The organism is Pseudomonas sp. LBUM1657, from assembly GCF_059716075.1.
In genome coordinates this window covers 4,933,682-5,045,807 of record NZ_CP166799.1, presented here as the reverse complement: position 1 = coordinate 5,045,807, position 112,126 = coordinate 4,933,682, and the positions used below count along the sequence as shown (strand labels likewise).

The following is a 112,126-nucleotide window of genomic DNA, read 5'->3' as shown; positions in this document are numbered from 1 at the left end:
ACTGGTCTGGCGCGAAGGCCCGATCGAAAGTCTCGACGAAAACATTCTGCGCCCGGTCGCTCGCGCCTTCTCGCCAGAAGGTGGTTTGCGGGTGATGGAAGGCAACCTCGGTCGCGGTGTGATGAAGGTTTCAGCGGTCGCGTTGGAAAACCAGATCGTCGAAGCACCGGCCATGGTATTCCAGGATCAGCAGGATTTGGCCGACGCGTTCAAGGCCGGTCTGCTGGAGAAAGATTTTGTCGCGGTGATGCGCTTCCAGGGCCCGCGCTCCAATGGCATGCCGGAACTGCACAAGATGACGCCGTTCCTCGGCGTGCTGCAGGATCGCGGCTTCAAGGTGGCGCTGGTCACCGACGGACGTATGTCCGGTGCGTCGGGGAAAATCCCGGCGGCCATTCACGTCAGCCCAGAAGCTTATGTGGGCGGCGCTTTGGCGCGGGTCCAGGAGGGCGATATCATCCGCGTCGATGGCGTCAAAGGCACTTTGGAGCTTAAGGTGGACGCCGAAGAATTCGCAGCGCGCGAACCTGCCAAGGGCCTGCTGGGCAATAATATTGGCAGCGGACGCGAACTGTTTGGTTTCATGCGCATGGCCTTCAGCTCCGCAGAGCAGGGCGCCAGCGCCTTTACTTCTGCCCTGGAGACGCTTAATTGAAACTGGCTTTGGTCGGTGACATCGGTGGGACCAACGCACGTTTCGCGTTGTGGAAAAACCAGCAGCTGGAATCTGTCCAGGTGCTGGCGACGGCAGATCACGCCAGCCCGGAGGAGGCCATTGCCCTCTACCTGAGCGGGCTCGGTCTGGCGCCGGGTTCGATCGGTTCGGTGTGCCTGTCGGTGGCAGGTCCCGTGAGTGGCGACGAATTCAAATTCACCAACAATCACTGGCGGCTCAGTCGCAAGGCGTTCTGCCAGGCCTTGAAGGTGGATCAACTGCTGCTGGTCAACGATTTCTCGGCCATGGCATTGGGCATGACCCGTTTGCAGCCGGACGAGTTTCGGGTGGTCTGCGAAGGCACGCCGGAGCCGTTGCGGCCGGCCGTAGTGATCGGCCCGGGCACGGGGCTGGGTGTCGGCACGTTACTCGATCTGGGCGAGGGTCGTTTTGCCGCGTTGCCGGGGGAGGGCGGTCACGTCGATTTGCCGTTGAGCAGCCTGCGCGAAACTCAGCTGTGGCAGCACATCTTCAACGAGATCGGTCATGTCAGCGCTGAAACGGCGTTGAGCGGCAGCGGCTTGCCGCGTGTCTATCGAGCGATCTGCGCGGTGGATGGTCACGAGCCCGTTCTCGAAACACCGGAAGCGATTACGGCGGCCGGACTGGCGGGCGACCCGATTGCCCTGGAAGTGCTCGAGCAGTTTTGCTGCTGGCTCGGTCGCGTGGCCGGCAACAACGTGCTGACCACTGGTGCACGAGGCGGTGTTTACATCGTTGGTGGGGTGATTCCACGGTTTGCCGATTTCTTCATCGAAAGCGGTTTCGCGCGCTGCTTCGCCGACAAGGGCTGCATGAGCGATTACTTCAAAGGCATTCCGGTGTGGTTGGTGACAGCGCCGTATTCCGGTCTAGTGGGTGCGGGTGTGGCGCTCGATCAGGCCTGAAATGCAATTAAATGTGGGAGCGGGCTTGCTCGCGAAGGCGTCGTGTCAGTGATATCAATGTTGCCTGACACACCGCATTCGCGAGCAAGCCCGCTCCCACAGTGTTTCTGCGGTGTTTGTAAATTTGGTGCTTAAGGCATAATCCGCCCAATTCAAATAACAAGGACGCCTTCCTGTGAGCTCAGTCAACAAGTCGATTTTGTTGGTCGATGACGATCAAGAGATACGCGAGTTGCTGGACACCTACCTGACCCGCGCCGGTTTCCAGGTCCGTACCACGCCCGACGGCGCGGGCTTTCGCCAGGCCATGAACGAGGCGCCGAGTGATCTGGTGATCCTCGACGTGATGCTGCCGGACGAAGACGGTTTCAGTCTGTGCCGCTGGATCCGCCAGCACCCGCGTCAGGCGCAGGTGCCGATCATCATGCTCACCGCCAGTTCCGACGAGGCCGATCGGGTCATTGGCCTGGAGCTGGGCGCCGACGACTACCTTGGCAAACCCTTCAGCCCCCGTGAATTGCAGGCGCGCATCAAAGCGTTGTTGCGCCGCGCGCAGTTCGGTCAGGAGCGTTCCGGCAGTGAAGTGCTGGCCTTTGATGACTGGCGCCTGGACATGGTCAGCCATCGGCTGTTCCACATCGACGGCGAAGAAGTGATTCTTTCCGGCGCTGATTTCGCGCTGCTGAAACTGTTCCTCGATCACCCCCAGGAAATCCTCGACCGCGACACCATTGGCAACGCCACCCGTGGTCGCGATCTGATGCCGCTGGATCGTATTGTCGACATGGCGGTCAGCCGTTTGCGCCAGCGCCTGCGCGACACCGAAAAACCGCCGCGGCTGATCCGTACCGTGCGCGGCAGTGGCTACCAACTGGCAGCCAATGTGGTTGCCAGCAATGGCCACTGAATTTTTCCGCAAGCTCGCCGCACAGATTCCGGTGCCGCGTTCGCTGCTGGGTCGCATGTTGCTGCTGACGCTGTTGGCGGTGCTGTTCGCGCAGACGCTGTCGAGCGTGATCTGGGTCTCGCAACTGCGCGCCACCCAGCTTGAAGGCCTGGTCACCAGCGCCCGCAGCCTGGCCCATTCGATGACGGCCAGCGTCAGTTATTTCCGCTCATTGCCGGTGGCCTTCCGGCCGCTGGTGCTCGATCAATTGCGCAGCATGGGCGGCACCCGGTTCGTGGTGACCCTCAACGACAAACCCTTGGGCATGGAAGTGCTGCCGATCACCCCGCGCAAAGAAGCGGTGCTCAAAGCGGTGGACGAAGTGCTGCGCCAATCGCTGGGTCAGGACACGGATATCTCGGTGACCTTCGTCAGTCCCGAGGACCTGCGAATCTTCAACGGCGGCCTGAAACTCGATGAATTGCCGCGTTCCTGGGCGCACTACGCGCTGACCCTGGAACCGGTGAACCCGCCGGTGCTGGTCACGCAAATCCAGATGGCGCCGGGGGAATGGCTGTACATAGCCTCCTTGTTGCCGGAGCCCTACACCAGCCTCGAAGAGCAAGGCCTGCCGGCGCAGCAGGTCTGGTTTATCGTGCTCACCAGTGGCTTCTTGTTGTTGTTTATCGGCCTGTTGGTGCACTGGCAGAGCCGGCCGCTCAAGCGCCTGGCGCGGGCGGCGCGAGACATGTCCCTCGGTGCCGAAGTCGAGCCAGTGGCCGAGGGTGGCGGCAGTGAAGTGGTCGAGGTGGGCCGTGCCTTCAATGCGATGCGCGAGCGCATCAGCCGCTACCTGACGGAACGCAGCCAGTTGTTCAGCGCCATTTCCCATGACCTGCGCACGCCAATCACCCGGCTGCGACTGCGGGTTGAATTGCTCGAAGACGAAAAGCTGCAGGCCAAATTCGGTCGCGATCTGGATGAACTGGAGCTGCTGGTCAAAGGTGCGCTGCAATGCGTGAAAGACACCGACATCCACGAAAACATCGAGCCGGTGGATCTCAATCATGTGCTCGATTGTCTGGTGGAACCGTACCTGGCGCCGAACGGCAATGGCCGCGTGACCCAGCAGGGTCGGGCGCTGGCGGCGTATCCGGGCAAACCGCTGGCGCTCAAGCGTTGCATCGGTAACCTGATCGATAACGCGTTGAAGTATGGGCAGAACGCGCACCTGCATATCGATGACGACGAAAGTGCGTTCATCCTGCATGTCGATGATGAAGGGCCCGGTGTTCCTGAGCAGCGGCTGGAGCAGGTGTTCGAACCGCACTTCCGGTTGGCCGGGCAGCAGCAGGGTTATGGGTTGGGGTTGGGGATTGCCCGCAACATTGCCCATAGCCATGGCGGTGAAGTCAGCCTGCAAAACCTGCGTGAAGGTGGGTTGCGAGTGACGTTGCAGTTGCCTCGCAGTATTGATTAGGAACACCGCGTATCGTTCTTCGCGAGCAAGCCCGCTCCCACATTGGATTTGTGTACGACGCATAACCACTGTGGGAGCGGGCTTGCTCGCGAAGGCGTCAGAACTTTAAACACATCCCTCAAGGCAAATGTCACAACTCAGTGACAAAACCCGCCCCCTTCGTTACAAGCCCGCCACTGCCCGTTGTTTAGACTGCCCGCAGTCATAACAACAAAAAAGGTACCCCATGGACACCTCCCAACCTGCTTTGCGCAGTTGGCTGAACGCGCCTGCCCATCAGCAATGGCTCGCCGATGAAGGCCTGCGCCTGCTGGCGTTTGCCAAGGCTTCCAAACTGCCTGACGGCTTCGGCAACCTTGATGATCAGGGTCGCTTGCCGGCCAACGCGCAAGCCGAGACCATGAACACCGCGCGCATGACCCACAGCTTCGCCATGGCCCATATTCAAGGCCTGCCGGGGTTTGCCGAACTGGTGGATCACGGCGTTCAAGCCCTCAGCGGCCCGCTGCGTGATGCCGAGCACGGTGGCTGGTTCGCTACCCCTGATCATCGCGATGGCAACACCGGCAAAGCCGCCTACCTGCACGCGTTCGTCGCGCTCGCAGCCAGTTCCGCAGTGGTCGCCCGACGGCCCGGCGCCCAAGCCTTGCTTGATGATGCGATCAACATCATCGACACGCACTTCTGGAGCGAAGAGGAGGGCGCCATGCGCGAATCCTTCAATCGCGACTTCAGCTGCGAAGAAGCCTACCGAGGCGCCAACAGCAACATGCACGCCACCGAAGCCTTCCTCGCACTGGCGGATGTCACCGAGGACAACCGCTGGCTGTGCCGCGCCCAGCGCATCGTCGAGCGCGTCATCCACGGTCACGCTGCTGCCAATGACTACCTGGTGGTCGAGCATTTCGATCGCGACTGGCAGCCGCTGCGCGACTACAACCACGACAACCCGGCGGACGGTTTTCGTCCTTATGGCACCACGCCGGGCCATGGTTTCGAGTGGGCGCGGCTGTTGCTGCACCTGGAAGCGGCGCGGGTGCAGGCAGGCATGCTCACGCCGGGCTGGCTGGCCACCGACGCGCAAAAACTCTTCGAGCACAACTGCCGTCACGGCTGGGATGTCGACGGGGCGCAGGGCATTGTCTACACCCTCGACTGGGACAACCGCCCCGTGGTTCGTCACCGCCTGCACTGGACCCATTGCGAAGCCAGCGCTGCCGCCAGTGCTCTGCTCAAACGCACCGGCGATGCGCAGTACGAAACCTGGTACCGATTGTTCTGGGAGTTTTGTGACAGTCATTTCATCGACCGCGAAGGTGGCAGTTGGCACCACGAACTCGATCCGCAGAACCGCCCGAGTGCCGACATCTGGCCCGGCAAACCCGACCTGTATCACGCCTGGCAAGCCGTGCTGATCCCGCGCCTGCCTCTGGCGCCGAGCATGGCCACGGCGCTGGGGCAGTTGTCCCAGAGCGTTCCTGTGTAACCATGTGGTGACATTCGCGCGTCCCTTCGTTACCTGCGAGGGGATGACTCCTGTTTAAAATCCTATGCAGCGCAAGCACCAGACTTGCATGCATAACAACAAGAAAGGTACTACTAGATGAATGCGATTTCTCGCCTCGCTACTGTCATTTCTCTCGCTTCACTGCTTCCTCTTTCTGCATTTCCGCTGAGTACCCTTGCTGCCGATTCCAAAGGTTCGGTGGAGGTTGTTCACTGGTGGACCTCTGGTGGTGAAAAGGCAGCGGTCGATGTGCTGAAGGCTCAAGTCGAAAAAGACGGCTTTACCTGGAAGGACGGCGCAGTCGCCGGTGGTGGCGGTTCCACGGCCATGACCGTACTCAAAAGCCGAGCCGTCGCCGGTAACCCGCCGGGTGTCGCCCAGATCAAAGGTCCGGACATCCAGGAGTGGGGCAGCACTGGCCTGCTCAGCACCGACACCCTGAAAGACGTGGCCAAGTCGGAAAAGTGGGATGACCTGCTGTCGAAGAAAGTCTCCGACACCGTGAAGTACGAAGGCGACTACGTTGCCGTGCCGGTGAACATTCACCGCGTCAACTGGCTGTGGATCAACCCGGAAGTCTTCAAGAAAGCCGGGATTGAAAAAGCCCCCACCACCCTCGAAGAATTCTATGCCGCCGGTGACAAGCTCAAGGCCGCAGGCTTCATCGCGTTGGCCCACGGTGGCCAGCCTTGGCAGGACAGCACCGTGTTTGAAGACGTGGTGCTCTCGGTCATGGGCGCCGACGGTTACAAGAAAGCCCTGGTAGACCTGGATCAGAAAACCCTCTCGGGCGCGGAAATGACCAAGTCGTTCACCGAGCTGAAAAAGCTCACGGGCTACATGGACCCGAACCGCGCCGGTCGTGACTGGAACATCGCCGCCGCCGACGTCATCAATGGCAAGGCCGGTATGCAGATGATGGGCGACTGGGCCAAGAGCGAATGGACCGCGGCCAAGAAAGTAGCCGGCAAGGATTACCAGTGCGTGCCGTTCCCGGGCACCGAAAAAGCCTTCACCTACAACATCGATTCGATGGCCGTGTTCAAGCTCAAGGCTGATCGCAAAGGTGACATCGCCGCTCAACAAGACCTGGCCAAGGTCGCTCTGGGCAAAGACTTCCAGAAAGTCTTCAGCATCAACAAAGGCTCGATCCCGGTGCGTACCGACATGCTTAACGACATGAGCGGCCTGGGTTTCGATTCCTGCGCTCAAGCGGCGGCCAAGGACTTCCTGGCTGACGAGAAGACTGGCGGCCTGCAACCGAGCATGGCGCACAACATGGCCACTTCCCTGGCCGTGCAGGGCGCGATCTTCGACGTGGTCACCAACTTCATGAACGACAAGGATGCTGACCCGGCCAAGGCCAGCGCCCAACTGGCATCGGCTGTCAAAGCCGCCCAGTAATCCCTGACACCGCGTGTCCCCATGTGGGAGCGGGCTTGCTCGCGAAGACGGACTGACATTCAACATGGATGTCGACTGACACACCGCTTTCGCGAGCAAGTCCGCTCCCACAAGGGATCGCCGTGCGGATTTCATTTCTCTTCACCTGGATTATCCCGATGAGCTCTGTGGCGGTTTTCAGCAAAGCCTCACCGTTCGACGCACTGCAGCGCTGGCTCCCCAAACTGGTTTTGGCGCCAAGCATGCTGATCGTCCTGGTTGGTTTTTACGGTTACATCATCTGGACATTCGTACTGTCCTTCACCAATTCCAGCTTCATGCCGAGCTACAAGTGGGTCGGCCTGCAGCAATACATCCGTCTGATGGACAACGATCGCTGGTGGGTCGCGAGCAAGAACCTCGCGGTGTTCGGCGGCATGTTCATTGGTATCAGCCTGGTGCTGGGGGTGTTTCTGGCGGTGCTGCTGGACCAGCGCATTCGCAAGGAAGGTTTCATTCGCACCGTTTACCTGTACCCGATGGCGCTCTCGATGATCGTCACCGGTACGGCGTGGAAATGGTTGCTCAACCCAGGCCTGGGCCTCGACAAAATGCTGCGTGACTGGGGCTGGGAAGGCTTCCGTCTCGACTGGCTGGTGGATCAGGATCGCGTGGTTTACTGCCTGGTGATCGCCGCCGTATGGCAAGCCTCCGGGTTTGTGATGGCGATGTTCCTGGCCGGCCTTCGCGGTGTCGATCAGTCGATCATCCGCGCCGCGCAAGTCGACGGTGCGAGCCTGCCGACCATCTATATGAAGATCGTGCTGCCGAGCCTGCGCCCGGTGTTTTTCAGCGCCTTCATGATCCTCGCGCACATCGCGATCAAGAGCTTCGACCTGGTGGCGGCGATGACCGCTGGCGGACCCGGTTACTCGTCCGACCTGCCGGCGATGTTCATGTACTCCTTCACGTTCAGCCGTGGCCAGATGGGCATTGGTTCGGCCAGCGCCATGATGATGCTCGGCGCGATCCTGGCGATTCTGGTGCCGTACCTGTACTCCGAATTGCGAGGCAAACGCCATGAATAAGGGCTCATCATCCGTTATTTCCTGTGCCGCGCCGGGTCTGCTGTTGTGCAGGGCAAGGCGCGAGGAGCGTGGTTTGGTCATTCCAAATAAGCTCCGAGCAACGCAGCCCTGCACAACAGCAGGCCCGGCCCTTCGGGTTGTGTCTGAAAGCGGGCCAGGCTGCGTTGCAGTCCTTGGCAAGGGAACAACCATTACCAGCGGACTGCGCCTTGCCTGGCCCGCTTTCAGACCACAACGCGGCGCAGGAAATAACGGATGATGAGCCCTTCACTTGGAAAACCGGCGATCAGCTTCAGCCGTATCGCGATCTACGCCACGTTGCTGCTGGCTGCTGCGATCTATCTGATTCCGCTGGTGGTGATGCTGCTGACCAGTTTCAAATCCCCGGAAGACATCCGCACCGGCAACCTGCTGAGCTGGCCACAAGTGATTGACGGCATCGGCTGGATCAAGGCCTGGGACACCGTCGGTGGCTACTTCTGGAACTCGGTGAAAATCACTGTGCCGGCGGTTTTGATCTCCACCTTCATCGGTGCCATGAACGGCTACGTGCTGTCGATGTGGCGCTTCCGGGGTTCGCAATTGTTCTTCGGCCTGCTGCTGTTCGGCTGCTTCCTGCCGTTCCAGACCGTGTTGCTGCCAGCCTCGTTCACCCTCGGCAAATTCGGCCTGGCCAACACCACCACCGGCCTGGTGCTGGTGCACGTGGTCTACGGCCTGGCGTTCACCACGCTGTTCTTCCGCAACTACTACGTGAGCATTCCGGATGCGTTGGTTAAAGCCGCGCGGCTCGATGGCGCGGGCTTCTTCACGATCTTCTGGAAGATCCTGCTGCCGATGTCGATCCCGATAGTGATGGTCTGCCTGATCTGGCAGTTCACCCAGATCTGGAATGACTTCCTGTTCGGCGTGGTCTTCGCCAGTGGCGATGCCCAGCCAATTACCGTGGCCCTGAACAACCTGGTCAACACCAGCACCGGGGCCAAGGAATACAACGTTGATATGGCCGCCGCGATGATCGCCGGGCTGCCGACACTGCTGGTCTACATATTCGCTGGCAAGTATTTCCTGCGTGGGCTGACGTCCGGCGCGGTCAAGGGGTAGAACATGGCAACTCTCGAATTACGCAACGTCAACAAAACCTACGGTGCCGGTTTGCCGGACACCCTGAAAAACATCGAACTGAAGATCGATGACGGTGAATTCCTGATCCTGGTCGGCCCGTCCGGCTGTGGCAAATCCACCTTGATGAACTGCATCGCCGGCCTGGAAAACATCAGCGGCGGGGCGATCCTGGTGGACGACGCCGACATCAGCGGCATGAGCCCGAAAGATCGTGACATCGCCATGGTGTTCCAGTCCTACGCGCTGTACCCGACGATGAGCGTGCGCGACAACATCGCGTTCGGCCTGAAGATTCGCAAAATGCCCGCCGCCGAAATCGACGAAGAAGTCGCTCGCGTGGCCAAGTTGCTGCAGATCGAACACCTGCTCAGCCGCAAGCCGGGCCAGCTCTCCGGTGGTCAGCAACAGCGCGTGGCGATGGGCCGTGCCCTGGCGCGGCGGCCGAAGATTTACCTGTTCGACGAACCGCTGTCCAACCTCGACGCCAAGCTGCGGGTCGAGATGCGCACCGAAATGAAACTGATGCACCAGCGCCTGAAAACCACCACGGTCTACGTGACCCATGACCAGATCGAAGCGATGACCCTGGGCGACAAAGTGGCGGTGATGAAGGACGGCATCATTCAACAGTTCGGCACGCCGAAAGACATCTACAACAACCCGGCCAACCTGTTCGTGGCGAGCTTCATCGGCTCGCCGCCAATGAACTTCATCCCCCTGCGCTTGCAGCGCAAGGAAGGTCGTCTGGTGGCGCTGCTCGATAGCGGCCAGGCGCGCTGCGAATTGCCATTGGGCATGCAGGACGCCGGTCTTGAAGATCGCGAAGTGATCCTCGGCATGCGTCCGGAACAGATCGTACTGGCGGGCAGCGAGGCGAACGGTTTGCCGACCATTCGCGCCGAAGTCCAGGTCACCGAACCGACCGGTCCCGACACGCTGGTTTTCGTCAATCTCAACGATACCAAAGTCTGCTGCCGTCTGGCGCCGGACGTTGCGCCGGCCGTGGGCGAGACCCTGACCCTGCAATTCGATCCATCGAAAGTGCTGCTGTTCGATGCCAAGACCGGGGAGCGCCTGGGGGTGGCCGGTCAGCCTAAAACCGAGACTCACAGTGCCAATGTGGCGCAGTTCAAGGGCCGCTGAAGAACAAAATGTGGGAGCGAGCTAGCTCGCTCCCACAGGGGATCTAGATGTAACCGCGTTAAATAAAAACAGTTAATAACAATAAAACGAGGATGTAGGGATGAAGAAGAACAACAACGCTCAGCTTATCTGCCAGTTGTCAGCGATTGCGGCAATGATGCTGGCCGGTAGTGTGCACGCGGCTGACGCGTTCAGCGCCGATTCCGAATGGATGACCGGTGATTGGGGTGGCGAGCGGACCAAGCTGATCGAGCAAGGCATCGACATCAAAATGGACTACGTCGGTGAAGTGGGCGGCAACCTCCACGGCGGCTACAACAACGACAAGACTGCGCGTTACTCCGACCAGTTTGGCCTGGGCGTGGCGCTGGACCTGGAAAAACTGATGGGCTGGGATAACACCCAGGCCAAGATCCAGCTCACCAACCGTAACGGTGAGAACATTTCCAATGACCGTGTCGGCGACCCGCGTGCCGGCACCTTGAGTTCTTCCCAGGAAGTCTACGGTCGTGGCCATATGGTCCGTCTGACCCAATTGTGGATCAAGCATCAGTTCCTCGACAATAAACTGGACGTCAAGGCCGGTTACTTCGGCGAAGGCGAAGACTTCAACACCTTCCCTTGCGAGTTCCAGAACCTGGCCTTCTGCGGTTCCCAAGTGGGTAACTGGGCGACCAACATCTGGTACAACTGGCCGGTCAGCCAGGCCGCGATCCGCGTGAAGTACAACATCTCGCCTGAGTTCTATGCGCAGATCGGCGCGTACAATCAGAACCCGTCGCAACTGGAACACGGTAACGGCTTCAAGCTCAGCGGCAGTGGTACCAAAGGCACCGTCTTGCCGGTCGAGCTGGTCTGGTTGCCTAACCCTAACAACCTGCCGGGCGAATACCGTGTCGGTTACTACAAAAGCACCGCCAAGGCCGACGACGTTCGTGAAGACGAGAACGGCGATGATGCGGCAACCAGCGGCAACGCCTATCGCAGCCACAGCAGCAAATCCGGCTACTGGTTCGTCGCGCAGCAGCAACTCACCGACCACAACGGTGACAAGAGCCGCGGTCTGAGCATCGCCGCCAACGCCACCTTCCACGACAAGGACACCAACATCGTCGACAACTACCAGTCGCTGATGTTTGTGTACAAAGGGCCGTTTGATGCACGTCCGAAAGATGACATGGGGATCGGTTTTGCCCGTATCCATGTCAACGATGACGTGAAGAAAAACGCCGAGTTGGTCAACGCCTCCAATGGCGTCAGCGACTACCAGGATCCGCTGTTCTCGCCACTGCGTAACACCGAGTACAACTACGAGATCAACTACGGCTTCCACGTCACCAACTGGCTGACCGTGCGTCCTAACCTGCAATACATCACTCACCCGGGTGGCGTGGATGAAGTCGACAACGCGCTGGTCGCCGGCCTGAAAATTCAGTCGGTGTTCTAACGCGTCTGCGATAAGCTCCTCTCTATGTGCGCATTTTTGCGGACGGCCATGGCTGTCCGCTTTTTTTTGGGGGCTGCGCACCCCGGGTGACAGATGATTTTCAGGACCGTGGCACATGCATGAGCATCCGCTACAACGCTTCTTCAAATCCTTGCGCGAACGTCCGGTGTTTGCGTGGGAGCGCTATCAGATGCGCGATGTGCTGGTGATCGATCATCCGCTGTGTCAGGCGGTGTTCAGTCGGCAGGGCGCGCAGTTGCTGCACTTTCAGCCCAAGGGCCAGAAACCCTGGCTGTGGTGCGCCGCGAAGTGGCCGCATGTCGGCGCGATTCGTGGCGGCGTGCCGGTGTGCTGGCCGTGGTATGGCCGTCACCCGAGCGAAAACGCCTGGCCGTCCCATGGATGGGCGCGGTTGCTCGACTGGAAGCTTTTGGACAGCAGCAGTGACGACGATGGCGTGCGTCTGCACTGGCAACTTCAGCTGTGCGACTGGCAAGTGGACCTGCATGCACACCTGGGCGAACGTATGGAGCTGCGCCTGAGTACCGAGCACCAGGACAGCCTGCCGTGCCAATTGAGCCAGGCGTTGCATGCTTATTGGCGTATTGGTGACGTGGGTGAGGTAGCGCTGTCTGGGCTCGATGGCGCGCAAGGTTACGACCAGTTGAACCGGCAGATTTGCCACCAGGAAGGCGAGTTGCGAGTCGAGGGCGGTTGTCAGCGCGTGTTCCAGCACGACGGCGAATTGCAGCTCAAGGATCACGCCTGGCAGCGGGAACTGTGTATCGATACCGGTGACCATGGGGACACCGTGGTCTGGCATCCGGGCACGCGGCCATTGCTGGGCGTGAGCTGGAACGAGATTTCCGAGTTTGTCTGCGTGGAAGCGGCGAGCGGCGGGACTGACAGCCTGAGCCTGGCGCCGGGGGAGAGGGCGCATTTGAGTTTGCAGGCGCGGGTTGGGGTGTAGGTCAAGACCAGCGGTGTTGCGGCTGACCCCTTCGCGAGCAAGCCCGCTCCCACATTCAACCGAGCCCTTTCAGAAAGAATGCGATCGAATGTGGGGGCGGGCTTGCTCGCGAAGGCGGCATTTCAGGCAACAAAGCCCTTAAGCCGGGTTAATTGAATTCATCCCCAATCGGATACCGACTGGCATTCAGGCTTTCCTTGATCTTGCGCAAATGCGGCTGGAAATCCACGCCTCGACGCAAGGTCATGCCGGTAGCCAGCACATCCAGCACGGTCAGCTGAATGATCCGCGACGTCATCGGCATATAGATGTCGGTGTCTTCCGGCAGCGGGATGTTCAGGCTCAAGGTGCTGGCCTTGGCCAGCGGTGAACCCTCGGCCGTCAGCCCCAGCACCGAAGCGCCGTTTTCCCGGGCGATGCGCGCCACTTCCACCAGTTCGCGGGTGCGGCCGGTGTAGGAAATGATCACGAACAACTCACCGGTGTGAGCGACCGAAGCAATCATGCGCTGCATCAGCACGTCCGCGTGGGCGGTGACCGCGAGGTTGAAGCGGAAAAACTTGTGTTGCGCATCCAGCGCCACCGGGGCCGAGGCGCCGAGGCCGAAGAAGTGGATCTGCCGAGCCTGGATCAACAGGTCGACGGCACGGCTGATCAGGTTCGGGTCCAGTGCCTGCAAGGCACTGTCCAGAGAGGCGATGGCGCTGCCGAAGATCTTTTTTGTGTACGCCTCAGGATTGTCATCGGCCTCGACCGCACGGCTGACATACGCCGCGCCACTGGCCAGGCTCTGGGCCAGCTGCAGTTTCAGTTCGGGGTAGCCGCTGACACCGAAAGAACGGCAGAAACGGTTGACCGTCGGCTCGCTGACCTTCGAGGCCTGGGCGAGCGCGGCGATGCTGAACCGGGTGGCCTGCTGTGGGTTGAGCAGGATCACTTCGGCGACTTTGCGTTCTGCTTTGTTCAGGTCTTCAAGGCGATTCTGGATCTGCTCCAGTAAATTTCGCACGCGGTCCATATAAGTTCCTTAGCTCCGCAAACAATAGAGCAATGCAAATAAGGGCCCCGGCTATGCAAATTGGGACTTTGATCGGGCCCGTAACGGTGGCCTATCCTACTGATGGCTCCGACCGACCACCACTCGGAATCGATATTTTGCGAAAATGTTGTGGTTATTACTACATTTTCCCTTGAGTGATGCCTTGAAAAAAGGTATTTGTAGCTTAACTTGATAAAAGAACAAACATCATGCCTTCGATTACGGTTGAACCGTGCACCTTTGCCTTGTTTGGCGCCCTCGGCGATCTGGCCTTGCGCAAGCTGTTTCCTGCCCTTTATCAACTCGATGGCGCAGGCCTGTTGCATGAGGACACGCGGATTATCGCGCTGGCCCGTGAGCCCGGCAGCGAGCAGCAGCATCTGGCGTTCATCGCCGCTGAGCTGCGCCGCTACGTCAGTGACAAAGAGCTGGACGAAGCTGTGGTCGAACGCTTCCTGGCCCGATTGAGCTACCTGCACGTCGACTTCCTCAAGGCTGACGATTACGTCGCCCTGGCTGAGATGGCCGGCAGCGCCCAACGGGTGATTGCCTACTTCGCCACGCCGGCTGCCGTCTACGGCGCGATTTGCGAGAACCTGTCGAAGGTCGGCCTGACCGAAAACACCCGCGTCGTGCTGGAAAAACCTATCGGTTCGGACCTGGAATCCTCACGCAAGGTCAACGACGCCGTGGCGCAGTTCTTCCCGGAGAACCGCACCTACCGCATCGACCATTACCTGGGCAAGGAAACCGTCCAGAACCTGATCGCCCTGCGTTTTGCCAACAGCCTGTTCGAAACCCAGTGGAACCAGAATTACATCTCCCACGTGGAAATCACCGTGGCCGAGAAGGTCGGGATCGAAGGCCGCTGGGGTTACTTCGACAAGGCCGGTCAGCTGCGGGACATGATCCAGAATCACCTGCTGCAACTGCTCTGCCTGATCGCCATGGACCCGCCGGCCGACCTGTCCGCCGACAGCATCCGCGACGAGAAAGTCAAAGTGCTCAAGGCCCTGGCGCCGATCAGTCCGGAAGGCCTGACCACGCAAGTGGTGCGCGGCCAGTACATCGCCGGTCACAGCGAAGGCAAGTCAGTGCCCGGTTACCTGGAGGAGCCTAACTCCAATACCCAGAGCGACACCGAAACCTTCGTCGCCCTGCGTGCCGATATCCGCAACTGGCGCTGGGCCGGTGTGCCGTTTTACCTGCGTACCGGCAAGCGCATGCCGCAAAAGCTGTCGCAGATCGTCATCCACTTCAAGGAACCATCGCACTACATCTTCGCTCCCGAGCAGCGCCTGCAGATCAGCAACAAGCTGATTATCCGCCTGCAACCGGACGAAGGCATTTCCTTGCGCGTGATGACCAAAGAACAAGGCCTGGACAAGGGCATGCAGCTGCGCAGCGGTCCGTTGCAGCTGAATTTTTCCGACACCTGGCGCAGCGCACGGATTCCCGATGCCTACGAACGGTTGTTGCTGGAAGTAATGCGCGGCAATCAGAACCTGTTTGTCCGTAAAGATGAAATCGAAGCCGCGTGGAAGTGGTGTGACCAGTTGATCGCCGGGTGGAAAAAATCCGGCGATGCGCCCAAGCCGTACGCGGCCGGGTCCTGGGGACCGATGAGCTCCATTGCACTGATTACGCGGGATGGGAGGTCGTGGTATGGCGATATCTGAATTGAAACTGCCTCAGGGCGTCAGCGCCCATGAGTTCAAGAGCCCGGTGCTGCTGGCCGATGGTTTGGCGCTGAATGTAGCCAAGCAACTGAGTGACGCAATCGACGCTCGCGGCACCGCGACCCTGGTGGTCTCCGGTGGACGCAGCCCGGTGGCGTTTTTCCAGCACCTGGCCAAGCAGAAACTGGAGTGGTCCAAGGTTGTCGTCACCCTGGCCGACGAGCGCTGGGTGCCGGTGGAACACGCCGACAGCAATGCTGGCCTGCTCAAGCGCTACCTGTTGCAAGGCCCGGCGGCCAAGGCGCAGTTCCTGAGCTTGTACAGCGCCACCGCCAACGTTGAACAGGCGGCTGAGCAGGCTGATCGCTTGCTCGGCGAATTGCCGCCGATCGACGTGCTGATCCTGGGCATGGGCGACGACGGTCACACGGCCTCGCTGTTCCCGAACAGCCCGAACCTGGCCGACGCCTTGAAAGCCGACGGCACACGTCGTTGCTACCCAATGCTGGCGCCGACCGTGCCGCATCAGCGCCTGACCATGAGTCGTGCGCTGCTGGCCTCGGCCAAGACAACCGTTCTATCGATTTCCGGTCAGTCCAAACTGACCACTTTGAGTGCCGCATTGGCCGGTGACGATGTCGCCGCCATGCCGATTCGCGCGTTTCTGCAACCTACGTTAGAGATTTACTGGTGCCCATGAGCCAAGGATCAGCCGCTATGACAAACACATTCCCGACCGTTTCCATGGCGGACAAAATTGCCCTGATCGACAGCCTCTGCGCCAAGGCGCGGATCCTGCCGGTGATTACCATTGCTCGCGAGCAGGACGTTCTGCCGTTGGCCGACGCCCTCGCGGCCGGTGGCCTGACAGCCCTGGAAGTGACTCTGCGTTCGCAGTTCGGCCTCAAGGCCATCCAGATTCTGCGCGAGCAGCGTCCGGAGCTGGTGACCGGTGCCGGCACCGTGCTCGATCGCAACATGCTGGCGGCAGCAGAAGCGGCGGGTTCGCAGTTCATCGTCACGCCGGGCATCACCCGTGATCTGTTGGAAGCCAGCGTCGACAGCCCGATTCCGCTGTTGCCGGGCATCAGCAACGCCTCGGGCATCATGGAAGGCTACGGCCTGGGTTATCGCCGCTTCAAGCTGTTCCCGGCGGAAGTCAGCGGCGGCGTCGCGGCCATCAAGGCCCTGGGCGGCCCGTTCGGCGAAGTGAAATTTTGCCCGACTGGCGGCGTCAGCCCGGCCAACATCAAGAGCTACATGGCGTTGAAAAACGTGATGTGCGTGGGCGGTAGCTGGATGCTTGATCCGGAGTGGATCAAGAACGGCGACTGGGCCCGCATTCAGGAATGCACCGCCGAGGCACTGGCGCTGCTGGATTGACCTGATTTACCAAACACTTCGTTGTGTGTTCTACGGCTTTACGGTGCGCTTGGTCGGTGCACCGTTTTTTTTTGCCCGGTGAAAAACCCTGTGGGAGCGGGCTTGCTCGCGAAGGCGGCGGTACCTTCAATGAAGATGTTGATCGTCATACCGCTTTCGCAAGCAAGCCCGCTCCCACAAAGTCATCAAGCGATACATAGTTACCGCATCTCGTCGCTCGTCCAGCGTTAACCTGCCTCCATCTTATGGAAGAGAGAACGTCATGGACGACTACACCTCGGTTTCACCCGTATCACCGGTTTACCTGTTTTCACCCGAACAGATCGCCGGCCCGTATTTTCGAAACCCGAAACTGATCAGACGAAACATCAGCGAAGGCATGGATGGCATCCCCTTGGTGTTGCGCCTGACGATCGTCGATGCCATGACCGGTGAGCCGGTCAGCGGAGCGGTAGTCGATATCTGGCATTGCAATGCGCGAGGCGCGTATTCCGGCTGGAGCAAGATCAATCCAGACCAGAAAGTCAGCGTCGGTGATATCGGGGCGATCCCGCGCACCGATGACGATACCTATCTGCGCGGAGGGCAATTCACGGACAAACAGGGCATCGTGCGATTTACCACGATCTGTCCGGGGTTTTATGCCGACCGCGCCCTGCACATTCACGTCGCGGTACGCATCACGGCCGGCAACAACTATCTCGAAGAACGCCATGTCGCCTGGGTTGGCCAGCTCTACTTTCCGGACGTCGCGTCGAGGTCGGTGCTCAATGCCAGAGAGTACAGCGGTCGGATGGCATCACCGCTGACCAATGAAGAAGACTTTCACTACAAACACCGTGGCGGCGAAGCATCGACTTTGAACATTCAGAGCCTCAGTCGAGACTCGAATGAAGACGGTTTCTTCGGACACATGACCATCGGTGTCGACACGTTCGCCATTTCATCGCACATCAAGCCCGAGGACTTCGACAAGTACACCGTGTGACGTCAGCGCAGCTCATTCAGTGCCTTGGCCAGCAACCCCATGTCTGCCGCAGTCGTGGTGAGCCCTGGCGTGATGCGGATGCATGGACCACACGCCGCACCACTGCGCGCAATGGTAAACAGGTTGTAGTCGTTGAGCAGCCGCTCGACCATTACCTGTTGATCGACATGCCGGGTGAAGCGCATCGAGGTGATGCCGCAATACAGTCGCGGGTCATCCGGGGTCATGACTTCGATGCCCGGCAGCTCGCGCACCGCACTGACCCACAGGTTGCGCAGGTAATTGAGTCGCGCGCCCTTGGCGGCGGAACCGCCCAGGGTTCTATGCTCCTCGATCACCAGCGGGAGGGTCAGCAGCGCCGGGATATTGGGCGTGCTGTGCGGTGTGCGGGCGCGAATGTCGGTGACCGGATAATGCATCTCGCCCATGTCCGGGTCGATGTCGTCCAGACGCTCGGGGGCGATGTAGATGAACCCCAGGGTCAGCGGCGCACCCATCCATTTGTGCAGGTTGTAGCCGGCAAAGGCGATGCCCAGTTCGTCGAGATTGAACTCGAACTGGCCGAGCGCATGGGCACCGTCGAGGATGACGTCGATCCCGTGTTCCCTGGCCAATGCGGCGATGGCCTGCACCGGCATCACCAGGCCGGTTCGGTGGGTGACGTGGGTCAGGGCCATCAGTTTCAGTCGTGGATAACGCACAAACGCTTCACGGTAGCTGGCCAGCAAGCTGTCGAAACTGGCGGGGTGCGCGTGTTCGATCTCGACCACCTCGACCCCGCGGTTGCGCGCCAGCCAGCGCATGGCGCCCTTGACCGTGTCGTATTCCAGATCGCAGATCAGCACCTGATCACCTGGTTTCAGCCGGTTGTAGTTGCGGATCAGCGATTGCAAACCATCGGACGCATTGCGGGTGAGGGCGACGGCATCGGCAGGTACGCCAATCAGTTCGGCGAGCTGCGCCCGGATCTCCTGACCGTGGCCCTGATCGAAACGCTGGCGCACGTACACCGAGTTGCTGCGGTTGATCAGTTCGATGTTGCGCTGATACTCCTCGACCACCGTTCGCGACATGCGCCCGAAGTAACCGTTTTCCAGATTGATCGGGCCGGGTTCGATCGCATAACGGTCGGCAAAGGTCAGCCAGAAAGCTTCATCACGGGCACGGCGGGTGTTATCGGGCATGGGCTACTCGGTCAGGATCAATGGCGGGGGGCAGGTTTGCCATGTTTGGCGCGCAGGGGTTCGAGCAGTTCAGACAAGCCGTTGTGGTCGATTTCCTGCATCAGGGCCAGCAAGCCACCGAGTTCGCCATGGGGAAAACCTTCCCGGGCGAACCAGTTCAGGTACGGACCGGGCAGGTCGGCAATGATGCGACCCTTGTATTTGCCGAAGGGCATTTCACGGGTAATCAGCAATTCGAGCTTTTCAGGGTTCATCAATCAGTCGTCTGGATTCAATCAGTCTGGAAAATACAGGCATTCTGCATGCAGGCCAATTGACAGATCATGCAAAAAAAGCGGATACAGATTTGTTTGTAATAACTAACTGTTTGAAAAATAACGAATAATTTGTCAATTCAAAGCTGGCATGCAGGGTGCAATAGCTATTACATCTTTCATCAACCCGCGAGGAATTGAAAATGACCGACATGAATAAAGAAGCGATCTCTGTACTCAACGACCTGATCGAAACCAGCAAAGACGGTCAGGAAGGGTTCAAGACTTGCGCTGAAGACATCAAACATCCAGAACTCAAAACGCTGTTCATTCAGCGTTCCGCCGACTGCGCTACCGCTGCTTCTGAACTGCAAGCCGCCGTGCGTTCGATGGGTGGGGATCCGGAAACTTCCACCAGCGTCAGCGGCGACCTGCACCGTCGCTGGGTCGACGTGAAAGCGATGTTCACCGGCAAGGACGAAGAAGCCGTGCTGAACGAAGCCGAACGCGGTGAAGATCACGCGCTGAAGGCTTACAAAGAAGCCATTGAAAAAATCAACAAGCACAACCTGGTGGGTATTCGTGACCTGGTTGAACGCCAGTACCACGGCGTGCAACGCAATCACGATCAGGTAAAAGCCCTGCGCAACCAGGCTCGCGCACGCTCGTAAGCGGTCGTTGCCTGTCAAAAACGCCAGCCAGTCTGGCGTTTTTTTGTGCCCGGGATTTAGCACTGGACGGGTTATAGTTAGCTAGCTAATAATTTGTTTTTCAAGTGACCGAACCGAACACGACTATCGTTAAATCGTCCTTTCAAGAGTGTTTTACGTGCCTATCACTTTGCAGGCTTTGTTTGCGCCTGACCGCCGCGCCTTGCAGTTCGCGATCAAGACCTTGATCGGCGGCGGCCTGGCGCTGTGGCTGGCGTTACGCTGGGGCCTGGAGCAACCGGCTTGGGCCTTGATGACGGCGTTCATCGTTGCGCAGCCCTTGTCCGGCATGGTGGTGCAGAAGGGCTTGGCGCGACTGCTGGGGACATTGGTCGGGACGATCATGTCGGTGGTGTTCATGGGCTTGTTCGCCCAGACACCATGGCTGTTTTTACTCGCATTGGCATTGTGGCTCGGCCTGTGTACGGCGAGTTCGACCCTGCTGCGCAGCGCATGGTCCTATTCATTCGTGCTGGCCGGTTACACGGTGGCAATCATCGCGTTGCCGGCGATTACTCATCCGCTGACGGTGTTCGATCAAGCCGTGGCTCGCTGCACGGAAATCTGCCTGGGCATTCTGTGCGCCACCGCTGCCAGTGCGTTGCTGTGGCCAATGCGCGTCGAGCGGACTCTGGCGGATCAGGCGCGAGCGGCCTGGCAGAGCGGGATGAATGCCGCGCGTGCGACATTGGCCGGCGATGGTCAGGCGCGCAAAGGTCTATTGGAAATCCTCGGCAGAATCGTCGCGGTGGATGCCCAGCGCGAGCATGCCTGGTTCGAAGGCGGCCTTGGCCGGCAACGCGCGCGGGCGATCAGCGGCTTGAGCCAGAAACTGTTGATGCTGCTGCGCATCACCCGTTCGGTGCGCCGTCAGTGGAAACAACTGGAACCGCAGGAAGCCGAGCAATTGCGACCCTGGATGACCGAGGTTCAAGACGCCCTTGGCGGTTCCGATTCCGCGACCCTGCTAGCCTTGCGCCCGCGTTTGCTCGACGCCTCCCACGATCCGCAGATCAGTTCTGCGCAAAGTTACTGCCTGGCCCGTTTCACCTTGCTGCTCGACACCGCGATGGCGGCGACCGCAGCGTTGAAAGCGGTAGAAGAGGGCAAGGAAACCGTCGATCCACCGAGAACCCTCACACCGCACCGCGACCTGTCATTGGCGCTGGTGTTCGGGACGCGCAGCGCGCTGGCCTTTCTGGTGGTGTCCTGTTTCTGGTTGGCGACGGCCTGGCCTGCCGCAGCGGGGGCGCTAGTGCTGACCTGCGTGGTTTGCAGTCTGTTTGCCAGTCGCGAGAACGGCGCGCAGATCGGCATGAGTTTCCTGCGCGGGATTTTCCTGGCGATCCCGGCCGCGTTTATCGTCGGGCAGATTCTGCTGCCGCAATGGAGCAGCTTTGCGATGCTCTGTCTGGGGATGGGCGTGCCGTTGTTTCTCGGTGCGCTGGGCATGGCCAAGCCGCAGATCGGTGCCACGGCGACTTCATTCTGTTTGCACTTCATCGTGCTGGTTTCGCCGCTCAACACGATGGCCTTCGACGTCGCGACGTTCTTCAACAGCGCGCAAGCCATGGTGGTGGGTGTCGGCGCCGCAGTGCTGGCGTTCCACTTGCTGATCCTGCGCAACCCGACGTGGCATGGACGACGTTTGCTGGCGGCGACCCTCGACGATCTGGTGCGCCTGACCCGACGCAATCTGCGCGGTGCCGAAAGCTGGTTCGGTGGGCGCATGGCCGACCGCTTGCTGCAACTGGCGCGACACTATCCCGAGTTGCCGGAGCCGGCGCGCAGTCGCTGGGACGACGGTTTGTTGGGTCTGGATATCGGTGACGAATTGCTGCATTTGCGTTTGAGCCTGGCGGTCGCGCAGGCGCCGGTCAGTGCACCGCAACGGCGCTATCTGGAACAACTGGAAAAAGTCCTGGCGCTAGGCCCGGCCGCCAGTCGCGCCGAGGCGTTGGCTCAACCGAGCGAAGAATTTCTGAAAACCTTGTACGCCTTGCCCCCCAGCGATCCGGTGAAACTGGCTCAGGGCGCGGTGCTGCAACTGCAGAACAGCTGGCGTGCCTGGTGTCGCCAGCAGGAGGAAAGCCATGGGCTTGCGTGAGTGGTCGGTGGGCGGTGTATTGCTCAGTCCGTTTCTGATTTATGTGCTGCTGGCGCTGCTCGTCACCGGGGCCTTGCGCATGCTTTTGCGCCTGACGCCGGCCGGTCGCTGGATCTGGCACGAAGCATTGTTTGATTGCGCCTTGTACGTCTGTGTATTGACCCTGATCACCGTCGTCCTCGGACCTTTATAAGGAGTTGAACATGCGTACACCCGTACGTGTCGCGGTAACCCTGTGCCTGGTGGCCGTGGCGATTTTTGCCGGCTTTCACTTGTGGCAGTACTACATGTTGTCGCCCTGGACCCGCGACGCGCGGATTCGCGCCGACGTGGTGGTGATTGCCCCGGATGTGTCGGGCTGGGCGCGTGAACTCAAGGCGTTCGATAACCAGTCGGTCAAGGCCGGGGACCTGTTGCTGAGCATCGATCGCGATCGTTTTGAAGCGGCGCTGGAGAAGGCTAAAGCGGTGGTTGAGACTCGTCAGCAACAGCTCAATCTGCGTGAGCGTGAAGCCAGTCGCCGCGCCAGCCTCGGGCCGCAAGCGATCAGTGCCGAGTTGCGGGAGAACGCGCAGATCAATGCCGGAATCGCCCGTGGCGAACTGCGCGAAGCCCAGGCTGAAGCCAAGGTCGCGGAGCTCAATCTTGCGCGTAGTCAGGTTCGCGCGCCCCGCAGCGGCCACATCACCAACCTGCGCCTGGCCGAAGGCAATTACGTGAACGCGGGTCAGCCGGTCATGGCGTTGATCGACGATTCAACGTTCTATGTGCAGGCCTATTTCGAGGAAACCAAACTGCCACGGATTCGCGTCGGCGACCCGGTGAAGGTCTGGTTGATGAGCGCCGGGGAGGCGTTGCAGGGGCATGTGCAAAGCATCAGCCGCGGGATTACCGACCGCAACACCACGCCGGACGGGCAGTTGCTGGCGGAAGTGGAGCCGACGTTCAACTGGGTGAGGCTGGCGCAACGGATTCCGGTGCGGATCAAACTGGACGAGGTGCCCGAGGGGATCAACCTGAGTTCGGGGATGACGGCGAGTGTGCAGGTGCGGGAGAGGAAGTGATACCGAGGTGATGCCATTCGCGAGCAAGCCCGCTCCCACATTAGATCACCAGTGAACACAGATTTTGTGTACGACAGAGTTCAAGTGTGGGAGCGGGCTTGCTCGCGAATAGCGCTGAAAGCGCTTCAGCCGATGCTGATCGCCGGCAATGTCGGCAACGTCACAGTCTGCTGTTTACGCGGTGCCAGAATCTCCGCCTCGCCATCTACGACCAATTCCTCACGCTGGTTAAACACCCGAGTGGCAATCCGCACGCGAAACTTCGGCAGCTTCTCGAGAATTTCCAGGCGCACGGTCAGCGTGTCGCCAATTTTCACCGGCTTCTGAAAGCTCATCTGCTGACCGATATAAATAGTCCCCGGCCCAGGCAGCTCACAGGCAACCGCAGCACTGATCAACGCGCCGCTGAACATGCCGTGGGCGATGCGTTCCTTGAACATGGTGCCGGCGGCGAATTCAGCGTCCAGGTGCACCGGGTTGTGATCGCCGGACATCGCGGCGAACAACTGAATGTCGCGCTCTTCGACCGTCTTGGTGTAGCTGGCGGTCTGGCCGACTTCGAGGGCTTCGTAAGGGGTGTTGGTAACCTGGGTCATCTGTCTCAATTCCTGTGACGAATAAAAAAATCCACAAAAAAACTATTCGGACCTGGGTGGCCGGCGATGGCTCAGCGCCTGGGCGATCCAGTTCAACACGTCATTGATCACTTCATCGCGGTTGCTCTCGTTGAACAGTTCGTGCCGTGCCTGCGGGTAAATAGTCAGTTGCAGGTTCTGGCTTCCGGCCGCGCTCAGCGCATGGGCCAGATCTTTCAGACGCTTGCCTTCGCTCACCGGATCACATTCGCCGCCAATCACCAGCAACGGCAGGCCCGGATCGATCTGAGCGAGATTGGACGCTTTGCTGATTTGCTGCAAGCCGCCGAGCAAATCGATCCACAGCTGATTGGTGCAACGAAAGCCGCAGAGCGGATCGTTGGCATACTTGTCGACCTCGGCCGGGTCGCGACTGAGCCAGTCGAACCGTGTGCGTACCGGCTTGAATTTTTTGTTGAACGAGCCGAAGGACAACCATTCGATCAATGCGCTGCGACCCTTGCGCCCCTGGCGCAATCGTTCGAGACGGGCAATCTGTCGCGCCGCGCGATAAAGCGCCACGGGCTGGAAGTTCGAGCCGCTGAGAACGGCCCCGTGCAGGCTGGCGCTGTGATGCAGCAGATAGGCCTGGGCGATGTAGCTGCCCATGCTGTGACCGAGCAGCACGATCGGCACGCCTGGATGCTGTTGACCAATGTGCTGGTTGAGGCTCGCCAGGTCGCCGACCACCTTGCACCAACCGTCATCGTCGGCGAAGTGGCCCAAGGTCCCGTTTTCGGCAGTTTTGCCATGTCCACGCAGGTCCGGCGCATACACACCGTAGCCCTGATCACAGAGTTTTTCCGCCAGCCGCGCGTAGCGACCGCTGTGTTCCGCCATGCCGTGGGCCAGCAGGATGACTGCCTTCAGCGGGGCGGCGGGCAGCCACTGGTTGACGAAGAGGCGGCTGCGGTCACTCGCGGTCAGCCAGAAAGTGTCGTGGATCATGGCGGTTCCTTTGCATACATGGGCACGGGCTCGATGCATTGTATAGCGCATCCCACGCCTGGCGTCTGATCAGGCCACGCCACGGCAGGAAGATTCACACGGTCAATGACGCCCGTGCGCATATTTGCCTGATTCGTCATAACTGCTAGTGTCCGTGAAGCCCCGCTCTTCAAAAGTGACAGAAAAGCGGCCCCGGATAGGTTCAGGTAAAGAGGACAAGAACAATGCAACCTGATTTCTGGAATGACAAACGCCCGGCCGGCGTGCCCCTGGACATTGACCTTGGGGCCTATAAGTCGGTGATCGAGGTGTTCGAGCGTTCCTGCAAGAAATTTGCTGACCGCCCTGCATTCAGCAACATGGGCGTTACCCTGACCTACGCCGAACTGGAACGTTACAGCGCGGCGTTCGCCGGTTACCTGCAAGCCCACACCGACCTGGTGCCAGGGGATCGCATCGCGGTGCAGATGCCCAACGTCCTGCAATACCCGATTGCGGTGTTCGGTGCCTTGCGCGCCGGGCTGATCGTGGTCAACACCAACCCGCTGTACACCGCGCGGGAGATGCGTCATCAGTTCAAGGACTCCGGTGCCCGGGCGCTGGTCTACCTGAACATGTTCGGGCAGAAAGTCCAGGAAGTGCTGCCCGATACCGACATCCAGTACCTGATCGAAGCGAAGATGGGCGACTTGATGCCCACCGCCAAGGGCTGGCTGGTCAACACCTTGGTGAACAAGGTCAAGAAAATGGTCCCGGCCTATTCCTTGCCCCAAGCCATTTCCTTCAAAAGCGCGCTACATCTGGGCCGGGGCCTGGGCATCAAGCCGCTGAATGCCGGTCTCGACGACATCGCCGTGCTGCAATACACCGGCGGCACCACCGGTCTGGCCAAGGGCGCGATGCTGACCCACGGCAATCTGGTCGCCAACATGCAGCAGGTGCGGGCGTGTCTGGAACAGTTCGGCAATGACGGCCAGCCGCTGTTGCGCGAAGGGCAGGAGGTGATGGTCGCGCCGTTGCCGCTGTACCACATCTATGCATTCACCGCGAATTGCATGTGCATGATGGTTTCGGGCAACCACAACGTGCTGATCACCAATCCACGGGACATCGGCGGCTTTATCAAGGAGCTGAAGAACTGGCGGTTCTCGGCGTTGCTGGGGCTCAACACGCTGTTCGTCGCGTTGATGGACCATCCCGATTTCAAGACCCTGGATTTCTCCAGCCTCAAGCTCACCAACTCCGGCGGCACTGCGCTGGTCAAGGCCACCGCCGAGCGCTGGGAGCAGCTCACCGGTTGCCGCATCACCGAAGGCTACGGCCTGACCGAAACCTCGCCGGTGGCCTGCACCAACCCGTACGGCGACCAGTCGCGCCTCGGCACGGTCGGCCTGCCGGTGCCGGGCACTACGCTGAAAGTCATCAACGACGAAGGCGTCGAGCAGCCATTGGGCGAACGCGGCGAGCTGTGCATCAAGGGCCCGCAGATCATGAAGGGTTACTGGCAAAAAGCCGAAGCCACCGCCGAAGTGCTGGATGCCGAAGGCTGGTTCAAGTCGGGCGACATTGCGGTGATCGACCCGGACGGGTTCGTGCGCATCGTCGATCGCAAGAAAGACATGATCATCGTCTCGGGTTTCAACGTGTACCCGAACGAGATCGAAGACGTGGTCATGGCCCATCCGAAGGTCGCCAACTGCGCAGTGATCGGCGTGCCGGACGAACGTTCGGGCGAAGCGGTGAAGCTGTTTGTGGTGGCTCGCGAATCGGGGGTCAGCCTCGAAGAGCTGAAGGCCTACTGTAAGGAAAACTTCACGGCGTACAAAGTGCCCAAGCACATCGTGTTGCGTGAGTCGTTGCCGATGACGCCGGTGGGCAAGATTCTGCGGCGGGAGTTGCGCGATATCGCCTGATGGGTGAATGGCCGCGTTTAGCGCGGATCGCGGGCAAGCCACGCTCCCACAGGTTCAGTGTTGTTCACAAACAACGCGAACTTGTGGGAGCGGGCTTGCCCGCGATGCTTTTTACCGAATGCAAACCCCCGGTTTTCAAGGCTTTCAGGGCTTTATAGATTTTTTGCTCTAAAATGACTGCTTATTAATCTTGAGTCATTAAAGTGACTATAGAGGCGACTTTTGGCTCTAGTCGGCCTTTGGCAAAGCTGCTACTCTCGGCGCGCTTTGTGACTTCTCGGCCTTCTGTAAAGCCAGACTCACCAACACAGAAACACCAATGAACACACACCAATAATAATCGCATCAAATGCGGTGATGAATTCGCGTTGCTGAGGAGTGGGCTTCCATGATCGAAGACTTTTGGAAGGATAAGTACCCTGCCGGGATTGCTGCCGACATCAATCCAGACGAGTATCCGAATATTCAGGCGGTGTTGAAGCAGTCCTGCCAACGCTTTGCCAACAAACCGGCATTCAGCAACCTGGGCAAGACAATCACCTACGGTGAACTGTACGAATTGTCCGGTGCCTTTGCCGCTTACCTGCAACAGCATACCGACTTGCAGCCAGGCGATCGAATCGCCGTGCAACTGCCCAACGTGTTGCAGTACCCGGTCGCCGTCTTCGGTGCCATCCGCGCCGGGATGATCGTGGTCAACACCAACCCGCTGTACACCGCGCGGGAAATGGAACACCAATTCAACGACTCCGGTGCCAAAGCCCTGGTCTGCCTGGCCAACATGGCGCACCTGGCCCAGACCGTCGTGCCAAAAACCGGCGTCAAGCACGTGATCGTCACCGAAGTGGCCGACCTGCTGCCGCCGCTCAAGCGCCTGCTGATCAACAGCGTCATCAAGTACGTGAAGAAGATGGTCCCGGCGTATCACTTGCCCAAGGCCATCAAGTTCAACGACGTGTTGAGCAAAGGCCATGGCCAGCCCGTTACTGAAGCCAACCCGGCCAGCAGCGATGTGGCGGTGCTGCAATACACCGGTGGCACCACCGGCGTGGCCAAGGGCGCGATGCTGACCCACCGCAACCTGGTGGCGAACATGCTCCAGTGCAAGGCGCTGATGGGTTCCAACCTCAATGAAGGTTGCGAGATCCTGATCACGCCGCTGCCGCTGTACCACATCTATGCCTTCACCTTTCATTGCATGGCGATGATGCTGATCGGCAACCACAACGTCCTGATCAGCAACCCGCGCGATCTGACGGCGATGGTCAAAGAACTGTCGAAGTGGAAGTTCAGCGGTTTCGTCGGTCTGAACACGCTGTTCGTCGCCCTGTGCAACAACGAAGCGTTCCGCAAGCTGGATTTCTCGGCGCTGAAAGTCACCCTGTCCGGCGGCATGGCCCTGCAATTGGCCGCGGCGGAACGCTGGAAAGCGGTCACCGGTTGCGCGATCTGCGAAGGCTACGGCATGACCGAAACCAGCCCGGTGGCGACGGTCAATCCGATCCAGAACATCCAGATCGGCACCATCGGGATTCCGGTGCCATCGACCCTGTGCAAAGTCATCGACGATGCCGGCGTTGAACAGCCGTTGGGCGAAATCGGCGAGCTGTGTGTGAAAGGTCCGCAGGTCATGAAAGGCTACTGGCAGCGTCAGGACGCCACCGATGAAATGCTCGACAGCGAAGGCTGGTTGAAGACCGGTGACATCGCGGTGATCCAGCCTGATGGCTACTTGCGGATTGTTGATCGCAAGAAAGACATGATCCTGGTGTCCGGTTTCAATGTGTACCCCAACGAACTGGAAGACGTGCTCGCGACCCTGCCGGGCGTGCTGCAATGCGCGGCCATCGGCGTACCGGACGAGAAGTCGGGCGAGGCGATCAAGATTTTCATCGTGGCCAAGCCGGGCGTGACCCTGACCAAAGAACAGGTGATGGAGCACATGCGCGCCAACGTGACCGGCTACAAGGTGCCGAAAGCCGTGGAGTTCCGTGATGCGCTGCCGACCACCAACGTCGGCAAGATTCTGCGTCGTGAGTTGCGCGACGAAGAGCTGAAGAAGCTGAACGCCAGGAAAGTTGGCGCCTAGCAAACAAAAAGCCCCGCAGATGCGGGGCTTCTTGTTTCTGGTCGGGAGATTTTCAGCGCCTGTCCGGCCCTCTTCGCGAGCAAGCTTTTGTTTTTAAAGGCGGAATTGCGCGAAATTGACGTTGGTGCCCGCCGGGCGCATGTCCTGCAAGTACGAATCCTTATCCGCGCTCAGTTCCAGGCTCAAAGCGGCTTTGCGCTTGCCTTCGTTGCGCACCACCAGGCCTTCAAGCTTCTCGCGCAGGAACACCGTCGGCACTTTCAAATGCAGCAGTTCGTCGGTATCCGGGGTGTGCATCAGCAGGTGAACCCATTCGTACTGACCAATGGCCAGACGCGCCACCGGGATATCGAACCACCAGATGTTGCGGTTGCGGTTCAATTCGGTGAAATGGCAGTTGTTGACGCCAAGCACAGCACCGCCGAGTTCCTGGTTTCTGCGGGCAATGGCCTGCTTTTTATCGAGTTTCATAACATTCCTACGGGATTGGATCTTCAGCGCCATGGCCTGAATACGTTGCGCATTCTCGGGGGTTGGTCGGCAAACATAAAGCCCAACCTGCACTGAACGATGAAATGTCGTGATGAAAAATAAATGAAACTCCGTGCAAACGCCCCCGGTCAATCTTTATGTAACCACTTTCCTCGTTGAATTGTTCACAGGAGAAATACCATGGGCAGCACTGGCGATAAAGTTAAAGGCATGGCCAACGAAGCCGCTGGCAACGTCAAGCAAGGCGTTGGCAAGGCAACCGGTAACGACAAAATGCGCGCCGAAGGCGTGGTGCAGGAAAAGAAAGGCGAAGCCCAGCAAGCGGTGGGCAAAGCCAAGGACGCCGTCAAGAAAGGCGTCGACAAGGCCTGATCCGGCCTTGAATGAGCGATCGATACGGCCATCCACGGATGGCCGTTTTCGTGTCAGCCTGAACTTGAGCAAGGAAATTGTTTCAAAGCCCCCAAGTAGGCTACTTTGATGTAGAAAACGGCCCCTGAGTCGCCACGACTTCGACCAAATTTGCGGCGAAAGGAGACGCTAATGTTTTTCCCACACATGAAAGGCTTGCGCCTGCACCGTGTCATGGTGCGCACGGTCACCGAGTTCGTCGACGACGAGATGTCGACCTATGCCTCGGCGCTGGCCTATCAAATGCTGTTTTCGTTATTCCCCTTCATCCTGTTCCTGATCGCGCTGATCGGTTTCCTGCATCTGCCGGACTTCTTCTCGTGGCTACGAATGCAATCGGAACTGGTGCTGCCACCCCAGGCGCTGGAACAGGTGAACCCGGTCATCGATCAGCTCCAGCAGTCCAAGGGTGGCTTGTTGTCGGTGGGTATCGTGATTGCCCTGTGGACCGCGTCTGCCGGCGTGCGGTTGATGATGAGCGCGATGAATGCCGCCTACGACGTGGTCGAAGGCCGCCCGGCGTGGAAGCGTTTCCCACTGTCGATTTTCTACACCATTGGCATCGCCGGCATGCTGCTGATCGCCGCTGCGCTGATGGTGCTCGGGCCGCAGGTGATGGGCTGGATCGCCGCGCAAGTCGGCCTCGAAGATTTCATCGTGACCCTCTGGACCATCGTCCGCTGGCCGGTGGTCGTGATTCTATTGATGATGGCGGTGGCGCTGATTTACTACGTCATGCCCGACGTCAAACAAGAGTTTCGCTTCATCACCCCCGGTTCGGTGTTGGCGGTGGTGGTGTGGATCCTTGCCTCGCTGGGCTTCGGTCTGTACGTCAAAACGTTCGCCGACTACAACGCCATGTATGGCAGTATCGGCGCGATCATCGTGCTGTTGCTGTACTTCTATATTTCCGCCGCGGTGCTGTTGCTCGGCGCGGAAATGAATGCGGTGATCGAACACATGTCGACCGAGGGCAAAAATGATGGCGAAAAAGTCCCCGGCGAACACGAACACGAACAAAAACACCATGTTTCAGGACTGGGTCGGGATCACTCGATCAAGCCGACCACTGACGAAGCCATCAAATGATCCGTGAAATTCTGAAAATGGGCGATGAACGCCTGCTGCGCATTGCCCCGCCGGTACCCGCCGAGATGTTCGACAGCCCCGAGCTGTGGCAGCTGATCGACGACATGTTCCAGACCATGGAAAGCGTCGGCGGCGTTGGCCTGGCCGCGCCGCAGATCGGGGTTGATCTGCAACTGGTGATTTTCGGTTTCGAGCACAGCGAGCGGTATCCGGACGCTGAAGCGGTGCCGCAGACCATTCTGATCAATCCGCTGATCACCCCACTGAGTCCGGTTCAGGAAGAAGGATTCGAAGGCTGTTTATCGGTGCCCGGCCTGCGCGGCGCGGTGGACCGCTATCAGCACATTCGCTACGAAGGTGTCGATCCCAAGGGCCAGCCAATCGTGCGCATTGCCGAAGGGTTCCATGCGCGGGTGGTGCAGCATGAATGCGATCACCTGATCGGCCGGTTATACCCGTCGCGCATCACGGACTTCAGCAAGTTCGGGTTTATCGAAGTGATGTTCCCGGATCTCGATCCGAACGCAGACGATTAAAACCACCACGAAACTCAATGTGGGAGCGGGCTTGCTCGCGAAGGGGATATGTCAGTCAACATTGATGTTGACTGACACTCCGCTTTCGCGAGCAAGCCCGCTCCCACATCTGGTCTTCATAAGGCTTTCGTTAATTGGCCGTTTCCAGGCCCATGGCGATCATCGGTTTGCTGCGGGCATAACGGCTCAGGCGTTCGGCCATCGAGTAGGGCAGCGGTGGGTCGAACGTAAACCCGCGACGCTCATAAAAACCGCGCAAGTCCGGATGACAAAACAGCCAGACCGGCCCGTCGAGGCCTTTGGTGGCCTGAGCGATCAACGCCGCAGCGATCCCCTGTTCACGACACGCCGGATCGACAAACAGACCCGTCAACCAATGCCCGTCCGCCACCGGCCGCAAACACAGCGCGCCAATGATCTCGTCGCGCCGGGCGACCCAGAGTTGAGCGTCGCGGACCGCTTTCATCGAGGATTGGTGAGCGCGATAAAACTTGTTCATCAAGGGCCATAACGGCTCGGCGAGCAAGGTGTATTGGGTGTTGGGCATGGTCTTCGACTGTCGGTGTGCAAAGCGGTCGATTATAAAAGAACGCGGGCGCGGGGATAGGTGTATACCTGATCTCACATCCCGTATGAGTGGAGTACGTATCATGGCCAAAGGCATGGATTCAAAAAAAGCGGCAAAGAAGAAACCGGCGAAAACCGCCGATGAAAAGCGCGCGGACAAGAAGGCCAAGAAGGTGGATGTGTTCGGTCATTGATCCCGCGACAAGGGAGCCCGGTCCTCGGGCTCCTGCTGTTCGTCTAACGAAATAGCCAAATAATCTGCAAGAAAACCCTGCGCCATTGCACAGAAGGGGACTGGTCCCCGATCTGAGCAACGCCATGCCTCATTACTTCGATAGCGCCCACCGTGAAGAAATCGAAACCCTGCGCCAACGCCTGACTGCCCGAACCGAGTGGCCGACCTGGTTGCTGTTGATTGGCGTGTACGTCGGCTGGTTCGGCATTGTCCTGGCCAGCCATCGGTTAGGCCTGTGGTGGAGCACGCTGTTGCTGATTCCGCTGGTGGTGCTCTGGTTGTCGGTGCAGCACGAATTGCTTCACGGTCATCCCACTCGCTGGCCGACGCTGAACAAAATCCTCGGCTATGCGCCGTTCGCTGTCTGGTATCCCTACACCCTGTATCGCGACAGCCATTTGCTGCATCACCGCGACGAAGACCTGACGCTCCCCGGCATCGATCCGGAAAGCCGTTACCTGAGCGCCGAGCAATGGCAGGGCAGTTCGCTGTTCGAACAGAGCGTGCACTGGCTGAATAAAACCGTGCTCGGCCGTTTCGCCCTCGGTGCGCCGCTGGCCTTGCTGGCGCTGGCCCGTGAAGAGTTGCAACGCTTGCGTGCGGGGTCGCGGCAGGCCTGGTTGATGTGGTTGACCCACGGCACGCTGACCCTGCTGATGTTGCTGTTCATCGCTCGCTACAGCGCGTTGCCGATATGGCATTACTTGTTGCTGATCAGTGTACCTGCGCTGTCGGTTGCCATGATTCGCTCCTACTATGAACACCGTCCGCACATGCAACCGGAGCAACGCACGGTGATCAATGAAGCCGCCTGGCCCTGGCGCTGGCTGTTCCTGAACCTCAACTTGCACCTGGTGCATCACGACCTGCCGGGGCTGCCCTGGTACGACTTGCCACGCGCTTACCGCGCGCGCCGCGAGCAATGGCTGGCGCGCAGCGGCGGGTTTCTGGTGCAGGGTTATGGGCAGCTGTGGCGCGAGAACGGAGTAAAAGCCATCGACAGCCCACGACATCCCTTTCACTGATTGCGAACGCATTCCCCTGTGGGAGCGGGCTTGCTCGCGAAGGCGTAGTGTCAGTCAACATTAATGTCGACTGACACACCCTCTTCGCGAGCAAGCCCGCTCCCACATTTGAATTTCGTTGCCCGGAAGATTTTGATGACACAACACATCGCTGAATTACTGATGTACGTCGCCCCCGAACCAATTCGCCAGGCCAACGAGCGCTGGCTCACACGCATCCTCGAACGCCTCGATGCCACCCGCCACAACGCCGACGGGCTGTCGCTGATGGACCTGTGGCTATCCCCGCAACTGCTGCTGACCCAAACCTGCGGCTATCCGCTGATGACCGCATTGCGCGGCCAGGTCCGGGTTGTCGGTCGCCCTCGGTATGAGCTTCCCGACAGCAGCGGCGGCAACCATTGCAGCCTGTTGCTGAGTCGCGCCGATGATCCACGGCGCACCCTGTCTGCCTTTCGCGACAGCCGCGGTGTGATCAATGGTGAGGACTCCAACAGCGGTATGAACCTGTTGCGTCACCGATTGGCGCCGCTGCATCGAGATGGGCAGTTCTTTGCCAGTGTAGGCATCAGCGGCAGCCACCGCGAAAGCCTGCGCTGGCTGCGTGAAGACAAAGCCGACCTGGCAGCCATCGACAGCGTGACCTTCGCTTATCTAGCACGGCATGCCGAAGCAGAAGTCGCCGGCCTGCGGGTCATCGTTCGCAGTGCGTTCAGCCCGACCTTGCCGTACATCACCGTCACCAGCGCCACCGATGAACAGGCTGGAGATCTTCGGCGGGTGATGAATGAGACGTTGCGGGCGTTGCCTGATGTCGCTGAGATCCTTGGTCTGCGAGAGGTGTTGCCGGCTAGTGAAAGCGACTATCAGATTGTTCTGGGTTATCAGCAAGAGGCGGAGGCTTTGGGGTACGGGCGATTGCGGTGACGATTGAGATGTGTGTCGATAGTGCCATTTTTCGCGGGCAAGCCACGCTCCCACAGAATTATGGATAATTCATTTATGGAATATAAAAATTCGTTTTAAATATTATTAATGAATAAGACTCCTTGCTAGGATCGCGTCACCGGACCACCGGACATTCAGCGACCCCTAACCCTTGGAGCCTCTATGTCCGGCACCGACCTTTCCCAACGCAACGACGTGGGCGGCTTGTTCCGCGCCCATTACCCCTGGCTGTGCGCACGGTTGCGCCGGGATCTGGGGGCCAGTTCCAGCATCGAAGACATCGCCGCCGAAACCTTCGTGCAGCTGCTCGAATCGCCGGGGCTGACGCCAATCCGCGAACCTCGCGCCTTGCTGACCACCATTGCCCACCGGTTGATCTATCAGCTCTGGCGCCGCCGCGATCTGGAACGCCAGCACCTCGAACAGTTGCAACATGTCAATCAACATCAAGCGCCGTCGCCCGAGGAACTGGTGCACCTGACCCAAACGTTGCATGGCCTCGACCGCACGCTTGAGCGCTTGCCGGGCAAGGTCAGGGCGACCTTCCTGCTATCGCGAATCGATGGTCTGACCTACCCGCAAATCGCCGCCGAACTGGGCATTTCCCAGCGTTCGGTCAGCGTCTACATGACCCGCTCCCAGGCCTTGTGCGCCCGGCACAGCGCCAATGAACCCTTGAACCGAACATCCTTGACCCAGAGGTCCGCATGAGATCGATCAAAACCCTGCTCGGCAGTTCGCTGCTGGCCCTGAGCCTTGTGGCTACCCACGTTCCCGCGGCGGAAAAAATCGCGCCCATTCACTTCGGCGACATCACGTGGGAAAGCGGCAGCCTGATCACCGAGATCCTGCGATTGATCGTCGAGAAGGGTTACGGCTACCCGACCGATACTTTGCCGGGCAGCACCGTCAGCCTCGAAGCAGCACTGGCCAAGAACGATATTCAAGTGATCGGCGAAGAGTGGGCCGGGCGCAGTCCGGCCTGGGTCAAAGCGGAATCGGAAGGCAAAGTGTTCGGCCTGGGCGACACGGTCAAAGGCGCCACCGAAGGTTGGTGGGTGCCGGAGTACGTGATCAAGGGCGACCCGGAACGCGGCATCAAACCACTGGCGCCGGAACTGAAATCCGTCGCCGACCTGGCCCGCTACAAGGACGTGTTCCGCGACCCGGAAGACCCGAGCCGCGGGCGCTTCCTCAACAGCCCGACCGGCTGGACTTCGGAGATCGTCAACAGCCAGAAACTGAAGGCCTATGACCTGACCGCCAGCTATGTGAACTTCCGCACCGGCTCCGGCGCGGCATTGGATGCCGAAGTGGCGTCGTCGATCCGTCGTGGCAAACCGGTGCTGTTCTATTACTGGTCACCGACGCCGTTGTTGGGTCGCTTCAAACTGGTGAAACTGGACGAACCGCCGTTCGACGCCGAGGCCTGGAAGACCCTGGCCGACGCCAACAACCCAAACCCTAAGGGCACCCGTTCGATGCCGGCGAGTTTGGCCATCGGCGTGTCGGCGCCGTTCAAGGCGCAGTATCCGGATCTGGTGGCGTTCTTTGAAAAGGTCGACTTGCCGATCGATCTGCTGAACCAGACGCTGGGGCAGATGAGTGAAAAACGGCAGAAGCCGCGAGAAGTTGCCGAGGCGTTTTTGCGGGATCAACCGCAGGTGTGGAAAGTTTGGGTGCCGGGGGAGGTGGCGACCAAGGTGAGTGCGAGTTTGTAGATTTTCCTGATGTTTTTGCGGGATTGCCGAACAGAATGAAAAAGGGTCCCGTGAAGGGACCCTTTTTATTGATGACCTCGCCGTTACAGTGAGGCGAGTAACTTGTCGACCTGGCCGCTGCTTTTTTCGCTGCCGCTGTTTTCTTTCTCGGCTTGCGCCAGCTTTATCTTGTCTTGCATGCGCTCGGCAATCTCTTTATAGACCGCTTGTTGCTCTGCCGGCGGCATCTTGTCTACTTCTTCTTGCGTCAGCCCCATCTCTTCCAGAATGGCGTCACGCATGCGCTCTTCCGGGGATTTCTTCATGTATTCCTGGAATTCTTCCGTAGGTGTTGTAGGAATAGTGGTCGGTAGCGGTTCGGTAGACGCCTGCAATCCCACGCGGGTTTTCGCGAATGCTTCATCAACGTTGTCGCTGATTTTGCTCGCCTCACTGACTTGCTGCGTGGCGATTTTGGTGGCGGACGCCTGGACCTGCGCGCTGGCCTGCGCGGTTTGCGCCTGAACGTTGTTTTGCAGGGTTTGCAGCATTGCGCCCTGAAGGCCGGCGGCGGCTTCGGCGGTCGGATCTTCGCCGGGCTTCTTGGGGAGCGGTGTCATTAACGTTTGTGTATTAGCACTGACCAACATGATGAGTAGACCTTGTAGGTGTTTGCGGTGCAGTGCTTTCAGCAAATAGTATGCCTAATACAAAAATATCAATATTTTCATACAGTTATAGTTTATCGATCCTCGATTCCTGGCCCGGCAGCGGTCAATTATTGCCGTTCGTCGGCAGAGCTCGGCCGCAGCGATGCAACCATCAAGGCAGGCCGTTGCAGCCGTGTTTCAGGAATCCCGGACGTTGTGCCAACCGCTGGAAGTACTCGTCGATAGCCGGGTAATCAGGCCGATCCATTGGCGTCATCAGCCAGCGATTGACCGCCAGCCCGATCACGATGTCGGCCAGCGTGAACCGTGGTCCGGCGACATAAGCCTTAGTGGTCACAAGCTGATGTTCGAGGATGCCCATCTTCTGATTCCAGCCCCGTATGCCAGCGGCAATGTGATGCGGGTCCTGGAATTCCGGGTCCTTGCGGACCAGCGCCGTGAACGCGTAGCTCCAGGACGCATTGAGTTCGGTGGCTTGCCAATCCATCCACTGCTCCACCCGAGCGCGCGCCGCCGGCTCGTGGGGTAGCAGATCAGTGTTTTGGTGTTTGCCGGCCAGATAGCGGCAGATGGTGTTGGATTCCCACAGCACACCGGCCTCATCGATGATCACGGGCACCAGTGCGTTGGGATTGAGCCTGAGGAACTCCGGCGTGTGGGTCGACGCATAACCGCCGCCCCAGTCCTCACGTTCGTAGGCAACACCCAGTTCCTCACAGGTCCACAGGACCTTTCTGACGTTGATCGACGAGGCTTTACCCAGAATCTTCAGTGCATGTTCCATGAGGGGCTACTCCGTTAGCGGATCGGCTTCGGGAATTTAATAGTGTGCCTGCCAACGGGGGACATCAAGTCTGCTGGGCTGGGTGTTTGGTCAGGTTGACCGTGTCATCGTGCTTCGCGAGCAAGCCCGCACCCACAGTTGACCGAGGTGTGGAGACGGATGCGGTCCAAATGTGGGAGCGGGCTTGCTCGCGAATGCGCCCTGACAGGCAACAACTTTTATCGATGGAAAAGTGCTGTCAGGTACTCTCCCGCACCTTCAATTCAAACCCCATGTCCTGCACCGGTTTAGCCACCGAATTACCCGCCAGCAATGTCAGCATCAACTCCGCCGAGCGACGGCCGATGGCCTCGCGCGGGGTGCTGATGCTGCTCAGGCGCGGAACCATGTGGGCCGACGCCGGGAGGTCGTTGAAGCCGAGGATCGCTACCTGTTCGGGGATTTTGATCCCGAAACGCATGGCTTCGAGCAAGGCGCCCTGGGCCAGGTCGTCGTTGCCGAAGAAGATCGCATCCACCTGGGGATGGCTGGCCATCAATTGCAGGAACAGCTCACCCCCCAGGCCGACGGAGGAGGGGCGCGGGGTCAGCACTTCCAGATCCGGGTTATACAAGCCGGCCTTTTGCAGGGCGCGACGGAAACCTTCACCGCGCAGCAACGTGCGCTGATCGAGTTGCGCGCCGATGTAAGCCAAGTGCTTGCGACCACGGGACAACAAATGTTCGGCCGCCGTCTCGCCGGCGGCGAGTTGCGAAAAGCCGACGCAATTCAGGCCCGCCGCGCTGTCCAGTTCCATCATGTACACGCAAGGAATGTTGCTCGCCTCGATCATCCGCCGCGAACTTTCAGTGCGGTCGAAACCGGTCAGCAGCAAACCACGAGGCTGATAGGCCATGTAGTTGCGCAGCAGGTTTTCTTCTTCGTCACGGGAATAATGGAAGTTGCCGATCAGCACTTCGAAGCCCTTGGGGCGTAAAACCTGATGAATGGCTTCCAGGGTGTCGATGAACAACAAGTTGGACAGCGACGGCACCAAAACCACCACTGAATGGCTCTGGGCCGAGGCTAACGCGCGGGCAGCAGGGTTGACCACGTAGTTGAGCTCAAGGGCCGCTTTCTGGACTTTTTCCACCAGTTCGGTGGCCACCGTGCTAACGCCGCGAAGGGCGCGGGAGGCGGTGATCGGGCTGACACCGGCCAGGCGTGCGACTTCGTTCAGGGTGGGGCGGCCAGTGGTGCGCGGATTTTTATCGTTTTTAGGGGAGATCATCGGACGGCTTGCCAAACAAAATTCGAGGCACTAAGGTAGCGCTGTCTCGATGCAGCTGCAAATGCATGAGCGGGGGTTGCCTGATCCTCGCTTTTCGGCGTCGAGAACGAACATGCTGCAACCCACAAAAATGACAAGAAGGCGTCGGCAACTTCTGCTTTTGCTCCAGTGTCATAACCGGCAAAGGTAGCGCTGTCTGCGCGCTGAGGTGTTACATGACTCATCCCATCACCGCCCTGGTCATCATGGGCGTTGCCGGTTGCGGCAAGACTTGCGTCAGCGAGGCCTTGTGCCAACTCAGCGGCGCGACCGCCATTGAAGGCGACACTTTCCACCCTGCCGCCAATATCGAAAAGATGAGCGCAGGTATCCCCCTGAACGACGACGACCGTGCCGGCTGGCTCGACAGCCTGTGCGACGAATTGCGCCGCGTCGACGTCACGGGCCAGCGCCCGGTGCTGACTTGCTCGGCCCTCAAACACATTTACCGCGAACGTCTGCGCAGCGCCTTGCCGGGTCTGGGCTTCGTTTTCCTTGAACTGACCCCTGAAGTTGCCGCCGATCGTGTGTCGCACCGGCCGGGCCACTTCATGCCATCGACTTTGATCGACAGCCAGTTCGCCACCCTTGAATCGCCTGTCGGTGAGCCCCTGACCCTGGCTCTGGATGCATCAAACCACAGCGTCGACGAATTGGCCGCTCAAGCGCACCACTGGTGGCTGGAACATGGCCTGAAGCGCGCCGTATGAGCCGGGCTCGAATAGGTAGCGCTGTCCTGATGGCCCCTGAATTCCCCGCTTCAATAACAACAACAACCAGGAGACACCCCTAATGTTTGGCATGTCCCACGAGACGTTCCTGCTGCTCGATGCAGTGGTCACGGTGATCGGGCTTATCGTCCTGATCACCAAGTTCAAGTTCCACCCTTTCATTGCCCTGATCATCGCCGCAGCTTTTCTCGGGCTGACTTCCGGCATGCCGTTCGGCACCATCATCAAGGCGTTCCAGGACGGCTTTGGTGGCGTGCTCGGTTTCGTCGGGATCATCCTCGCGCTGGGCACCATGCTCGGCAAAATGATGGCCGAGTCGGGCGGGGCGGATCAGATTGCCCAGACCCTGATCCGCGCGTTCGGCAAGGACAAGGTGCAGTGGGCGATGATGTTCGCGGCCTTCCTGGTCGGCATTCCGCTGTTCTTCGAAATCGGTTTCGTGCTGCTGATCCCGCTGGTGTTCATCGTTGCCCGACGTACCGGCGTGTCGATCATCAAGATCGGTATCCCGCTGCTGGCCGGTCTGTCGGCCGTGCACGGGCTGGTTCCGCCGCACCCGGGTCCGTTGCTGGCCATCGGCGTGTTCGGTGCCGATATCGGTAAAACCATTCTGTACGGCCTGATCGTTGCGCTGCCGACGGCCATCATTGCCGGCCCGATTTTCGGTACGTTCATTGCCAAACATATCCCCGGCCATCCTAACCAGGAGCTGGTGGATCAACTGGCTCGCGAGCCAGAATCCGCCGAACTGCCGAGCTTCAGCATCACCCTGATCACCGTGCTGCTGCCGGTGTTCCTGATGTTGCTCAAGACGTTTGCCGACGTGGTCCTGCCGGAAGGCAATTTCGCGCGCTCCTTCATGGACCTGGTCGGTCACCCGATCTCGGCGCTGTTGCTGGCGTTGCTGCTGTCGCTGTACACCTTCGGCCACAAGCAGGGCATGGGTTCCAACAAGATTCTGAAGTTGCTCGACGCCAGCCTTGCGCCGACCGCCGCGATCATTCTGATCATTGGTGCCGGTGGTGGCTTCAAGCAGATGCTGGTGACCAGCGGTGTGGGTGACGTGATCGGCCACATGGCAGTCAACGCACAAATCTCGCCGATCCTGTTGGCCTGGCTGGTAGCGGCGGTGATCCGAATTGCTACCGGTTCGGCAACCGTGGCGACCATTACTGGCGCGGGCATCGTGGTGCCGGTGGTGGGGATGATTCCGGGTGTGAACCGTGAGCTGCTGGTGTTGGCCACCGGTGCCGGTTCGTTGATCCTGTCGCACGTCAACGACGCCGGTTTCTGGCTGGTGAAGCAGTACTTCAACATGACCGTGGCCGAAACCTTCAAGACTTGGACCGCGATGGAAACCATCCTGTCCATCGTTGCGCTGGGCTTTATTCTGCTGTTGTCGTTGTTCGTTTAAGTAACACTGCAAAACAAATGTGGGAGCGGGCTTGCTCGCGAAAGCGGTCTGACAGTCAACATCTCAGTTGAATGTCAGGCCCTCTTCGCGAGCAAGCCCGCTCCCACATTGTTATGCGTCAGGCGTTGGTTTTGCTGATCAGCCCATCCGCCCGGAACATCCCGCGAATCCCGCGCACGGCCTGACGAATCCGGTCCTGGTTTTCGATCAGCGCGAAGCGCACATGATCATCCCCATACTCCCCGAAGCCGACGCCCGGCGAGACGCAAACCTTGGCCTCGGCGAGCATTTTCTTGGCGAATTCCAGCGAGCCCAGGTGCGCATAGGCCTCGGGAATCTTGGCCCAGACGTACATCGACGCTTTCGGGTTTTCCACCATCCAGCCCAGTTCATGCAGGCCTTTGACCAGCACGTTGCGCCGCTGTCGGTATTGCTCGGCAATGTCTTTGACGCACTGTTGATCGCCTTCCAGCGCCGCGATAGCCGCGACTTGCAGCGGGGTGAACGTGCCGTAGTCGTGGTAGCTCTTGATTCGCGCCAGGGCGTTGACCAGTTCGGCGTTACCGACCATAAAGCCGATGCGCCAGCCCGCCATGTTGTAGCTCTTGGACAGGGTGAAAAACTCCACCGCAATGTCCTTGGCGCCGGGTACTTGCATGATCGACGGGGCTTTCCAGCCGTCGTAGACGATGTCGGCGTAGGCCAGGTCGTGCACCACCAGTACATCGTATTGCTTGGCGAGGGCGATCACCCGCTCGAAGAAATCCAATTCCACGCACTGGGCGGTGGGGTTGGACGGGAAACCGAGGATCATCATTTTCGGTTTCGGGATCGAGCCGCGAATGGCACTTTCCAGTTCGGCGAAGAAATCCACGCCCGGAATCAGCGGCACCGAACGCACCTGGGCACCGGCAATCACGGCACCGTAGATGTGAATCGGGTAGCTCGGGTTCGGCACCAGCACCGTATCGCCCTGGTCGAGGGTGGCCAGCATCAAATGCGCCAGGCCTTCCTTGGAACCGATGGTGACAATGGCTTCGCTTTCCGGGTCGATATCGACCTCGTAGCGATCCTTGTACCAATTGGAAATCGCCCGGCGCAGACGCGGAATGCCCTTGGAGGTCGAGTAACCGTGGGTGTCTTCGCGCTGGGCGACGGTCACCAGTTTTTCGACGATGTGCGGCGGGGTAGGGCCGTCGGGGTTGCCCATGCTGAAGTCGATGATGTCTTCGCCACGACGACGGGCGGCCATCTTCAGCTCGGCAGTGATGTTGAAAACGTAAGGGGGGAGTCGATCTATGCGCGCAAAGCGGCGCGGCGAACCTGGGTTAGCCATTGTTGCCTCGGATAACGTGAGCGCCCGGAACCGTCCGAGCGACGCTGGCCACTGCGGTGGCCTGTGGCGGAATGTAAGGGCTGGTGTGGCAAACTGTCCAGCGTCTATGTAAACAAATTTGTCCGAAGGAAATCGGTTGATGGAATTTACCAGTGGCTTTCTGCTGAGCCTTTCGCTGTGCCTGGATATTGGCGTGGCCAATATCGCGATCATCACCCTGGCCATGCAGCGCGGCTATTTTCAAGGCTTTGCCCTGGGCTTGGGGACCTGTGTCGGTGACCTGATTTACGCGGTGCTGGCGCTGGCCGGCATGACCGTTTTGCTGCAATACGAAAGTGTGCGCTGGGTGCTGTGGATCGGCGGCTCGGCGCTGTTGCTGTACTTCGCGGCGAAGATGATTTATTCGGCGATCCACCATGAAGCGGTACTGGCGCAGACCGCGGAGGTAGGGCACAACTCCCATCGGCGGGAGTTTTTCCGCGGGATCTTCCTGGCCATGTCATCGCCCAGTGCGATTCTCTGGTTCGCAGCGGTGGGTGGCACGCTGATCGCCCGTTCCGGTGGCGGGGGCGCGCTCAGTTCGGCGCTGTTTCTCGGTGGATTCCTCTGCGCCGGGATTCTCTGGTGCGTGGGCTTGTGCTTCGCCGCCAGTCACGGCGGCAAGTTGCTGGGCGACAAACTGCTGCGGTACTCCTACATGGCTTCGGCGGCGATCTTCTGTTATTTCGCGGTCTACGTGATCCTATCGGGCTATAACGAGTTCGTCGGCTCTGGCGCCGCCGAACAGTTGCACGCACTGTAATTGGGCGAATCGGGTTTGGCTTCTATACTCCCAGCCGAACCCACTTTTTCGTACCAGGAGTCGAGTCATGGATGAGCAAACAGGCGTCAAACTGGCCGAGCCACGCTTCGAAAACGGCCACTTCCTGCTCATTGCAGGGCTTGGCGGACGATTTACCCAGCAAACCACTGCAGGCATTCCCGATCTCTGGGAGAAATTCATTCCCGAGATAGGCAAAATTCCTGGCCAAAAAAGCGAAGTGACCTACGGCATTTGCTGCAATCCGGATGGCAAGGGCGGTTTCGAATACATCGCCGGCGTTGAAATCAGCAAGCTCGACGACCTGCCTGAAAAATACCGTTGGGTCGAAGTTCAGCCCCAGCATTACGCGGTGTTCGAACACAAGGGCTCGCTGGATCAACTGCCCGAGACCTTTCAATACATCTGGAAAACCTGGTTGCCGCAGTCCGGTCGTCAGGCGGCGGATGCACCGGAGTTCGAACGTTACAGCGAAGACTTCAACCCGAAGCTCAACACCGGTGTGCTGGAAATCTGGCTGCCGATCAAGGCACAGTGACCGAATCGAGAGGCGGATCAGCGATTCGCCTCTCGATGTTGTGCAAACGCTGATTTATGATCCCCGGCCTTTCCCACGCTGATTCCGAGCTGCCATGAACACCGTCATCCGCCACGTCACCCCAGCTGACCTGGACCGCTGTTATGCCATCGAAACCGTTGCCTACGAGGGCGACGAAGCCGCGACCCGCGAGAAAATCGCCACCCGCATCGCCACCTGGCCCGAGGGGTTTATCGTGGCCGAGGTGGATGGCGTTGTAGCCGGTTTCATCAATTCCGGTGCGGCGTTTCAGGTGGAAATGTCGGATGAGGCGTTCAAGGAACTGATTGGCCACGACCCGGCGGGGCCTCACGTGGTGATCATGTCCGTAGTAGTGCACCCGGATTACCAGGGGCAGGGTTTGGCGAAGCGCCTGATGGGGGAATTCATCGAGCGGATGCGTGCGTTGAACAAGACCAGCATCAACCTGATGTGCAAAGAGCGGCATATTCCGCTGTATGCAGGTTTCGGCTTTGCCTACATCAAGCCATCAGCCTCCGACCATGGCGGCATGGCGTGGCATGAGATGGTGTTGGCGTTGTAACCCACTGAAGATCCCCTGTAGGAGCGGGCTGCTCGCGAAGAGGGAGTGTCAGTCGACAGCAATGTTGACTGACCCACCGCTTTCGCGAGCAAGCCCGCTCCCACATTGGTTAGTCATTGTGTCAGTAGAGACTGTCGCGCACCCGAGTCGGCGCTTCCCGGTCATACGTTTCGGCATCGAACTGCCCATCATTCAGGCGCTTGTGAAACGCACCCGCCGTCGGCAATGCAGAGCGATCCAGATGCTTCTCGGGATTCCACAAATCCGAACGTACGATGGCTTTGGAACAGTGGAAATACGCCGCGTCCACCGTCACCAGCATCACCGTGCGCGCCGGTTTGCCATTCACCGCAAAGCTTTCCAGTAACGCCGGCTCTGCGCTGATTTGCGCCGTACCGTTGACCCGCAACGTCTCGCCAATCCCCGGAATGATGAACAGCAGCGACACCCGCGAATCGAGCACCACATTGCGCAACGTGTCGATGCGGTTGTTGCCCGGCCGATCCGGGATCGCCAGGGTCTGCTCATCGATGATCCGCACGAAACCCGGCGTGTCACCCCGTGGCGAGCCGTCCATGCCGTCGGGACCGACCGAGCTGATAATCACCAGTGGCGAGGCGCGGACCATCGCTTGATAGTCCTCGTTCAAAAAGGGGATTTGCTTGCGCACAGCGCGGTCGTGGGGGTGGCCGTAGATTGCTTCCAGTTCTTCAATGCTGTTGAGCATAACCACCTCAGAAAATCAGACCCATGCGCCGTTCATAACCGATCCGGCCCTTGTAGGCTTCGCCGCTGTCGACCCAGCCGAATTTTGCATAGAGCGCGATGGCCGCCGTGTTGTCCGCATCCACCGATAACTCCAGCCCCTTGATTTCCGGCCAGGCCTGGTGCGCAACCTCGGGCAGCGCTTGCAGGCAGGCCTTGCCATACCCTTTGCCTTGCGCCCGACGATCGACTTGCAGTGCGTGCAGGGTGGCGCTGTGTTCGTTGGCCCAGGCGGGCAGGACCGGTGGGCGTTTGAGCAGCAGGAAGGCCACCGGAACGTCCTCGGCCAGCAAGGCAAATCCTTTGACGCCGGGGCCGGGTTTGGACAGCAGAGTGTGCAACGCACCGTGGATGTCGCCGCTGAATTTTACTTGTTCTTTGTGCACTTCGATGGACTCGACCTGCTGGCGTTGCAGCGGGTTCAGGGTTTCGTAAGGCACGAGTCGGGTTGTCACTGGAGTATCCTTTTTCCAACACAAATGTGTTTCGGATTCTAGCGAGTTTGCGTTCTTGGATTATTTTTATTTCGACTGTCGATTTGGCTTTTCGCCAGTCGACTAAGGGTGTCTTCACCACAAAAACCACGGAGAACCACCATGAACGCCCAAACACAAATTCATAACCTGATCGAAAACTACCGCCAGGCCGTCATCGCCAAGGACGTGGAAAAAGTCATGGCCTTGTACGCCGAGGACATCGTCTCGTTCGATGCGGTCAAGGCCCTGCAATTCAAGGGTAAAGCCGCCTACCGCGCGCATTGGCAGGAATGCATGGAAATGTGCCCCGGCCCGGGCATCTTCGAGTTCCACGAGATCGACATTGTGCCCTCACAGGAAATCGCGTTCGCCCACTGGCTGGCCCATTGCGGCGGCACCAATGAAAAGGGTGAAACCCAGGCCTGCTGGATGCGCGTCACCGCGTGCTACCGACAAGAAGCGGGGCTGTGGCAGATCGTCCACGAACACTGGTCGGCCCCGTTCGACATGACGAGCGGCGCGACGTTGTTTGACCTGAAGCCCTGATCGTCGGTTTTTCCACCGAAGCGCCCATCAGCAGCCATAGTTGATCAGTTCGATTAGGGAGTGCCACATGAAATATCTATGCCTGGTCTACAGCAGCGAGCTTGAGTTGCACTCGCTGCCCGAAAGTCCCAAGGACGCCGAGTGCATGGCCTACGCTGAGTCGATCCAGGGCAGTGGCCGGATGATCGCCGCTGAGGCGCTGGAGTCGGTGCAGACCGCGACCACCGTGCGCATGCGTAACGGCAAGATGTCGATCACTGACGGCCCGTTCGCCGAAACCAAGGAGCAGTTGGCCGGCTTCTACCTGATCGATGCCAAGGACCTCAATGAAGCCCTGCAGGTCGCCGGCAACATTCCGGCGGCCCGGGTCGGCTGTGTCGAGGTGCGTCCTGTTCGCCAGTTGAATCCCTGAATAACAATCAAAACAAGCAGGAGATCCCATGTCACCGCAACCCTATAAAAAGCAGCCTGCCGAGTTCGAGTTGTCCATCAGCCGCCTGATCGACGCGCCGCGCCAGAAAGTCTTCCGCGCCTGGACCGAGCCCGCCTTGCTCGTCCAGTGGTGGGGCCCCCACGGCATGACCACCCCCGAGTGCGAAATGGACCTGTGGGTGGGGGGCCGGTTTCGCACGTTGATGCGCGCGCCGGATGGCACCGAGTACCCGACCATGGGCGTGTTTCTGGAGATCGTCGCCCCCGAGCGGCTGGTCTTCACCGATGCGTTCCTGCCCGGCTGGATTCCTTCGGGAAAACCCTTCATGTCGGCCGAAGTGACCCTCGAAGACCGGGACGGCAAAACGCTGTACACCGCCCGCGCCATGCACTGGTCCGAAGAAGATCGTCAGGCCCACGAGGCGATGGGGTTTCACGACGGCTGGGGACAAAGTCTGGATCGGCTGGTGACGCTGGTGACCGAAGGCATGCCGGACTGATGCCCGGCGTGTCGGTGGCGGCGCGGGTTGAGCAGGTCTACCGCGAAGACTCGCGGCGGATTCTGGCGACCCTGATCCGCTTGCTGGGCGATTTCGACCTCGCCGAAGAGGCCTTGCACGAGGCGTTCTTCGTCGCGGTCGAACGCTGGCAACGTGACGGTGTGCCGGACAATCCGCGCACCTGGCTGGTGTCCACCGGGCGCTTCAAGGCCATCGATGTGTTGCGTCGGCGGGCGCGGTTTAACGCGTCCCGGCCAATGTTGATCGCGCAACTGGAGGCGCTGGAGCAGGCTGACTGGAGTGACGAAGACGTGGAAGACGATCGCCTGCGCCTGATCTTCACCTGTTGTCACCCGGCATTGGCGGCAGACGCGCAAGTGCCGCTGACATTGCGGGAAGTCTGCGACCTGACCACCGAAGAAATCGCCCGGGCCTTTCTTTCTGCACCGGCCACCATCGCTCAGCGCATCGTGCGCGCCAAAGCGAAAATCCGTGACGCGAAAATCCCCTATCAAGTGCCGACCCTGGCCGAATTGCCCGAACGCCTCGACAGCGTGCTGCGGGTGATTTACCTGGTGTTCAACGAAGGTTACTCGGCGTCCATCGGCGCCGAACTGACCCGTGAAGACCTGACCCGCGAAGCGATTCGCCTGGGGCGGTTGTTGATGGAATTGCTGCCTGAACCGGAGGTGATGGGGTTGCTGGCGCTGATGCTGTTGCATGAGTCGCGACGCCCGGCCCGGACCTCGGCGAGTGGCGAACTGGTCCTGCTGGATGAGCAGGACCGCTCATTGTGGGATGCCGGGATGATTGCCGAAGGTTGCGCGCTGGTGGAGCGAGCGCTGACGACTCGGGGATTCGGGCCGTATTGCTTGCAAGCAGCAATCGCGGCGGTGCATGCCGAAGCACCGACGGCGGCGGAAACGGACTGGCAGGAGATTGTGGGTTTGTATGACGTGCTGCTGGCGGCGGTGCCGTCACCGGTGATCGAGTTGAACCGCGCGGCGGCGATCTCCCGACGGGATGGACCGTTGGCGGGGCTGACGTTGGTTGACGGGATTCTGGGGCGGGGAGAGTTGCTGGATTACCACCTGGCGCATTCGGCGCGGGCGGAGTTTTGTCGGCAGTTGGGGCGAGTGGACGAGGCGCGGGCGGCGTATGAGCGCGCACTGGAATTGACGCAGCAAGTGCCGGAGCGGCGGTTTATCGAGGGGCGTTTGCGGGAGTTGGAGTGAGGTGACCTTGCGGGCTTGCTCGCGAATGGCCGCGCCGCTATTCCAGCATCTTGCTGAGCAACCAACTCCCCGCCGGTCCCGGCGGATGCAGCCGCGACCACAACGCATCCACCGACACCGTTTTCGGCCAGCCGCGAACCCGCAATTCCTGTAACGACCCCGCGCCAAAACGCTCGACCAGCCATCGCGGCAACGGCGCCCAGCCGAACCCGCCTTGGGCCATTTCCAGCAGCATCAAATAACTGGGTGCAGACCATACGCGGCCTTTCGCGCGGCTTTCGTACGGATTGACGATAGTCGCCAAACGCAGCTCGCGGTGCTGGTGCAGCATGTCCTGATCGATATTGCCCAGCACTGCCAGCGGATGTGCAGGGGACACGAACAGGGCGATTTCCGTGCGCTCGTCCACCGTCGAGCTGACCAGGTCTGGTGGATAACTGTCCTGCATTTCGGCGAAGGCGACCTGCGCCCGACCGCTTTGCACCAGCGCCACCAGGTCATCGCATTCGGCGATCAGGCATTCAAGTTCCAGGTCCGGATAACGCTGCTCGAAGTCAGTCAGTGCCGCTTCGAAACGGTGGGATTGATAGGTGTCGGAAATCGCCACCGTCAGCTTCGCCTCGACTCCCTGGGACAGTTGGCTGGCGGTCATTTCCAAGCGGCTGGTGGCGGCCAGAATCTCCTCGGCCCGTTGCAGCATGACGTGCCCGGCCGGAGTCAACGTGGGCTTGCGGCTGCTGCGGTCGAACAGAATCAAGTTCAGATCGATTTCCAGGCTGGCGACCGCCGCGCTGATGGTCGATTGACTGCGACCCAGCTTGCGCGCCGCCGCGGAAAACGAACCTTGAGTCGCCGCTTGGACGAACGCGAGCAGCACTTCGTGGGAGGCCATGAACTATCGCCTTGATCGATGGTTATTGGTTATGAAGTATCGGAGCTGTAATGGATCATGGCAACCACAGTCACTCAGGGAGTCTGGCCATGAATGCCAACAAATCCATTACTGAACGTATTTTCCAGGCCGTTGGTTTCGAACTGCTGGCCATTCTGATCTGTACCCCGCTGCTGGCCTGGATCATGGACAAGCCGATGCTCGACATGGGCCTCGTGACCATGGCTATCGCGGCCCTGGCCCTGGCTTGGAACGTGGTCTTCAACGGCCTGTTCGACCGCATGCTCGATCGCCTGCAGATCGCGCAGAACGCTTGGGTACGGGTTGTCCATGCGCTGTTGTTCGAAGGCGGACTGGTTGCGGTCGGTGTGCCGCTGATTGCCTGGTGGCTGAACATCAGCCTGTGGCAAGCGTTCCTGCTGGATATTGGCGTGTTGCTGTTTTTCCTGCCGTATACCTACGTTTACCACTGGGGGTATGACGTGGTGCGCGAGCGCATGCTGATGGCTCGCGCTGTTCGCTAGAGTGAGGGCGCTTTTGTGGCGAGGAGACTTCCTCGCCACAGGAAGCCTCCTCACCACAGGTTTTGCCTTTACAGAAACATTCCGCCCGACGCTTCAACCCGCTGCCCGTTGATCCACTGGCTGCCCGGCGCCAGCAGCAGCGCAATGGCAGCACCGATGTCGTCCGGCTGACCGACGCGACCCAAGGCGGTATTGCCGGCGATGTAGCTGTTCACGTCATTGTTGTCGCGCACCGTGCCGCCGCCGAAGTCGGTTTCGATGGCGCCAGGCGCGAGGGTGTTAACGGTGATGTTGCGTGTACCCAGTTCCTTGGCCTGGTAGCGCGTCAGCACTTCCATGGCCCCCTTCATCGCCGCGTAGGCGCCGTAACCCGGCAAGCTGAAGCGGGTCAGGCCGCTGGAAATATTGACGATGCGAGCGCCGTCATTCAGCAGCGGCAACAGGTGCTGGGTGAGGAAGAACGGCCCTTTCAGATGGATGTTCATCAGCAGGTCGAACTGCGCTTCGGTGGTGTCGGCGAAACTCGCGTTCAAGCCAATCCCGGCGTTGTTGATCAGAAAGTCGAAGTGCTGGCGATCGAAATGGCTGCGCAACACCTCTGCGACCTGCGTGGTGAAATCTGCGAAGCGCTCACTCTGGCCGACATCCAGTTGCAACATGGCAGCGCGACCGCCGAGGCTTTCGATTTGCGCGACCAGTGCTTGCGCCTCATCCGCCTTGCTGTTGTAAGTGCCGATGATGTCGATGCCTTGGGCGGCCAAATGCAAGGCTGCGTTTTTGCCGAGGCCGCGGCTGGCGCCGGTGATCAGTGCGATTTTACGGTTCATGGGACTTCCTCTCAGGAGCAGTGGGTGGTTGATGTGAGGAAGTTTATTTATCCGGTGGGAGGTGATAAACAGGGTGAAAGCGGAATCACTGATCGGTTAATCCGAACAATAAAAGGTCGGGGCCATGAACAAACTGGAACTGCTGCGCACCTTTGTCCGGGTCAGCGAAATGTCGAGTTTTACCCTCGCGGGGGAAAGTCTGGGGCTGCCCCGATCCACAGTGTCCGAGCATGTGCAGGCGCTGGAAGCGTTGCTCGGCACGCGCCTGCTGCAACGCACCACGCGCAAGGTTCAGGCGACTCAGGACGGCTTGGTGTTGTACGACCGTAGCAAGGATTTGCTGTCGCACATGGATGAAATCGAAGGGCTGTTTCGCCAGGACGCGGCCTCGCTCACCGGGCGGATTCGCATCGACATGCCGAACTTTCTCGCTCGCCGCGTGGTGATGCCACGCCTGCCCGAATTCATGACGCTGCACCCCCATCTGGAGCTCGAAATCAGCACCACCGATCGCCGGGTCGATTTGATCAGCGAAGGGTTTGATTGCGTGGTGCGGGTCGGCGCGCAGCCGGATCAATCAGTGGTCGCGCGACACTTGTGCGATTTTGTCATGGCCAATTGTGTCAGCCCTGCGTATCTGCAGCGCTATGGCGTACCTGAACGGCTCGAAGATCTGGCGCAGCACCGGATGGTGCATTACGTCGGCGTACTGGGGTCGCGGTCGGAAGGTTTTCTGTATGAAGTGGACGGCAAACTGCATCGACTGCCGATGGCCGGCAGTGTCACGGTCAACAGCACTGATGCCTATGAGGCGGCGTGTCTGGGGGGCTTCGGTTTGATTCAGGCGCCGCGCATGGGCATGCAGTCGTATTTGCTCAGTGGCGAGATGGTGGCGGTGTTGCCGCAGCTCAGCGCGCCGTCCATGGAGGTTTCGTTGCTCTATGCCCGGCAACGGCATTTACCGTTGCGGGTGCGAGCGTTCATGGACTGGTTGGGGCAAGTCATCCAGTCAGCCACTTAACCTGTGGGAGCGGGCTTGCTCGCGAAAGCGGACTGACAGTCAACATCATTGTTGAATGTACAACCGCCTTCGCGAGCAAGCCTGCTCCCACAGGGTTATGTGTCAGACGTGGAAGTAGCCTACGCAGGAATCAAACGGCAGCCGCTTGAGTTCGATCTTGTTCAGGTCGAGCACTTCGCGCAGGGCTTTGGTTTCGCCCGGGAAATTGCGGTAAGCGACTTCGTCCAGCACCACGACCGCGCCTTTTGGCATGTACGGCAGGAAGGTTTCCAGGGCGACTTTGGTCGATTCGTACAGGTCAGTGTCGAGGATCAGCATGGCCACGACCAGGTCCGGACGGGTCTTGACCCACTCAGGCACGGTCTTGACGATGTCACCTTTGACCAGCTCGCAACGTGGGATGCGGTTGACCGGGCGCAGCAGGTCGTTGGCGTCGATCATGTCCTGGATCAGCGACTGGTCGGTGTCGGAGAACATGGTCTCGTTGACGTCGGCCGGGTCTTCTTTCTTGTCGATGCTCTGGAAGCCTTCGAAGGTGTCGAAGCCGACGATCGAGCGGTTGATCGCGTAGGGCTCGAGAATCATCGACAGGTGCATGTAAAGCATCAGCGAGTTGCCCTTGTACACGCCGCACTCGATGATCGCGCCAGGTACTTCGGCAACCTTCTTGAACAGCTCCATGCGCGACAGTGCAGCGGTCACGCCGATGCGGTTGGCGAAGACGAACGGCGCGTCGGCCACGTACTCGGCATCGACCCGTTTCAGGACATTGGCACGGGTTTCGTTGTACTGGGCCTCGGCAGGCGTGATGCGACGCTTGGTCATTGGTCGATTCCTTGGAAATTCGAAAAGTCGTGGGCGTGGAAATAGTCTTTGAAGCCTGCGCCGACGTCCGGGCAGGCGCTGTCGACGTTGATCGCGCCACGCTTGTGCTTGAGGTCGTCGAGGTGCATCAGGCGGAAGTCCACGCTGAAGCGGGTTTGTTCGGTGTGATTGGCGACTGTGCCGTGCAGGTGCGAGCCGGAGAAAATCAGCATCTCGCCGGTGTTGCCGGCGATGCGCACTTCAGACGCGGTATTGATCGCCTCCAGCGGCACCGGGTGCACCCGGACTTCCTCCTTGAGGTTGTCCTTGGCCTTGTGCCGCTGGTTGCTAATCCAGTCGTTGAGGCTCCATTCGCTGGAGGTGTTCTTCACTGGCACGTCGAAGTAGCCGGCGTTGATCATCATGGTCTGGTCGGGGCGAATGGTGTGCACCGGCATCCAGGTATTGATCTGGCAATCGACGCTGCCGTACCACGTGTCGCGATGAGGTTTGTAGGCGTAGCTGACCCCCGCGTGCAGGTAGTCATAGTTGGGCACAACGCGAATGCGCGGCACGTCGAAAATGTACTCGCGCGGGTCGACACCGATCTCGTCGATAAACGACAGGATCAGGTCCTTGGCGCGCTGGCTGTTGGTGAACTGGCCCTTGAGGCGTGTTACCAGCACCACGAATTCTTCCACCGGCATCAGCGTGTGCAGCGCCTGGTGATTGGTCTCGCCGTCGAACGCGGCCGTGATGCTTTCCTGGGCGAACGCACACAGCTCTTTGGCGGCGCGCAGCTGAGTGTTCAGGAAAATATCGCCTGCATAAATGGCTTCTTTGAAGTCAGCTTTTTGTTGCAGCTGATTGATGTACAGATTCACGATTTATCTCCTGAATACATCGAGTCACTTATGAATCGGCAACACGTTAGCAAACTGAAGTGCGATCTGGTCGGGACTGGATCAATAAACGCGTAATCCGCTGAGTTTGCGACGAAATGCCCGGGCGAGAACGAAAAATCCCGGCTCAGGGGGCTGGCCGGGATTGAATCAGTCTCGGAAGGTTGTGGTGAAAGTGCCGCCGCCTTCGCGAGCAAGCCCGCTCCCACACGGGATCTTTGTCGGGCACCAAACCTGTGTTCACTCAAGATCACTGTGGGAGCGGGCTTGCTCGCGAATGGACTCAAGTCGCATTCAGTAATCCTGCCGCTTACGAAACGCCCAGCGCCCGGCAATCACGGTAAACGTCGCGACCAGCGCCACCAGAATCCAGAACCCTTCGGGATCACCGGAAAGCGGCACCCCGCCGACGTTCATGCCAAAGAAACCAGCGATGATGTTGATCGGCAACGCCAGCACTGTCACCACGGTCAGGGTAAACAGCGTGCGGTTGCTCTGTTCGTTGAGGTTGGCGGCGATTTCTTCCTGCAACAGCTTGATCCGCTCGCCCAGCGCCGTGAGGTCGTTGATGATCAGCGCAAACTCCTCGGTGGATTTGCGCAACTCCTTCACGTCCTCCTTCTGCAACCACTGTGGCGGGCGGTTGAGCAGGCGCAGCAAGGAGCCCGGTTCCAGCGCCAGTAACCGTTGCAAGCGCACCAGTACCCGGCGATTGGCACCCAGTTCGGCGCGGTTGGTGGACAGACGCGAGGACAGCAACTCGTCTTCGATCTGATCGACGCTCAGGCTGGTCTTGCGCACGATCTGGGTCAGCACTTCGCCCTGATCGCGCAGCAAATGCACCAGCAATTCCAGTGGCGAGCGAAAGCACTCACCGGCCTTGACCGAGGAGCGCAGCTTGTCCACTGAGTGCAGCGGTTGCAGGCGCGCGCTGATGATCAGCCGACTGCGGGCACAAACCCACAGCGTCGATACATCGGACGAAACCATGCTGCTGAGGTTGAACACCACGTCGTTGACCACCGCCAGCAACGCGGAATCCACATGCTCGATACGCGTCGAACGCGAGCCTTCATGCAACGCCTCGAAAAACTCGTCGGGCAATTCCAAATGACTTTTCATCCAGCGCTCGCACGCGGCATGCGCCAGATTCAGATGCAGCCAGAGAAACTCGTCGCCGTTGTCCGATTGTTGAAGGCACTGCAACGCCCTGGCCGAATCGATCTCCCGGCCGCGTTCACCGGGACGAAAACTGAACCCGTAAAGCAGGCCGAACAGGTCCGGGTCGCGATGGCTTTGGTCGATGCTGTGGTTCATGAGCTCTCGCTGTGAGGAAGCGCCTGTCGCGGGTTTCACAGGTTCACTTGAGCCGCATCATCGCAAGGCGTGATGACGTTTTTGTGACGGTAAAATAACCGCAAACGATTGCTATACCGATGGTCGGATCTACTTAAAGAACCGCTCTGGCACGCCGATCACGCTTAGGTTGAGTTGCGCGCCTTCGGCCATGTGCCAACGCTGCAGACAGGGATGTCCGGACACCTTTCACGCCTGACCGGGCGTGCCTCATTCCTGTCATGAGTACCTTCCGATGTTTTTGCAAAAGTCCTTGAGAGCGCAAATTCTCGCCCTGCTGAGCGGCAGCCTGTTCGCGGTGTTGTTGATCGCCCTGGCCTGCTTTCACTTTCTGTCCAGCGGAGTCCAGAGCTACGCCAACCTGATCGAGGGTCCGCTGTACACTTCGCAATTGATCGATGAAGCCAACCTGCAATTCAAGGTGCAGGTGCAAGAGTGGAAAAACGTCCTGCTGCGCGGCAAGCAACCGGCGGACCTGGACAAATACTGGAAGCAATTCGAAGCGCGTCAGCACGATGTGCAAGGCATCCTCGGCGAGCTGGCCGGGCAGAAGGGCATCGAGCCGCAACTCAAGGATCGCATCGAACGTCTGCGGGACGAACATCGCCTGTTGGGCGCCGCTTACCAGAAGGGCCGTGATGCCTACGTGGCGGCCGGTGCCGACCCAACGGCCGGCGACATGGCGGTCAAAGGTGTGGACCGCGCGACCAGTGATCAGATGAGCGAACTGGTCAGCGAGTTGCGCAAGCAGGGCGCCGAGCAATCGAAGCTGATCAACGCCAGTGCCGATCGCACGGTATTGCTGGGGATCATCGTGATGCTGGCCTCGGGTCTGTCGATCGGCCTGTTGAGCCTGTGGCTGGTCAACCGCAACCTGGTCGAGCCGATTCGCAAATTGATCGAATACGTGGCGCAACTCAGCCAGGGCCGCTTCGCCGAGAGGGTGGCGAGCACCCGTCAGGACGAACTGGGCAAACTGGCGATGGCGGCCAATACCCTGCGCGATTTCCTTGCTGAAACCTTCAACCGTTTGCAGCGCAGCGCCTCGGACTTGGACAGTGCCAGCGGCGAGCTGAACTCGATCGCGACCTTGATGGCCAGCGGCACCAACGAACAATTCAACCGCACCGATCAGGTCGCCACGGCGATGAACGAAATGTCCGCCACCGCGCAAGAAGTCGCCCGTCATGCGGCCGAGGCGGCGCGCGCGGCCGACGACGCCGACCAGTCCGCGCAGCAGGGCGGAAAAGTCATGCAGGGCACCATTCACACCATCACCCAAATGCGTGGCGAAATTGCCAACACCGCCACGGTCATTCGACAGCTGGAAACCGACAGCGGACGCATCGGCAAGGTGCTCGAAGTGATTCGCGGCATCGCCGAACAAACCAACCTGCTGGCGCTCAACGCAGCGATCGAAGCGGCCCGCGCCGGTGAAGCCGGGCGTGGTTTCGCGGTGGTGGCCGATGAAGTCCGCAGCCTCGCCCAACGCACGGCGGCGTCGATCATCGAGATCAACCAGATCATTCAAACCGTGCAAACCGGTGCGGTGGACGCGGCCCAGGCCATTGAAAGCGGTCAGTCGCGCAGCGAAGAAAGCGTCGAACAAGTGACCCAGGCCGGCGCCATGCTGGAGCGCATCACCCATGCCGTGGAGGCCATTCGCGACATGAACCGCCAGATCGCCACCGCCGCCGAAGAGCAGACATCGGTGGCCGAGGACATCTCGCGCAACCTCACCGAGATCACCAGCATTGCCAGTACCAACCTGGACAACGTGCAACGCACCGAAGCGGCCAGCCAAAACCTGCATGGTTTGTCGGGGCAGTTGAATGAGGTGACGTCGCGTCTGAGCGCCTAGTGTGAATAAAGTGAGTCAGAGTCGCTTGTTCAAATGGGGGTGGGCAGGCTGAAGGTAAAGGTCGTGCCCTGTTCCGCGCTGGAGACCACGTCCAGTTTTCCACCATGGGACTTTGCGATTTCGCTGGCGATGTACAAGCCCAACCCGAGGCCGGCCTGCGGTGTATCGCGGGTCGGTCGCGAGTAGGGCCGGAACAGATGCGGCAACGCCTGCTCGGCAATCTGCCCCTGATTGTTCACGCTCAGCACAAACACTTGTTGATCGATCCGCGCACTGACCTCTACCGCACCCGCGGGATCGCCATGGGTGACCGCGTTGGCCACCAGATTGGAAGCCAATTGCGTCACCCGCTCGCGATCGCAATGAACACCGCGCACGTCACCAATGGACGACACAATGCTGCGGTCGGGGTGCACGCTCTGAATTTCCGCAATCACATGCAGCAATGCTTCTTTCAGATCCGGGCATGGCTCGATGTTCACCGGGATGCCCTTGCCCAGGGAACCTCGGGTGAAATCCAGCACGTCGTTGACCAGTCGGGTCGCGCGGTGGGCGCTGGTCAGGATGTGCCTGACCCGCTGCTCGCTGGTCGGGTCGGGATGTTTGCGCAGGAGCATTTCCGCGCCGGCACTGATGGCGAACAAAGGGTTGCGCAAGTCATGCCCGAGCACGGCGATAAACTGCTCGCGCAGTTCGCCGGTTTCCCGTTCTTCAACCAGCGCCGCTTCGGTCTTTTGCTGGTTTTCTTCGAATTCGATCTGCAGCGCGAGCATCCGCGCGAACGATTCCATGGTGCTCTGGATCGTGCTGGATTTGAGCGGCGCCGGGTTGGGATCAAGGGCGCAGATGGTGCCGAAGAAACGCCCGTCGGTGCGGAAAATCGGTACGGCAATGTAGCTTTCGAATTGATAGAGACGCGGTGTGTGATGGTCGCGGTAAAGCGGGTCGTCACTGGCCTTGTCGATCACCACGGCGTGGTGGGCCTGACGAATTTCGTGGCACAGGGTGGTGGCCACTTCCAGCTCACCACCGACCTGCAGGCCGAAACCCAATTGATCGAGCACCGCGCACGCGGTCCAGGAATCTTCGGTAACGCGAGCTACGGCGGCGAAGCGCAGGCCGGTCATTTCGCGGATCACTTGCAGAATGGCCGGCACGGCGCTGATCCGAGCGATTGTGGCGATGTCTGCTGCCGCTGTTTGCCCCATATCAATCAATCTCTGCGTGAACTTCGTGGGAAGAGTCTAGCGGGCCGGTGCTGAGTTGGCGCGACTTCATTGTCCGAATCGGACACGCAAAAAAGCCGCACGATCCGAAAATCGTGCGGCTTTTTGTGTGGGCATCAGGTGTCTTGTTTGTCGCTCAGTACTTTGCCCGTGGTGGCATCGAAGTCCACGTCAAATTCTTTGCCGTCAGCGGTTTTCAGTTCCACTTCGTACTCATAGTTATTGAAGTGGTTGTCCAGGTCCGTGTCGGTGATGGTCGCACCCGGATGCAACTTCAGGGCGGCCTGGTTCATTTCTTCCAATGGCTTGATCTTGCCACTTTTAACCAGCTCAGGGATCTGGTCGACGCGAACATCAGCCTGAGCCATGCCAGCGGTAAGCGTCAGGGCAGCGGCAGTGAACAAAGCAGTCAGGGTTTTCATGAGGTTCTTTCCTTGGGTGAGCTGTTTAAGTGGGTTCAGATTAGTAGTGGCAACTTAATTCAGCCTTAATTCCTAAAAAGCATTCGCGAGCAAGCCCGCTCCCACAGGTTTTGTCGATTCCTTGTGGGAGCGGGCTTGCTCGCGAACGGAGCGACGTGATGCATCGTCAGCCCCGATCAGTACCCGTTGTTTTGCAGCAACTGCGCCACGCTGGCTGCCGCCGGGCGTTTGTAGAACTTGAGCAGTTCGCTGGCGCGATTGGTGAAAATGCCGTCGACGCCGGCCGCCGCCACTTTCTGGTAATCCACGGCATCGTCGATGGTGTAGACGTGCACCAGCAAGCCCTGATCGTGGGTGTACTGGTTCATCCACGGTTGCACCAGGTCTGAATAACTCTGATCGCCACCCTTGGTCAGCGCGGCAGACGGGCCGGTGCCGACCGCGCCCTGGGCCTTGGCGTACTCGACCCATTGCTGGAATTCGGCCTTGGATTTCGGTTCCTGCTTGGCGTAATAAGTGGCCTTGTCCTTGTCGCCGGACTCAGCGAATTTCACCTTGGACTTGGGCTCGATGCTGCCTTCGCCGACCCACAGCAGCAAAATCTTCGGTACTTGCGGCATTTCCTTTTCCAGCAGTTCCAGGCTGCTCTTCTCGAACGTTTGCAGCACGACCTTGCCTTTGCCCTGGCCGACCGCCAAATCGCTTTTCGCCAGTTTCGAACCCGCCGGGCTCAGCCAGCCGCGATCCTGAAGCTTGTCCTTGAGGTCGCGTTCAAGGCCGGGAAACTGCTTCGGCTCCTTGGTTTCGATGTACAAACCGGGCTTGTGCAGCGGGTTGCCCTGGGCGATGTCGATGATTTCGTCGAGGGTCAGGATTTTCAGGCCCGCATAGGAAGGACGCGCGCGATCCGGGTAAGCGGTGTTGAACCAGCTGCCGGCATCCAGGGTTTTCAGCTCGGCGAGGGTGAACGCGTTGGCCGGGCTGTCCTTGCGCTCCGGGAATTTGATGGCAACGTCGGTGGTGCGTTGCAGGTTGTCGTCGTGCAGGGCGAACAGCACGCCGTCTTTGCTGCGTTGCAGGTCCAGCTCCAGGTAGTCGGCACCCAGGTCGCGGGCCAATTTGTAGGCCGCAGCTGTGGATTCCGGGGCATCGAAGGACGCGCCACGGTGGGCGATCACTGCCGGGTGTGGAATGCCCAAACGGGTCGCCAGCGCGGTGGGGCTGGGTTCGCTGGAGGCCTGAGCCTGGCCGAGGCCGAGTAGCACGCTCAGCAGCAGGGCGCTCTTGGTGAAGGTAACAGGCATGGTCGAGATCCTTTCGCAGAGTATTTTCAAAGACGTCTCTTTTAACAACTGAGCGCCGCGAGCGCTATCGCCAGACCGACATAAACGTGTTTAAAGCAGATTTTTTCTACGCTTTTGTGCGGTTCTTTGCAGTACTCTTGGCCCCGGTAACTTCCCCGCCAGAGGGAAACCCGTTCGCTTGCCCTGCGTGTAAACCATCGATCACCGGTCCTTTGCGACCCTTTGTGAGGTTTATCATGCGCATCACTTCCCAGCTCATCTGCCAGGCCGCCGACCAACTCAAAGGCTTCGTCGGCCTCAATCGCAAGACCGGCCAGTACATCGTTCGTTTCAGCGAAGACTCCTTCGGCATGGACGTGGCGGACGACGGCATAATTCCTGTCAGCGAATTTGTCTGGGCCTCGGGTCCCGATCAGGCCATGACCCTCAAGCGCGAGTTGATTCAGTTGTTGCTGGATCAGAACATCGATGACCGGATCAACATTACCGAACCGTTGCGGGTGTACATGAATCGGCGGGAAGTGCCGGAGATTTCGGCGGAGCGGAATCTCGTGCGGGGCTGAGTTTTTGCGTTGTTTGTGCTGGCCTCTTCGCGAGCAAACCCGCTCCCACAGGTTAACCGTGTTGTCCGGACAGACGCGGTCTAATGTGGGAGCGGGCTTGCTCGCGAAGACGGCCTCAAGAACACAACATCAATTACTGCTTGAACGCATACGCCCGCTCAACCCTGCACACCCGCGTATGACACGCCGAATACCAGGTCGAGCGCCCACGCTCACGAATCGCACTGTGCTCGGGGTGATGCTTCCACGCCAGAATCGCCGCTTCACTGGCCCAATAGGACACCGTAATTCCCAGCCCGTCCTCGCCCCGCGCCGACTCCACACCGAGAAATCCTGGCTGTTCGCGAGCCAACGCCACCATCCGTTCAGCGGCCTCGGCATAACCCTGGTCATCCTCAGTCCGCAGCGAGGTGAAGATCACCGCAAAGTAGGGCGTTGCAGGTGTCTGGCCGATCATGATGTCTGCCTCACACACGCCTTGATAAAGGCGCGGATCAGCGGCGGAAGAATGCCTTTGAGCGCGGCGCGTTCTGGCTGGAACAGGGTGGCGACGAAAAACGGGTGACCTTGAAGCTCTACCGCCCGCAAGTCTTGTGCTGAATCGTGGCCGACGCTGTGAAGTTCGTGTTTAAGCAGTTCCCGTTCGAATTCGGGATTCACACCGTAGCGGCAGCGATAGCCTTCACGAATCTCGGAGGTTTCGTACGCCTTGGCGATCAACGAGCCTTCAACCAAATGAATCGTATCGACGGCTTCCACCAGTGAACACGTCAGCGGCGTGAGTAACGCTCGCACTGAATTGGGAGACGTCTCGCCATGCTCGGCATGCTCGGCATCTTCCCACCCCAGAACATGGCGGGCGTATTCCAGCACTGCATGTTGAAAACCGCCGCAGGTGCCGAGGAAAGGTCGCTGTTGTTCGCGGGCAAAGCGGATCGCGCGCAACGCGCCGTCCATGCTGCGATACGGACTGGCGGGCACGCACCAGAAGCCATCGAACTCGTCCAGCGGCGTATCGGCGTGAATGCTTTCAGTGGCCAGCCACTGGAATTGCACGTTCAGGCCTGTCTGCTCGGCGGCCATGCCGAGGGCCACGGGGATGGCTTGGTGGGCGGTGACTTGCGGGTCGTAATCGCCGATCAGGGCGATGCGGATTGCGCTGTTTTCCATGAGTGACCTCGACGCTTGTTGATTCCTGGCATCCACTATAGATTGGCGTTCACGCACTCAACATTGGCGTTATCCCAAGTGATCAATGCAGCGACGCACTATCGACTGGACTACCCGGACCTGGCGTTGATCCTCGCGCTGATACGCGGCGGCTCTCTGGCCCGGGCTTCTGCGCTGTTGAAGGTCGACGTGTCGACGGTGTTTCGCGCCGTGCGCCGACTGGAAGCCGCGCTGGGCCAGCAACTATTCGAAAAAAGCCGCGCCGGTTACTTGCCGACCACCCTGGCGCAGACCCTGGCCGAACAGGCTGAACGGGCCGAACAAGCGCTGGAGGCGGCGCGCATCGGGGTGGAGCAGGGCGGTGAAGTCATCAGCGGCACCGTGCGCCTGACCTGTACCGATTCGGTCCTGCAAGGTTTGTTGTTGCCGGCGCTGGCGCGGTTCATGCCCGGCTATCCGGCGCTGACCATCGAGCTGAGCACGTCCAACGACTTCGCCAACCTCAGCCGTCGGGACGCCGACATCGCCCTGCGCCTGACCCGCACACCACCAGAGCATTTGGTGGGGCGGCGTCTCGCGGATATTTCCTACCGGGTCTGCGCCAGTGCGGGTTATCTGCGATCGGTCGATGCCGACGATTTGGCCTCGCTGACCTGGATCGCCCCGGACGATTTCCTCCCCGATCACCCCACCGTCGCGTGGCGCCGTCAGCAGTTGCCCGGCGTGACACCGGCTTATCGTTGCAACAGCATGTTGTCGGTGACCGAGCTGGTGCGGGCCGGACTCGGTGTCGCGGCATTGCCGGACTTTTTGATCGGTGACGGGTTGCAACCATTGAGCGAACCGTTACACGGCTACGACACGGCGCTCTGGTTACTGACCCGCCCGGACTGCCGCGCCTTGCGCTCGGTGGTGACCCTGTTTGACGAATTGGGCCGCGCGCTGAAATTGCCGTGAGGCCGGTCAGGTCTGCGGTTGATCCTTGCGCAAAACGTGCTGATGCATTTCCGTGGTCAGGCTTTCGATGCGCTCGGTCAGGTTCTTGGTCATTTCGGTGAGGCGGGTGTTTTGCTCGAGCAGTTCCAGTAATTGCGCGGTGTTCTGCGCGGCCTGTGCCTGACGTTCGGCGTTGGCCACGGCCAGTGCTTCGCGGTGCTGTGCATCGGCGTCGGACTGGGCTTTGTCCCGCGCAGCTTGACGGGTCTGTGCCAGCAGAATCAAGGGCGCGGCGTAAGCCGATTGCAGGCTGAACGCCAGGTTGAGCAGGATGAACGGATAGAGGTCGAAATGGGCCACGCCGAACAGGTTTAGGCAAACCCACAACACCACAATCAGCGTTTGTGCGCCGAGAAAGGTCGGCGTGCCGAAGAACCGCGCGAAGGCCTCGGCACGCAGGGCGAACTTGTCGTTGCCGAAGGTGGGCGCCAAGTGAGCGTGGGGGCGGTGGAAGCGCAGATGATCGACGGGAGCGGCGGGCTTGGTTTCGGTGGTCGTGCGGGTCATGGTGCTCTCTGCATGGCGCTGGGACTGAGGCTCACTATAGCCCCAGCGCCAGTTTCATTCTGAAACACATTGCGGCGTTTAATTCAGAGCGACCGATCGTTCGACAACGCAACCGACAGTTGTCATTTATGGCAGCTGGTAGCAGGCCAGAAACATATCCAGCGCTGACTCCACAACGGCGTTCTGCCTCTCGGGCGACAAGCCCGGCAGGCCCATGGAAATCTGCGGCCAGAACGCAAATGACTTGAGCAGGCCCTGGACCTGTTGCGCGGCAAATTCGGGATCAATCGGTTTCAAGCGGCCATCGGCCTGGGCGGCGCGAATCCACACGGTCAGGCCTTCTTCGCGCTCACCCATGCGGGCGACCATATTTTGGGCGCGCTCGGGGGAATGGATGGTGGCGGCGATGGCCACTCGCGCCAGGTCGAGAAAATTGTCATCGGCCAGCATCTGCAATTTCGCCATCAGCATCAGGCGCATTTGCTCGCGCAAGGGTTGGTCGTTGCGGTAGGGCGTTTCCTGTTCCGCTGTCACCCGCGCCCATAATTGATTGAGGATTTCGGCGAACAACTCTTCCTTGCTGGGAAAGTGGTTGTACACCGTGCGCTTCGACACGCCTGCGGTGGCGGCGATCTTGTCCATGCTGGTGATGTCGAAACCGTTGGCACGGAATTCGGCAATCGCCGCCTGAATGATGGCTTGGCGTTTTCGGTCGGTGAGGCGCTGTGGAACTGTCATAAATACGCTTCGGCAGGAAGAAGTGGAGAATTACACTCAGCAGTTTACTTGCGATCGGCTTTGATGCAACCTAGAAACTACACTGCTCAGTGTAATGTTCCGTTAATCCTGTGCAGTGAACAATGCAATCCCCGGCTGATGCGTGCGTGCTTTGGCCAATTATCGTCCCACCGTGAAAACAGGACTCTTCGCGGTTTTTCTGGAGTATTCATGGCCAATTCTACTTCTCCTGCGGAAAACGCCTCCACGCCTGAAGCTTCCCTTCAGGTTGAAGGACTTTTCCGAAACCATGCACCCGTGAAGCGCGAAGGCTTTCGCAAAACCCTGCGCATCCTGTGGAACGTGATCTTCCACAAACCCCGCGACACCCGCCCGAGCGCACCTGTGCCGGTGCAAACCCTGACTCAAGCCGCCCTGATCGCCGCACCCAATCACAGCGTGTACCGGCTGGGCCATTCCACCGTATTGCTCAAGCTGCGGGACAAATTCTGGATCACCGACCCGGTCTTCGCCGAACGCGCCTCGCCGGTGCAATGGGCCGGCCCCAAGCGTTTTCACCAGCCGCCGATCAGCCTGGATGACCTGCCGCCGATTGAGGCGGTGATCCTGTCCCACGATCACTACGACCACCTCGATTATCAAGCCGTCCTGAAACTGGCGGACAAGGCCAAGTATTTCCTCACCCCACTGGGCGTGGGCGACACTCTTATCAAGTGGGGCATCGATGCCAGCAAAGTCCGGCAACTGGACTGGTGGCAGGGCACCGAAGTCGATGGCATCCAGTTCATCGCCACGCCATCGCAACACTTCTCCGGTCGCGGCCTGTTCGATGGCAACAGCACGCTCTGGGCGTCTTGGGTGATGATCGACGGCGACACACGGGTTTTCTTCAGCGGCGACAGCGGCTACTTCGACGGCTTCAAACGCATCGGCGAACAGTACGGCCCGTTCGATCTGACCTTGATGGAAACCGGCGCCTACAACGTCGAGTGGCCGCATGTTCACATGCAACCCGAGCAAACCCTGCAAGCGCACATCGACCTTAAAGGCCGCTGGTTGCTGCCGATTCACAACGGCACGTTCGACCTGTCGATGCACGCCTGGTACGAACCCTTCGACCGCATCCTCGCACTGGCCTGGGAGCGGAGTGTGTCGATCACCACGCCGCAAATGGGCGAGGCATTTAATGTAAAGCACCCGCAGCGGGGCGGCGCCTGGTGGTTGGAGGTTGAGCAGCAGGTGTACCAGGATCAACAGACCATTGGCTGAAGCGGCTACAGATGAGAGCGAACATTCATACGTGAACTGAAGATAAGTGATGACGGACATTTCCAGCCGCTTCTGTAGGCTGGATAACGAGTGAGCTCATTCACTCACGATCAATCATCACAAGGATCTTTTTACATGGATGTAACATTAAACGGCTGCATGACGCGGCTGGCCCAGATTGTCCTGCTTTCGATTGCAAGCGCCGCCCATGCGCAAATGCCAGCAGCGGAATCAAGACTGGAATATTTAAGTGTTGATGAAATCAGTCAGAGAATGGAGCGCAATCAGCTGACTGCCGCAGGACTCGTGCAGCACCTGCAGCAACGGATCAATGCGTTGGATAAACAAGGGCCCGCGATCAACGCGATCATCGAGCTCAACCCCGATGCGTTGGCGATTGCCGAGTCGCTGGATCAGGAGCGGCAACGAGGGCATATCCGCGGGCCGCTGCATGGCATTCCGGTGCTGCTCAAAGACAACATCGATACCTCCGACTCGATGCAAACCAGTGCCGGTTCCTTGGCCATGGTCGGGCAACCTGCCGCGCAGGATGCCTTCATCGTGCAAGGGCTCAGAGCGGCCGGGGCGGTGATTCTGGGGAAAACCAACCTCAGCGAGTGGGCCAACTTTCGCGACGCAGCCATTCCCGACGGTTGGAGTAGCCGAGGCGGGCAGACCAAAAATCCGCATGTGTTGAGCTTTTCGCCATGCGGTTCAAGCTCCGGCTCTGGCGCGGCGGTTGCCGCAGGTTTTGCACCGCTGGCAGTCGGAACGGAAACCTCCGGCTCGATTATCTGCCCGGCCTCCCTCAACGGCGTAGTGGGCCTCAAGCCTACCGTCGGCCTGCTAAGTCGCAGTGGCATCATTCCAGTCAATTACAACGTCGATACCCCCGGGCCAATGGCGCGCACCGTTCGCGACGCTGCATTGCTATTGAATGCCATGACCGGTAATGACGACGCCGAATCGATCAAAAAGCCTCAGGCCCTCAGCGGCGTTGACTACACGCAATCGCTGGGTCCAAACGCGCTGGTTGGACGGCGGATTGGCTACCCGGTCAAGTTCGATACAAGCGGCGAGGCGGCACAAAGCGACCCTCAGTTTTCCCGGGCGCTGGAAGTCATGCAGGCCGCAGGCGCCACACTTATCCCGGTTGCGTTCAACGACCCCGAATCGGAACGGGTGGATGAAGCGTTTTTGATGGGGTTCAAACGGTCCCTACCCGATTATCTTGCGACGCGAACCGGTCTTGCGGTCCGCAGCCTGGAGGACCTCCTGCACTACAACGAGAACGCTCGCGGTGCCGAAGGTTATGGGCAAGCCATATTTGACGCAGCCAGCAAACTTGATTTTGACGAGAGCAGCTACAACGCGTTGTGGAAAAAAATTCAAAGTGAAAACGCGGCGGTCATCGATAGTCTGCTGGTTACGCATCAACTGGATGCGCTGGTGTTGGATGTCGGCTCACCTGGCTTGAACGTCATACCACTGGCGGGTTATCCCGGCATCATGATGCCTTCCGGAGTGGACGATGACGGAGTGCCCACCTCGGTGTTCTTCTTCGGAACCCGCTGGAGTGAAGCCAGACTTCTGGCATTGGCTTACGGTTATGAACAAGCTTCCCATGCGCGACAAACACCAGCTTTCAAGCCGTAGGCACTGATTGGTGTAGGCCGGGTCGTAGCTCGAGCGTTTAGTAGGTGTTGGAGCTACGACCTGCCATGTCACTCAACCATCGCATAATCCGCCCGCCCCACCGGATTCGGTGTAGACCCTTTCACGTTCATCCCGCGCCCCGGAGCAAACCCCGGGAAGAACACCAACCCCTCCGATTCAAACCGATAAGCCAACGCCAGCCGCGTGACATCCAGCACATCAAGCTCCGCCTCAAACCGCTCAATGGCATCAACGGAAACCCCAGACTCTGAAGACAACTCATCAACACTCCAATCCAGCATCGCCCGGGCCTGGGCGCAATGCGCGGGGGTGAATTGGAAAAGGGCGATACGTTCCAGGGTGATCTTCATCGCAAGAGAGGCCATGGTGTTCTCCGGGCTCAAGAGTGTTGATTCAAAAAATACTGTGTTTTTGTACAGTTGTTTTGCGCCCGGATCAAATTGATTTTTTGATTTTTTCTATTTCGCCCCCTCCAGCCAGACGGACGGCGCCTGCCCCAGTACGCGACGGAACATGGTCGAGAACGCCGCCGGGCTGTCATAGCCAAAATCCAGGGCAATCCGCGTCACCGGTTCGCCTACCGCCAAGCGCGCGAGGGCCAGCACCACGCAGGCCCGCTGCCGCCATTGGCTGAAACTCAGATCGGTTTGTTGGCGAAAAAGACGATTGAACGTGCGCAGACTGATGTGCATCTGATCGGCCCATTGTTGCGGCGATTGATGAGCGTCGGGCCGTTGCAGGAAGCCTTGGCACAACGCGAGCAGCCGAGCATCAACTGGCAGCGGAATGTGCAAGGGCAGGTGAGCGCTGCGCGCCAGTTCGTGCAGCAACAAGTCGATCAGCGCGCCATCGCGCCCGGCCTCCTCGTACTCCAGCGGAATCTCCACCGCCTCCATTAGCAAGTGCCGCATCAACGGCGAAACGCTGATCACCTGGCAACGGCTGCCCAAATCCACCGCCCCCGGTTCGATGTACAAACTGCGCGTGCTCACGCCCAGCATCAACACCTCATGGGGCACGTCCGCCGGAATCCACACCGCCCGCTGCGGCGGCACCACCCAGTTGCCGTCGTGACTGCTGACTTGCATCACCCCCGTGGCGCCATACAACAACTGCGCCCGCCGATGCGTATGACGGGGCAACAAATGACCGTGGGAATAATCCGTACCGATGGCCACCACCGGCCGTGGCGTGTGGTCCAGCAGATCAATCGAAACATTGCGCATCGAAGCAACATCCAGTGGTTGGCGTAAACGCAAACATTATTGGCTGACTTACTGAGGCAGGCCAAGACACATCGCTCTATCGTCGACCACTCTCAACCAACGGACGACGCACGATGTTCTATCTCTTGCTGGCACTCTTCGGCTGCATGACCGGCGTCACCGCCGTGCTGTTCGGCTTCGGCGGCGGATTCGTCGTCGTGCCATTGCTCTACCGCATGCTCCTGGCCAGTCACGGTGCCGACCACCCCATTAGCCAATCGGCAATGCACATCGCTGTCGCCACCTCGACCTGCGTGATGATCGTTAATGCGCTGATCGCCACCGGAAAACACCACCGCGCCGGTAATCTCATTCGCCATTACCTGTGGCCGTTGGGCGGATTCATTGGATTGGGCGCGATCGTCGGCGCAGTTGCAGCGATGTGGGCAAGTGGCGAGCTGATTCGCTATGCCTTCATCGCCTACCTCGGCGTGACGATTCTGGATTGCCTGTTCAGACGCGGTTTTCTTACGCAATCCGCTGTCGGAATCCCACGACGATTGGGAAGGGGAGAAGTGTCTGGCGGCGGTGTAGGAATCGGCACCATCGCCACGTTTCTCGGTGTAGGAGGGAGCGTCATGACCGTGCCGTTGTTGCGGCGTTGTGGGTTGAGCATGAGTCAGGCGACGTCCATGGCCAATCCGCTGAGTGTGCCCGTGGCGCTGGCCGGGACGCTGACTTATATGTCCATGGCCGGTTTCACCGAGTTTGATCTTGGGACGTGGTTTGTCGGCTATGTGGATGTGCTGGCGTTTGCGGTGTTGACGGTCGGGTCGTTGGTGGGCATTCGGTTGGCTTCGCCGTGGATCGGGCGGATACCGGATCGAATACATGCTTGGGTCTATATTGGATTGTTGATAATCGTGATGCTGAGCATGTTGGTACGGTAAACCGCGCCGCGCGGTATCGCACAAATCCAGTGAAGGAGGGTGCCATGTCGATATCCGACAGTGATTGGAAGAAGTACCAGGAACTCCACGAACTGGCGCTGGATCGCTTCTGCCAAGGCGTTCTTGCTAATGCCCAGACTATCGCGCAAAACGAGGCTTTATCAGCGCACGCTCGGTTTCGTACGCTCTATCGCCTGATGCGGAGTCGGGACAAGGATTTGGCGAGTGCATTCAACACAGGTCGACGCTCGGATGTCTGGTTATCCTTGATGTTAATGGTCGCGTATGACCTGCTGAGCGATGAGGAGTTGTCAGTTCTGAGTGAGGAATTACGGCAGAGAATTTCCGACGCCGTTCGCCAGCCTTTTGAGATTGAATGGGCTAAAGACTCATAGCATTTTTCAACCATTGACCAGAGAACCAGGATGTTGATCTTCAACTGCACCGAAGCGGCCAGCAACTTTTTCAGCCGCGTGAACAAGGGTAAGAAAATTACTCCGGTGGAGAAACCACCATCGCCCGTTATCGAGGACGATGAGGCAACCGAATCCGCCGAGCAATGGCTGGTCCACGCCATCACCGTCCAACGCAAGCACGTGTTGTTAGTCATCCATGTGCAAACCCGTTATTGCATGATTTTCGCGGACGCTAAAAAAGCGGATCTCGACGGTTTTGTTCATCGTTTTGCCGAGCGTTGGATAAACGGCCTGATGCGCCATGCGGGACAGCACGACATCCTTCGCTGGATCGATGACGAGCCGATGATGGAGCGTTTCCTGGAGAGTTGCGGTGAGTACGTGTTTTACAAACGCGGCCGTTATGGAGGCTTGGATGAGGCTGCTGTTAAGGCGGCTTGTGAGCGGCGCATGGAAATGAAACGGGAGATATGGGCGTTTGAAAGGCAGCTTAAACTCGAAGCGCAATGAGCCATCGTGGTAACGCCGCGGCTCGGTCTTTTAACCCTTGAGTCCCGGCGCTTCACGAACAATAAAGTGATCCAGGTTCTCGATATTCGCACTGAACACCCCGAACGTCTGCTCGGGGTTTTTCTTGCTCGGCACCTGCTTCAACTCCGGCGTCACGCCATAAAAGAAGCAATACAACTCTTTCCCGCTCTCGATGGCGTGCTTGATCTCTTCCAGAAACGCTTTGCGCTTGCGGTAGTTGTCGATCAACTTCTTGCTCAGGTAAACGTTGACTGAATAAGGCTTCTTCTTCGCCTCGTCCGCTTGCTTGAACCAGACCTTCTGTTCGAAATCGATACGAAAGCTCTGCGTGTAATCCTTGATCTCCTTGATCTTGCCCCAGTAAATCAGCCCCTTGTTGTCCTGCAGATACTCGATCTTCTTGAAGAACGATCCGTAGGGCGCGGTGTGCTCGCCAATCTTCAGCGGCATACGCTTGAGTAGTTCCTTGTCCTCGAAATTGGACACAAAACATTCCACCGGATGGGCGAAGACACTGGTCTTGTCCGGTGCTGTTTCTCGGCTCGGATGCTCGGTATCGCTGGGCTTTGTAAGAGGTTTCGGATCGTCCCTCAGAACATCCGCAGCCCCCGCCGGGTTCGACGGCTTACGCACATACTCGCGCCGAGTCAGCAACAACTCCGACGGGAAATGCTCCTCGCGGCTGTCATCCGATTCCGTACCGTCCGAGTCCATCCCAGACGCCGATGCCTTGAGACTCGCATAAGGACAATCCGCCACATGCCGGGTGCTAGGAATGTTCTTGAAGTGCGGCGTGCGAACGTAATTCACGTTCTTGGCGTTGAACGTGGTCAAGACATTCGCCGCATCGAAGGCCAAACGACAGGCATCGTTGGGGCATTGGAAGTGTTCTTTGGCGGAGTCGAAATCCATGGTTTCGTCGAAATTCAAATCGCGCACGTCATAGATCGACAGCTTGTCGTCGAGGCTGAGGCAGTAGGCGAGGTCGAATTTCATGGCAGGCTCGGGTCCTTGAGGGGGGAAGGGTATTAATAGCGGGAGGCGGGGCGGGTTGCACTGACTGTTTTCAGAACACAATAAAATCTGCGGCAACTCACCAGCTCTGTGGGTGTGAGCCTGCTCGCGAAAAACCTAAGAACACCAGGGGGCTTCTGGTTGAACGCATTGTCGATTTTCTCGGTCAAGCTCGTTTTTTGACAAGCGGTCAGCTCGACACCTTGCCTATTGGAAATCTCCAGCTTAGGCTAGCTTAGCTAACTCTATGGAGGTGCCATATGAATGAACTGGTGCAAGTAAACATGCACGAAGCAAAATCCCAACTCTCCCAACTTGCTGAACGTGTATGGCATGGCGACAAGGTCGTGATCGCGAAGGCCGGCAAGCCTTATCTCGATCTGCTGCCTCATGTCGATACACCTCGGGCGCGCAAGCCTGGCCGGTTGAAGGGGAAGATTCGGATGTCTGCAGATTTTGACAAGACCCCCGAGGACATCATCGATGGATTTGAGGGCCGTCTATGAGGCGCTTGTTGTTGGATACCCATGCGTTTCTTTGGTGGCTGTCTGATGATCCTGCACTGGGCGCAGATACTCGACAGATGATCGGGGAGCCGCGCAATCAGGTCTTGGTGAGCGCCGCTTCGATCTGGGAGATATCGATCAAGCAGGCTAAAGGGATGCTGGAGGCTCCAGTGGATCTTGAGGCGCTGGTTGAAGACGAGGGTTTCACCAAACTGCCGATTTCGCTGTTCCATGGACAGCAGGCAGGAAAGTTACCGGAGATTCATCGCGACCCGTTTGATCGGATGTTGATTGCCCAGGCTCAGGCGGAAGGGCTGGAGTTAGTCACCGCGGACGGGATTATTCCGCAGTATGGGGTGAGGGTGGTTTCGGCACGTTCGTGAGGGGGGCGGGACGCCGATGCTCCCAAACCTGCTGCAAATCCCTGTGGGAGCGAGCCTGCTCGCGATTCATAAGAACACCATATTCCCCAAGCCGACCACCAATCTGTGGCGAGGGGGCTTGCCCCCGTTGGCTGCGCAGCAGCCCCAGCCCCGGCAAGCACGAGCTGACGAGCCGCGTTTCGCATTGAGCGAAGAAAGCGCGTAAACAAAAACCGACCAGAAGATCAGTCTTTTTTTGTATTGGCTCTTTCGTCCACTATCACTTCGATGGCCACTTGTCTCGATAGACGAACGCAACTTGGTAGTCATAGGAGAGCAACTGAATGCCATGGTGGAAATGGGGCTGAAGAATGCACTTCTAAGCGAGCTGTCGCCCAGATTCGATTGTGTGACTTTCAAAACACCGTTAACCCATCACACGTCAATTTTGACTGGTGGTTAAAAAAAGAATGAGATCGGATGGAAACGAAACCGAGCAGGCCTGTTCAATGGCTGTAATTTGATCCTTCGTCAATTGGTAGTCATACACATAGTCCTCTTGATCCTTCCAGCCCATCAATATCGCGAGCTCCTCGCTTTTGATCGGAAGCACGTTCTCATAAGAAGCAAAGTCTTCTCCCTCATAGATACCCATCACCGTGTGCTTCATGGCTCTACCGTCCTCGTTGGGTCTGCAGGTTTTGTCTGATTGCCTGATGCGTGATCAAACTCGCCCAAGTGTTTTCCGCGTTTGTTGTATTTCTCCACTGCGCCGTGCTGGAAGTCCCATTCGTAAATCGTGCCTTTTTTATCCTTCCAACGAGGACGTAGGCCCCCGCCCTTCATGCGGGTTTTTGCCTGGGGCCCATTTTGCATCCGGGAAGGCCGGCAATGTATGTGGCTTCGGGTAGTAATGATGAGAAATACTGACAACGACATAGACCGGCCTTACCCCCGAATCAGCCGGGAACACCAGAATGAAATCCTTGTACTCCGGCGGATACACCGGGTTCACGATGATGCTGTCAGCCGCTTTCGTCGGTGGGTAAACCCAGATATGCGGTGCTTGCGGGGCAGCCTCCAGCGCCGGAATGCCCAGGATTTCGGAACCATCCACAGCCGGTGTCCAGATCAGTTCAATGCCGTCACCCAGGTCAGTCACCTGCTGGCTGCTACGCAAGGTGAACTGCACGACATCCACCATTTCCCAATCGCGATTTTTGCCGGTGTAGAAACCGTACCCCTTGAGGCTGCCGTCAGTCTGTTGCTCGACCCGCAGGCGAACGCGGGTGCGGGCCTGTTTGAGCGAACGGAGTTGGTCTTCGGTGTAAAGCGAGCTGTCGCCGAGACTCGATGGGGTGACCAGCGCAACAAGGCCAACCAGCGTTGCTGTTACGGCGCTCGCCGCGGCCATGGGAGCAGCGGCGAATGCCGAGCCGGATTTGTCTAGGTGCCTGCGCGTGTTCCGATGAAGTATTCCAGTCCCTCTGGGAAATCAATTTTGAGTAAATCTGCAATCTGCCTGACTTGATGTTCAGCAAGTTGCAGTTCACCGGGCTCTAATTCTTCGAGGGTTTTTGACTCAGTCAGTTGAGCCAGAATCTGGTTGAGCTCGTAATCCTTTAGAGCCAGTTCGAACTGCAATGTATCGTCCTGCTTCTCATCGGGGTAAAAGCCGGTGATGGAAAGATAGCGCATGTTTTTTCTCTCTTGGGTCACTTTGGGGTCTTCCTACCTGGCTTAGCGTCCTTTGTTCGTTCTCCCGTTAAATGATTAAACTCGCCCAGATGGTTTCCTAATTTATCGTACATCTCAACTGCACCGCTTTTGGAGTCCCACTCATATATCCGCCCTTTACGGTCTAACCAACGAGCTCGTTTTTTACCTCCGCCTTGAACTGAAGCTTTCGATTTCACGCGGGTCGTGTCGGGGAAGGCAGGAAGGGTTTCCGGGTCATCGTAATACTTATGATCCCCCGGCATACTCATGACGATGTACACCGGCTTCACGAGTGACCCCGCCGGAAACACCAGAATGAAATCCTTGTACTCCGGCGGATACACCGGGTTCACGATGATGCTGTCAGCCGCTTTCGTCGGTGGGTAAACCCAGATATGCGGTGCTTGCGGGGCAGCCTCCAGCGCCGGAATGCCCAGGAAGTCGGAACCATCTACAGCCGGTGTCCAGATCAGTTCAATGCCGTCACCCAGGTCTGCCACCTGCTGGCTGCCGCGCAACGCGAACTGCACGACATCAACCATTTCCCAATCGCGATTTTTGCCGGTGTAGAAACCGTATCCCTTGAGGCTGCCGTCAGTCTGTTGCTCGACTCGCAGGCGAACGCGGGTACGGGCCTGCTTGAGTGCACGGAGTTGATCTTCGGTGTAAAGCGAGCTGTCGCCCAGATTCGATTGTGTGACCAGCGCAACAAGGCCAACCAGCGTTGCTGCAACGGCGCCTGCGGCGGCCACGGGAGCAGCGGCAAGTGCCGAGCCGGCCAAGGCGAGGGAGCCCAGACCGACGGGAATCGCTGTGCTACTGATCTTCTTCAGTGGCACAGCGCCCGATACATCCGCTTCGCGAGCACCCAGCAGAATCAGGTCACCGTAGTCTTTCAGGCTATCGGTAGGCACCATCCCTGAGGGATTCGAATAATCGATGATGGCGTCCGGCAGCTTGCAGGACTTGGCGAAGACACATCCGGCTTGAGTGGGCTTTTGCTTTTCAGCCATGACCTGACGGCCGCGTTCGAAGGCGTCTTGCCTTGCGAGCATGGCCTCGTAAGCTTTTTGTCTAGCATCCCGCTCGGCCAGTTCGGTGGCGGTCATGTAGCGGTAGGTGACGTGATGCCCATCACCGGAGGGTGGATTTTTAATCCGGGGAATGTCCTTGTTGCCAGCCACTGATCATCCTTTCGTTCATCCATCGGCAGCCCTCTGAAAAGGGGCTGCGCGACGTTAACGAACGGGACACATTGGGGCTGTAGGACGCGTCTTGAATGATGTTAGGAGATGTCGCTGTTTATCAGGATGGCAGCGCAGAGTCCTTGCGACCCGCCGCCTTCGTGCATATGTGCCGATGAAGTTTTGCAGGCTCGATCACTCAAACTTCAACCGCTCCACTCTCTTATAAAGCGAAGCAGTGAACTCATCCCGATCACTCGAATGGTGACAACGTCGATGACAGTTCGGGCACAGCGCCACAGCATTGCTCGGGCGATCCGATCCTTGTTGCGCCAAATGCTTAACGTGATGAACCTCAAGAAACGGCCTGCCATCCTTTTCAAACGGCGCCGGTTTTCCGCAACCCTCGCAGATACCCTTAGCCTCTTTTCGGACCCAGGCTCTAACTACAGGATCGCGTACAAAAGAGTTGCCCGAACTGGGTATTTGTTGCGGTTTCAAAATCCCCTTCGGCTCAGCCTTGAGCGGTTGCTTTTCAAGTTTGGCTGCACGTCGTTCTAGCGTTGCCTCATCAGCGGTCGGGGCAAAGTCGTCCGGCGTTAAGGTGCTAGGCGCGTTCAGCGCTTCACGAATGCTACGCGCCACATTCGCACCGACATTCTTGGCGGGTTTGTATCCCTCAATGCGATCTCGTTCGAGTTCGACCAGCACGGTGGAAATGTTCTGCATCCGAAACTCAACCGAGCCTTTGGTGCGGCCCGTTAAAGCACCCTCGCGCAGGACTCGGTTCTCATGAGCTTTATTGATCTTCTGACCGCTTTGCTCGCGTGACAGCATGCTGAGATAAGCATCGACCGCTGCCTGAATCTCCGCGTGACTCCAATCGCTGTTGCTCTTTTCCGTGTCCATACAATCGCCGAGGGTTGAAAACCCTCGGACGATACTGAGTGGCCATTACGACTGTCTACGAAAACTCCTACGGAAAAGAGCGACGCCTCGCTCAGTCGACTCCTACAAGAAATCGCGCTCTAACCCACCGAATGCTTTGAAGATTGAAATACTTCTAAAACCCTCCGCCACCAAGGCTTAACCATCGGCACCCGCCGCCGCGTGCGATTGAGCAGCAGATAAGGCATGTCCCGCAGGCGAATCCAACCGTCATCCTGCCAATGCAACAGACTCAACGACATCTCCGGCCAATCCAACAAACTCAACATTGGCCGATCCGCATTGTTCGACTGCTCCGCGTCGCGCAAGGCCGGCACCACCTGATGGGTCAACCATTCACGCAACAACCGATGCCCCGGCGCGTAGTGATAGACCAGCAGCGCATACACACCTGATTCACTGAGCATCAACCGCTTCTCTGGTTGGCCGTGGTAGCAAATCAACAGCGTATGCCGCTGATCTTCGTCCAGTTTGCTGACGACACGATCACTCAGATGGAGCCCCATTAAGCGACCCAGATCGCGGGCGCAGAACCATGGCTGGTTTTCCAGGAGAAGGGCGTGGAGGTGGAGGTTGTGGCGGGTGAAGACCGTTGGAACGAAGTGATCAGACATGACCGATCTCCGAAACGGAAGGAGAGCGGTGTGGGTTTGTTGTAGGCATATTCATAACCTCTACGTATGAATTTGGAGAGAGCCATACCCGACGTAGAGGACTTAAGAAATCCCAACTAGCTATCTCTTTCAAACAAAAAGTTGCGCATATGTCTTTGAGACAAACGCAATTCTGTGTGAGGAGGTAGCTTCTACGTTGGGTGTTTCTTAGGCACCTGCAATGGAGCTTAGAGATGCTTTGAATGGGGATCAATGCGGAAGTAGCTGGAAGTGCTGTAGGTTTTTTTGCGCAGAGGCGTGGGATGAGTAATAAGTTTTCCTACTCAATAAAAAAAGCCCCGATCAGATCGGGGCTTTTTGTTTTTCGATTTATCACATCAGGTTCTATCGAATAAATCGCGGCCAGCTATAGGAAATCAATCCCAGCTCAACGCCCCACCAGTCTGATACTCAATAACCCGAGTCTCAAAGAAATTCTTCTCTTTCTTCAAGTCCATAATCTCGCTCATCCAAGGGAACGGGTTAGTCGTCCCTGGATACTCTTCTTTCAAACCGATCTGCGACAGACGACGGTTAGCGATGAACTTCAGGTAGTCCTCCATCATCGCCGCGTTCATGCCGAGTACGCCGCGAGGCATGGTGTCACGCGCGTATTCGATTTCCAGCTGAGTGCCCTGCAGGATCATCTGCGAAGCTTCTTCCTTCATTTCAGCGTCCCACAAGTGTGGGTTTTCGATTTTGATCTGGTTGATCACGTCGATGCCGAAGTTCAGGTGCATGGATTCGTCGCGCAGGATGTATTGGAACTGCTCGGCGACGCCGGTCATTTTGTTGCGGCGGCCCATGGAGAGGATCTGGGTGAAGCCGCAGTAGAAGAAGATGCCTTCCAGAACGCAGTAGTAGGCGATCAGGTTGCGCAGCAGTTCTTTGTCGGTTTCGACGGTGCCGGTTTCGAACTTCGGATCGGAGATCGAACGGGTGTATTTGAGGCCCCAGGTGGCTTTTTTCGCGACCGATGGGATCTCGTGGTACATGTTGAAGATCTCGCCTTCATCCATGGCCAACGATTCGATGCAGTACTGGTAGGCGTGGGTGTGGATCGCCTCTTCGAACGCCTGGCGCAGGATGTACTGGCGGCATTCCGGGTTGGTGATCAGGCGGTACACGGCCAGGACCAGGTTGTTGGCAACCAGGGAGTCGGCGGTGGAGAAGAAGCCGAGGTTGCGCATCACGATGCGGCGCTCGTCGTCGGTCAGGCCTTCCGGGTCTTTCCAGAGGGCGATGTCGGCGGTCATGTTGACTTCTTGCGGCATCCAGTGGTTTGCGCAGCCGTCCAGGTATTTCTGCCAGGCCCAGTCGTATTTGAATGGCACGAGTTGGTTGAGGTCGGCGCGGCAGTTGATCATGCGCTTTTCGTCGACAGCCACACGGGCGGAGGCGCCTTCGAGTTCGGCGAGGCCTTCGGCGATGTCGAGGTTGTCCAGGGCAGCTTTGGCACGGGCGATTGCGGCGGAATCGGACGCGGTCACGGCGCGAGCTTCTTGAGCAGCGACACCACCGGCGGTGTCGAGGCGGTCCATGTTGGCTTCAGTCGCGTGGCCGGCGTTGGCGCCTTTTACCACGGTTTCGCCGCTGTCTTCTTTGTCGAATTCGTCCCAGCTCAGCATGACGTGTCGTCTCCTGCGTGAGGGCCAGATGCCCGTGTGAAAACTGATAGGTTGGTTTTTCACACGGCCGTACTGGCCGCGTTGGATCTAAAGGAAATCGTTTTTTGCAGCAGTACAACGCAGGCAATAAACAGAATTTTGTACGGGTGTTCTGAGGCCACTGACGGGCGCAGAAAGTGTGAACAGCTTCTGCGTGGGCTTCAGACTGGCTTGTTCCCCTGTAAGGGAATATTGCAGGCCCGATTTACGCCGCATTATAGGGAAATTTTCGGTCGAGTGGTGCGACGAAGTGGCACTGAGAAGGGTAGGCAGGGGGCGTTTTTAGGCCGGAGTGAGGGTTTACAGGGCTTTGACTGGTATCGCGGGTGCAGATTTTTTTTTCATAAAATTTGGCGCTCAATTATTTTTGTTCAAAAAACAATCAAAAACCGCCTTTTCCACTACATGTTGTGTTTTGAGTCGGTTTTCGGCAGCTCCAGACACAACTAAGCCCGACCGAAGTCGGGCTGTGAAGTCGCGCACATTAATCAGCTGAGGCGACCTGCACCAACGTGGTCAGAACCATCGGCAGCGACCTTGGCAGCACCAACGTGATCTGAACCATCGGCAGCCACTTTGGCGGCGCCCGTGTGATCAAAACCATCAGAAGCAAGTTTGCCCGCAGCGGTGTGATCGGAGCCATCGGAAGCGAAGGACGCCGAACCGGTGTGGTCGTAACCGTCAGAAGCGACAGCCGCCGATGTATTGAAAGCAGCCGAGCCCGTGCGGTCGTAACCGTCAGCGGCGAAGGTGTTGGCAGCCAGGACAGAGAGGGTCAGGGCGATGATCAGTTTGGTTTTCATGGTGTGGCTCCAGGTTCGTTGGCGTTTTGTGCCTTGGTGTGGAATTGATACTACGCCAACTAATTTGATTGAAAAGCGCAAATAAATGCTTAAAACAATCGAATAAAACGATATGTAAGGTTCGGCGCTTCATCTGCCTTAAATAGCGGGCGGGTGGGTCGAACCTTGGGAAAGTGAGAGCGGGTGGATCAGCCGTTGGAGCAGCCGTTACCCATGACGCTGTAACGCAGAATGTGGCGCTGACCTTTGGAGTCGTCGTATTCCATTTTTGCCGGAACAACTTCGCAGACGTTCGGGATTTCGCTCATGGAAACAACTTTGGCGATGTCCAGGTGAGTCGAGTAAGTGTATTCCTCGATGGCGGGTTTTTGCTGTGCGACATCAGTCGGGACCTCGTCTGCCATGGCGGTGGCGCACAGACTGCTGAGGGCCAGAACTAATAAAGCTTTCATTTCGGATTTACCTTTTAGAAGTCGAGTAGGGTCACGCAACCTTTTTGGGGTTGCGTGTGGAACTTCATTACCGGGTTTTGGATTAACGGCCTTCGTGGGGGCTGCAACTTGGTTAATCACGTTGCCTTGTTGGCGAGGCTGATTTTAGGCGTGGGGGGTGCATTCATATAGCCGTGCTTTTGATAAACACTTTTGACAGATCCTGTAACAATCCCCGGAAAAGCGACTTTTGGCTCGCGGATGAAGCCTATTTCATAAACGCTCACAGCCCCTGAAATCACCGCGTTTGAGCGCTTCGTCGAGGTATAGCCACATTTTGTAGGGGCTTGTTACTACCATCGTCGAATGGTTCTATAGGCCCGCCCCGGCTACAACTGGGTCCATACAAAAACAACTATTCCACCGAGGTAGAAAAGATGAGTGCGGCTTCCCTGTATCCCGTTCGTCCCGAGGTTCTGGCCAATACGCTGACTGACGAGGCGACCTACAAGGCCATGTACCAGCAGTCCGTCGTCAACCCGGACGGCTTCTGGCGTGAACAAGCCAAGCGCCTCGACTGGATCAAGCCTTTCACCACGGTCAAGCAGACTTCCTTCGACGATCACCATGTCGACATCAAATGGTTCGCCGACGGCACCCTGAACGTTTCCTACAACTGCCTCGACCGTCATCTGGCCGAGCGCGGCGATCAAATCGCGATCATTTGGGAAGGGGATGACCCTGCCGAAAGCCGCAACATCACCTACCGTGAACTGCACGAACAAGTCTGCAAGTTCGCCAACGCCTTGCGCGGTCAGGATGTACACCGCGGCGACGTGGTGACTATCTATATGCCAATGATCCCCGAAGCCGTGGTCGCCATGTTGGCATGCACCCGGATCGGCGCGATTCACTCGGTGGTATTCGGTGGTTTCTCGCCGGAAGCCCTGGCGGGTCGCATCATCGACTGCAAATCCAAAGTGGTGATCACCGCTGACGAAGGCATTCGCGCCGGCAAGAAGATCCCGCTCAAGACCAACGTCGACGACGCGCTGACCAACCCGGAAACCAGCAGCATCCAGAAAGTCATCGTGTGCAAGCGCACCGGTGGCGACATCAAGTGGAACCAGCATCGCGACATCTGGTACGAAGACCTGATGAAAGTGGCGGGCAGTGTTTGCGCGCCGAAAGAGATGGGCGCTGAAGAAGCGCTGTTCATCCTTTACACCTCCGGTTCTACCGGCAAGCCGAAGGGCGTACAACACACCACCGCCGGTTACCTGCTGTATGCAGCCATGACCCACGAGCGCGTGTTCGACTACCGTCCGGGCGAAGTCTACTGGTGCACCGCCGACGTCGGCTGGGTCACCGGCCACAGTTACATCGTCTACGGCCCGCTGGCCAATGGCGCGACCACGCTGCTGTTCGAAGGCGTGCCGAACTATCCGGACATCACCCGGGTGGCGAAGATCGTCGACAAGCACAAGGTCAACATCCTCTACACCGCGCCAACCGCGATCCGCGCGATGATGGCCTCGGGCAAAGCCGCTGTTGAAGGCGCCGATGGCAGCAGCCTGCGTCTGTTGGGTTCGGTCGGTGAGCCGATTAACCCGGAAGCGTGGGATTGGTACTACAAGAACGTCGGCCAGTCCCGTTGCCCGATCGTCGACACTTGGTGGCAGACCGAAACCGGCGGCAACATGATGAGCCCGCTGCCGGGAGCTCACGCCCTCAAGCCGGGTTCGGCTGCACGTCCATTCTTCGGCGTGGTACCGGCGCTAGTGGACAACCTGGGCAACATCATCGAAGGCGTTGCCGAGGGCAACCTGGTGATTCTCGACTCGTGGCCGGGACAGGCGCGCACGCTGTACGGCGACCATGACCGTTTCGTCGACACCTACTTCAAGACCTTCCGCGGCATGTACTTCACCGGTGACGGCGCGCGTCGTGACGAGGATGGTTACTACTGGATCACCGGTCGCGTGGATGACGTACTTAACGTGTCCGGCCACCGCATGGGCACCGCCGAGATCGAAAGCGCGATGGTCGCTCACCCGAAAGTCGCCGAAGCAGCCGTGGTCGGTGTGCCGCACGACATCAAGGGCCAGGGCATCTATGTCTACGTCACCCTGATCGGTGGCGAAGAGCCGACCGAGCAACTGCGCCTGGAACTGAAAAACTGGGTGCGTAAAGAGATTGGGCCGATTGCCTCGCCGGATGTGATCCAGTGGGCGCCGGGGCTGCCGAAAACCCGTTCGGGCAAGATCATGCGCCGCATTTTGCGCAAGATTGCTACGGCTGAATACGATGGGTTGGGGGATATCTCCACCCTGGCCGATCCGGGTGTGGTGCAGCATTTGATTGATGAACACAGGACTATGAACGTCGCTTAACGGCGGTTCTTGAGTCAGTGAAAGCCCCGTTCGGTGTCATGCCGGATGGGGCTTTTTTTGTCTGATGGTTTTGTGTTGGCAGGGCGGGCCTCATCGCGGGCAAGCCCGCTCCCACAAGGATCTGTGGCGTGCATGCAATCTGAACAACATCCCGAAAAACCTGTGGGAGCGGGCTTGCTCGCGAAGGCGTCCTGTCAGACACCACATCAACAACGACCAATAATTATCGACTACTTCTGTAGGTCAATTCCCACTGTTACCCATCACCCTTCAAGTAACTGAATGTGTAACCTCCCGCCCGATGACGGGGCATTGAGAAACGCAAATCCACCGCTACGGGCCTCAAAACCGCCCATGAAAAATAAGACACCACGCTGCGCTTGCCGGATTAGAAGGCTTTGCCAATAATAGGCCCGCAATTTGCAGCATAGATCGGTTCACTCTCTTTTGCTCTTGCATGAAATTGCAAGGCTGTCAACGCGCCCAAACGGCTTTCTCAGTGCATCTGTAATTTGTTGTCGCATTGAAGAAATATCGGCTTCGGGCCTGTCGTTAGAATGCCGATCACTCGCTCGTCGTTGCCTGCGTTGAAAACAGCGTGGGTTTCCTAGGACGTAGCACTGCTTTGCGGTTTCACTCATTCGCATATTGGGCTGTCGCTCACTCTGCCGTTTTAGCCCTTTACCGATGGAGTCCCAAGATGAAGAAACTCGTGCTGCTTGGCGCCCTGGCACTGTCCGTGCTGTCCCTGCCGACTTTTGCTGATGACAAGCCCGTAAAAATCGGTATCGAAGCGGCTTACCCTCCGTTCGCTTCCAAAGCGCCGGACGGCAGCATCGTTGGTTTCGACTACGACATCGGCAACGCCCTGTGCGAAGAGATGAAGGTCAAGTGCGTCTGGGTCGAGCAAGAGTTCGACGGCCTGATCCCGGCCCTCAAGGTGCGCAAGATCGACGCGATCCTGTCGTCCATGTCGATCACTGAAGACCGCAAGAAGTCCGTGGACTTCACCAACAAGTACTACAACACCCCGGCGCGCTTGGTCATGAAGTCCGGCACTGCCGTGAGCGACAGCCTGGCTGAGCTGAAGGGCAAGAACATCGGCGTGCAACGTGGTTCGATCCACGAGCGTTTCGCCCGTGAAGTCCTGGCCCCGCTGGGTGCCGAGATCAAGCCTTACGGTTCGCAGAACGAAATTTACCTCGATGTGGCTGCCGGTCGCCTCGACGGCACCGTGGCAGACGCTACGCTGCTGGATGACGGTTTCCTGAAAACCGACGCCGGCAAAGGTTTCGCCTTCGTTGGCCCGGCCTTCACCGACGTCAAATACTTCGGCGACGGCGTGGGTATCGCGGTTCGCAAGGGCGACGCGCTGAAAGACAAGATCAACACCGCGATCGCTGCCATTCGCGAGAACGGCAAATACAAGCAAATCCAGGACAAGTACTTCGCCTTCGATATTTACGGCAAGTAACACGTCCAAGCGACAAGTCCGAAATGGCGCAAGCAACAGGATCTCTGAGGTTTGCGCCATTTTTTCATCCCAACTTTCGAGGACCTGAATCATGTTGAAAGGCTACGGGGCTGTCATCCTCGATGGCGCATGGCTGACGCTTCAGCTCGCCTTGTCGTCCATGGTCCTGGCCATTGTTCTGGGTCTGATCGGCGTTTCGCTGCGTCTTTCGCCGGTGCGCTGGCTGGCCTGGCTGGGCGATCTGTATGCCACGGTGATCCGCGGTATTCCCGACCTGGTGCTGATCCTGCTGATTTTCTACGGTGGTCAGGACCTGCTCAACCGCGTCGCACCGATGCTCGGTTTTGACGACTACATCGACCTGAACCCGTTGGCCGCCGGTATCGGCACCCTGGGCTTCATCTTCGGTGCGTACCTGTCGGAAACCTTCCGCGGCGCCTTCATGGCGATCCCGAAGGGTCAGGCAGAAGCCGGCATGGCGTACGGCATGAACGGTTTTCAGGTGTTCTTCCGGGTGTTGGTGCCGCAGATGATTCGTCTGGCGATTCCGGGCTTCACCAACAACTGGCTGGTACTGACCAAGGCCACCGCGCTGATTTCGGTGGTGGGTCTGCAAGACATGATGTTCAAGGCCAAGCAGGCGGCAGATGCTACCCGCGAGCCTTTCACCTTCTTCCTCGCAGTGGCGGCGATGTACCTGGTGATCACCAGTGTCTCGTTGCTGGCATTGCGTCACCTTGAGAAGCGCTACTCGGTAGGCGTAAGGGCGGCTGATCTATGATCTTCGACTACAACGTCATTTGGGAGGCCATGCCGCTGTACTTGGGCGGCCTGGTGACCACCCTCAAATTGCTCGCGCTGTCGCTGTTTTTCGGCCTGCTGTGCGCCTTGCCGCTGGGCTTGATGCGCGTCTCGAAAAATCCCGTCATCAACATGAGCGCCTGGCTCTACACCTATGTGATCCGCGGCACGCCGATGCTGGTGCAGCTGTTCTTGATCTACTACGGGCTCGCGCAATTCGAAGCCGTGCGTGAAAGCTTCCTCTGGCCGTGGCTGTCCAGCGCGACGTTCTGTGCGTGCCTGGCCTTCGCGATCAACACCAGCGCCTACACCGCCGAAATCATCGCCGGCAGCCTGCGCGCCACGCCGAACGGCGAGATCGAAGCGGCCAAGGCCATGGGCATGTCGCGCTTCAAACTGTACAAGCGGATTTTGCTGCCGTCGGCCCTGCGCCGGGCACTGCCGCAGTACAGCAACGAAGTGATCATGATGCTGCAGACCACCAGTCTGGCATCCATCGTGACCCTGATCGACATCACCGGTGCCGCGCGCACGGTCAACGCGCAGTTCTACCTGCCGTTCGAAGCCTACATCACCGCCGGCGTGTTCTACCTGTGCCTGACGTTCATTCTGGTGCGCCTGTTCAAACTGGCCGAGCGCCGCTGGCTGGGCTATATGGCCCCGCGGAAGCATTGATATGGAACGCATCGATCATGCATTGCCGTGGAGCCACCTGGGCAGCGAACGCCATATTTCGGTGTTCCGCTTCGGCAGTGGCGAGCGCAAGGCCTACATTCAGGCCAGCCTCCACGCCGATGAGCTGCCGGGCATGCGCACGGCCTTCGAACTGAAAAAACGCCTGAGCGAACTTGAAGCCCAAGGCTTGCTCAACGGTGTGATCGAACTGGTGCCGGTGGCCAACCCGGTGGGCCTCGATCAACTGCTTCAGGGTAATCATCAAGGACGTTTCGAAGCGGGCAGCGGCAAGAATTTCAACCGCGATTTCGTCGAGCTCAGCGCGCCCGTGGCCGCCGAGCTCGATGGGCACCTCGGTGATGATCCACACGCCAATATCCGCTTGATCCGTCAGGCCATGGGCGATGTGCTCGCTGCGTTGCCACCGGCCGCCAGTCAGTTGCAAGGCATGCAACGCATCTTGCTCAGCCATGCCTGCACTGCCGACGTGGTGCTGGACTTGCATTGCGATACCGACGCGGCGCTGCACATGTACGCCTTGCCGCAGCACTGGCCGCAATGGCGTTCGCTCGCCGCGCACCTGGACGTGAAGGTTGGTTTGCTGGCGGAAGATTCTGGCGGCAGTTCCTTCGACGAAGCCTGTTCGCTGCCGTGGCTGCGTTTGTCGCGTCTGTTCCCGGATGCGCAGATTCCCCTGGCCTGCCTGGCGACTACCATTGAATTAGGTGGTCAGGCCGACACCGGTCGCGCGCAAGCCTGCGCTCACGCCGAGGGCATTCTGGCGTTCCTCGCCGAACAGGGTTTGATCAGCGGCGAATGGCCAAAGCCTGCGCAGGACGCTTGCGAAGGCATGCCGTTCGAAGGCACTGAATTGCTGTTCGCGCCGCACCCTGGCGTGATCAGTTTTCTGCGTAAGCCTGGTGAGTGGATCGAAGCCGGCGACGAGATTTTCGAAGTGATCGATCCGTTATCGGATCGGGTCAGCACGGTGTGTGCTGGTACGTCCGGGGTGCTGTTTGCCATTGAACGGCTGCGTTATGCCCAACCCGGTTTCTGGCTGGCCAAGGTGGCGGGGCGCGAAGCGCTGCGTCACGGGCGCTTGCTCAACGACTGACTGACTGTTTTTGTGAGAACCGACCGCATGTACAAACTTGAAGTCCAAGACCTGCATAAACGCTATGGCAGTCACGAAGTGCTCAAGGGTGTGTCCCTGAAAGCGGCGGCTGGCGATGTGATCAGCATCATCGGCTCCAGTGGCTCCGGCAAAAGTACCTTCCTGCGCTGCATCAACCTGCTGGAGCAGCCGCACGCGGGCAAAATCCTGCTCAACAACGAAGAGCTGAAACTGGTGGCCAACAAGGACGGCGCGCTGAAGGCCGCCGACCCGAAACAGCTGCAACGCATGCGTTCGCGCCTGTCGATGGTGTTCCAGCATTTCAATCTGTGGTCGCACATGACTGCAATGGAAAACATCATGGAAGCGCCGGTCCACGTTCTCGGCATGTCCAAGGCTGAAGCTCGCGAGAAAGCCGAGCACTACCTGAACAAGGTTGGCGTGGCGCATCGCAAAGACGCTTACCCGGGCCACATGTCCGGCGGCGAACAACAGCGCGTGGCGATTGCCCGTGCGTTGGCGATGGAACCTGAAGTGATGCTGTTCGACGAACCGACCTCGGCCCTCGACCCGGAACTGGTCGGCGATGTGCTGAAAGTCATGCAGGCCCTGGCCCTGGAAGGCCGGACGATGGTGGTGGTGACCCACGAAATGGGCTTCGCCCGTGAAGTGTCGAACCAGCTGGTGTTCCTGCACAAAGGTGTCGTCGAAGAAAGCGGCAACCCGCGTGAGGTACTGGTCAATCCACAGTCCGAACGCTTGCAACAATTCCTGTCCGGCAGCTTGAAATAATCAGGACTGCCGTTGTGCACCGGGATAGTGCATGCTTCGCGATTTAGAAGCTGGCCTCGATCCCCTGTGGGAGCGGGCTTGCTCGCGAAAGCGGTGGACCAGTCAACATCGTTGCTGTCTGATCCACCGCTTTCGCGAGCAAGCCCGCTCCCACATTTAGATCTTTGCTGGTTTCGAGATTTGCGTTCATTTACGGGCTAGCATTGGCCCATGCCTTCATCACCGTTCTTCGTTTCGGATTGCCCGCCATGACTGCCCATCGAATTGGTTTCCTGATTTGGCCCAGCACTAAAGCACTGACGCTTGCGCTGGCTGAGGAGGCCTTGCGTGTTGCCCAGCGTGTGCATCCAGACGTCGTCTACGAACTGTCGTTCTTGCAAGCCGAGCCGCCGGCCGAAGGCGCCTGGCAATTGCCGGGTGAGCCGTGGGCGGGCAAGCTCGAAAACTTCCAAAAACTATTCCTGCTCGCCGATGAGCCGCCGACCACCCTCGCGCCGGCACTCAGCAGTGCGCTCAAACAATTGGTGCGCGCCGGCTGCGTGATCGGTGGTTTGTCTGCCGGTGTTTACCCGTTGGCCCAGTTGGGTTTGCTCGACGGTTATCGCGCTGCCGTGCATTGGCGCTGGCAGGACGATTTCACCGAGCGCTTCCCGAAAGTCATCGCGACCAGTCACCTGTTCGACTGGGACCGCGATCGCTTGACCGCTTGCGGCGGCATGTCGGTACTCGATCTGTTGCTGGCGGTGCTGGCCCGTGACCACGGTGCGGAACTGGCCGGTGCGGTCTCGGAAGAACTGGTGGTCGAGCGCATCCGCGAAGGTGGCGAGCGACAACGCATCCCGTTGCAGAACCGTCTCGGCTCAAGCCATCCGAAGCTCACCCAGGCGGTGTTGCTGATGGAAGCCAACATCGAAGAGCCGCTCACTACCGACGAAATCGCCCAGCATGTGTGCGTGTCCCGTCGTCAACTGGAACGCATCTTCAAGCAGTACCTCAACCGTGTGCCGAGCCAGTACTACCTGGAACTGCGCCTGAACAAGGCTCGGCAGATGTTGATGCAAACCAGCAAGTCGATTATTCAGATCGGCCTGTCCTGTGGCTTCTCCTCGGGGCCGCATTTCTCCAGCGCCTACCGCAACTTCTTCGGCGCCACGCCGCGGGAAGATCGTAACCAGCGGCGCAGCAGCAGTCCGTTCGAGTTGTCGTCGGTGCCGTCCGAGCGAGGGTGATTATTCGTCGACCTCCGAGTCTCCGGAAGACGACACTTCCACCTCCGCGTGATCGACGATCGCATCGAGTCCGAAATCAACGTTGTTCAGCCTGAAGTAATCGAAGAGTCGTCGAAAGCTGTCTGCGGACAACGGATTCCCTCTCAGGTTGAGGCTTTCGCCGATTTCCATTGGCAGCTCCAGAATGTCACTGGGTATCTCAATGATCGCGTTTGCACTCAGATCTGCCACGTCCAGGAACTTGAGTTGCAGCAGGCCCACGGGAAACTCAGTGATGCCGGTATTGTTCAACAGCAGTACGGCAAGGTCGGGCATCTGGCTGACGTCGGGTGTCAGTCCCAATGGGTTGTTGCTCAGCTCCAGATAGTCAAGGTGCTCCATTTGCGCCAGCTCGAGCACGGTTTGCGCGGTCAGGCTGAGTTGACACCGGGTCAGGGCCAGCGCCTTCAGATCGCCCATCCTGAACACGGCTTCGGGTATTTCGTTCAGCTCGTATTCGCGGATGGTCAGGCTTTTGAGACGGGGGAAACACTCCAGAAAAGGCCCGACCCCTGACGTCAGTCCGGCATTACTGTGCAGATAGAGCAGCGAGACGTGGCTGAAATCGGCGCTCAGCACCGGCAGGTCGCCGGTGATGTTGATGGTCAGTGTCAGCTCATAGGTCGGCGAAAGTGTTTCGTTGAAGTCATCCAGATCGGTTTCATGGCGCCAGCAACGCTCCAGAATCCGTTTGGTTTCAATCCGGTTCAACTCATCGAGCACCCGCTCCATGGCAGTGAGAGGCTGACCAGAGGTCGGGTGATGGGTGGGAGTGTCCAGGGTCCAGACTTCCAGGGTGGTCCTCAGCGTTTCGTACTCGCCTTCCAGGCGCGTCAGCTCTGCCCGGCCGTCTTGCAGTGTGCCGGGCAGACGATAAATGCAGTCGCTGGCTTGCTCTTGATCCAGTAGCGGATAGAGTCGTTGTAGTCGTTGGATATCCGCCTGTTCGGCAAAGACACCGAGATCCTGGCCCGAGCTGGCGAAAAGGCGCTTGATGCTTTCGCGGTCGGCGGCGGAAAGCGGGTTGTCTCCCAGGTCAAAACCATTCTGCATGTTACGGGGCAGCTCGAAGAGGGCGGCGGGCAGTTCCGGAATGCGGTTGTCATTGAGCAGAGCGGTTCGCAGGTAAGGACGCGACAGCAAACCGGTGGGGAAGATGGAAATGCCGGTTTCTGCGACGTCGATGTAATCCAGATTGGGCATGTTCTCGACGCTGGGGAGTAACCCCAGCGGATTTCGATACAGATCCAGCGTTATCAGGTTGCCAAGCGCAGAGAGTGTCGCCTGGCTCTGCGGGGTGAGCGTGAGCGCGCAGTCGCTGAGAATCAGCTCTATGAGGTGTGGCCATTGGGTGATGGCGTCCGGAAGATTGCCAAGGTTGAAGTTACGCAGGGCCAGGCGATGCAGTCCGGAGAAACGCATCAAGAATCCATTCACACCCCGAGTGGCTCTATGGCCTGCCAGTGCCAGGTTGGTGACGTGAGCGAAATCGATGCTCAGCGCCGGTAGCTCGCCCAGAATCGGTCGGGAGAAAATAAAATCGATGTGCCCGGCGTCAGTCGGAGGATGAGTGGTTTGTCGACGCCAGCAATCGAGTAGCTGGTTCATGAACTGTCTGCGATTCTGCTGTTGAGCGGTGAGTTGGGCCGCACTGATTTCGACGTCGGTATCCGGAATAAACGGCGGAATGTCGCGGGCCCATTGTTGCAGTTCATTAGTGAGCGTTGTGTGTTCGGCGATCAGTCGCGTCAGTTCTGCGCGTGGACCACTCGGGTGCTGCTGCAGCCGTTCGACGTACGCTTGCAGTTCTTCGGCGGAGAGATGGGGAAACAGGCTCTGTGTTCGGGTTTGTAGCGTCGGCGTCCTGTTCGGCATGCGCCGATAGCCTTCGGAGCCACCCAGCAGGCGCATCACTGACGGGTCGTAAGTCGGCTTGAAGATGGGGTGATGCGATAGCAGTACGCGCAACTCGTTGCGCTTCAAGGCATGTTCGCGGATCGATTGTTTGAGTTTTTCACCCTCGCCGATATTGATCTTCAGCGCGGTACGCTCAAGGTCGGGGAATGCTTGCAGCATGCTGGCATACAGATCGCTGGCGGAATTGAGTGCCTGGCCTGTCTCGTCATACGCCTGAAACGAACCCTCTTCGGTCATGACCACGACTTTGCGCAGCGGTGCATCGGACTTGCCGACGCTGTCGATCAGCTGCCCCTCATCGCTGTACAGTCGGAGTTCAATGCGCAGTTGCCCCGACCAGCCCGGCAAGCGTTCCAGTGAGTGCAGGGCCAGGCGCTGCGTGTCGAGGTTGTGGGCGGTCGACTTCAGATCAAGGCCTTCGTAGGCGCGAGTCACCCGTGTTTGCAGGCCGGCTTCACGGCTCAGATCCGCCAATCGTGCGGACACTGTTCCGCGTCCGAGTTGTTGCCGTTCCTGGACGCTCGCGGTGTCGAGCACCGCTTCTGCGAAGCTTCTCGGCAGTCCGGGTTCGGCGTTGATGAGGGTTTGAGCCAGGCCGTGCGCGCCGCGTTCGAGTTTGCGATAGCGATAGTCGAACAACGTTTCTTTTTTACGTTCGACAAGCTCCGCCAATGTGTGACGCAGTGTTCGAGTGCGGATGTCGAGACGAGTGATGGGGGCGCCGAATTCCTCGCCCATCAGGGTTTTTATTTCGCTTTCATTCAGGGCCAGGAAAAACGTTTTGAGCAGATCGCCCTCGTTCAATTGTGTGACATCGATTTGCAGGTCGGGCACCCCGCCGCCAGGGCTTTGCCAGAGGGTTTGCGCCTTTTCATCAATCAGGCGCAACACTTTTCGGTCGGGCCAGTATCCGTTTTCGTGGAGTAACTCCAACTGAGTCACGGGATCGGCGTTGAGGAAATCTTCCGGCCGGTCGCTGTTCATCTGATCGATAAAGGTTTGAATGTCCTGATCGATCATGAACCGTTTGAGGGTGTCGGCGAGCAATGGTGGCAGGGGTTCGGCATCCACGGACATCTTGTGTAGCGCGTTTTCATGGTCGCCACTGATCTCGAGCATTCGCTCTCGTTCGGTGGCGGAAAACCGCTGCATGTCAGCACGGCTACGGCGCAACAGCGTCGCCTGACTCCATTCCAGCGGTTGGTCCAGCCCGGTCTGCCACGCGCTTTCGCCGTCGTGGTTCAGCACGGGTTTCCAGTAACGGGTTTCGTCATTCGGCGTCTTGATCGGTTGGAAACGGTCAATGAACTCAACGATTTCTCGCGGCAGGACTGCTCGAAATTCCCCTACGGCAATGGCGCCTCCTACCGCGAAGATGCCCAGCTGTACCGCAGACTGAACCGTCGTCATGAAATGCTCGAGCGCTTCAGTCGTCTGGCCCTCTGCCCATTCGACGATGCCTTCGAAGGTTTCGTCGAGCAATTGGTACGCCACGTACGCCAGCATGACTTCGCCGAGTAGCGGCACGAACGGCAGGGCGATAAAGGCTGCGGCGTTAAGCAGCGCCTGGGCGATTTCTGCGAAAGAATCCCATAGCGCCCATCGGGCTTTCTGGTCGACCAAGGCAGTAGAGACTGCGATGACCCGTGCATCGTTGAGGATCTTGTCCAGTTTGCGCTGGTAGAGATGAACCCACAGTTCGCCCTGGATCGGCGTTGCTACCATTTGCAGGGTGGGGCGCTGATCCGGGTTTTCTCTCCAAGTGGGGCGCGGATCGCCGGTTCGCACCGGTTGCCAGGTGATGGGGCTGAGGCGGTTGTTCAACTGAGCGAAGAAGTGTCCACGATCCTGATGATCGATAAAGCGACTGAAAAACTGTTGATAGTCAGGGCTGCGCAAGCGCTGGCTCAGGTCCTGAGCGAATGCGCCGGTCGAGGAATACTCCTTGATCGGGTGTTCGGGGTCGTCGGGAATGTAGGCCACGACCCGAACCGTTTCGTGCGAGCGTTCCAGGTTCGGGGCAAACAGCACGATCCCGGTCAGGCTGGCGTTCATAATCGTCATTTCATGACAGACCCATGCCTGGTCGCGCAGACGTAGGTGTTGTACACCGTCGAGCAATCCGAGGATCAGGCCATGGGTGTCGTCACTGAGTGTGTTTTGCAGGTGCGCCATGTGCAGCGCTGTGGTGAGTGCCGCTTTCTGGCTGTTGCGAACCTTGGATTGCAGGACCGCCGTCGCCACCGGGTTGTGAATGCCCAGATTGTCTTCGAGGTGTTTTTTGTAGCGCTCGCCAATGTCCAGTTCCCGGCACAGTAAGGTGAACGCCGTGATGGGCATTTTTGTCAGCACCTCCTGCAGTACGTCGAATGGCCCCGACGGAGGGGCGCTGATATAGGTGGAAGCGGGATCAAAGGCTGCCTCTTCGGTCTCGCTGCTTTCGAAGTTGTGCAGCGCGGCATCCAGCAATGACACCGTCCAGATGCGTGCGGCCCCCGACTTCAGTCGCAGCCAGGGAATATGGGCAGGGATATAAAGACGCAGAAAGGTCTTGCGGACATCCAGGTCCAGGTCAAAGCGTTCCTTAAGAGCGGCATGAAGCAGCGGTTCAGCGAATGCGCTGGCATTCTGCAAGTGAGCCAAGGCCCGATCGACACGGTTTTGCGCCATCCAGTGCCGGGCGTTTAGCTCGCGCAACCTGGCGTGCTCACTGCGTTGGGCTTCCTTCAGGGCGTCCGGAAGGCGGGGAATGGTCCTTTTCAGGGCCTCGCGCTTTTGCGCGGATGCCTGAGTCAGCCACGGTGGAATCGCGCTCATCAGGTGCTGATAGTGAGCGTCCTGTCTGAAGGATGCAGCGCTGGTGTCGGGTTGTTCGGTATCGATGCTCATGGGAAGGCCGTTAACTTTGATAGGCCCACAGCAAAACCCACGATCGCCTTCAGTGTGCGGTACATAATTACCGCCAGGGTCAGGCTGTCTTGAACTAGCCTGCCGCAAACGCACGCCGCCAGTTAAACTGCGCCTTTGCGACCCTATATGTCGCATTGCCGTAAACCCGGCTGAAACCGGGGTTTGCGCTATAAGAAGTTGTCGCTTGGCGGCAAGGCCGGGCTGAAAACTGTCCTTACAATCCCCCCATCGCTCGCCAGTTTCAGGCGAGCGTTCCTCTTCAGGAGACTCCGATGTCCGTTGAGCACGCTGCGGTACAACGCGCAGATTTCGACCAGGTAATGGTTCCCAACTACGCGCCTGCCGCTTTCATTCCAGTGCGTGGCGCCGGTTCCCGCGTCTGGGATCAGTCTGGCCGCGAGCTGATCGACTTCGCCGGCGGGATTGCCGTCAACGTATTGGGCCACGCGCACCCGGCGCTGGTCAGTGCGCTGACCGAGCAAGCGAACAAGCTGTGGCACGTGTCCAACGTGTTCACCAATGAGCCGGCCTTGCGCCTGGCCCATAAGCTGATCGACGCCACGTTTGCCGAGCGCGCGTTCTTCTGCAACTCCGGCGCCGAAGCCAACGAGGCCGCGTTCAAGCTGGCCCGTCGCGTCGGCTTCGATCGGTTTGGCAGCGAGAAGTACGAGATCATCGCAGCGCTCAACAGCTTCCACGGCCGTACCCTGTTCACCGTCAACGTCGGTGGCCAGTCGAAGTACTCCGATGGCTTTGGTCCGAAGATCACCGGCATCACCCACGTCCCGTACAACGACCTGGCCGCGTTGAAAGCCGCCATTTCCGACAAGACCTGTGCTGTGGTGCTGGAACCGATCCAGGGCGAGAGCGGTGTTATCCCGGCCGAACTCGAATACCTGCAAGGCGCCCGTGATCTGTGCACCGCGAACAACGCGCTGTTGATTTTCGACGAAGTGCAAACCGGCATGGGCCGCAGCGGCAAGCTGTTCGCCTACCAGCATTACGGCGTGATCCCGGACATCCTGACCAGTGCCAAGAGCCTGGGCGGTGGTTTCCCGATCGCGGCAATGCTGACCACCGAAGACCTGGCCAAACACCTGGTCGTCGGCACTCACGGCACCACGTATGGCGGCAACCCGCTGGCGTGTGCTGTCGCCGAAGCCGTGATCGACGTGGTCAACACCCCTGAAGTGCTGGCCGGCGTTAACGCCAAGCACGACAAGTTCAAGGCTCGCCTGGAGCAGATCGGCGAGAAGTACGGCCTGTTCACCCAGGTTCGTGGCATGGGCTTGTTGATTGGTTGCGTGCTGAACGACGCCTGGAAAGGCAAGGCCAAGGACATCTTCAACGCCGCTGAAAAAGAAGGCCTGATGATTCTGCAAGCCGGCCCGGACGTGGTTCGTTTCGCGCCAAGCCTGGTGGTTGAAGACGCCGATATCGATGCCGGCCTGGACCGTTTCGAACGCGCCGCTGCAAAACTGACCCAAGCCTGACAGGCACTTCGACGCCTGAGTGTTCAGGCGTCGATCCAAATTTTTATGCCGGGCCAGAATCAATGTGGGAGCGGGCTTGCTCGCGAAGGCGGTAGGTCAGACAGCAACAATGTCGACTGATACGCCGCCTTCGCGAGCACGCCCGCTCCCACAGTTGGCTCTGAGTAGTTTCAGGGCCGGCCCGGCTATTTTCCCCTAAGAGTTTTACGAGAAAGGAGTGACACCATGCTGGTGATGCGCCCCGCGCAAATGGCTGATCTGGGCGAGGTACAGCGTCTGGCTGCGGACAGCCCGATTGGTGTCACTTCCTTGCCGGATGACGTTGAACGCCTGAGCGACAAGATCGCAGCAAGCGAAGCCTCGTTCGCTGCCGAAGTCAGCTTCAACGGTGAAGAAAGCTATTTCTTCGTTCTCGAAGACTCCGCCACCGGCAAACTGGTGGGCTGCTCGGCGATCGTGGCGTCGGCCGGTTATTCCGAGCCGTTCTACAGCTTTCGAAATGAAACCTTCGTGCACGCCTCCCGTGAGTTGAAGATTCATAACAAGATCCACGTGCTCTCCCAGTGTCACGACCTGACCGGCAACAGCCTGCTGACCAGTTTTTACGTGCTGCCGGAGCTGGTGGGTTCGCCATGGTCGGAGCTCAACTCCCGTGGTCGCTTGCTGTTTGTGGCCAGTCATCCGGAGCGTTTTGCCGATTCCGTCGTGACCGAAATCGTCGGTTACAGCGATGAAAATGGCGACTCGCCGTTCTGGGATGCCATCGGTCGCAATTTCTTCGACCTCAACTACGCCGAAGCCGAGCGTCTGTGCGGCCTGAAGAGCCGGACGTTCCTCGCCGAACTGATGCCGCATTACCCGATCTACGTGCCGCTGCTACCGGACACCGCACAAGAAGCGATGGGTCAGGTGCACCCCCGGGCGCAGATCACCTTCGACATCCTGATGCGCGAAGGCTTCGAGACCGATCACTACATCGATATTTTCGACGGCGGCCCGACCTTGCACGCCCGCGTCTCGGGAATCCGTTCGATCGCCCAGAGCCGTCTGGTCCCGGTGAAAATCGGTGAACCGGTCAAAGGCGCCGGTCGTCAGTACCTGGTGGCCAACGCCCAGTTGCAGGATTACCGCGCGGTTTTGCTCGAGCTCGATTACGCGCCGGGCAAACCGGTGACCCTGGATCTTGAAGCAGCCGAAGCCCTGGGCGTCGGTGAAGGTGCCAGCGTGCGCCTGGTGGCGGTTTGACGCCTGCTGTACTACTTAGAAAGCAGCGAGTTTCACGGGTGGCGCAAGCGGCCCGTTTGAGGAGATAGCATGATCGTTCGTCCCGTACGCAGCAGCGATTTACCCGCTCTGATCGACCTGGCCCGCAGCACCGGCACTGGCTTGACCACTTTGCCGGCCAACGAAGAACGTCTGGCCCATCGGGTCGGCTGGGCCGAGAAGACTTTCCGCGGCGAAGCCGGGCGGGGCGATGCAGACTATCTGTTCGTGCTCGAAGACGATGACGGCCGCGTGGTGGGGATTTCCGCCATCGCCGGCGCCGTCGGCCTGCGTGAGCCTTGGTACAACTTCCGGGTAGGCCTGACGGTCAGCGCTTCCCAGGAACTGAACATCTATCGCGAGATTCCGACGCTGTTCCTGGCCAACGACCTGACCGGCAATTCCGAGCTGTGCTCGCTGTTCCTGCACGCCGATTACCGCAGTGGCCTCAATGGCCGCATGTTGGCCAAGGCGCGGATGCTGTTCATCGCCGAATTCCCGCAGCTGTTCGGCAACAAGATTATTGCCGAGATGCGCGGCATGTCCGACGCCGCTGGCCGTTCGCCGTTCTGGGAAAGCCTGGGTCGGCACTTCTTCAAAATGGAATTCAGCCAGGCCGATTACCTGACCGGCGTGGGCAACAAGGCGTTCATCGCCGAACTGATGCCGAAATTCCCGTTGTACACCTGCTTCCTCTCGGAAGATGCGCGCAACGTGATCGGCCAGGTTCACCCGGACACCGAGCCGGCGCTGTCCATGCTCAAGAGCGAAGGTTTCAGTTATCAAGGCTACGTCGACATTTTCGACGCAGGCCCTGCGGTGGAATGTGAAACCGGCAAGATCCGCGCGGTCCGCGACAGCCAGGCACTGGTGCTGGCCATCGGCACGCCGGGTGACGACGCCACGCCTTTCCTTATTCACAACCGCAAGCGCGAAGACTGTCGGATCACTGCCGCTCCCGCACGCTTCGCCGCCGGCACGCTGGTAGTCGATCCGCTGACCGCCAAACGTCTTCAACTCAACGCCGGCGATCAAGTGCGCGCCGTTCCGTTGTCTGCTGCTCGGGAGTCGAAATAATGAATTCGCTATACATCGCAGGTGAATGGCTGTCCGGCCAGGGTGAAGCTTTTCAATCGCTGAACCCGGTGACCCAGCAGGTGCTGTGGGCCGGCGAAGGCGCCACTGCCGCTCAGGTTGAATCGGCCGTGCAAGCCGCGCGTCAGGCGTTCCCGGGCTGGGCCCGTCGTACCCTGGAAGAACGCATCACTGTGCTGGAGGCGTTTGCCGCCGCGCTGAAGAGCAACACTGACGAACTGGCTCGCACCATTGGTGAGGAAACCGGTAAACCCCTGTGGGAAGCGGCGACCGAAGTGACCAGCATGGTCAACAAGATTGCGATCTCGGTGCAGAGCTACCGCGAACGTACCGGCGAGAAGAGCGGCCCGCTGGGCGACGCCACCGCCGTGCTGCGTCACAAGCCCCATGGCGTGGTGGCGGTGTTCGGTCCTTATAACTTCCCTGGCCACTTGCCGAACGGTCACATCGTGCCGGCGTTGCTGGCCGGTAACAGCGTGCTGTTCAAGCCAAGCGAATTGACCCCGAAAGTCGCCGAGCTGACGGTCAAGTGCTGGATCGAAGCCGGCCTGCCGGCAGGTGTGTTGAACCTGCTGCAAGGCGCTCGCGAAACCGGCATCGCCCTGGCGGCGAACCCGGGCATCGACGGCCTGTTCTTCACCGGTTCGAGCCGCACCGGCAATCACCTGCATCAACAGTTTGCCGGTCGTCCGGACAAGATCCTCGCGTTGGAAATGGGTGGTAACAACCCGTTGGTCGTCGATCAGGTCGCCGACCTCGATGCCGCCGTTTACACCATCATCCAGTCGGCATTCATCTCTGCCGGTCAGCGTTGCACCTGTGCCCGCCGCTTGCTGGTGCCGCAAGGCGCCTGGGGTGACACGTTGCTGGCGCGTCTGGTGGCGGTCAGTTCGACCATCGAAGTCGGTGCATTCGACCAGCAACCAGCGCCATTCATGGGTTCGGTGATTTCCTTGGGCGCGGCGAAAGCGCTGATGGATGCGCAGGAACATTTGCTGGCCAACGGCGCCGTAGCGTTGCTGGAAATGACTCAGCCGCAGGCGCAAGCCGCATTGCTGACCCCAGGCATTCTGGATGTCACCGCAGTGGCTGATCGCCCGGACGAAGAGCTGTTCGGTCCACTGCTGCAAGTGATCCGCTACGCTGATTTTGAAGCAGCGATCGCTGAAGCCAACGACACCGACTATGGCCTGGCGGCCGGTCTGCTGTCGGACTCCGAAGCGCGTTATCAGCAGTTCTGGCTGGAAAGCCGCGCCGGTATCGTCAACTGGAACAAGCAGCTGACCGGTGCGGCGAGCACCGCACCCTTCGGCGGTGTCGGCGCCTCGGGCAACCATCGCGCCAGCGCCTACTACGCGGCGGATTACTGCGCGTACCCGGTGGCTTCGCTGGAAACGCCGAGCCTGGTGATGCCTGCGACCCTTACGCCAGGCGTGAAAATGGCGTAACGCCCAATCGCGGGCAAGCCCGCTCCCACAGGATTTGCGTCGGACACAAAGTGTGTGAACACCTCCGAACCTGTGGGAGCCGGGCTTGCCCGCGATGGCCGCGACTCGGTCGCACTGAACAGTTAGTTACTGATGCCTATAACAAACAGATTCTCGTGGAGCCTCGCTGATGAAATCCTATGAAGTCAATTTTGACGGTCTAGTGGGGCCGACCCATAACTACGGCGGTCTGTCCTACGGCAACGTCGCGTCCCAGAGCAACAGCCAGCAGTCTTCGAACCCGAAGGAAGCGGCGCTGCAAGGCCTGGCGAAAATGAAGTCGCTGATGGAAATGGGCTTTCAGCAGGGCGTTCTGGCGCCACAAGAGCGCCCGGACGTAGCAGCCCTGCGTCGCTTGGGTTTCAGCGGCACCGACGCCCAGGTGATCGAGCAAGCCGCCAAAGACGCGATGCCGTTGCTGGTGGCCAGTTGCTCGGCGTCGAGCATGTGGGTGGCCAACGCCGCCACGGTCAGCCCGAGCGCCGACACCGCGGATGGCCGCGTGCATTTCACCGCTGCCAACCTCAACTGCAAATATCACCGCAGCATTGAGCACCCGACCACCAGCCGCGTGCTGGGCGCGATGTTCGCTGATCAAAAGCACTTCGCTCACCACGCCGCATTGCCGGCCGTGGCGCAGTTCGGTGACGAAGGCGCGGCCAACCACACGCGTTTCTGCCGTGAATACGGCGAAGCCGGCGTTGAGTTCTTTGTGTTCGGTCGCAGCGCGTTCGACACCCGCTACCCGTCGCCGCAGAAATACCCGGCGCGCCAGACCCTCGAAGCCTCTCAAGCCGTTGCGCGTCTGCACGGCTTGAGCGATGACGGTGTGGTTTACGGCCAGCAGAACCCTTCGGTGATCGATCAGGGTGTGTTCCACAACGACGTGATCGCAGTGGGTAACGGCGAGGTGTTGTTCTATCACGAGGACGCGTTCCTCGACACCGAGCAGATGCTTGCCGAATTGCAGAGCAAACTCGCCAAAGTCGGTGGGAAATTTCAGTCGATCTGCGTACCGCGTTCCGCGGTCACCGTGGAAGACGCTGTTCGTTCCTACCTGTTCAATAGCCAGTTGCTGTCGCGTCCTGACGGCTCCATGCTCTTGATCGTGCCGGAAGAATGCCGTGGCAACGAGCGTGTCTGGCAATACCTGCAAGGTTTGACCAGCTCTGGCGGCCTGATCCGCGAAGTGAAAGTGTTCGATCTCAAGCAAAGCATGCAGAACGGCGGTGGCCCGGCTTGCCTGAGACTTCGCGTCGCCCTCAACGAAACCGAACTGGCGGCGGTCAACCCAGGGGTTATCATGACGGCACCGTTGTACGGCACGTTGACCGAATGGGTCGACAAGCACTACCGCGACCGCATGACCGAAAACGATCTGGCGGACCCGCAATTGCTGCTTGAGTGCCGGACGGCACTGGATGAACTGACGCAAATCCTTAAACTGGGCGCGGTTTATCCATTCCAGATCAATTGAAAGTCGAGAGCGTAAAAAACATGAGCGATACCCTGCAGCTGATCCTTGAAGACACCGACGGCACGCAACTGGAAACTACCTGCACCCGCGTCGCGGTCATGTGGCAAGGCAAAGAGCTGTGGATCCAGCAGGACGGCCGCGGCCAACTGCTGATCGGCGTGGACGTCGAAGAAGGTGACGCTGAATACGCAAACCTGCTGCTGCGCCCATTGGCGACTAATCTGGTAAGTCTGCAACTGGAAATGGAACCGGCTGAAGTCGGTGACGAAGACCACGTGCACGGCCCGGATTGCGCACACGACCACTAAGGAAACTGCTCTATGCTCGCCCTCGGCAAACTGCTTGAACTGACCCTCGCCGGCCGCGAACCGGCGGAGAAGACTCAACTGACTGTCGAAGGCGTGCGTATGCGCTGGTTGAGCGAAGGTGCGCTGGAAGTCCGGCCACCTGAAGCTCGCGACAATGGCCTGGATCTGCTGCTCTCAGCCGGCATCCACGGCAACGAAACAGCACCGATCGAGTTGCTCGATCGCCTGTTGCATGACATCGCCCGCGGCGATCTGAAACCGCGTGCACGCATTCTGTTCCTGTTTGGCAACCCCGAAGCGATTCGCAAAGGCGAGCGTTTCGTCGAGCAGGACGTCAACCGGCTGTTCAACGGCCGTCACGAACAAAGCAGTGGCTCCGAAGCCCTGCGCGCTTGTGAATTGGAGCGGCTGGCGGCAAGTTTCTTCAGCCTGCCGGACCGCGGGCGCCTGCATTACGACCTGCACACGGCGATTCGTGGCTCGAAAATCGAGCAGTTCGCCCTGTACCCGTGGAAAGAAGGCCGTCAGCATTCTCGTCAGGAACTGGCTCGCTTGCGTGCCGCCGGCATGGAAGCGGTGCTGCTGCAGAACAAGCCGTCCATCGTTTTCAGCTCCTACACCTACGACAAGCTCGGTGCCGAGTCCTTCACCCTCGAACTGGGCAAGGCACGGCCATTCGGGCAGAACGACGGCGTCAACGTCGATCTGCTCGAAACCCGCCTCAAACAAATCATTGAAGGCAACGAGCCGCCCGAGACTGCAGAGGCGCTGGACGGTTTGCAGTTGTTCAGCGTGGCCCGGGAAATCATCAAGCACAGCGATAGCTTCCGCCTGAACCTGCCGGCGGACATCGAAAACTTTTCGGAGTTGGAAGTGGGTTATCTGCTGGCCGAAGACATCGCCCAGACGCGCTGGATCATCGAAGAAGAGGGCGCCCGGATCATCTTCCCGAACCCCAAGGTCAAGAACGGCCTGCGTGCGGGCATCCTGATCGTGCCGACCACCGACGAAAATCTCGCCTGACTTCAACGCATAACCAATGTGGGAGCGGGCTTGCTCGCGAAGGCAGTGTATCAGTCACCCAACGTATCGACTGACACAACGCCTTCGCGAGCAAGCCCGCTCCCACAGGTTTTTCGGTGTTTAGACGGCTACCGCGCGGTGTTCACTGCGACGCAACGCACGCATCTTGTGCAGCGTATCCGCGCAGGTCTTCGCCGCTTCCTGGCCCTTGTGCACGAAATGCTCGAAGAAGAACTTCTGATGTTCTTCGCCGGCATGGAAGTGGTGCGGGGTTAGGACCACCGAGAACACCGGCACTTCGGTTTCCAGCTGAACCTGCATCAGGCCGCTGATCACCGACTGGGCGACGAATTCATGACGGTAGATCCCGCCATCGACCACCAGGCCTGCGGCAACGATGCCGGCATAACGACCGGACTTGGCCAGCAGCTTGGCGTGCAACGGTATTTCAAAGGCGCCGCCGACTTCGAAGAAATCGATTTCCGACTCCTGATAACCCTGAGCAATCATTTCAGCGACAAAGCCTTTACGGCTCTGATCGACGATTTCCTTGTGCCAGCAGGCCTGAATGAACGCAACGCGCTCGCCCTGATGGTTTTTGCTTTTGCTATCGATTGCGGTGGGTTGCATGTTCTGACTCCTGTTTATGAAAAAAACAGGGCATATGAATCGAATGGGATTTAAGGGTACGCACGCTCGCACGAATGCCCGCGGACGGCCCTTTGGCGCCAATCCCGTTCTCTCTTCATCCGGACTATGACCGTCGGCCCCGGGATCACACCGGGTCTGCTGACCTTGTCGCCATTCACAGCCATTGCCGTGCTGTCGCCAAGCGCTCGCGGGCTATGCGCATTGCGCGCAATTACCGCCGGTGGGGAGTTGCACCCCGCCCTGAGAACGTTTTGCCGCCAGATTGAATTGATTGGCGGCGCAGCGTTTTTAACACATATTCCTCACCTGTGCATTGCTGCTATCTGATGATTGCTATCGACTTTTTCGTTGGCTTAAGAAGCCTTTTCCTACCACAAGGGTTGATTATTCGTCGGCATGACCGCAGTAATTCCTTTCTGAAAGGGATTTCCCCCTGTTTACCGAGGCCAGATTCATGAGCGTTATCGATCTTCGCAGCGACACCGTCACCCAACCGACCCAAGGGATGCTCGACGCGATGGCCAGCGCGGCCACCGGTGACGACGTGTATGGCGAAGATCCGACGGTCAATCGCCTGGAAGCCGAACTGGCAAAACGCCTGGGTTTTGCGGCAGCGCTGTTTGTTCCGACGGGCACCATGAGCAATCTGCTGGGCCTGATGGCCCATTGCGAGCGCGGTGACGAGTACATCGTCGGCCAGCAGGCCCACACGTATAAGTACGAAGGTGGCGGCGCGGCAGTGCTCGGCTCGATCCAGCCGCAGCCGCTGGAAGTGCAGGCCGATGGCTCGCTGGATCTGGCGCAGGTCGCCGCCGCGATCAAACCGGATGATTTCCACTTCGCCCGCACCCGTTTGCTGGCGCTGGAAAACACCATGCAGGGCAAGGTCCTGCCGCTGGAGTATCTGGCCCAAGCTCGAAGTTTCACTCGTGAACACGGTTTGGCTCTGCATCTGGACGGTGCTCGGCTGTACAACGCAGCGGTCAAGCTCGGCGTCGATGCACGGGAAATCACCCAGTACTTCGATTCCGTTTCGGTCTGCCTGTCCAAAGGCCTGGGCGCACCGATCGGTTCGGTGCTGTGCGGCTCGGCGGAGTTGATCGGCAAGGCGCGACGCCTGCGCAAGATGGTCGGCGGCGGCATGCGTCAGGCCGGGATTCTCGCGGCGGCAGGTTTGTATGCCCTGGATAACCAAGTTCAACGCCTGGCCGAGGACCACGCGAATGCCCAATTGCTCGCTGAAGGCCTGCGAGCAGCGGGTTATGAGGTCGAGCCGGTGCAGACCAACATGGTTTACGTACAGATGGGCGACAAAGCCGAAGCAATCAAAACCTTCGCCGCCGAGCACGGCATCAAGCTCAGTGCTGCCGCACGTCTGCGAATGGTCACTCACATGGACGTCAGCCGGGCGCAAATCGAGCAGGTCGTCGCGACATTCGTCGAGTTTTCGCGCAACTGACCGCGTTACCGGTCCAATTGACTGTTTCTATCGTATAAACACGCTGTACCCCGCGCGCAGGGCCGATATAATGCGGCCCTTTGCCGTCGCTTCGTCTGTTGACGTTTCGCACAGGCCTTTGGCCGCAGCCTCCGTGGAAGAACCTAATGAAAAGCGCAGAAATCCGTGAAGCCTTCCTTCGCTTCTTCGAAGAGCAAGGCCACACCCGTGTAGCCTCCAGCTCTTTGATTCCGGGCAACGACCCAACCCTGCTGTTCACTAACGCGGGGATGAACCAGTTCAAGGACTGCTTCCTGGGCCAGGAAAAGCGCGCGTACACCCGCGCCGTCAGCAGCCAGAAATGCGTGCGCGCCGGCGGCAAGCACAACGACCTGGAAAACGTCGGTTATACCGCCCGTCACCACACCTTCTTCGAAATGCTGGGTAACTTCAGCTTTGGTGATTACTTTAAGCGTGACGCGATCACCTACGCCTGGAACTTCCTGACCTCCGACAAGTGGCTGAACCTGCCGGAAGAAAAGCTCTGGGTCACCGTCTACGCCAGCGATGACGAAGCCTACGACATCTGGACCAAGGAAATCGGCGTTCCGGCCGAGCGCATGGTTCGTATCGGCGACAACAAAGGCGCGCCGTACGCGTCCGATAACTTCTGGACCATGGGCGATACCGGCCCGTGCGGTCCTTGCACCGAGATTTTCTACGATCACGGCGCCGACATCTGGGGTGGCCCACCGGGCTCGCCGGAAGAAGACGGCGACCGTTACATCGAAATCTGGAACAACGTGTTCATGCAGTTCAACCGCACCGCCGATGGCGTGTTGCACCCGTTGCCAGCGCCGTCGGTTGACACCGGCATGGGCTTGGAGCGGATCAGTGCCGTGCTGCAGCACGTTCACTCGAACTATGAAATCGACTTGTTCCAGAGCCTGTTGATCGCTTCGGCCAAGGCTATCGGTTGCACCAATGACGACCAGGCTTCCCTGAAAGTCGTCGCCGACCACATCCGTTCCTGCGGCTTCCTGATTGCCGATGGCGTGCTGCCATCCAACGAAGGTCGCGGCTACGTGCTGCGTCGGATCATTCGTCGTGCTTGCCGTCACGGTAACAAGCTGGGCGCCAAGGGCAGCTTCTTCTACCAGATCGTTGCGGCCCTGGTCGCCGAGATGGGCGAAGCCTTCCCGGAACTGAAATCCCAGCAGGCGCACATCGAGCGCGTGCTGAAAGCTGAAGAAGAGCAGTTCTCCAAGACCCTGGAGCACGGTCTGAAAATCCTCGAGCAGGATCTGGCTGAGCTCAAAGGCGACGTGGTGCCGGGCGATGTAGTGTTCAAACTCTACGACACCTACGGCTTCCCGATGGACCTGACCGGCGACATCGCTCGTGAGCGCAGCTTGACCATCGACGAAGAAGGCTTCGAGCGCGAAATGGAAGCCCAGCGCGTCCGTGCCCGTTCCGCCAGCTCCTTCGGCATGGACTACAACAGCCTGGTCAAGGTTGATGTGGCCACCGAATTCACCGGTTACAAAGCCACCACCGGTTCGGCAAAAGTCGTTGGCCTCTATAAAGACGGCCAAGCGGTTGACGTCTTGAGCGAAGGTGAGGAAGGCGTGGTTGTTCTCGATCAGACGCCTTTCTACGCTGAATCCGGCGGTCAGATTGGTGATTGTGGTTATCTGCAATCGAGCAGCGGCCGTTTCGACGTGCGCGACACCACCAAGACCGGTGGTGCTTTCCTGCATCACGGCGTTTTGGCGTCGGGCAGCTTGACCATCGCTTCGCCCGTGGAAACCCACGTTGAAGCCGATGTGCGTCACGCCACCTCGCTGAACCATTCGGCGACTCACTTGCTGCACGCCGCGTTGCGTAAAGTGCTGGGTGATCACGTCCAGCAGAAAGGTTCGTTGGTCGACAGTCAGCGCTTGCGCTTCGACTTCAGCCACTTCGAAGCCATCAAGCCTGAGCAGTTGAAGGCGCTGGAAGACATCGTCAACGCCGAGATTCGCAAGAACTCCGCGGTTGAAACCGAAGAAACCGACATCGAAACCGCCAAGCAAAAAGGCGCCATGGCGCTGTTTGGCGAGAAATACGGCGACAGCGTGCGCGTGCTGAGCATGGGCGGTGATTTCTCCGTCGAGCTGTGCGGCGGTATCCACGCCAACCGTACCGGCGACATCGGCCTGCTGAAAATCATCAGCGAAGGCGGTGTGGCCTCCGGCGTGCGTCGTATCGAAGCGGTCACCGGTGCTGCGGCGCTGGCATACTTGAACGCTGCCGAAGAACAACTCAAGGAAGCGGCCAACCTGGTCAAGGGCAGCCGCGACAACCTGATCGACAAGCTGTCGGCTGTGCTGGAGCGCAACCGTCTGCTGGAGAAGCAACTCGAACAGTTGCAGGCCAAGGCGGCCAGCGCGGCGGGCGACGATCTGTCGGCTTCGGCGCTGGATGTCAAAGGCGTGAAAGTTTTGGCCGTGCGTCTGGACGGTCAGGACGGCAAGGCACTGCTGGCGCTGGTCGATCAACTGAAAAACAAACTCGGCCGCGCAGTGATCCTGCTCGGCAGTGTCCATGAGGAAAAGGTCGTTCTGGTTGCAGGCGTAACCAAAGACCTGACTGGCCAACTCAAAGCCGGTGATTTGATGAAGCAAGCCGCTGCGGCAGTGGGCGGGAAGGGCGGTGGTCGTCCGGACATGGCGCAGGGCGGTGGTACTGACGCTGGCGCACTGGATGCTGCATTGGCCCTGACTGTTCCATTTGTAGAGCAGGGTTTATAAGGCAGCGTGTCCGGCCCGCAGTCTAGTGGTGGGCCGGAATGCTGTTTGAGTGATTATTTGGGCGCCCTTCATGGGCAGAGGCGGCTTTGAAATGGCTTTGATCGTACAGAAATTTGGAGGCACCTCAGTCGGCACTGTCGAGAGAATCGAGCAGGTCGCCGACAAGGTTAAGAAATTCCGCGAGGCGGGCGATGACCTGGTGGTCGTGCTGTCTGCAATGAGCGGCGAAACCAACCGTCTGATCGATCTGGCCAAGAAAATCAGTGGCGACGGCCAACCGGTTCCCCGTGAGCTGGATGTGATCGTCTCCACCGGTGAGCAGGTGACGATTGCACTGTTGGCCATGGCGCTGATCAAGCGCGGCGTGCCAGCGGTGTCCTACACCGGCAATCAGGTGCGGATTCTGACGGACAGCGCGCACAATAAAGCGCGTATCTTGCAGATTGATGACCAGAAGATTCGTGGTGATCTGAAGGCCGGTCGTGTGGTTGTGGTCGCCGGTTTCCAGGGCGTCGACGAGCACGGCAACATCACCACCCTCGGTCGTGGCGGTTCCGACACCACCGGCGTGGCGCTGGCGGCAGCCTTGAAGGCTGACGAGTGCCAGATCTACACCGACGTCGACGGTGTCTACACCACCGACCCGCGTGTGGTGTCCGTGGCTCAGCGCCTGGACAAGATTACCTTCGAAGAGATGCTGGAAATGGCCAGCCTCGGTTCCAAGGTGTTGCAGATCCGTGCGGTGGAATTCGCCGGCAAGTACAACGTTCCGCTGCGCGTACTGCACAGCTTCAAGGAGGGTCCGGGCACCCTCATTACTATTGATGAAGAGGAAACCATGGAACAGCCGATCATTTCCGGCATCGCTTTCAATCGCGATGAAGCCAAGCTGACCATCCGTGGCGTGCCAGACATCCCGGGCGTCGCGTTCAAGATTCTCGGCCCGATCAGTGCCGCGAACATCGAAGTCGACATGATCGTGCAGAACGTTGCGCACGATAACACCACCGACTTCACCTTCACCGTGCACCGCAATGACTTCCAGGCGGCGCAAACCGTGCTGGAAAACACTGCTCGCGAAATCGGTGCTCGTGAAGTCGTTGGTGACATCAAAATCGCCAAGGTCTCGATCGTCGGTGTCGGCATGCGTTCCCACGCAGGCGTGGCCAGCCGCATGTTCGAATCCCTGGCCAAGGAAAGCATCAACATCCAGATGATCTCGACGTCGGAAATCAAAGTTTCCGTAGTGATCGAAGAGAAGTATCTGGAACTGGCTGTGCGCGCTCTGCACACGGCTTTCGAACTGGACGCACCGGCCCGCACAGGCGAGTGATGCGTTTACCGAAGGGCGCGGTCTGACCGCGCCCTTTTGTTTTTTTGAATGGCGTGACCCGAGGCTGTTCTTTTGCTCGCGCTAGTCAATACTCAGGCATGTAGGGCTGCGATCGCTCCGGTTGTAGGTCGAGTGCCTTTTTTTTGCAGACTGTTGTCCCTGAAATGAAATGCGTGAGGAGAAAGGTATGCTGATTCTGACTCGTCGGTGCGCAGAAAGCCTGATTATTGGTGATGGCGAAATCACCGTGACCGTGCTCGGCGTCAAAGGAAATCAAGTGCGTATCGGTGTCAACGCCCCGAAAGAGGTTGCGGTCCACCGTGAGGAAATTTACCTGCGTATAAAGAAAGAGAAGGACGAAGAACCAAGCCATTAATTTTTATCGTTTTTTATGTTTGCAAACGGGGAAGAAGCTGGTTAATATACGCCCCGTGTTGCGGAGAGCTGGCCGAGTGGCCGAAGGCGCTCCCCTGCTAAGGGAGTACACCTCAAAAGGGTGTCGGGGGTTCGAATCCCCCGTTCTCCGCCATTATTTGCGTAGTACGTTGTAATCTGGCTTCTTCGGTAAGTTGTTGAAATTACTAGAAAAAAGCGCTTTACAAAACGATTAGACGGCCTATAATGCGCGGCAACAAATGCACTCGTAGCTCAGCTGGATAGAGTACTCGGCTACGAACCGAGCGGTCACAGGTTCGAATCCTGTCGAGTGCACCATTTAAGAGTTGTTTGCAGTAATGTGAATGACTTGGCTTCAACCAGTTGTGATCTGGTATAAAAACACAAATGCACTCGTAGCTCAGCTGGATAGAGTACTCGGCTACGAACCGAGCGGTCACAGGTTCGAATCCTGTCGAGTGCACCAAACACCAAAAAGCCCGCGTTTTACGCGGGCTTTTTGCCGTCTAGGATTTGGCTTTTCCTTTAGTGCATCCCCTCTCATCAAACTCGACGTGTGCACTGCGACCTCGCTTGAGGTCGTAACGGTAGCTCGTGGCTGAATTCCTGATACTGATCTTGTCTGGCTTACCGAGTGCGCTTTCAACGTCCTGCTGACTCATGCCGGCGACAACCCGCTGATTGATGATGGCTTCACGGCGCTCCCTGGCATTGATCAGGTTCCCGCATTTGTCCTCCTGCTGGCCGACGACAGTGGGATCTCTCCTTTTGTTTTTCATACCTGATGTTTCTCGAATGTCCGCTTCCGGCATCAGCGCAGTCGTGCTGCCAGGTGTGAAGGTGCGCACATCTTGCAGCGAAAGGCTTTCTCCGACCGCACAGCTCAATGTCGTGAAGGTTATGCGCCCGTTGGCCGCCTCGCAGCGGTGAACGGTTGTAGCAGGCGCACAGAGCGGCGTGCAGAGCAGGGCGAGCAGCAAAAAACAATGTGCAATCAATCGCATCAAACGTCCTCCATGACGGTCCAACTCAGGGTAGCCGCTACATTTTTCGACGACGGTGTGTTTTCTTTTCAGGATGAGTCGTCGCATTTTGATGGATCAGGACCGCGCTCATGTTTGTCTCGCAAGCGCTTGTTTCAGCCGCGATTTTTTAACGTTTAAAACCGCCGGGCGGTGTATCATTGCGCCCGTCAGCCCCGCCGGGGCTTGTGGAATACCTCCATGGACTTACCCAGTAGTTACTCAGTAAACCGTTTTTCCAATCATGAATTGACTGATTGATCCTTCCGGCGTGCCCCGCTGCTGGGAGTGGAGTTCGCCTATGTCTGAAGTTGAAGTAAAGAAAACGCAAGAAAGCTTGCAGGACCGCCTCGCTCAAGTCGTTGAGCTGCTGCAGCGCCAGCGAGTGGTCGAAGACCTGACTCATCGCCAGGAAGGTCCGCATCACGACCGGGTCGAGAACCTGGTTCACCGGCAAAATCTCGTCGAGCTGCAACGCAAGCTCGATGATCTGCACTCTGCCGACGTCGCCTACATTCTTGAAGCCTTGCCGCTGGATGATCGTCTGACGCTCTGGCAACTGGTCAAGGCTGATCGCGACGGCGACATTCTGCTCGAAGTATCCGACTCGGTTCGTGAAACCCTGATCGCCGACATGGACGATCACGAGCTCCTGGCTGCGGCCAAGGACATGGATGCCGACGAACTGGCTGACCTGGCCTCCGAGCTGCCGCGAGACGTCGTCCACGAGCTGATGGAAACCCTCGATGGTCAACAGCGTGAGCGCGTCCGCTCCGCGTTGTCCTATGACGAGGAGCAGGTCGGTGCGCTGATGGACTTCGAGATGGTGACGATCCGCGAGGATGTCAGTCTGGAAGTGGTTTTGCGTTACCTGCGTCGCCTGAAGGAATTACCGGGCCACACGGACAAACTGTTCGTGGTCGATTACGACGGCGTGCTCAAGGGCGTGTTGCCGATCAAGCGTTTGCTGGTCAACGACCCGGACAAGCAGGTTTCTGAAGTCATGGCCAGCGACCCGGTGAGTTTTCACCCGGACGAAGACGCCTACGATGCCGCTCAGGCGTTCGAGCGTTATGACTTGATCTCGGCGCCTGTGGTCGACAAGAACGGCAAGTTGATCGGCCGTCTGACCATCGATGAAATGGTCGACCTGATTCGTGAAGAGAGCGAAAACGAAGTTCTCAACATGGCGGGTCTGCGCGAAGAAGAAGACATTTTCGCGTCAGTCTGGAAATCCTTGCGTAACCGCTGGGCCTGGCTGGCGGTGAACCTGATTACCGCGTTCATTGCATCGCGGGTAATCGGTCTGTTCGAGGGCTCCATCGAGAAGCTGGTGGCGCTCGCGGCGTTGATGCCGATCGTGGCCGGTATCGGTGGCAATTCGGGCAACCAGACCATCACCATGATCGTTCGGGCCATGGCGCTGGACCAGGTCAGCACCGGCAATACCTCGCGCCTGATGCGCAAGGAGTTGGCCGTAGGTCTGATCAATGGTTTGGTGTGGGGTGGTGTAATCGGCGTCGTTGCCTATCTGCTGTACGGCAGTTGGTCCCTTGGGGTGGTGATGACCGCGGCCATGACGCTCAACCTGCTCCTTGCCGCGTTGATGGGGGTGTTGATTCCCATGACCCTGGCCCGCCTGGGGCGAGATCCGGCCATGGGTGCCAGCGTGATGATCACCGCCATGACCGACAGTGGTGGCTTCTTCATCTTCCTTGGATTGGCGACGATCTTCCTGCTCTGACTTTCCTGCTTTTAATGAACCCGCCAATCGGCGGGTTTTTTTTCGCCCGAATTTCAGGCAAAAAAAAGCCAGCGATTATGCTGGCTTGTACTTTCGGGATGAATCAGGAAGCGTCTGCGGCCATTTCGGCATCATGCGCAATCAGTGAAACAAGAGCGTTCTGCTGACGATGGGAGAGTTGGCGGAAGCGTTGCAGCAGTTCACGTTCGTGCAATGACAGCTCCGGGCTGTCCAGGCGCATGCTCAATTCTTCGCCCAGCGCACCTTCCTGAATAAGACTCTGCTCAAGGCGCGCGATGATTTCGGAGTTCATGCTGCGATGATGATTGCGAGCCACCTCGGCAATGCGTTCACGCATTCCGTCTGGCAGACGTACGACGAACTTGTCAGCCGTACGGCTGGAATAAATTGCCTGTTTCAATGGGCGCATATATTTAACCGGTTAGTTCAGGGGAGCGGTTCTCGGGATTGGCCGCAGGATGTCTGATAGGACAAGCGCTCTGGCCAAATGTTCAACCTGAATTGATAGAGGCGCGCATCATGCCTCAAAGTAGCCAGATCATTGGCGTCAATTCTGTGACAAATATTGAGCTGGGTAAAGGCTTAATGCCAGCACCCATTATCAGAAATGCGGACTGGTTTGAAAAATTTTCCCCGGTCCGTATCACTGTCCGCGTCCTGTTGCCCGGCAGGTGATGTCCGAAGACGCCTGAAGGTGCATGCTATGCGGATTCGATCATTGTTCCTTACTTATACAGGATAGTGGCAAATGGCCGATTTACTAGTGGCAGACGTACAGTGGGGGACGAATTCAGGATGGAAGGCAGGCTGATTTTCCTGATGGGGCCGTCCGGATCCGGTAAGGACAGCCTCATCGAAGCGGCTCGAGAGCCGTTGCAGATGCTCAATTGTGAAGTGGTGCGTCGGGTTATTACGCGTTCGGCCGAGTCGGTAGGGGAGGATGCCATTGGCGTTTCCCGGGAAGAGTACGAGCAACGCAAGACCAGGGGCGATTTCGCGCTGTCCTGGCATGCCAATGATCTGGATTACGGTATTCCAAGCGAAATCAATCGATGGCTCAAGGAAGGTCGTCACGTCTTGGTCAATGGCTCACGTGGCCATCTGGCAGAAGCGCTGCGCCTCTATCCGACGTTGGTGCCGGTGCTGTTGACGGTCAAGAATGATGTCCTGCGCGAGCGCTTGCTGCGGCGTGGTCGCGAGAGTCTCGCGGAGATTGAAGCAAGGCTGCGCCGCAATGGGCTATTCATGGCGCAGGATTCGATCGGGGATGTGTACATCCATCGACTCGACAACTCCGGCGAACTCGTTGACACGGTCGCCAATCTGCTTGAGTTGCTGAAGGTCAACGGAGTATCGGGTCGAACTTGAACTTGCGCCCGGCGATCAGCGCCAGCACGAACAACGTGCCGAATACGCCGCAGGCAATCAAGGGGACAGTGAGCAGCGTGTCCTGGACCACTGACAAATGAAGAATGCCGCTCAGTAAGGCGAGGATGAAAAATCCAGCGGCTGATTTGGACATGCTGTGCTCCTGATGGGGTGAATCAAAATACCAAACGTTCGGAAGATTGGGCTGGCAGCAGGATGGTTTCCTCACTCACCCCTTGGCTGACGAAACCGCGCTGATCGTTCATGACTGCCAACTGAGGCGCCTTTTGCACCTGCAAGTAATGGGGCATGCGCTGGGCGACCTGCGCAGCGCCGCGCTCTGGAGCAAAATGAAAACCTACCAGAATCGCCAGAGCAATCGCATTCGAGAGAAAAAGGGCGCGGTTCATGAGGGCTGGCCTCCGTTGTTCTTTGAGAACAGCTAAAGCAGCCGGCATGCCAAGAGTTTACAGGCGATTAAATCCTTTAAAAACAATGAATTAAGATAATTACGCGAAGTGTCTGCATTGCATTTTGCAATGATGGCTTTTTGCGGTGATGCAATTTGCACGGTAAACAATGCCACGCCCTTGTGAGGCGTCTGCCTACACTTAAAAAGCCTACGGACGACATGACAAAAGCAGGCCTGCCCGTTAACATGCACGCCGTCCACCGCGCCGTAATCCTTGCGGGACGACTTGTGTCTCAGTAGCTCAATTGGATAGAGCATCCCCCTCCTAAGGGGAAGGTTGGCAGTTCGAACCTGCCCTGGGACACCATATAATTCGGGCCTCTCAAGACCTCCTCTGACAGATTGGTTTGGTTGTGACAGCAGGGTGGCAGCAGCAGGCAAAAGAAAGCCCCGCCGGGCCATGCTCGAGCGGGGCTTTTTATTCCAATCACCTTCGGTATCTTAGCCGCGAGAACTGACCAAGCCCTCGTGAAGCGAAGCATCGGCCTCAATACTCGCTTTCCCGGAGTTCCCGCTCCACCTCCTGTTCGATGAGATGTTCAAGCTGTTGGCGATGCTCCTTTAGCCACATGCGGACGTTGTCGTTGGTTTCGACATCAGAGTGGGCGTCCAGAGCTACGAGCTTTTGACGGTAATGATCGCTAGCAGGTCCGCTCCAGCTCTCAGAGAAATTGTTAGCGTGCAAGCCGCGCCGAACCTGCTCAATTGCACCGTAACGCTCAAGCATTTTTCGCGCGAAGGTGGCCCGCTCGTTCGGTCTAGCGATGATCGGTGGGCAACGCTCGGCAAGAAGCGGCGCGCGATGTAAGGCGTCGACATCCACCCATTCAAAGACCAAAGACGCCGGGATGGCCTCAAGGGTCGCCTCGTCGGTGTCATACATCGATAGGCCACCTCGAAGCCAGCTCAACAGACGCCAAGTCCCTACATCGTTTCGTTGCATTTCTAGCCGCAACGCAATCGCTCGCCAGATGATGGAAGGCTTTGCCTGCGCAGCCCTGGACAGGAACTTCCACGGATCTGGGTGGTAGCCGGCGGTAATGCTGTAGACACTAGCGAAATTAGCAATGCACCTCACCGCTAGGCTCCAGCATCGGGATTGAAGTCAAGCAGGCGGTTCGCGAGCTCCTTCCAGCGGAACTGCAGCATGGTGTTCGGAAGCTTACTTGTCGCTCCTTCAACGA

At 58.7% G+C, this 112,126-nt stretch carries 112 protein-coding genes, 4 tRNA genes, 1 pseudogene and 1 riboswitch (1 of these 118 only partly in view); of the genes and pseudogenes, 73 read left to right on the top strand and 44 right to left on the bottom strand.

All coding sequences use genetic code 11. The features are described 5' to 3' along the window. The 11 genes from edd to ACA055_RS23270 all read left to right on the top strand — a co-directional run. A protein-coding gene (gene edd / locus ACA055_RS23320) for a phosphogluconate dehydratase (protein ID WP_497680777.1) crosses the window boundary here: on the top strand, positions 1-655 show its 3' end. It extends 1,172 nt beyond the left edge of the window; only the last 655 of its 1,827 coding nucleotides appear in the window; its start codon lies beyond the left edge, outside the window; its stop codon occupies positions 653-655. Next, positions 652-1,602: a glucokinase gene (locus ACA055_RS23315; protein ID WP_497680776.1), complete on the top strand. Its 951-nt coding sequence runs from the start codon at positions 652-654 to the stop codon at positions 1,600-1,602. Before edd ends, ACA055_RS23315 begins: the two co-directional genes overlap by 4 nt. Positions 1,603-1,777: 175 nt before the next feature. Next, positions 1,778-2,509, top strand: a complete 732-nt coding sequence (locus ACA055_RS23310) for a response regulator (protein WP_008155851.1) — start codon at positions 1,778-1,780, stop codon at positions 2,507-2,509. Next, positions 2,499-3,968, top strand: coding sequence for an ATP-binding protein (locus ACA055_RS23305; protein ID WP_497680775.1), 1,470 nt, complete (start codon positions 2,499-2,501; stop codon positions 3,966-3,968). The genes ACA055_RS23310 and ACA055_RS23305 overlap by 11 nt, the downstream gene beginning before the upstream one ends. A 226-nt stretch (positions 3,969-4,194) precedes the next feature. After that, positions 4,195-5,454, top strand: a complete 1,260-nt coding sequence (locus tag ACA055_RS23300; protein WP_497680774.1) for a D-mannose isomerase — start codon at positions 4,195-4,197, stop codon at positions 5,452-5,454. Between the two features lie 117 nt (positions 5,455-5,571). Then, positions 5,572-6,879 (top strand): ABC transporter substrate-binding protein, encoded by a 1,308-nt coding sequence (locus tag ACA055_RS23295; protein ID WP_497680773.1) that lies wholly within the window; start codon positions 5,572-5,574, stop codon positions 6,877-6,879. 158 nt (positions 6,880-7,037) lie between these two features. Next, a complete protein-coding gene (locus ACA055_RS23290; RefSeq protein WP_282377280.1) occupies positions 7,038-7,946 on the top strand; it encodes a carbohydrate ABC transporter permease in 909 nt (302 codons plus the stop codon). A gap of 258 nt (positions 7,947-8,204) precedes the next feature. Next, positions 8,205-9,050 (top strand): carbohydrate ABC transporter permease, encoded by an 846-nt coding sequence (locus ACA055_RS23285; protein ID WP_497684471.1) that lies wholly within the window; start codon positions 8,205-8,207, stop codon positions 9,048-9,050. Positions 9,051-9,053: 3 nt separating this feature from the next. After that, complete coding sequence (locus ACA055_RS23280; protein WP_497680772.1) at positions 9,054-10,214, top strand: ABC transporter ATP-binding protein; 1,161 nt, start codon at positions 9,054-9,056, stop codon at positions 10,212-10,214. A gap of 100 nt (positions 10,215-10,314) precedes the next feature. Then, on the top strand, positions 10,315-11,661 hold the full coding sequence (locus ACA055_RS23275; protein WP_497680771.1) for a carbohydrate porin: 1,347 nt from the start codon (positions 10,315-10,317) through the stop codon (positions 11,659-11,661). Between the two features lie 115 nt (positions 11,662-11,776). Further along, on the top strand, positions 11,777-12,631 hold the full coding sequence (locus ACA055_RS23270) for a D-hexose-6-phosphate mutarotase (RefSeq protein WP_497680770.1): 855 nt from the start codon (positions 11,777-11,779) through the stop codon (positions 12,629-12,631). 148 nt (positions 12,632-12,779) lie between these two features. On the opposite strand, the gene ACA055_RS23265 is transcribed toward ACA055_RS23270, so the two are convergent. After that, a complete protein-coding gene (locus tag ACA055_RS23265) occupies positions 12,780-13,640 on the bottom strand; it encodes a MurR/RpiR family transcriptional regulator (RefSeq protein ID WP_177318169.1) in 861 nt (286 codons plus the stop codon). A 239-nt stretch (positions 13,641-13,879) separates the two neighbouring features. Between ACA055_RS23265 and zwf the strand changes: the two genes are divergently transcribed. The 4 genes from zwf to ACA055_RS23245 all read left to right on the top strand — a co-directional run bounded on the left by zwf (position 13,880) and on the right by ACA055_RS23245 (position 17,720). Beyond that, on the top strand, positions 13,880-15,349 hold the full coding sequence (gene zwf, locus ACA055_RS23260) for a glucose-6-phosphate dehydrogenase (protein ID WP_497459073.1): 1,470 nt from the start codon (positions 13,880-13,882) through the stop codon (positions 15,347-15,349). Next, a complete protein-coding gene (gene pgl / locus ACA055_RS23255) occupies positions 15,336-16,049 on the top strand; it encodes a 6-phosphogluconolactonase (protein ID WP_497680769.1) in 714 nt (237 codons plus the stop codon). Before zwf ends, pgl begins: the two co-directional genes overlap by 14 nt. 17 nt (positions 16,050-16,066) lie before the next feature. Then, positions 16,067-16,732 carry a bifunctional 4-hydroxy-2-oxoglutarate aldolase/2-dehydro-3-deoxy-phosphogluconate aldolase gene (locus ACA055_RS23250; protein WP_497680768.1) on the top strand — a complete coding sequence of 222 codons (666 nt, stop codon included), beginning with the start codon at positions 16,067-16,069 and terminating at the stop codon, positions 16,730-16,732. A 262-nt stretch (positions 16,733-16,994) separates the two neighbouring features. Continuing rightward, on the top strand, positions 16,995-17,720 hold the full coding sequence (locus tag ACA055_RS23245; RefSeq protein ID WP_497680767.1) for an intradiol ring-cleavage dioxygenase: 726 nt from the start codon (positions 16,995-16,997) through the stop codon (positions 17,718-17,720). A 2-nt stretch (positions 17,721-17,722) separates the two neighbouring features. On the opposite strand, the gene ACA055_RS23240 is transcribed toward ACA055_RS23245, so the two are convergent. After that, entirely contained in the window at positions 17,723-18,904 is a 1,182-nt protein-coding gene (locus ACA055_RS23240; RefSeq protein WP_497680766.1) for an aminotransferase class V-fold PLP-dependent enzyme, read from the bottom strand. 17 nt (positions 18,905-18,921) lie between these two features. Next, entirely contained in the window at positions 18,922-19,158 is a 237-nt protein-coding gene (locus ACA055_RS23235) for a DUF3820 family protein (RefSeq protein WP_003213031.1), read from the bottom strand. 203 nt (positions 19,159-19,361) lie between these two features. Between ACA055_RS23235 and ACA055_RS23230 the strand changes: the two genes are divergently transcribed. From ACA055_RS23230 to ACA055_RS23215, 4 genes are all read left to right on the top strand, one after another. Continuing rightward, on the top strand, positions 19,362-19,829 hold the full coding sequence (locus ACA055_RS23230; protein ID WP_017340421.1) for a ferritin-like domain-containing protein: 468 nt from the start codon (positions 19,362-19,364) through the stop codon (positions 19,827-19,829). Between the two features lie 157 nt (positions 19,830-19,986). Continuing rightward, positions 19,987-21,975 (top strand): FUSC family protein, encoded by a 1,989-nt coding sequence (locus tag ACA055_RS23225; protein ID WP_497680765.1) that lies wholly within the window; start codon positions 19,987-19,989, stop codon positions 21,973-21,975. Further along, a complete protein-coding gene (locus ACA055_RS23220) occupies positions 21,962-22,168 on the top strand; it encodes a DUF1656 domain-containing protein (RefSeq protein WP_149417311.1) in 207 nt (68 codons plus the stop codon). The genes ACA055_RS23225 and ACA055_RS23220 overlap by 14 nt, the downstream gene beginning before the upstream one ends. Positions 22,169-22,178: 10 nt before the next feature. Continuing rightward, entirely contained in the window at positions 22,179-23,039 is an 861-nt protein-coding gene (locus ACA055_RS23215; protein WP_497680764.1) for an efflux RND transporter periplasmic adaptor subunit, read from the top strand. Positions 23,040-23,164: 125 nt separating this feature from the next. Here the strand turns inward: ACA055_RS23215 and ACA055_RS23210 are convergent, their stop codons facing one another. Continuing rightward, positions 23,165-23,635, bottom strand: coding sequence for a MaoC family dehydratase (locus tag ACA055_RS23210; RefSeq protein ID WP_497680763.1), 471 nt, complete (start codon positions 23,633-23,635; stop codon positions 23,165-23,167). Between the two features lie 42 nt (positions 23,636-23,677). Beyond that, complete coding sequence (locus tag ACA055_RS23205) at positions 23,678-24,622, bottom strand: alpha/beta hydrolase (RefSeq protein WP_497680762.1); 945 nt, start codon at positions 24,620-24,622, stop codon at positions 23,678-23,680. Between the two features lie 224 nt (positions 24,623-24,846). Between ACA055_RS23205 and fadD2 the strand changes: the two genes are divergently transcribed. After that, positions 24,847-26,535: a long-chain-fatty-acid--CoA ligase FadD2 gene (gene fadD2 / locus ACA055_RS23200; RefSeq protein WP_497680761.1), complete on the top strand. Its 1,689-nt coding sequence runs from the start codon at positions 24,847-24,849 to the stop codon at positions 26,533-26,535. A 388-nt stretch (positions 26,536-26,923) separates the two neighbouring features. Further along, a complete protein-coding gene (fadD1, locus tag ACA055_RS23195) occupies positions 26,924-28,624 on the top strand; it encodes a long-chain-fatty-acid--CoA ligase FadD1 (RefSeq protein ID WP_497680760.1) in 1,701 nt (566 codons plus the stop codon). Between the two features lie 93 nt (positions 28,625-28,717). Here the strand turns inward: fadD1 and ACA055_RS23190 are convergent, their stop codons facing one another. Continuing rightward, the gene (locus tag ACA055_RS23190) at positions 28,718-29,095 is read right to left on the bottom strand and encodes a hypothetical protein (protein WP_033056806.1); all 378 of its coding nucleotides are present in this window, start codon (positions 29,093-29,095) and stop codon (positions 28,718-28,720) included. 201 nt (positions 29,096-29,296) lie between these two features. Between ACA055_RS23190 and ACA055_RS23185 the strand changes: the two genes are divergently transcribed. The 3 genes from ACA055_RS23185 to def all read left to right on the top strand — a co-directional run bounded on the left by ACA055_RS23185 (position 29,297) and on the right by def (position 31,152). Then, positions 29,297-29,488, top strand: a complete 192-nt coding sequence (locus ACA055_RS23185) for a CsbD family protein (RefSeq protein WP_046816634.1) — start codon at positions 29,297-29,299, stop codon at positions 29,486-29,488. A gap of 171 nt (positions 29,489-29,659) precedes the next feature. Next, positions 29,660-30,616 carry a YihY/virulence factor BrkB family protein gene (locus ACA055_RS23180; protein ID WP_497680759.1) on the top strand — a complete coding sequence of 319 codons (957 nt, stop codon included), beginning with the start codon at positions 29,660-29,662 and terminating at the stop codon, positions 30,614-30,616. Then, entirely contained in the window at positions 30,613-31,152 is a 540-nt protein-coding gene (gene def, locus ACA055_RS23175; protein WP_497680758.1) for a peptide deformylase, read from the top strand. The genes ACA055_RS23180 and def overlap by 4 nt, the downstream gene beginning before the upstream one ends. 130 nt (positions 31,153-31,282) lie before the next feature. On the opposite strand, the gene ACA055_RS23170 is transcribed toward def, so the two are convergent. Next, positions 31,283-31,699, bottom strand: a complete 417-nt coding sequence (locus tag ACA055_RS23170) for a GNAT family N-acetyltransferase (protein ID WP_497680757.1) — start codon at positions 31,697-31,699, stop codon at positions 31,283-31,285. A 338-nt stretch (positions 31,700-32,037) separates the two neighbouring features. Here ACA055_RS23170 and ACA055_RS23165 point away from each other — a divergent pair, with 338 nt between their 5' ends. The 4 genes from ACA055_RS23165 to ACA055_RS23150 all read left to right on the top strand — a co-directional run bounded on the left by ACA055_RS23165 (position 32,038) and on the right by ACA055_RS23150 (position 35,648). Continuing rightward, positions 32,038-32,979: a fatty acid desaturase gene (locus ACA055_RS23165; protein ID WP_497680756.1), complete on the top strand. Its 942-nt coding sequence runs from the start codon at positions 32,038-32,040 to the stop codon at positions 32,977-32,979. A gap of 135 nt (positions 32,980-33,114) precedes the next feature. Then, complete coding sequence (locus ACA055_RS23160) at positions 33,115-33,906, top strand: phosphate/phosphite/phosphonate ABC transporter substrate-binding protein (RefSeq protein ID WP_497680755.1); 792 nt, start codon at positions 33,115-33,117, stop codon at positions 33,904-33,906. 183 nt (positions 33,907-34,089) lie between these two features. Continuing rightward, on the top strand, positions 34,090-34,638 hold the full coding sequence (locus ACA055_RS23155) for a sigma-70 family RNA polymerase sigma factor (RefSeq protein ID WP_497680754.1): 549 nt from the start codon (positions 34,090-34,092) through the stop codon (positions 34,636-34,638). Then, complete coding sequence (locus ACA055_RS23150) at positions 34,635-35,648, top strand: ABC transporter substrate-binding protein (RefSeq protein ID WP_497680753.1); 1,014 nt, start codon at positions 34,635-34,637, stop codon at positions 35,646-35,648. Before ACA055_RS23155 ends, ACA055_RS23150 begins: the two co-directional genes overlap by 4 nt. An 83-nt stretch (positions 35,649-35,731) precedes the next feature. Here the strand turns inward: ACA055_RS23150 and ACA055_RS23145 are convergent, their stop codons facing one another. The 3 genes from ACA055_RS23145 to gntR form a co-directional block, all read right to left on the bottom strand. Next, positions 35,732-36,277 (bottom strand): hypothetical protein, encoded by a 546-nt coding sequence (locus tag ACA055_RS23145; protein ID WP_497680752.1) that lies wholly within the window; start codon positions 36,275-36,277, stop codon positions 35,732-35,734. Between the two features lie 172 nt (positions 36,278-36,449). Then, positions 36,450-37,082, bottom strand: a complete 633-nt coding sequence (locus tag ACA055_RS23140; RefSeq protein ID WP_497680751.1) for a glutathione S-transferase family protein — start codon at positions 37,080-37,082, stop codon at positions 36,450-36,452. Between the two features lie 238 nt (positions 37,083-37,320). Then, a complete protein-coding gene (gene gntR / locus ACA055_RS23135; protein ID WP_497680750.1) occupies positions 37,321-38,352 on the bottom strand; it encodes an HTH-type transcriptional regulator GntR in 1,032 nt (343 codons plus the stop codon). A gap of 215 nt (positions 38,353-38,567) precedes the next feature. On the opposite strand from gntR, the gene ACA055_RS23130 reads away from it, so the two are divergent. Then, positions 38,568-39,101 (top strand): gluconokinase, encoded by a 534-nt coding sequence (locus ACA055_RS23130; RefSeq protein ID WP_497680749.1) that lies wholly within the window; start codon positions 38,568-38,570, stop codon positions 39,099-39,101. Between the two features lie 82 nt (positions 39,102-39,183). After that, positions 39,184-40,536 (top strand): GntP family permease, encoded by a 1,353-nt coding sequence (locus tag ACA055_RS23125; protein ID WP_497680748.1) that lies wholly within the window; start codon positions 39,184-39,186, stop codon positions 40,534-40,536. A 118-nt stretch (positions 40,537-40,654) separates the two neighbouring features. Here ACA055_RS23125 and alaC read toward each other — a convergent pair whose 3' ends face one another. Beyond that, positions 40,655-41,872: an alanine transaminase gene (alaC, locus tag ACA055_RS23120; RefSeq protein WP_497680747.1), complete on the bottom strand. Its 1,218-nt coding sequence runs from the start codon at positions 41,870-41,872 to the stop codon at positions 40,655-40,657. A gap of 139 nt (positions 41,873-42,011) precedes the next feature. Here alaC and ACA055_RS23115 point away from each other — a divergent pair, with 139 nt between their 5' ends. The 3 genes from ACA055_RS23115 (at position 42,012) to ACA055_RS23105 (ending at position 43,813) form a co-directional block, all read left to right on the top strand. Beyond that, on the top strand, positions 42,012-42,674 hold the full coding sequence (locus ACA055_RS23115) for a LysE family translocator (RefSeq protein WP_497680746.1): 663 nt from the start codon (positions 42,012-42,014) through the stop codon (positions 42,672-42,674). 67 nt (positions 42,675-42,741) lie between these two features. Further along, a complete protein-coding gene (locus ACA055_RS23110) occupies positions 42,742-43,230 on the top strand; it encodes a GyrI-like domain-containing protein (RefSeq protein WP_497680745.1) in 489 nt (162 codons plus the stop codon). A gap of 94 nt (positions 43,231-43,324) precedes the next feature. Continuing rightward, on the top strand, positions 43,325-43,813 hold the full coding sequence (locus ACA055_RS23105; protein ID WP_497680744.1) for a GNAT family N-acetyltransferase: 489 nt from the start codon (positions 43,325-43,327) through the stop codon (positions 43,811-43,813). 121 nt (positions 43,814-43,934) lie between these two features. Here the strand turns inward: ACA055_RS23105 and ACA055_RS23100 are convergent, their stop codons facing one another. Next, entirely contained in the window at positions 43,935-44,540 is a 606-nt protein-coding gene (locus ACA055_RS23100; RefSeq protein ID WP_497680743.1) for a pyridoxamine 5'-phosphate oxidase family protein, read from the bottom strand. A gap of 7 nt (positions 44,541-44,547) precedes the next feature. Next, on the bottom strand, positions 44,548-45,033 hold the full coding sequence (locus ACA055_RS23095; protein ID WP_497680742.1) for a GNAT family N-acetyltransferase: 486 nt from the start codon (positions 45,031-45,033) through the stop codon (positions 44,548-44,550). Between the two features lie 141 nt (positions 45,034-45,174). Between ACA055_RS23095 and ACA055_RS23090 the strand changes: the two genes are divergently transcribed. From ACA055_RS23090 to ACA055_RS23075, 4 genes are all read left to right on the top strand, one after another. After that, positions 45,175-45,600, top strand: a complete 426-nt coding sequence (locus tag ACA055_RS23090; protein WP_497680741.1) for a YybH family protein — start codon at positions 45,175-45,177, stop codon at positions 45,598-45,600. 67 nt (positions 45,601-45,667) lie between these two features. Next, complete coding sequence (locus ACA055_RS23085) at positions 45,668-46,012, top strand: YciI family protein (RefSeq protein WP_497680740.1); 345 nt, start codon at positions 45,668-45,670, stop codon at positions 46,010-46,012. A 28-nt stretch (positions 46,013-46,040) separates the two neighbouring features. Next, positions 46,041-46,532, top strand: coding sequence for an SRPBCC family protein (locus ACA055_RS23080; RefSeq protein ID WP_497680739.1), 492 nt, complete (start codon positions 46,041-46,043; stop codon positions 46,530-46,532). After that, entirely contained in the window at positions 46,532-47,767 is a 1,236-nt protein-coding gene (locus ACA055_RS23075) for an RNA polymerase sigma factor (RefSeq protein ID WP_497680738.1), read from the top strand. Before ACA055_RS23080 ends, ACA055_RS23075 begins: the two co-directional genes overlap by 1 nt. 37 nt (positions 47,768-47,804) lie before the next feature. On the opposite strand, the gene ACA055_RS23070 is transcribed toward ACA055_RS23075, so the two are convergent. Further along, positions 47,805-48,659, bottom strand: coding sequence for a LysR family transcriptional regulator (locus ACA055_RS23070; protein WP_497680737.1), 855 nt, complete (start codon positions 48,657-48,659; stop codon positions 47,805-47,807). An 89-nt stretch (positions 48,660-48,748) separates the two neighbouring features. Here ACA055_RS23070 and ACA055_RS23065 point away from each other — a divergent pair, with 89 nt between their 5' ends. Next, entirely contained in the window at positions 48,749-49,183 is a 435-nt protein-coding gene (locus ACA055_RS23065; RefSeq protein ID WP_497680736.1) for a multidrug/biocide efflux PACE transporter, read from the top strand. A gap of 68 nt (positions 49,184-49,251) precedes the next feature. On the opposite strand, the gene ACA055_RS23060 is transcribed toward ACA055_RS23065, so the two are convergent. Further along, positions 49,252-50,010: an SDR family NAD(P)-dependent oxidoreductase gene (locus tag ACA055_RS23060; RefSeq protein WP_497680735.1), complete on the bottom strand. Its 759-nt coding sequence runs from the start codon at positions 50,008-50,010 to the stop codon at positions 49,252-49,254. A gap of 124 nt (positions 50,011-50,134) precedes the next feature. Here ACA055_RS23060 and ACA055_RS23055 point away from each other — a divergent pair, with 124 nt between their 5' ends. Next, on the top strand, positions 50,135-51,031 hold the full coding sequence (locus ACA055_RS23055; RefSeq protein WP_497680734.1) for a LysR family transcriptional regulator: 897 nt from the start codon (positions 50,135-50,137) through the stop codon (positions 51,029-51,031). Positions 51,032-51,133: 102 nt separating this feature from the next. On the opposite strand, the gene ACA055_RS23050 is transcribed toward ACA055_RS23055, so the two are convergent. From ACA055_RS23050 to ACA055_RS23040, 3 genes are all read right to left on the bottom strand, one after another. Next, complete coding sequence (locus tag ACA055_RS23050) at positions 51,134-51,856, bottom strand: TylF/MycF/NovP-related O-methyltransferase (protein ID WP_054044827.1); 723 nt, start codon at positions 51,854-51,856, stop codon at positions 51,134-51,136. Then, the gene (locus tag ACA055_RS23045) at positions 51,853-52,719 is read right to left on the bottom strand and encodes a hypothetical protein (protein WP_497680733.1); all 867 of its coding nucleotides are present in this window, start codon (positions 52,717-52,719) and stop codon (positions 51,853-51,855) included. Before ACA055_RS23045 ends, ACA055_RS23050 begins: the two co-directional genes overlap by 4 nt. A 312-nt stretch (positions 52,720-53,031) precedes the next feature. After that, complete coding sequence (locus ACA055_RS23040; RefSeq protein ID WP_497680732.1) at positions 53,032-54,054, bottom strand: transporter; 1,023 nt, start codon at positions 54,052-54,054, stop codon at positions 53,032-53,034. Between the two features lie 274 nt (positions 54,055-54,328). On the opposite strand from ACA055_RS23040, the gene ACA055_RS23035 reads away from it, so the two are divergent. Beyond that, complete coding sequence (locus ACA055_RS23035; RefSeq protein ID WP_497680731.1) at positions 54,329-55,954, top strand: methyl-accepting chemotaxis protein; 1,626 nt, start codon at positions 54,329-54,331, stop codon at positions 55,952-55,954. A gap of 29 nt (positions 55,955-55,983) precedes the next feature. Here ACA055_RS23035 and ACA055_RS23030 read toward each other — a convergent pair whose 3' ends face one another. The 3 genes from ACA055_RS23030 to ACA055_RS23020 all read right to left on the bottom strand — a co-directional run bounded on the left by ACA055_RS23030 (position 55,984) and on the right by ACA055_RS23020 (position 58,906). Then, the gene (locus ACA055_RS23030; protein ID WP_497680730.1) at positions 55,984-57,162 is read right to left on the bottom strand and encodes a GAF domain-containing sensor histidine kinase; all 1,179 of its coding nucleotides are present in this window, start codon (positions 57,160-57,162) and stop codon (positions 55,984-55,986) included. A gap of 134 nt (positions 57,163-57,296) precedes the next feature. Then, the gene (locus tag ACA055_RS23025) at positions 57,297-57,602 is read right to left on the bottom strand and encodes a PepSY domain-containing protein (RefSeq protein ID WP_497680729.1); all 306 of its coding nucleotides are present in this window, start codon (positions 57,600-57,602) and stop codon (positions 57,297-57,299) included. Positions 57,603-57,778: 176 nt separating this feature from the next. After that, positions 57,779-58,906, bottom strand: a complete 1,128-nt coding sequence (locus tag ACA055_RS23020; protein ID WP_497680728.1) for a glycerophosphodiester phosphodiesterase — start codon at positions 58,904-58,906, stop codon at positions 57,779-57,781. A gap of 236 nt (positions 58,907-59,142) precedes the next feature. Between ACA055_RS23020 and ACA055_RS23015 the strand changes: the two genes are divergently transcribed. Beyond that, positions 59,143-59,469, top strand: a complete 327-nt coding sequence (locus tag ACA055_RS23015) for a DUF2025 family protein (RefSeq protein ID WP_497680727.1) — start codon at positions 59,143-59,145, stop codon at positions 59,467-59,469. Positions 59,470-59,602: 133 nt separating this feature from the next. On the opposite strand, the gene ACA055_RS23010 is transcribed toward ACA055_RS23015, so the two are convergent. Both ACA055_RS23010 and ACA055_RS23005 read right to left on the bottom strand, forming a co-directional pair. Then, complete coding sequence (locus ACA055_RS23010; protein WP_497680726.1) at positions 59,603-59,926, bottom strand: antibiotic biosynthesis monooxygenase family protein; 324 nt, start codon at positions 59,924-59,926, stop codon at positions 59,603-59,605. Next, positions 59,923-60,639 (bottom strand): CTP synthase C-terminal region-related (seleno)protein, encoded by a 717-nt coding sequence (locus tag ACA055_RS23005; RefSeq protein ID WP_497680725.1) that lies wholly within the window; start codon positions 60,637-60,639, stop codon positions 59,923-59,925. The genes ACA055_RS23010 and ACA055_RS23005 overlap by 4 nt, the downstream gene beginning before the upstream one ends. Positions 60,640-60,654: 15 nt before the next feature. Here ACA055_RS23005 and ACA055_RS23000 point away from each other — a divergent pair, with 15 nt between their 5' ends. Next, the gene (locus ACA055_RS23000) at positions 60,655-61,596 is read left to right on the top strand and encodes a LysR family transcriptional regulator (protein WP_497680724.1); all 942 of its coding nucleotides are present in this window, start codon (positions 60,655-60,657) and stop codon (positions 61,594-61,596) included. A 6-nt stretch (positions 61,597-61,602) separates the two neighbouring features. Here the strand turns inward: ACA055_RS23000 and ACA055_RS22995 are convergent, their stop codons facing one another. Beyond that, on the bottom strand, positions 61,603-62,142 hold the full coding sequence (locus ACA055_RS22995; protein WP_497680723.1) for a DUF1003 domain-containing protein: 540 nt from the start codon (positions 62,140-62,142) through the stop codon (positions 61,603-61,605). A gap of 126 nt (positions 62,143-62,268) precedes the next feature. Continuing rightward, positions 62,269-62,880 (bottom strand): TetR/AcrR family transcriptional regulator, encoded by a 612-nt coding sequence (locus ACA055_RS22990; protein ID WP_497680722.1) that lies wholly within the window; start codon positions 62,878-62,880, stop codon positions 62,269-62,271. A gap of 210 nt (positions 62,881-63,090) precedes the next feature. On the opposite strand from ACA055_RS22990, the gene ACA055_RS22985 reads away from it, so the two are divergent. After that, positions 63,091-64,149, top strand: a complete 1,059-nt coding sequence (locus ACA055_RS22985; protein WP_497680721.1) for an MBL fold metallo-hydrolase — start codon at positions 63,091-63,093, stop codon at positions 64,147-64,149. Between the two features lie 135 nt (positions 64,150-64,284). Further along, the gene (locus tag ACA055_RS22980) at positions 64,285-65,805 is read left to right on the top strand and encodes an amidase family protein (RefSeq protein WP_497680720.1); all 1,521 of its coding nucleotides are present in this window, start codon (positions 64,285-64,287) and stop codon (positions 65,803-65,805) included. A 68-nt stretch (positions 65,806-65,873) separates the two neighbouring features. Here the strand turns inward: ACA055_RS22980 and ACA055_RS22975 are convergent, their stop codons facing one another. Next, positions 65,874-66,191, bottom strand: coding sequence for an XRE family transcriptional regulator (locus ACA055_RS22975; RefSeq protein WP_497680719.1), 318 nt, complete (start codon positions 66,189-66,191; stop codon positions 65,874-65,876). A gap of 93 nt (positions 66,192-66,284) precedes the next feature. Further along, positions 66,285-67,052, bottom strand: coding sequence for an AraC family transcriptional regulator (locus tag ACA055_RS22970; protein WP_497680718.1), 768 nt, complete (start codon positions 67,050-67,052; stop codon positions 66,285-66,287). A gap of 113 nt (positions 67,053-67,165) precedes the next feature. Between ACA055_RS22970 and ACA055_RS22965 the strand changes: the two genes are divergently transcribed. From ACA055_RS22965 to ACA055_RS22955, 3 genes are read left to right on the top strand one after another with little or no spacing between them, the layout of a single operon-like run. After that, positions 67,166-67,981, top strand: coding sequence for a sulfite exporter TauE/SafE family protein (locus ACA055_RS22965; RefSeq protein WP_497680717.1), 816 nt, complete (start codon positions 67,166-67,168; stop codon positions 67,979-67,981). A 44-nt stretch (positions 67,982-68,025) separates the two neighbouring features. After that, positions 68,026-68,376, top strand: coding sequence for a hypothetical protein (locus ACA055_RS22960; RefSeq protein ID WP_497680716.1), 351 nt, complete (start codon positions 68,026-68,028; stop codon positions 68,374-68,376). Between the two features lie 30 nt (positions 68,377-68,406). Next, entirely contained in the window at positions 68,407-68,907 is a 501-nt protein-coding gene (locus ACA055_RS22955) for a DUF6933 domain-containing protein (protein ID WP_497680715.1), read from the top strand. Between the two features lie 30 nt (positions 68,908-68,937). On the opposite strand, the gene ACA055_RS22950 is transcribed toward ACA055_RS22955, so the two are convergent. Beyond that, positions 68,938-69,924, bottom strand: a complete 987-nt coding sequence (locus ACA055_RS22950) for a hypothetical protein (protein WP_497680714.1) — start codon at positions 69,922-69,924, stop codon at positions 68,938-68,940. 278 nt (positions 69,925-70,202) lie between these two features. On the opposite strand from ACA055_RS22950, the gene ACA055_RS22945 reads away from it, so the two are divergent. After that, on the top strand, positions 70,203-70,448 hold the full coding sequence (locus ACA055_RS22945) for a type II toxin-antitoxin system Phd/YefM family antitoxin (protein WP_497680713.1): 246 nt from the start codon (positions 70,203-70,205) through the stop codon (positions 70,446-70,448). Between the two features lie 11 nt (positions 70,449-70,459). Continuing rightward, positions 70,460-70,831, top strand: a complete 372-nt coding sequence (locus ACA055_RS22940) for a type II toxin-antitoxin system VapC family toxin (RefSeq protein ID WP_497680712.1) — start codon at positions 70,460-70,462, stop codon at positions 70,829-70,831. Positions 70,832-71,252: 421 nt separating this feature from the next. Here ACA055_RS22940 and ACA055_RS22935 read toward each other — a convergent pair whose 3' ends face one another. The 9 genes and pseudogenes from ACA055_RS22935 to ACA055_RS22895 form a co-directional block, all read right to left on the bottom strand. Beyond that, positions 71,253-71,480: a DUF7683 domain-containing protein gene (locus ACA055_RS22935; RefSeq protein ID WP_497680711.1), complete on the bottom strand. Its 228-nt coding sequence runs from the start codon at positions 71,478-71,480 to the stop codon at positions 71,253-71,255. Next, positions 71,477-72,251, bottom strand: a pseudogene (locus ACA055_RS22930) (colicin E3/pyocin S6 family cytotoxin); the annotation flags it as partial. The gene ACA055_RS22935 and the pseudogene ACA055_RS22930, both read right to left, overlap by 4 nt. Before the next feature lie 5 nt (positions 72,252-72,256). Further along, complete coding sequence (locus ACA055_RS22925) at positions 72,257-72,508, bottom strand: pyocin S6 family toxin immunity protein (protein WP_497680710.1); 252 nt, start codon at positions 72,506-72,508, stop codon at positions 72,257-72,259. 17 nt (positions 72,509-72,525) lie between these two features. Continuing rightward, complete coding sequence (locus tag ACA055_RS22920; RefSeq protein WP_497680709.1) at positions 72,526-73,713, bottom strand: colicin E3/pyocin S6 family cytotoxin; 1,188 nt, start codon at positions 73,711-73,713, stop codon at positions 72,526-72,528. 195 nt (positions 73,714-73,908) lie between these two features. Continuing rightward, entirely contained in the window at positions 73,909-74,622 is a 714-nt protein-coding gene (locus tag ACA055_RS22915; protein WP_497680708.1) for an HNH endonuclease, read from the bottom strand. A 119-nt stretch (positions 74,623-74,741) separates the two neighbouring features. Then, complete coding sequence (locus ACA055_RS22910) at positions 74,742-75,275, bottom strand: BRO-N domain-containing protein (RefSeq protein WP_497680707.1); 534 nt, start codon at positions 75,273-75,275, stop codon at positions 74,742-74,744. A 416-nt stretch (positions 75,276-75,691) separates the two neighbouring features. Then, entirely contained in the window at positions 75,692-76,942 is a 1,251-nt protein-coding gene (locus tag ACA055_RS22905; RefSeq protein ID WP_008034875.1) for a ribonucleotide-diphosphate reductase subunit beta, read from the bottom strand. A gap of 527 nt (positions 76,943-77,469) precedes the next feature. After that, entirely contained in the window at positions 77,470-77,784 is a 315-nt protein-coding gene (locus tag ACA055_RS22900) for a hypothetical protein (protein WP_497680706.1), read from the bottom strand. 188 nt (positions 77,785-77,972) lie between these two features. After that, positions 77,973-78,236, bottom strand: a complete 264-nt coding sequence (locus ACA055_RS22895; protein ID WP_497680705.1) for a DUF2790 domain-containing protein — start codon at positions 78,234-78,236, stop codon at positions 77,973-77,975. A 416-nt stretch (positions 78,237-78,652) separates the two neighbouring features. Here ACA055_RS22895 and acs point away from each other — a divergent pair, with 416 nt between their 5' ends. From acs to argR, 7 genes are all read left to right on the top strand, one after another. Then, a complete protein-coding gene (gene acs / locus ACA055_RS22890; RefSeq protein WP_497680704.1) occupies positions 78,653-80,608 on the top strand; it encodes an acetate--CoA ligase in 1,956 nt (651 codons plus the stop codon). 700 nt (positions 80,609-81,308) lie between these two features. After that, on the top strand, positions 81,309-82,082 hold the full coding sequence (locus ACA055_RS22885) for an ABC transporter substrate-binding protein (protein WP_497680703.1): 774 nt from the start codon (positions 81,309-81,311) through the stop codon (positions 82,080-82,082). A gap of 91 nt (positions 82,083-82,173) precedes the next feature. After that, the gene (locus tag ACA055_RS22880; RefSeq protein ID WP_497680702.1) at positions 82,174-82,863 is read left to right on the top strand and encodes an ABC transporter permease; all 690 of its coding nucleotides are present in this window, start codon (positions 82,174-82,176) and stop codon (positions 82,861-82,863) included. Further along, positions 82,860-83,558, top strand: coding sequence for an ABC transporter permease (locus ACA055_RS22875; RefSeq protein ID WP_497680701.1), 699 nt, complete (start codon positions 82,860-82,862; stop codon positions 83,556-83,558). The genes ACA055_RS22880 and ACA055_RS22875 overlap by 4 nt, the downstream gene beginning before the upstream one ends. Before the next feature lies 1 nt (position 83,559). Next, positions 83,560-84,672 carry a M14 family metallopeptidase gene (locus ACA055_RS22870; protein ID WP_497680700.1) on the top strand — a complete coding sequence of 371 codons (1,113 nt, stop codon included), beginning with the start codon at positions 83,560-83,562 and terminating at the stop codon, positions 84,670-84,672. A 27-nt stretch (positions 84,673-84,699) separates the two neighbouring features. Then, positions 84,700-85,464: an ABC transporter ATP-binding protein gene (locus ACA055_RS22865; protein WP_461991647.1), complete on the top strand. Its 765-nt coding sequence runs from the start codon at positions 84,700-84,702 to the stop codon at positions 85,462-85,464. A 248-nt stretch (positions 85,465-85,712) separates the two neighbouring features. Continuing rightward, positions 85,713-86,693: a transcriptional regulator ArgR gene (argR, locus tag ACA055_RS22860; protein WP_497680699.1), complete on the top strand. Its 981-nt coding sequence runs from the start codon at positions 85,713-85,715 to the stop codon at positions 86,691-86,693. On the opposite strand, the gene ACA055_RS22855 is transcribed toward argR, so the two are convergent. Continuing rightward, positions 86,694-91,538 (bottom strand): dermonecrotic toxin domain-containing protein, encoded by a 4,845-nt coding sequence (locus ACA055_RS22855; RefSeq protein ID WP_497680698.1) that lies wholly within the window; start codon positions 91,536-91,538, stop codon positions 86,694-86,696. A gap of 293 nt (positions 91,539-91,831) precedes the next feature. Between ACA055_RS22855 and ACA055_RS22850 the strand changes: the two genes are divergently transcribed. From ACA055_RS22850 to astE, 7 genes are all read left to right on the top strand, one after another. Next, positions 91,832-93,052, top strand: a complete 1,221-nt coding sequence (locus tag ACA055_RS22850; protein WP_497680697.1) for an aspartate aminotransferase family protein — start codon at positions 91,832-91,834, stop codon at positions 93,050-93,052. A 225-nt stretch (positions 93,053-93,277) separates the two neighbouring features. After that, a complete protein-coding gene (gene aruF, locus ACA055_RS22845; RefSeq protein WP_497680696.1) occupies positions 93,278-94,297 on the top strand; it encodes an arginine/ornithine succinyltransferase subunit alpha in 1,020 nt (339 codons plus the stop codon). A gap of 69 nt (positions 94,298-94,366) precedes the next feature. Continuing rightward, positions 94,367-95,392 (top strand): arginine N-succinyltransferase, encoded by a 1,026-nt coding sequence (gene astA / locus ACA055_RS22840; RefSeq protein ID WP_497680695.1) that lies wholly within the window; start codon positions 94,367-94,369, stop codon positions 95,390-95,392. Next, positions 95,389-96,858, top strand: a complete 1,470-nt coding sequence (gene astD, locus ACA055_RS22835; RefSeq protein ID WP_497684470.1) for a succinylglutamate-semialdehyde dehydrogenase — start codon at positions 95,389-95,391, stop codon at positions 96,856-96,858. Before astA ends, astD begins: the two co-directional genes overlap by 4 nt. A 169-nt stretch (positions 96,859-97,027) precedes the next feature. Continuing rightward, positions 97,028-98,374 carry an N-succinylarginine dihydrolase gene (gene astB / locus ACA055_RS22830; protein WP_497680694.1) on the top strand — a complete coding sequence of 449 codons (1,347 nt, stop codon included), beginning with the start codon at positions 97,028-97,030 and terminating at the stop codon, positions 98,372-98,374. A gap of 20 nt (positions 98,375-98,394) precedes the next feature. Continuing rightward, complete coding sequence (locus ACA055_RS22825) at positions 98,395-98,682, top strand: topoisomerase II (RefSeq protein ID WP_461960957.1); 288 nt, start codon at positions 98,395-98,397, stop codon at positions 98,680-98,682. A 12-nt stretch (positions 98,683-98,694) separates the two neighbouring features. After that, positions 98,695-99,705 carry a succinylglutamate desuccinylase gene (gene astE / locus ACA055_RS22820; RefSeq protein ID WP_497680693.1) on the top strand — a complete coding sequence of 337 codons (1,011 nt, stop codon included), beginning with the start codon at positions 98,695-98,697 and terminating at the stop codon, positions 99,703-99,705. A gap of 120 nt (positions 99,706-99,825) precedes the next feature. Here astE and ACA055_RS22815 read toward each other — a convergent pair whose 3' ends face one another. Then, on the bottom strand, positions 99,826-100,335 hold the full coding sequence (locus ACA055_RS22815) for a 6,7-dimethyl-8-ribityllumazine synthase (RefSeq protein WP_140676536.1): 510 nt from the start codon (positions 100,333-100,335) through the stop codon (positions 99,826-99,828). A gap of 102 nt (positions 100,336-100,437) precedes the next feature. Then, positions 100,438-100,608: riboswitch (FMN riboswitch) on the bottom strand. 202 nt (positions 100,609-100,810) lie between these two features. On the opposite strand from ACA055_RS22815, the gene ltaE reads away from it, so the two are divergent. The 7 genes from ltaE (at position 100,811) to ACA055_RS22780 (ending at position 106,781) form a co-directional block, all read left to right on the top strand. Further along, the gene (gene ltaE, locus ACA055_RS22810; protein WP_497680692.1) at positions 100,811-101,815 is read left to right on the top strand and encodes a low-specificity L-threonine aldolase; all 1,005 of its coding nucleotides are present in this window, start codon (positions 100,811-100,813) and stop codon (positions 101,813-101,815) included. Positions 101,816-101,961: 146 nt separating this feature from the next. Beyond that, the gene (gene alaS, locus ACA055_RS22805; protein ID WP_497680691.1) at positions 101,962-104,586 is read left to right on the top strand and encodes an alanine--tRNA ligase; all 2,625 of its coding nucleotides are present in this window, start codon (positions 101,962-101,964) and stop codon (positions 104,584-104,586) included. Between the two features lie 91 nt (positions 104,587-104,677). Beyond that, positions 104,678-105,919 carry an aspartate kinase gene (locus ACA055_RS22800; protein WP_497680690.1) on the top strand — a complete coding sequence of 414 codons (1,242 nt, stop codon included), beginning with the start codon at positions 104,678-104,680 and terminating at the stop codon, positions 105,917-105,919. 187 nt (positions 105,920-106,106) lie between these two features. Continuing rightward, positions 106,107-106,295, top strand: coding sequence for a carbon storage regulator CsrA (gene csrA, locus ACA055_RS22795; RefSeq protein ID WP_002554426.1), 189 nt, complete (start codon positions 106,107-106,109; stop codon positions 106,293-106,295). A gap of 62 nt (positions 106,296-106,357) precedes the next feature. Beyond that, positions 106,358-106,448 (top strand) — tRNA-Ser (locus ACA055_RS22790). Between the two features lie 108 nt (positions 106,449-106,556). Then, positions 106,557-106,633, top strand: a tRNA-Arg gene (locus ACA055_RS22785). A 71-nt stretch (positions 106,634-106,704) separates the two neighbouring features. Then, positions 106,705-106,781 (top strand) — tRNA-Arg (locus ACA055_RS22780). Positions 106,782-106,821: 40 nt separating this feature from the next. Here the strand turns inward: ACA055_RS22780 and ACA055_RS22775 are convergent. Continuing rightward, entirely contained in the window at positions 106,822-107,319 is a 498-nt protein-coding gene (locus ACA055_RS22775) for a cell envelope protein SmpA (RefSeq protein WP_497680689.1), read from the bottom strand. A gap of 319 nt (positions 107,320-107,638) precedes the next feature. On the opposite strand from ACA055_RS22775, the gene mgtE reads away from it, so the two are divergent. Further along, positions 107,639-109,081, top strand: a complete 1,443-nt coding sequence (mgtE, locus tag ACA055_RS22770) for a magnesium transporter (RefSeq protein WP_497680688.1) — start codon at positions 107,639-107,641, stop codon at positions 109,079-109,081. A gap of 103 nt (positions 109,082-109,184) precedes the next feature. On the opposite strand, the gene ACA055_RS22765 is transcribed toward mgtE, so the two are convergent. Next, complete coding sequence (locus ACA055_RS22765) at positions 109,185-109,511, bottom strand: Arc family DNA-binding protein (protein ID WP_003178899.1); 327 nt, start codon at positions 109,509-109,511, stop codon at positions 109,185-109,187. Positions 109,512-109,897: 386 nt separating this feature from the next. Here ACA055_RS22765 and phnN point away from each other — a divergent pair, with 386 nt between their 5' ends. Then, a complete protein-coding gene (gene phnN / locus ACA055_RS22760) occupies positions 109,898-110,470 on the top strand; it encodes a phosphonate metabolism protein/1,5-bisphosphokinase (PRPP-forming) PhnN (RefSeq protein WP_497680687.1) in 573 nt (190 codons plus the stop codon). Here phnN and ACA055_RS22755 read toward each other — a convergent pair. Together ACA055_RS22755 and ACA055_RS22750 are read right to left on the bottom strand one after the other, a co-directional pair. Then, positions 110,445-110,624, bottom strand: coding sequence for a PA3371 family protein (locus ACA055_RS22755; protein WP_497680686.1), 180 nt, complete (start codon positions 110,622-110,624; stop codon positions 110,445-110,447). The genes phnN and ACA055_RS22755 overlap by 26 nt on opposite strands. Before the next feature lie 22 nt (positions 110,625-110,646). Beyond that, positions 110,647-110,880, bottom strand: coding sequence for a hypothetical protein (locus ACA055_RS22750; RefSeq protein WP_497680685.1), 234 nt, complete (start codon positions 110,878-110,880; stop codon positions 110,647-110,649). A 292-nt stretch (positions 110,881-111,172) separates the two neighbouring features. Between ACA055_RS22750 and ACA055_RS22745 the strand changes: the two genes are divergently transcribed. After that, positions 111,173-111,249, top strand: a tRNA-Arg gene (locus tag ACA055_RS22745). Positions 111,250-111,429: 180 nt separating this feature from the next. Here ACA055_RS22745 and ACA055_RS22740 read toward each other — a convergent pair. Continuing rightward, on the bottom strand, positions 111,430-111,825 hold the full coding sequence (locus ACA055_RS22740; RefSeq protein ID WP_497680684.1) for a hypothetical protein: 396 nt from the start codon (positions 111,823-111,825) through the stop codon (positions 111,430-111,432). Between the last annotated feature and the right edge of the window lie 301 nt (positions 111,826-112,126).

What these genes read in the sequence shown, in the direction of transcription:
- aruF (WP_497680696.1), top strand. Translation starts at nt 93,278, where the DNA reads ATGCTGGTGATGCGCCCCGCGCAAATGGCTGATCTGGGCGAGGTACAG.
- ACA055_RS23210 (WP_497680763.1), bottom strand. Translation starts at nt 23,635, where the DNA reads ATGACCCAGGTTACCAACACCCCTTACGAAGCCCTCGAAGTCGGCCAG.
- astE (WP_497680693.1), top strand. Translation starts at nt 98,695, where the DNA reads ATGCTCGCCCTCGGCAAACTGCTTGAACTGACCCTCGCCGGCCGCGAA.
- ACA055_RS23220 (WP_149417311.1), top strand. Translation starts at nt 21,962, where the DNA reads ATGGGCTTGCGTGAGTGGTCGGTGGGCGGTGTATTGCTCAGTCCGTTT.
- ACA055_RS22885 (WP_497680703.1), top strand. Translation starts at nt 81,309, where the DNA reads ATGAAGAAACTCGTGCTGCTTGGCGCCCTGGCACTGTCCGTGCTGTCC.
- ACA055_RS22960 (WP_497680716.1), top strand. Translation starts at nt 68,026, where the DNA reads ATGTCGATATCCGACAGTGATTGGAAGAAGTACCAGGAACTCCACGAA.
- ACA055_RS23280 (WP_497680772.1), top strand. Translation starts at nt 9,054, where the DNA reads ATGGCAACTCTCGAATTACGCAACGTCAACAAAACCTACGGTGCCGGT.
- ACA055_RS22955 (WP_497680715.1), top strand. Translation starts at nt 68,407, where the DNA reads ATGTTGATCTTCAACTGCACCGAAGCGGCCAGCAACTTTTTCAGCCGC.
- ACA055_RS23170 (WP_497680757.1), bottom strand. Translation starts at nt 31,699, where the DNA reads ATGCCCAACACCCAATACACCTTGCTCGCCGAGCCGTTATGGCCCTTG.
- ACA055_RS22950 (WP_497680714.1), bottom strand. Translation starts at nt 69,924, where the DNA reads ATGAAATTCGACCTCGCCTACTGCCTCAGCCTCGACGACAAGCTGTCG.
- ACA055_RS23215 (WP_497680764.1), top strand. Translation starts at nt 22,179, where the DNA reads ATGCGTACACCCGTACGTGTCGCGGTAACCCTGTGCCTGGTGGCCGTG.
- ACA055_RS23125 (WP_497680748.1), top strand. Translation starts at nt 39,184, where the DNA reads ATGTTTGGCATGTCCCACGAGACGTTCCTGCTGCTCGATGCAGTGGTC.
- ACA055_RS22945 (WP_497680713.1), top strand. Translation starts at nt 70,203, where the DNA reads ATGAATGAACTGGTGCAAGTAAACATGCACGAAGCAAAATCCCAACTC.
- ACA055_RS23035 (WP_497680731.1), top strand. Translation starts at nt 54,329, where the DNA reads ATGTTTTTGCAAAAGTCCTTGAGAGCGCAAATTCTCGCCCTGCTGAGC.
- ACA055_RS23145 (WP_497680752.1), bottom strand. Translation starts at nt 36,277, where the DNA reads ATGTTGGTCAGTGCTAATACACAAACGTTAATGACACCGCTCCCCAAG.
- ACA055_RS23165 (WP_497680756.1), top strand. Translation starts at nt 32,038, where the DNA reads ATGCCTCATTACTTCGATAGCGCCCACCGTGAAGAAATCGAAACCCTG.
- ACA055_RS23055 (WP_497680734.1), top strand. Translation starts at nt 50,135, where the DNA reads ATGAACAAACTGGAACTGCTGCGCACCTTTGTCCGGGTCAGCGAAATG.
- phnN (WP_497680687.1), top strand. Translation starts at nt 109,898, where the DNA reads ATGGAAGGCAGGCTGATTTTCCTGATGGGGCCGTCCGGATCCGGTAAG.
- zwf (WP_497459073.1), top strand. Translation starts at nt 13,880, where the DNA reads ATGCCTTCGATTACGGTTGAACCGTGCACCTTTGCCTTGTTTGGCGCC.
- ACA055_RS23110 (WP_497680745.1), top strand. Translation starts at nt 42,742, where the DNA reads ATGGATGAGCAAACAGGCGTCAAACTGGCCGAGCCACGCTTCGAAAAC.
- ACA055_RS23100 (WP_497680743.1), bottom strand. Translation starts at nt 44,540, where the DNA reads ATGCTCAACAGCATTGAAGAACTGGAAGCAATCTACGGCCACCCCCAC.
- ACA055_RS22995 (WP_497680723.1), bottom strand. Translation starts at nt 62,142, where the DNA reads ATGACCCGCACGACCACCGAAACCAAGCCCGCCGCTCCCGTCGATCAT.
- ACA055_RS22990 (WP_497680722.1), bottom strand. Translation starts at nt 62,880, where the DNA reads ATGACAGTTCCACAGCGCCTCACCGACCGAAAACGCCAAGCCATCATT.
- ACA055_RS22935 (WP_497680711.1), bottom strand. Translation starts at nt 71,480, where the DNA reads ATGAAGCACACGGTGATGGGTATCTATGAGGGAGAAGACTTTGCTTCT.
- ACA055_RS23105 (WP_497680744.1), top strand. Translation starts at nt 43,325, where the DNA reads ATGAACACCGTCATCCGCCACGTCACCCCAGCTGACCTGGACCGCTGT.
- ACA055_RS23140 (WP_497680751.1), bottom strand. Translation starts at nt 37,082, where the DNA reads ATGGAACATGCACTGAAGATTCTGGGTAAAGCCTCGTCGATCAACGTC.
- astA (WP_497680695.1), top strand. Translation starts at nt 94,367, where the DNA reads ATGATCGTTCGTCCCGTACGCAGCAGCGATTTACCCGCTCTGATCGAC.
- ACA055_RS22915 (WP_497680708.1), bottom strand. Translation starts at nt 74,622, where the DNA reads ATGGACACGGAAAAGAGCAACAGCGATTGGAGTCACGCGGAGATTCAG.
- ACA055_RS22880 (WP_497680702.1), top strand. Translation starts at nt 82,174, where the DNA reads ATGTTGAAAGGCTACGGGGCTGTCATCCTCGATGGCGCATGGCTGACG.
- gntR (WP_497680750.1), bottom strand. Translation starts at nt 38,352, where the DNA reads ATGATCTCCCCTAAAAACGATAAAAATCCGCGCACCACTGGCCGCCCC.
- ACA055_RS23020 (WP_497680728.1), bottom strand. Translation starts at nt 58,906, where the DNA reads ATGCCTGTTACCTTCACCAAGAGCGCCCTGCTGCTGAGCGTGCTACTC.
- ACA055_RS23015 (WP_497680727.1), top strand. Translation starts at nt 59,143, where the DNA reads ATGCGCATCACTTCCCAGCTCATCTGCCAGGCCGCCGACCAACTCAAA.
- ACA055_RS23040 (WP_497680732.1), bottom strand. Translation starts at nt 54,054, where the DNA reads ATGAACCACAGCATCGACCAAAGCCATCGCGACCCGGACCTGTTCGGC.
- ACA055_RS22765 (WP_003178899.1), bottom strand. Translation starts at nt 109,511, where the DNA reads ATGCGCCCATTGAAACAGGCAATTTATTCCAGCCGTACGGCTGACAAG.
- ACA055_RS23240 (WP_497680766.1), bottom strand. Translation starts at nt 18,904, where the DNA reads ATGCCCGATAACACCCGCCGTGCCCGTGATGAAGCTTTCTGGCTGACC.
- csrA (WP_002554426.1), top strand. Translation starts at nt 106,107, where the DNA reads ATGCTGATTCTGACTCGTCGGTGCGCAGAAAGCCTGATTATTGGTGAT.
- ACA055_RS22870 (WP_497680700.1), top strand. Translation starts at nt 83,560, where the DNA reads ATGGAACGCATCGATCATGCATTGCCGTGGAGCCACCTGGGCAGCGAA.
- ACA055_RS22900 (WP_497680706.1), bottom strand. Translation starts at nt 77,784, where the DNA reads ATGAAAACCAAACTGATCATCGCCCTGACCCTCTCTGTCCTGGCTGCC.
- ACA055_RS23185 (WP_046816634.1), top strand. Translation starts at nt 29,297, where the DNA reads ATGGGCAGCACTGGCGATAAAGTTAAAGGCATGGCCAACGAAGCCGCT.
- ACA055_RS23250 (WP_497680768.1), top strand. Translation starts at nt 16,067, where the DNA reads ATGACAAACACATTCCCGACCGTTTCCATGGCGGACAAAATTGCCCTG.
- ACA055_RS23270 (WP_497680770.1), top strand. Translation starts at nt 11,777, where the DNA reads ATGCATGAGCATCCGCTACAACGCTTCTTCAAATCCTTGCGCGAACGT.
- ACA055_RS22800 (WP_497680690.1), top strand. Translation starts at nt 104,678, where the DNA reads ATGGCTTTGATCGTACAGAAATTTGGAGGCACCTCAGTCGGCACTGTC.
- acs (WP_497680704.1), top strand. Translation starts at nt 78,653, where the DNA reads ATGAGTGCGGCTTCCCTGTATCCCGTTCGTCCCGAGGTTCTGGCCAAT.
- ACA055_RS22865 (WP_461991647.1), top strand. Translation starts at nt 84,700, where the DNA reads ATGTACAAACTTGAAGTCCAAGACCTGCATAAACGCTATGGCAGTCAC.
- ACA055_RS23115 (WP_497680746.1), top strand. Translation starts at nt 42,012, where the DNA reads ATGGAATTTACCAGTGGCTTTCTGCTGAGCCTTTCGCTGTGCCTGGAT.
- ACA055_RS23030 (WP_497680730.1), bottom strand. Translation starts at nt 57,162, where the DNA reads ATGGGGCAAACAGCGGCAGCAGACATCGCCACAATCGCTCGGATCAGC.
- pgl (WP_497680769.1), top strand. Translation starts at nt 15,336, where the DNA reads ATGGCGATATCTGAATTGAAACTGCCTCAGGGCGTCAGCGCCCATGAG.
- alaC (WP_497680747.1), bottom strand. Translation starts at nt 41,872, where the DNA reads ATGGCTAACCCAGGTTCGCCGCGCCGCTTTGCGCGCATAGATCGACTC.
- ACA055_RS23050 (WP_054044827.1), bottom strand. Translation starts at nt 51,856, where the DNA reads ATGACCAAGCGTCGCATCACGCCTGCCGAGGCCCAGTACAACGAAACC.
- ACA055_RS23075 (WP_497680738.1), top strand. Translation starts at nt 46,532, where the DNA reads ATGCCCGGCGTGTCGGTGGCGGCGCGGGTTGAGCAGGTCTACCGCGAA.
- ACA055_RS23065 (WP_497680736.1), top strand. Translation starts at nt 48,749, where the DNA reads ATGAATGCCAACAAATCCATTACTGAACGTATTTTCCAGGCCGTTGGT.
- ACA055_RS23245 (WP_497680767.1), top strand. Translation starts at nt 16,995, where the DNA reads ATGGACGACTACACCTCGGTTTCACCCGTATCACCGGTTTACCTGTTT.
- ACA055_RS23285 (WP_497684471.1), top strand. Translation starts at nt 8,205, where the DNA reads ATGAGCCCTTCACTTGGAAAACCGGCGATCAGCTTCAGCCGTATCGCG.
- ACA055_RS22910 (WP_497680707.1), bottom strand. Translation starts at nt 75,275, where the DNA reads ATGTCTGATCACTTCGTTCCAACGGTCTTCACCCGCCACAACCTCCAC.
- ltaE (WP_497680692.1), top strand. Translation starts at nt 100,811, where the DNA reads ATGAGCGTTATCGATCTTCGCAGCGACACCGTCACCCAACCGACCCAA.
- ACA055_RS22740 (WP_497680684.1), bottom strand. Translation starts at nt 111,825, where the DNA reads ATGTATGACACCGACGAGGCGACCCTTGAGGCCATCCCGGCGTCTTTG.
- ACA055_RS23305 (WP_497680775.1), top strand. Translation starts at nt 2,499, where the DNA reads ATGGCCACTGAATTTTTCCGCAAGCTCGCCGCACAGATTCCGGTGCCG.
- ACA055_RS22875 (WP_497680701.1), top strand. Translation starts at nt 82,860, where the DNA reads ATGATCTTCGACTACAACGTCATTTGGGAGGCCATGCCGCTGTACTTG.
- ACA055_RS22755 (WP_497680686.1), bottom strand. Translation starts at nt 110,624, where the DNA reads ATGTCCAAATCAGCCGCTGGATTTTTCATCCTCGCCTTACTGAGCGGC.
- ACA055_RS23235 (WP_003213031.1), bottom strand. Translation starts at nt 19,158, where the DNA reads ATGAACCCTGAAAAGCTCGAATTGCTGATTACCCGTGAAATGCCCTTC.
- ACA055_RS22775 (WP_497680689.1), bottom strand. Translation starts at nt 107,319, where the DNA reads ATGCGATTGATTGCACATTGTTTTTTGCTGCTCGCCCTGCTCTGCACG.
- ACA055_RS23275 (WP_497680771.1), top strand. Translation starts at nt 10,315, where the DNA reads ATGAAGAAGAACAACAACGCTCAGCTTATCTGCCAGTTGTCAGCGATT.
- ACA055_RS22970 (WP_497680718.1), bottom strand. Translation starts at nt 67,052, where the DNA reads ATGCGCAATGTTTCGATTGATCTGCTGGACCACACGCCACGGCCGGTG.
- ACA055_RS23070 (WP_497680737.1), bottom strand. Translation starts at nt 48,659, where the DNA reads ATGGCCTCCCACGAAGTGCTGCTCGCGTTCGTCCAAGCGGCGACTCAA.
- ACA055_RS23025 (WP_497680729.1), bottom strand. Translation starts at nt 57,602, where the DNA reads ATGAAAACCCTGACTGCTTTGTTCACTGCCGCTGCCCTGACGCTTACC.
- ACA055_RS22825 (WP_461960957.1), top strand. Translation starts at nt 98,395, where the DNA reads ATGAGCGATACCCTGCAGCTGATCCTTGAAGACACCGACGGCACGCAA.
- ACA055_RS22980 (WP_497680720.1), top strand. Translation starts at nt 64,285, where the DNA reads ATGGATGTAACATTAAACGGCTGCATGACGCGGCTGGCCCAGATTGTC.
- ACA055_RS22985 (WP_497680721.1), top strand. Translation starts at nt 63,091, where the DNA reads ATGGCCAATTCTACTTCTCCTGCGGAAAACGCCTCCACGCCTGAAGCT.
- ACA055_RS22965 (WP_497680717.1), top strand. Translation starts at nt 67,166, where the DNA reads ATGTTCTATCTCTTGCTGGCACTCTTCGGCTGCATGACCGGCGTCACC.
- ACA055_RS23060 (WP_497680735.1), bottom strand. Translation starts at nt 50,010, where the DNA reads ATGAACCGTAAAATCGCACTGATCACCGGCGCCAGCCGCGGCCTCGGC.
- ACA055_RS23005 (WP_497680725.1), bottom strand. Translation starts at nt 60,639, where the DNA reads ATGGAAAACAGCGCAATCCGCATCGCCCTGATCGGCGATTACGACCCG.
- ACA055_RS23290 (WP_282377280.1), top strand. Translation starts at nt 7,038, where the DNA reads ATGAGCTCTGTGGCGGTTTTCAGCAAAGCCTCACCGTTCGACGCACTG.
- def (WP_497680758.1), top strand. Translation starts at nt 30,613, where the DNA reads ATGATCCGTGAAATTCTGAAAATGGGCGATGAACGCCTGCTGCGCATT.
- ACA055_RS22850 (WP_497680697.1), top strand. Translation starts at nt 91,832, where the DNA reads ATGTCCGTTGAGCACGCTGCGGTACAACGCGCAGATTTCGACCAGGTA.
- ACA055_RS23130 (WP_497680749.1), top strand. Translation starts at nt 38,568, where the DNA reads ATGACTCATCCCATCACCGCCCTGGTCATCATGGGCGTTGCCGGTTGC.
- ACA055_RS22855 (WP_497680698.1), bottom strand. Translation starts at nt 91,538, where the DNA reads ATGAGCATCGATACCGAACAACCCGACACCAGCGCTGCATCCTTCAGA.
- ACA055_RS23190 (WP_033056806.1), bottom strand. Translation starts at nt 29,095, where the DNA reads ATGAAACTCGATAAAAAGCAGGCCATTGCCCGCAGAAACCAGGAACTC.
- ACA055_RS22750 (WP_497680685.1), bottom strand. Translation starts at nt 110,880, where the DNA reads ATGAACCGCGCCCTTTTTCTCTCGAATGCGATTGCTCTGGCGATTCTG.
- ACA055_RS23295 (WP_497680773.1), top strand. Translation starts at nt 5,572, where the DNA reads ATGAATGCGATTTCTCGCCTCGCTACTGTCATTTCTCTCGCTTCACTG.
- mgtE (WP_497680688.1), top strand. Translation starts at nt 107,639, where the DNA reads ATGTCTGAAGTTGAAGTAAAGAAAACGCAAGAAAGCTTGCAGGACCGC.
- ACA055_RS23230 (WP_017340421.1), top strand. Translation starts at nt 19,362, where the DNA reads ATGACCGACATGAATAAAGAAGCGATCTCTGTACTCAACGACCTGATC.
- ACA055_RS22905 (WP_008034875.1), bottom strand. Translation starts at nt 76,942, where the DNA reads ATGCTGAGCTGGGACGAATTCGACAAAGAAGACAGCGGCGAAACCGTG.
- argR (WP_497680699.1), top strand. Translation starts at nt 85,713, where the DNA reads ATGACTGCCCATCGAATTGGTTTCCTGATTTGGCCCAGCACTAAAGCA.
- ACA055_RS22925 (WP_497680710.1), bottom strand. Translation starts at nt 72,508, where the DNA reads ATGCGCTATCTTTCCATCACCGGCTTTTACCCCGATGAGAAGCAGGAC.
- ACA055_RS22975 (WP_497680719.1), bottom strand. Translation starts at nt 66,191, where the DNA reads ATGGCCTCTCTTGCGATGAAGATCACCCTGGAACGTATCGCCCTTTTC.
- ACA055_RS23090 (WP_497680741.1), top strand. Translation starts at nt 45,175, where the DNA reads ATGAACGCCCAAACACAAATTCATAACCTGATCGAAAACTACCGCCAG.
- alaS (WP_497680691.1), top strand. Translation starts at nt 101,962, where the DNA reads ATGAAAAGCGCAGAAATCCGTGAAGCCTTCCTTCGCTTCTTCGAAGAG.
- ACA055_RS23155 (WP_497680754.1), top strand. Translation starts at nt 34,090, where the DNA reads ATGTCCGGCACCGACCTTTCCCAACGCAACGACGTGGGCGGCTTGTTC.
- ACA055_RS23160 (WP_497680755.1), top strand. Translation starts at nt 33,115, where the DNA reads ATGACACAACACATCGCTGAATTACTGATGTACGTCGCCCCCGAACCA.
- ACA055_RS23180 (WP_497680759.1), top strand. Translation starts at nt 29,660, where the DNA reads ATGTTTTTCCCACACATGAAAGGCTTGCGCCTGCACCGTGTCATGGTG.
- ACA055_RS23150 (WP_497680753.1), top strand. Translation starts at nt 34,635, where the DNA reads ATGAGATCGATCAAAACCCTGCTCGGCAGTTCGCTGCTGGCCCTGAGC.
- fadD1 (WP_497680760.1), top strand. Translation starts at nt 26,924, where the DNA reads ATGATCGAAGACTTTTGGAAGGATAAGTACCCTGCCGGGATTGCTGCC.
- ACA055_RS23300 (WP_497680774.1), top strand. Translation starts at nt 4,195, where the DNA reads ATGGACACCTCCCAACCTGCTTTGCGCAGTTGGCTGAACGCGCCTGCC.
- astB (WP_497680694.1), top strand. Translation starts at nt 97,028, where the DNA reads ATGAAATCCTATGAAGTCAATTTTGACGGTCTAGTGGGGCCGACCCAT.
- ACA055_RS23080 (WP_497680739.1), top strand. Translation starts at nt 46,041, where the DNA reads ATGTCACCGCAACCCTATAAAAAGCAGCCTGCCGAGTTCGAGTTGTCC.
- ACA055_RS23010 (WP_497680726.1), bottom strand. Translation starts at nt 59,926, where the DNA reads ATGATCGGCCAGACACCTGCAACGCCCTACTTTGCGGTGATCTTCACC.
- ACA055_RS22895 (WP_497680705.1), bottom strand. Translation starts at nt 78,236, where the DNA reads ATGAAAGCTTTATTAGTTCTGGCCCTCAGCAGTCTGTGCGCCACCGCC.
- ACA055_RS23205 (WP_497680762.1), bottom strand. Translation starts at nt 24,622, where the DNA reads ATGATCCACGACACTTTCTGGCTGACCGCGAGTGACCGCAGCCGCCTC.
- ACA055_RS23085 (WP_497680740.1), top strand. Translation starts at nt 45,668, where the DNA reads ATGAAATATCTATGCCTGGTCTACAGCAGCGAGCTTGAGTTGCACTCG.
- fadD2 (WP_497680761.1), top strand. Translation starts at nt 24,847, where the DNA reads ATGCAACCTGATTTCTGGAATGACAAACGCCCGGCCGGCGTGCCCCTG.
- ACA055_RS22815 (WP_140676536.1), bottom strand. Translation starts at nt 100,335, where the DNA reads ATGCAACCCACCGCAATCGATAGCAAAAGCAAAAACCATCAGGGCGAG.